At 69.1% G+C, this 114,976-nt stretch carries 98 protein-coding genes, 1 pseudogene and 1 riboswitch (1 of these 100 cut by a window edge); of the genes and pseudogenes, 48 read left to right on the top strand and 51 right to left on the bottom strand.

The annotated features are described in order from the left end of the window. Positions 1–505: 505 nt before the first annotated feature. The 7 genes from NZ773_07345 to NZ773_07375 form a co-directional block, all read right to left on the bottom strand. Positions 506–2,299, bottom strand: a complete 1,794-nt coding sequence (locus tag NZ773_07345; protein MCS6801740.1) for a transglycosylase SLT domain-containing protein — start codon at positions 2,297–2,299, stop codon at positions 506–508. Beyond that, positions 2,296–2,946, bottom strand: coding sequence for a hypothetical protein (locus NZ773_07350; GenBank protein ID MCS6801741.1), 651 nt, complete (start codon positions 2,944–2,946; stop codon positions 2,296–2,298). The genes NZ773_07345 and NZ773_07350 overlap by 4 nt, the downstream gene beginning before the upstream one ends. A 5-nt stretch (positions 2,947–2,951) precedes the next feature. Then, positions 2,952–4,925, bottom strand: a complete 1,974-nt coding sequence (locus NZ773_07355) for a hypothetical protein (protein MCS6801742.1) — start codon at positions 4,923–4,925, stop codon at positions 2,952–2,954. Positions 4,926–5,001: 76 nt separating this feature from the next. Next, the gene (locus NZ773_07360; protein ID MCS6801743.1) at positions 5,002–5,622 is read right to left on the bottom strand and encodes a hypothetical protein; all 621 of its coding nucleotides are present in this window, start codon (positions 5,620–5,622) and stop codon (positions 5,002–5,004) included. Positions 5,623–5,721: 99 nt separating this feature from the next. Further along, a complete protein-coding gene (locus NZ773_07365; protein MCS6801744.1) occupies positions 5,722–6,651 on the bottom strand; it encodes a phage major capsid protein in 930 nt (309 codons plus the stop codon). A gap of 33 nt (positions 6,652–6,684) precedes the next feature. After that, the gene (locus NZ773_07370; GenBank protein ID MCS6801745.1) at positions 6,685–7,014 is read right to left on the bottom strand and encodes a hypothetical protein; all 330 of its coding nucleotides are present in this window, start codon (positions 7,012–7,014) and stop codon (positions 6,685–6,687) included. Further along, positions 7,001–8,323 (bottom strand): phage portal protein, encoded by a 1,323-nt coding sequence (locus NZ773_07375; GenBank protein MCS6801746.1) that lies wholly within the window; start codon positions 8,321–8,323, stop codon positions 7,001–7,003. Before NZ773_07375 ends, NZ773_07370 begins: the two co-directional genes overlap by 14 nt. A 118-nt stretch (positions 8,324–8,441) precedes the next feature. On the opposite strand from NZ773_07375, the gene NZ773_07380 reads away from it, so the two are divergent. The 3 genes from NZ773_07380 (at position 8,442) to NZ773_07390 (ending at position 11,142) form a co-directional block, all read left to right on the top strand. Then, the gene (locus NZ773_07380) at positions 8,442–9,107 is read left to right on the top strand and encodes a hypothetical protein (GenBank protein ID MCS6801747.1); all 666 of its coding nucleotides are present in this window, start codon (positions 8,442–8,444) and stop codon (positions 9,105–9,107) included. Positions 9,108–9,580: 473 nt separating this feature from the next. Then, complete coding sequence (locus NZ773_07385) at positions 9,581–10,036, top strand: Ohr family peroxiredoxin (protein ID MCS6801748.1); 456 nt, start codon at positions 9,581–9,583, stop codon at positions 10,034–10,036. Between the two features lie 161 nt (positions 10,037–10,197). After that, on the top strand, positions 10,198–11,142 hold the full coding sequence (locus NZ773_07390) for an FAD-binding oxidoreductase (protein ID MCS6801749.1): 945 nt from the start codon (positions 10,198–10,200) through the stop codon (positions 11,140–11,142). 57 nt (positions 11,143–11,199) lie between these two features. Here NZ773_07390 and NZ773_07395 read toward each other — a convergent pair whose 3' ends face one another. Together NZ773_07395 and NZ773_07400 are read right to left on the bottom strand one after the other, a co-directional pair. Next, positions 11,200–12,003: a creatininase family protein gene (locus tag NZ773_07395; GenBank protein MCS6801750.1), complete on the bottom strand. Its 804-nt coding sequence runs from the start codon at positions 12,001–12,003 to the stop codon at positions 11,200–11,202. A gap of 42 nt (positions 12,004–12,045) precedes the next feature. Beyond that, positions 12,046–13,455, bottom strand: a complete 1,410-nt coding sequence (locus NZ773_07400; protein ID MCS6801751.1) for an FAD-dependent oxidoreductase — start codon at positions 13,453–13,455, stop codon at positions 12,046–12,048. 286 nt (positions 13,456–13,741) lie between these two features. On the opposite strand from NZ773_07400, the gene NZ773_07405 reads away from it, so the two are divergent. Then, on the top strand, positions 13,742–15,694 hold the full coding sequence (locus NZ773_07405; GenBank protein MCS6801752.1) for a putative cobaltochelatase: 1,953 nt from the start codon (positions 13,742–13,744) through the stop codon (positions 15,692–15,694). A gap of 81 nt (positions 15,695–15,775) precedes the next feature. Here NZ773_07405 and NZ773_07410 read toward each other — a convergent pair whose 3' ends face one another. Continuing rightward, positions 15,776–17,359, bottom strand: coding sequence for an ABC transporter substrate-binding protein (locus NZ773_07410; GenBank protein MCS6801753.1), 1,584 nt, complete (start codon positions 17,357–17,359; stop codon positions 15,776–15,778). Between the two features lie 216 nt (positions 17,360–17,575). Between NZ773_07410 and NZ773_07415 the strand changes: the two genes are divergently transcribed. The 6 genes from NZ773_07415 (at position 17,576) to NZ773_07440 (ending at position 24,949) form a co-directional block, all read left to right on the top strand. Continuing rightward, positions 17,576–18,982 carry a hypothetical protein gene (locus NZ773_07415; protein ID MCS6801754.1) on the top strand — a complete coding sequence of 469 codons (1,407 nt, stop codon included), beginning with the start codon at positions 17,576–17,578 and terminating at the stop codon, positions 18,980–18,982. 145 nt (positions 18,983–19,127) lie between these two features. Then, positions 19,128–19,925: an SDR family oxidoreductase gene (locus NZ773_07420; GenBank protein ID MCS6801755.1), complete on the top strand. Its 798-nt coding sequence runs from the start codon at positions 19,128–19,130 to the stop codon at positions 19,923–19,925. Between the two features lie 303 nt (positions 19,926–20,228). Continuing rightward, a complete protein-coding gene (locus tag NZ773_07425) occupies positions 20,229–20,927 on the top strand; it encodes a phosphoribosyltransferase family protein (protein ID MCS6801756.1) in 699 nt (232 codons plus the stop codon). A 363-nt stretch (positions 20,928–21,290) separates the two neighbouring features. Further along, positions 21,291–21,701 carry an archease gene (locus NZ773_07430; GenBank protein ID MCS6801757.1) on the top strand — a complete coding sequence of 137 codons (411 nt, stop codon included), beginning with the start codon at positions 21,291–21,293 and terminating at the stop codon, positions 21,699–21,701. An 11-nt stretch (positions 21,702–21,712) separates the two neighbouring features. After that, positions 21,713–23,146 (top strand): RtcB family protein, encoded by a 1,434-nt coding sequence (locus NZ773_07435; GenBank protein ID MCS6801758.1) that lies wholly within the window; start codon positions 21,713–21,715, stop codon positions 23,144–23,146. Positions 23,147–23,152: 6 nt separating this feature from the next. Further along, the gene (locus NZ773_07440; GenBank protein ID MCS6801759.1) at positions 23,153–24,949 is read left to right on the top strand and encodes an adenosylcobalamin-dependent ribonucleoside-diphosphate reductase; all 1,797 of its coding nucleotides are present in this window, start codon (positions 23,153–23,155) and stop codon (positions 24,947–24,949) included. On the opposite strand, the gene NZ773_07445 is transcribed toward NZ773_07440, so the two are convergent. Next, on the bottom strand, positions 24,946–25,359 hold the full coding sequence (locus NZ773_07445) for an HPF/RaiA family ribosome-associated protein (protein MCS6801760.1): 414 nt from the start codon (positions 25,357–25,359) through the stop codon (positions 24,946–24,948). The two genes, NZ773_07440 and NZ773_07445, sit on opposite strands and share 4 nt — an antisense overlap. 688 nt (positions 25,360–26,047) lie before the next feature. Beyond that, positions 26,048–26,252, top strand: a riboswitch (cobalamin riboswitch). 22 nt (positions 26,253–26,274) lie between these two features. Here NZ773_07445 and NZ773_07450 point away from each other — a divergent pair. Genes NZ773_07450 through cobN form a run of 3 tightly spaced genes read left to right on the top strand, consistent with a single transcriptional unit; the run spans position 26,275 to position 32,338 of the window. Then, the gene (locus NZ773_07450) at positions 26,275–27,264 is read left to right on the top strand and encodes an ABC transporter substrate-binding protein (GenBank protein ID MCS6801761.1); all 990 of its coding nucleotides are present in this window, start codon (positions 26,275–26,277) and stop codon (positions 27,262–27,264) included. A 6-nt stretch (positions 27,265–27,270) separates the two neighbouring features. Beyond that, positions 27,271–28,080 (top strand): methyltransferase domain-containing protein, encoded by an 810-nt coding sequence (locus NZ773_07455; GenBank protein MCS6801762.1) that lies wholly within the window; start codon positions 27,271–27,273, stop codon positions 28,078–28,080. After that, positions 28,073–32,338: a cobaltochelatase subunit CobN gene (gene cobN, locus NZ773_07460; protein MCS6801763.1), complete on the top strand. Its 4,266-nt coding sequence runs from the start codon at positions 28,073–28,075 to the stop codon at positions 32,336–32,338. The genes NZ773_07455 and cobN overlap by 8 nt, the downstream gene beginning before the upstream one ends. A 339-nt stretch (positions 32,339–32,677) precedes the next feature. Here cobN and NZ773_07465 read toward each other — a convergent pair whose 3' ends face one another. The 4 genes from NZ773_07465 to NZ773_07480 form a co-directional block, all read right to left on the bottom strand. After that, positions 32,678–33,577 carry a class I SAM-dependent methyltransferase gene (locus tag NZ773_07465; GenBank protein MCS6801764.1) on the bottom strand — a complete coding sequence of 300 codons (900 nt, stop codon included), beginning with the start codon at positions 33,575–33,577 and terminating at the stop codon, positions 32,678–32,680. Then, on the bottom strand, positions 33,574–35,202 hold the full coding sequence (locus NZ773_07470; protein ID MCS6801765.1) for a glycosyltransferase 87 family protein: 1,629 nt from the start codon (positions 35,200–35,202) through the stop codon (positions 33,574–33,576). Before NZ773_07470 ends, NZ773_07465 begins: the two co-directional genes overlap by 4 nt. A gap of 245 nt (positions 35,203–35,447) precedes the next feature. After that, positions 35,448–35,753: a type II toxin-antitoxin system Phd/YefM family antitoxin gene (locus tag NZ773_07475; GenBank protein ID MCS6801766.1), complete on the bottom strand. Its 306-nt coding sequence runs from the start codon at positions 35,751–35,753 to the stop codon at positions 35,448–35,450. A 435-nt stretch (positions 35,754–36,188) separates the two neighbouring features. Beyond that, the gene (locus NZ773_07480; GenBank protein MCS6801767.1) at positions 36,189–37,760 is read right to left on the bottom strand and encodes an ABC transporter substrate-binding protein; all 1,572 of its coding nucleotides are present in this window, start codon (positions 37,758–37,760) and stop codon (positions 36,189–36,191) included. 174 nt (positions 37,761–37,934) lie between these two features. Between NZ773_07480 and NZ773_07485 the strand changes: the two genes are divergently transcribed. The 4 genes from NZ773_07485 (at position 37,935) to NZ773_07500 (ending at position 43,380) form a co-directional block, all read left to right on the top strand. Continuing rightward, on the top strand, positions 37,935–39,188 hold the full coding sequence (locus NZ773_07485; protein MCS6801768.1) for a hypothetical protein: 1,254 nt from the start codon (positions 37,935–37,937) through the stop codon (positions 39,186–39,188). A 405-nt stretch (positions 39,189–39,593) separates the two neighbouring features. Next, the gene (locus NZ773_07490; GenBank protein ID MCS6801769.1) at positions 39,594–41,159 is read left to right on the top strand and encodes an ABC transporter substrate-binding protein; all 1,566 of its coding nucleotides are present in this window, start codon (positions 39,594–39,596) and stop codon (positions 41,157–41,159) included. Further along, on the top strand, positions 41,156–41,914 hold the full coding sequence (locus tag NZ773_07495; protein MCS6801770.1) for a VOC family protein: 759 nt from the start codon (positions 41,156–41,158) through the stop codon (positions 41,912–41,914). The genes NZ773_07490 and NZ773_07495 overlap by 4 nt, the downstream gene beginning before the upstream one ends. After that, positions 41,911–43,380 (top strand): gluconokinase, encoded by a 1,470-nt coding sequence (locus tag NZ773_07500; protein MCS6801771.1) that lies wholly within the window; start codon positions 41,911–41,913, stop codon positions 43,378–43,380. The genes NZ773_07495 and NZ773_07500 overlap by 4 nt, the downstream gene beginning before the upstream one ends. Positions 43,381–43,410: 30 nt before the next feature. Here the strand turns inward: NZ773_07500 and NZ773_07505 are convergent, their stop codons facing one another. After that, the gene (locus tag NZ773_07505) at positions 43,411–44,646 is read right to left on the bottom strand and encodes an MFS transporter (GenBank protein MCS6801772.1); all 1,236 of its coding nucleotides are present in this window, start codon (positions 44,644–44,646) and stop codon (positions 43,411–43,413) included. 169 nt (positions 44,647–44,815) lie between these two features. Here NZ773_07505 and NZ773_07510 point away from each other — a divergent pair, with 169 nt between their 5' ends. The 5 genes from NZ773_07510 to NZ773_07530 all read left to right on the top strand — a co-directional run bounded on the left by NZ773_07510 (position 44,816) and on the right by NZ773_07530 (position 49,944). Continuing rightward, positions 44,816–45,751 (top strand): class I SAM-dependent methyltransferase, encoded by a 936-nt coding sequence (locus NZ773_07510; GenBank protein MCS6801773.1) that lies wholly within the window; start codon positions 44,816–44,818, stop codon positions 45,749–45,751. A gap of 204 nt (positions 45,752–45,955) precedes the next feature. Further along, a complete protein-coding gene (locus NZ773_07515) occupies positions 45,956–46,711 on the top strand; it encodes a MinD/ParA family protein (protein MCS6801774.1) in 756 nt (251 codons plus the stop codon). Positions 46,712–46,751: 40 nt separating this feature from the next. After that, positions 46,752–48,083, top strand: coding sequence for a DNA methyltransferase (locus tag NZ773_07520; protein ID MCS6801775.1), 1,332 nt, complete (start codon positions 46,752–46,754; stop codon positions 48,081–48,083). Positions 48,084–48,532: 449 nt separating this feature from the next. Continuing rightward, positions 48,533–49,432, top strand: a complete 900-nt coding sequence (uvsE, locus tag NZ773_07525) for a UV DNA damage repair endonuclease UvsE (protein MCS6801776.1) — start codon at positions 48,533–48,535, stop codon at positions 49,430–49,432. A 353-nt stretch (positions 49,433–49,785) separates the two neighbouring features. Continuing rightward, a complete protein-coding gene (locus NZ773_07530) occupies positions 49,786–49,944 on the top strand; it encodes a hypothetical protein (GenBank protein MCS6801777.1) in 159 nt (52 codons plus the stop codon). A 1-nt stretch (position 49,945) separates the two neighbouring features. On the opposite strand, the gene NZ773_07535 is transcribed toward NZ773_07530, so the two are convergent. Next, complete coding sequence (locus NZ773_07535) at positions 49,946–51,115, bottom strand: acyl-CoA dehydrogenase family protein (protein MCS6801778.1); 1,170 nt, start codon at positions 51,113–51,115, stop codon at positions 49,946–49,948. A gap of 224 nt (positions 51,116–51,339) precedes the next feature. On the opposite strand from NZ773_07535, the gene NZ773_07540 reads away from it, so the two are divergent. The 5 genes from NZ773_07540 to NZ773_07560 all read left to right on the top strand — a co-directional run bounded on the left by NZ773_07540 (position 51,340) and on the right by NZ773_07560 (position 56,189). Then, the gene (locus tag NZ773_07540) at positions 51,340–51,648 is read left to right on the top strand and encodes a Uma2 family endonuclease (GenBank protein MCS6801779.1); all 309 of its coding nucleotides are present in this window, start codon (positions 51,340–51,342) and stop codon (positions 51,646–51,648) included. Between the two features lie 28 nt (positions 51,649–51,676). Continuing rightward, complete coding sequence (locus NZ773_07545) at positions 51,677–51,868, top strand: hypothetical protein (protein MCS6801780.1); 192 nt, start codon at positions 51,677–51,679, stop codon at positions 51,866–51,868. Between the two features lie 1,164 nt (positions 51,869–53,032). Beyond that, positions 53,033–53,782 carry a replication protein gene (locus NZ773_07550; protein MCS6801781.1) on the top strand — a complete coding sequence of 250 codons (750 nt, stop codon included), beginning with the start codon at positions 53,033–53,035 and terminating at the stop codon, positions 53,780–53,782. A gap of 550 nt (positions 53,783–54,332) precedes the next feature. Then, positions 54,333–54,533, top strand: a complete 201-nt coding sequence (locus NZ773_07555; protein ID MCS6801782.1) for a hypothetical protein — start codon at positions 54,333–54,335, stop codon at positions 54,531–54,533. Between the two features lie 36 nt (positions 54,534–54,569). Beyond that, positions 54,570–56,189, top strand: coding sequence for a DHA2 family efflux MFS transporter permease subunit (locus NZ773_07560; protein MCS6801783.1), 1,620 nt, complete (start codon positions 54,570–54,572; stop codon positions 56,187–56,189). Between the two features lie 378 nt (positions 56,190–56,567). Here the strand turns inward: NZ773_07560 and NZ773_07565 are convergent, their stop codons facing one another. Further along, on the bottom strand, positions 56,568–57,635 hold the full coding sequence (locus NZ773_07565; GenBank protein MCS6801784.1) for a glycosyl hydrolase: 1,068 nt from the start codon (positions 57,633–57,635) through the stop codon (positions 56,568–56,570). A gap of 488 nt (positions 57,636–58,123) precedes the next feature. On the opposite strand from NZ773_07565, the gene NZ773_07570 reads away from it, so the two are divergent. Next, positions 58,124–58,936, top strand: coding sequence for a DUF4437 domain-containing protein (locus NZ773_07570; protein ID MCS6801785.1), 813 nt, complete (start codon positions 58,124–58,126; stop codon positions 58,934–58,936). Positions 58,937–59,282: 346 nt separating this feature from the next. Here NZ773_07570 and NZ773_07575 read toward each other — a convergent pair whose 3' ends face one another. From NZ773_07575 to NZ773_07595, 5 genes and pseudogenes are all read right to left on the bottom strand, one after another. Then, on the bottom strand, positions 59,283–59,540 hold the full coding sequence (locus tag NZ773_07575; protein MCS6801786.1) for a GGDEF domain-containing protein: 258 nt from the start codon (positions 59,538–59,540) through the stop codon (positions 59,283–59,285). Beyond that, the gene (locus tag NZ773_07580) at positions 59,531–59,692 is read right to left on the bottom strand and encodes a hypothetical protein (protein MCS6801787.1); all 162 of its coding nucleotides are present in this window, start codon (positions 59,690–59,692) and stop codon (positions 59,531–59,533) included. Before NZ773_07580 ends, NZ773_07575 begins: the two co-directional genes overlap by 10 nt. Positions 59,693–59,721: 29 nt before the next feature. Further along, positions 59,722–59,838 (bottom strand): annotated as a pseudogene (locus NZ773_07585) (PAS domain-containing protein). A 51-nt stretch (positions 59,839–59,889) separates the two neighbouring features. After that, the gene (locus NZ773_07590) at positions 59,890–60,255 is read right to left on the bottom strand and encodes a hypothetical protein (GenBank protein MCS6801788.1); all 366 of its coding nucleotides are present in this window, start codon (positions 60,253–60,255) and stop codon (positions 59,890–59,892) included. Further along, positions 60,225–60,389 (bottom strand): hypothetical protein, encoded by a 165-nt coding sequence (locus NZ773_07595; GenBank protein ID MCS6801789.1) that lies wholly within the window; start codon positions 60,387–60,389, stop codon positions 60,225–60,227. The genes NZ773_07590 and NZ773_07595 overlap by 31 nt, the downstream gene beginning before the upstream one ends. A 296-nt stretch (positions 60,390–60,685) precedes the next feature. On the opposite strand from NZ773_07595, the gene NZ773_07600 reads away from it, so the two are divergent. The 4 genes from NZ773_07600 to NZ773_07615 all read left to right on the top strand — a co-directional run bounded on the left by NZ773_07600 (position 60,686) and on the right by NZ773_07615 (position 66,312). Beyond that, the gene (locus NZ773_07600; GenBank protein MCS6801790.1) at positions 60,686–61,597 is read left to right on the top strand and encodes a hypothetical protein; all 912 of its coding nucleotides are present in this window, start codon (positions 60,686–60,688) and stop codon (positions 61,595–61,597) included. Positions 61,598–61,747: 150 nt separating this feature from the next. Next, positions 61,748–63,418 carry a DEAD/DEAH box helicase gene (locus NZ773_07605; protein ID MCS6801791.1) on the top strand — a complete coding sequence of 557 codons (1,671 nt, stop codon included), beginning with the start codon at positions 61,748–61,750 and terminating at the stop codon, positions 63,416–63,418. 114 nt (positions 63,419–63,532) lie between these two features. Beyond that, a complete protein-coding gene (locus tag NZ773_07610; GenBank protein ID MCS6801792.1) occupies positions 63,533–64,207 on the top strand; it encodes an endonuclease/exonuclease/phosphatase family protein in 675 nt (224 codons plus the stop codon). Beyond that, positions 64,192–66,312: a phage holin family protein gene (locus NZ773_07615; protein ID MCS6801793.1), complete on the top strand. Its 2,121-nt coding sequence runs from the start codon at positions 64,192–64,194 to the stop codon at positions 66,310–66,312. The genes NZ773_07610 and NZ773_07615 overlap by 16 nt, the downstream gene beginning before the upstream one ends. Before the next feature lie 67 nt (positions 66,313–66,379). Here NZ773_07615 and ileS read toward each other — a convergent pair whose 3' ends face one another. Further along, positions 66,380–69,595 carry an isoleucine--tRNA ligase gene (gene ileS / locus NZ773_07620; GenBank protein MCS6801794.1) on the bottom strand — a complete coding sequence of 1,072 codons (3,216 nt, stop codon included), beginning with the start codon at positions 69,593–69,595 and terminating at the stop codon, positions 66,380–66,382. Continuing rightward, positions 69,585–70,013: a DUF559 domain-containing protein gene (locus NZ773_07625; protein ID MCS6801795.1), complete on the bottom strand. Its 429-nt coding sequence runs from the start codon at positions 70,011–70,013 to the stop codon at positions 69,585–69,587. The genes ileS and NZ773_07625 overlap by 11 nt, the downstream gene beginning before the upstream one ends. Before the next feature lie 644 nt (positions 70,014–70,657). Between NZ773_07625 and NZ773_07630 the strand changes: the two genes are divergently transcribed. The 4 genes from NZ773_07630 to NZ773_07645 all read left to right on the top strand — a co-directional run bounded on the left by NZ773_07630 (position 70,658) and on the right by NZ773_07645 (position 75,315). Continuing rightward, positions 70,658–72,655, top strand: a complete 1,998-nt coding sequence (locus NZ773_07630; GenBank protein MCS6801796.1) for an alpha-1,4-glucan--maltose-1-phosphate maltosyltransferase — start codon at positions 70,658–70,660, stop codon at positions 72,653–72,655. Continuing rightward, complete coding sequence (locus tag NZ773_07635; GenBank protein MCS6801797.1) at positions 72,652–74,193, top strand: putative maltokinase; 1,542 nt, start codon at positions 72,652–72,654, stop codon at positions 74,191–74,193. The genes NZ773_07630 and NZ773_07635 overlap by 4 nt, the downstream gene beginning before the upstream one ends. Before the next feature lie 193 nt (positions 74,194–74,386). Next, complete coding sequence (locus NZ773_07640) at positions 74,387–74,851, top strand: hypothetical protein (GenBank protein MCS6801798.1); 465 nt, start codon at positions 74,387–74,389, stop codon at positions 74,849–74,851. Then, on the top strand, positions 74,827–75,315 hold the full coding sequence (locus NZ773_07645; protein ID MCS6801799.1) for a thiamine pyrophosphate-dependent enzyme: 489 nt from the start codon (positions 74,827–74,829) through the stop codon (positions 75,313–75,315). The genes NZ773_07640 and NZ773_07645 overlap by 25 nt, the downstream gene beginning before the upstream one ends. Before the next feature lie 174 nt (positions 75,316–75,489). On the opposite strand, the gene NZ773_07650 is transcribed toward NZ773_07645, so the two are convergent. The 3 genes from NZ773_07650 to NZ773_07660 form a co-directional block, all read right to left on the bottom strand. After that, complete coding sequence (locus tag NZ773_07650) at positions 75,490–76,065, bottom strand: GNAT family N-acetyltransferase (protein MCS6801800.1); 576 nt, start codon at positions 76,063–76,065, stop codon at positions 75,490–75,492. A 25-nt stretch (positions 76,066–76,090) separates the two neighbouring features. After that, positions 76,091–78,757 carry a glycosyltransferase family 39 protein gene (locus NZ773_07655; GenBank protein MCS6801801.1) on the bottom strand — a complete coding sequence of 889 codons (2,667 nt, stop codon included), beginning with the start codon at positions 78,755–78,757 and terminating at the stop codon, positions 76,091–76,093. A 136-nt stretch (positions 78,758–78,893) separates the two neighbouring features. Further along, the gene (locus tag NZ773_07660) at positions 78,894–81,302 is read right to left on the bottom strand and encodes a DUF2079 domain-containing protein (protein MCS6801802.1); all 2,409 of its coding nucleotides are present in this window, start codon (positions 81,300–81,302) and stop codon (positions 78,894–78,896) included. Between the two features lie 126 nt (positions 81,303–81,428). On the opposite strand from NZ773_07660, the gene NZ773_07665 reads away from it, so the two are divergent. Together NZ773_07665 and NZ773_07670 are read left to right on the top strand one after the other, a co-directional pair. Further along, positions 81,429–81,971, top strand: coding sequence for a hypothetical protein (locus tag NZ773_07665; GenBank protein MCS6801803.1), 543 nt, complete (start codon positions 81,429–81,431; stop codon positions 81,969–81,971). A 5-nt stretch (positions 81,972–81,976) separates the two neighbouring features. Next, positions 81,977–83,038 carry a hypothetical protein gene (locus tag NZ773_07670; protein MCS6801804.1) on the top strand — a complete coding sequence of 354 codons (1,062 nt, stop codon included), beginning with the start codon at positions 81,977–81,979 and terminating at the stop codon, positions 83,036–83,038. 15 nt (positions 83,039–83,053) lie between these two features. Here NZ773_07670 and NZ773_07675 read toward each other — a convergent pair whose 3' ends face one another. From NZ773_07675 to NZ773_07685, 3 genes are all read right to left on the bottom strand, one after another. Then, positions 83,054–83,611 carry a hypothetical protein gene (locus NZ773_07675; GenBank protein ID MCS6801805.1) on the bottom strand — a complete coding sequence of 186 codons (558 nt, stop codon included), beginning with the start codon at positions 83,609–83,611 and terminating at the stop codon, positions 83,054–83,056. A gap of 39 nt (positions 83,612–83,650) precedes the next feature. Continuing rightward, the gene (locus tag NZ773_07680; GenBank protein ID MCS6801806.1) at positions 83,651–83,818 is read right to left on the bottom strand and encodes a hypothetical protein; all 168 of its coding nucleotides are present in this window, start codon (positions 83,816–83,818) and stop codon (positions 83,651–83,653) included. 94 nt (positions 83,819–83,912) lie between these two features. Next, positions 83,913–85,046, bottom strand: a complete 1,134-nt coding sequence (locus NZ773_07685; protein MCS6801807.1) for a cation diffusion facilitator family transporter — start codon at positions 85,044–85,046, stop codon at positions 83,913–83,915. Between the two features lie 150 nt (positions 85,047–85,196). Between NZ773_07685 and NZ773_07690 the strand changes: the two genes are divergently transcribed. Further along, positions 85,197–86,117, top strand: a complete 921-nt coding sequence (locus NZ773_07690; GenBank protein ID MCS6801808.1) for a CoA transferase subunit A — start codon at positions 85,197–85,199, stop codon at positions 86,115–86,117. Next, positions 86,114–86,884: a CoA-transferase subunit beta gene (locus tag NZ773_07695; protein MCS6801809.1), complete on the top strand. Its 771-nt coding sequence runs from the start codon at positions 86,114–86,116 to the stop codon at positions 86,882–86,884. The genes NZ773_07690 and NZ773_07695 overlap by 4 nt, the downstream gene beginning before the upstream one ends. 22 nt (positions 86,885–86,906) lie before the next feature. Here NZ773_07695 and NZ773_07700 read toward each other — a convergent pair whose 3' ends face one another. Then, the gene (locus tag NZ773_07700; GenBank protein ID MCS6801810.1) at positions 86,907–89,180 is read right to left on the bottom strand and encodes a hypothetical protein; all 2,274 of its coding nucleotides are present in this window, start codon (positions 89,178–89,180) and stop codon (positions 86,907–86,909) included. Between the two features lie 50 nt (positions 89,181–89,230). Between NZ773_07700 and NZ773_07705 the strand changes: the two genes are divergently transcribed. Together NZ773_07705 and rpe are read left to right on the top strand one after the other, a co-directional pair. After that, positions 89,231–89,482 (top strand): hypothetical protein, encoded by a 252-nt coding sequence (locus NZ773_07705; GenBank protein ID MCS6801811.1) that lies wholly within the window; start codon positions 89,231–89,233, stop codon positions 89,480–89,482. Positions 89,483–89,508: 26 nt separating this feature from the next. Next, the gene (gene rpe, locus NZ773_07710) at positions 89,509–90,213 is read left to right on the top strand and encodes a ribulose-phosphate 3-epimerase (GenBank protein ID MCS6801812.1); all 705 of its coding nucleotides are present in this window, start codon (positions 89,509–89,511) and stop codon (positions 90,211–90,213) included. A 5-nt stretch (positions 90,214–90,218) separates the two neighbouring features. On the opposite strand, the gene rpmB is transcribed toward rpe, so the two are convergent. Next, positions 90,219–90,410, bottom strand: a complete 192-nt coding sequence (gene rpmB / locus NZ773_07715) for a 50S ribosomal protein L28 (protein ID MCS6801813.1) — start codon at positions 90,408–90,410, stop codon at positions 90,219–90,221. Between the two features lie 100 nt (positions 90,411–90,510). On the opposite strand from rpmB, the gene NZ773_07720 reads away from it, so the two are divergent. From NZ773_07720 to NZ773_07730, 3 genes are all read left to right on the top strand, one after another. Then, entirely contained in the window at positions 90,511–90,906 is a 396-nt protein-coding gene (locus tag NZ773_07720) for an Asp23/Gls24 family envelope stress response protein (GenBank protein MCS6801814.1), read from the top strand. A 392-nt stretch (positions 90,907–91,298) separates the two neighbouring features. Further along, positions 91,299–91,634, top strand: a complete 336-nt coding sequence (locus NZ773_07725; protein MCS6801815.1) for a rhodanese-like domain-containing protein — start codon at positions 91,299–91,301, stop codon at positions 91,632–91,634. 161 nt (positions 91,635–91,795) lie between these two features. Next, positions 91,796–92,488 carry a Uma2 family endonuclease gene (locus NZ773_07730; protein ID MCS6801816.1) on the top strand — a complete coding sequence of 231 codons (693 nt, stop codon included), beginning with the start codon at positions 91,796–91,798 and terminating at the stop codon, positions 92,486–92,488. Here the strand turns inward: NZ773_07730 and NZ773_07735 are convergent. Next, positions 92,485–93,339 carry a phytoene/squalene synthase family protein gene (locus tag NZ773_07735; protein ID MCS6801817.1) on the bottom strand — a complete coding sequence of 285 codons (855 nt, stop codon included), beginning with the start codon at positions 93,337–93,339 and terminating at the stop codon, positions 92,485–92,487. The genes NZ773_07730 and NZ773_07735 overlap by 4 nt on opposite strands. A gap of 90 nt (positions 93,340–93,429) precedes the next feature. Continuing rightward, entirely contained in the window at positions 93,430–94,956 is a 1,527-nt protein-coding gene (gene crtI, locus NZ773_07740; protein MCS6801818.1) for a phytoene desaturase family protein, read from the bottom strand. Positions 94,957–95,021: 65 nt separating this feature from the next. Here crtI and NZ773_07745 point away from each other — a divergent pair, with 65 nt between their 5' ends. Both NZ773_07745 and NZ773_07750 read left to right on the top strand, forming a co-directional pair. Continuing rightward, entirely contained in the window at positions 95,022–95,318 is a 297-nt protein-coding gene (locus NZ773_07745; protein MCS6801819.1) for a lycopene cyclase domain-containing protein, read from the top strand. Beyond that, positions 95,315–95,695, top strand: a complete 381-nt coding sequence (locus tag NZ773_07750; GenBank protein ID MCS6801820.1) for a lycopene cyclase domain-containing protein — start codon at positions 95,315–95,317, stop codon at positions 95,693–95,695. Before NZ773_07745 ends, NZ773_07750 begins: the two co-directional genes overlap by 4 nt. 899 nt (positions 95,696–96,594) lie before the next feature. On the opposite strand, the gene NZ773_07755 is transcribed toward NZ773_07750, so the two are convergent. The 8 genes from NZ773_07755 to NZ773_07790 form a co-directional block, all read right to left on the bottom strand. Then, positions 96,595–97,416: an SDR family oxidoreductase gene (locus tag NZ773_07755; GenBank protein MCS6801821.1), complete on the bottom strand. Its 822-nt coding sequence runs from the start codon at positions 97,414–97,416 to the stop codon at positions 96,595–96,597. A gap of 27 nt (positions 97,417–97,443) precedes the next feature. Further along, positions 97,444–98,235 (bottom strand): SDR family oxidoreductase, encoded by a 792-nt coding sequence (locus NZ773_07760; protein MCS6801822.1) that lies wholly within the window; start codon positions 98,233–98,235, stop codon positions 97,444–97,446. A 458-nt stretch (positions 98,236–98,693) separates the two neighbouring features. Then, positions 98,694–99,326 (bottom strand): hypothetical protein, encoded by a 633-nt coding sequence (locus NZ773_07765; GenBank protein MCS6801823.1) that lies wholly within the window; start codon positions 99,324–99,326, stop codon positions 98,694–98,696. Further along, entirely contained in the window at positions 99,323–99,949 is a 627-nt protein-coding gene (locus NZ773_07770) for a phosphate starvation-inducible protein PhoH (protein ID MCS6801824.1), read from the bottom strand. Before NZ773_07770 ends, NZ773_07765 begins: the two co-directional genes overlap by 4 nt. Then, positions 99,942–100,793, bottom strand: a complete 852-nt coding sequence (locus tag NZ773_07775) for an ABC transporter permease (protein ID MCS6801825.1) — start codon at positions 100,791–100,793, stop codon at positions 99,942–99,944. Before NZ773_07775 ends, NZ773_07770 begins: the two co-directional genes overlap by 8 nt. After that, complete coding sequence (locus tag NZ773_07780; GenBank protein ID MCS6801826.1) at positions 100,780–101,739, bottom strand: ABC transporter permease; 960 nt, start codon at positions 101,737–101,739, stop codon at positions 100,780–100,782. The genes NZ773_07775 and NZ773_07780 overlap by 14 nt, the downstream gene beginning before the upstream one ends. Further along, positions 101,736–103,307 carry an ABC transporter substrate-binding protein gene (locus tag NZ773_07785; protein MCS6801827.1) on the bottom strand — a complete coding sequence of 524 codons (1,572 nt, stop codon included), beginning with the start codon at positions 103,305–103,307 and terminating at the stop codon, positions 101,736–101,738. Before NZ773_07785 ends, NZ773_07780 begins: the two co-directional genes overlap by 4 nt. Positions 103,308–103,317: 10 nt before the next feature. Then, positions 103,318–103,716 carry a hypothetical protein gene (locus NZ773_07790; protein ID MCS6801828.1) on the bottom strand — a complete coding sequence of 133 codons (399 nt, stop codon included), beginning with the start codon at positions 103,714–103,716 and terminating at the stop codon, positions 103,318–103,320. Between the two features lie 971 nt (positions 103,717–104,687). Here NZ773_07790 and NZ773_07795 point away from each other — a divergent pair. After that, positions 104,688–105,605 (top strand): glycosyltransferase family 9 protein, encoded by a 918-nt coding sequence (locus NZ773_07795; GenBank protein MCS6801829.1) that lies wholly within the window; start codon positions 104,688–104,690, stop codon positions 105,603–105,605. A 309-nt stretch (positions 105,606–105,914) separates the two neighbouring features. Here the strand turns inward: NZ773_07795 and NZ773_07800 are convergent, their stop codons facing one another. From NZ773_07800 to NZ773_07835, 8 genes are all read right to left on the bottom strand, one after another. Continuing rightward, positions 105,915–106,310 carry a response regulator gene (locus tag NZ773_07800; GenBank protein ID MCS6801830.1) on the bottom strand — a complete coding sequence of 132 codons (396 nt, stop codon included), beginning with the start codon at positions 106,308–106,310 and terminating at the stop codon, positions 105,915–105,917. A gap of 38 nt (positions 106,311–106,348) precedes the next feature. Continuing rightward, positions 106,349–110,113 (bottom strand): PAS domain S-box protein, encoded by a 3,765-nt coding sequence (locus tag NZ773_07805; GenBank protein ID MCS6801831.1) that lies wholly within the window; start codon positions 110,111–110,113, stop codon positions 106,349–106,351. Positions 110,114–110,158: 45 nt separating this feature from the next. After that, a complete protein-coding gene (locus NZ773_07810; GenBank protein MCS6801832.1) occupies positions 110,159–110,641 on the bottom strand; it encodes a hypothetical protein in 483 nt (160 codons plus the stop codon). Between the two features lie 95 nt (positions 110,642–110,736). Continuing rightward, complete coding sequence (purU, locus tag NZ773_07815) at positions 110,737–111,585, bottom strand: formyltetrahydrofolate deformylase (GenBank protein MCS6801833.1); 849 nt, start codon at positions 111,583–111,585, stop codon at positions 110,737–110,739. A 409-nt stretch (positions 111,586–111,994) separates the two neighbouring features. Further along, positions 111,995–113,179 (bottom strand): beta-ketothiolase BktB, encoded by a 1,185-nt coding sequence (gene bktB / locus NZ773_07820; protein ID MCS6801834.1) that lies wholly within the window; start codon positions 113,177–113,179, stop codon positions 111,995–111,997. 40 nt (positions 113,180–113,219) lie between these two features. Further along, a complete protein-coding gene (locus tag NZ773_07825) occupies positions 113,220–113,483 on the bottom strand; it encodes a YggT family protein (GenBank protein ID MCS6801835.1) in 264 nt (87 codons plus the stop codon). An 18-nt stretch (positions 113,484–113,501) separates the two neighbouring features. Further along, entirely contained in the window at positions 113,502–114,290 is a 789-nt protein-coding gene (gene proC / locus NZ773_07830) for a pyrroline-5-carboxylate reductase (protein MCS6801836.1), read from the bottom strand. Between the two features lie 20 nt (positions 114,291–114,310). Next, positions 114,311–114,976, bottom strand: the 3' portion of a protein-coding gene (locus NZ773_07835; GenBank protein ID MCS6801837.1) for a YggS family pyridoxal phosphate-dependent enzyme. The gene runs 21 nt beyond the window's last position; 666 of the gene's 687 nt are visible here — the last part of the coding sequence; its start codon lies off the right edge, out of view — the gene reads right to left on this strand; its stop codon occupies positions 114,311–114,313.

The raw sequence follows: 114,976 nt of genomic DNA on the forward strand, positions 1-114,976 counted from the left end.
TGGTTGGCACGTTGAGCCGACAGCCGCCAAGGTCGCGGGGCCAGCCACGATCGGGATTGCCGCGCCCGTCGCTGCGCTCCGGGCTCGCAATGACGCCGTCTGTCGACGAGATGACGATTGGCAGCGCTCTTGCAGCGCCTGTCGCTGCGCTCCAGGCTCGCAATGTCGCCTCAATCCAGCGGCCACGACCATCGCTACCCCCTTCGTCATACGCGCAATGACGGCGTGACGCGCAGCCCTCGGCGAGGCACACTCCTCACTGCCTACAACGGCGACCGTTCGCACTGCTCCGGCTGCACCCTCTCCAGAACGGCTCCATCCCTCGATGCGCTCACACCGGCAGAAATGCGCCACGACTCATCGGGATCGCCGCGCCCGTCGCTGCGCTCCGGGCTCGCAATGACGGGAGTGAAGGAGCATCGCGCGCGCTGGCGGGATGAAGGACCACCACCCGCACTATTGCTCTTCGCCTACGCAAGACCGCCGCGCTGTCCAGCAACGGCCCTCACGTCAGGCCCAGCTCGTCCTTCAGCGCGATCACCGCTGCTCGCAGCTGCCAGGCCTGCGCGTTCCGGCCCTCGCCGAGCAGTGCCTCCGACACGCCCCAAATTGCATCCAGTTGGACCCGCACAGGGCTGGGCGGAAAGAGATTCGCCGCCCGATACTCCGCCGCCTTTGCGAGCACCGGCCGGACATAGCGCTCCGCCACCCGGCCGCCGAAGAGCGCCTGCCAATCCCCTTTGACGCGGCGAAGCGCCGGACCGCCGGCGTTGTGCGCCGCAATCGCCGCTTCCACCGAGCCGAATTCATCGCGGTAGGCGCGATGGGCGCGGATACCTACCTCCAGATTGCGCTCCGGGTTCTTCCGCTCCTCAACCGACATCCCGAAGCCAAGCCCCTCATCGTGCAGTTGGAGCAGCCCCACCGAATGCCCGTCGTCGCCCACCGCGTCCGGACGAAAGCCGCTCTCGATCCAGCACATCGCCGCGATGATGTACGGGTCGACGCCGTAGCGCTCGCACAGCCGCGCGATCTGGGCGCGGATCTCCTCCGGGATCACCGTCTCCTCCTTCCACTCCCCGCGTACCGCCTCGCGCAGCGGCGCAAGCCCCTCCGCCGGCAGCACAAACGGCTCCCAGCGCGGGTCGGCCGTCCCGAGAATGAACAGGCAGCACGCCTCGACCCGTCCCGTGGCGGCAAGGCGGCGGAGCAGCCGCGCCGTCCGAGCGACCCGCTCCTCCGCGCTGATCCCGTCGCTGCTGTCGCCCGCCTCGGCGACAAAGAACGGCTTGCCGTAGTCAAACGCCAAGAAGCGCAGCGCCACGCTGAGGTCGCCTTGGCCATAGGCGTGGACCCCAATCGCGTCGAAGCGGCTGATCACCGGCCGACCGGCAGCGTGCCATCCCTCTTCCCCTTGGGCAGCCGCGAACGGGGGCGAAACGAGCCGCGCCCGTTCGCCAAAGAGCACTGCCAGCGCCGACCGCGCCAGCTCTAGCCGCTCGAAGTAGCAGGACGGGACCGGCCGCCCGTGGAGGTTCGGCTCGCTATCGGGGATGAGGACAACCGGCGGCGGCGCGCCCGCCGCGAGCAGCCGCTTCGCCGCCGCGCTCAGGCGCTGGACCGTCGCCGCCCAGTCGCGTTCGAAGTCGCCATCCGCGTCCGGCCGGATCGCTACCCGCACGCCGCGCCGGACCAGCCCGTCAAGCGTCCGTTCTCCATCGGCCGGGTCGAGAACGTGATACGGCCGGATTTTGGCGATCGTCGCCCCGAGGGCGTCGAAGCGTCGCCACTCCTCGGGATGCACCGCCGGCCGGTTCGGCAGCTCCCAGCCGAGCAGCAGCACTCCCGCTGCCGGCGCTCCAGACGACGAGGGCGCATCAGCGCGCCGCCATGTGACCTCGAGCGTCTGGTAGCGATTGTCCGCCTCCGCCGGCGGGCCGTCTGCTAGGCCGAGCGCCAGCCCCAAGCCGTGCACAGCCTGTCCTCCGCCGACCGGCTCGACCGACCACGGTCCCGGCCCGTGCGCCGGGTCATAGGCGCTTCCGCTGTTCACCGGCAGCTCCGCTTGCCCGCCGTCGACCGGCGATTCGATCGCCAGCCCGCCGACCGACCGCCAGAGGACACCGCTCGGCGCCTCGCCGACAAACCGCGCCCGCAGCAGCGGCCGGCCGTGGACCTCGCGCAGCGCCACGACGCGCCATGGGCCGGGCCGGTCGTCGATCCGCACCCGATAGCGCGAGAGCAGCCATGCGGCGGGAACCCGCTCGCCGCGCCAGGTCCAGCCCTCGACCCCGCTCATGCCTCGATCCAATGCGCCCACAGCTCCGGCGACCACGCCGAGAAGCTGAACACCGGCACGCTTCCTCCGCTGTCCTGCACCACCCGTCCCTCGAGATACTCTCCCGCCGAGAACAGATAGTCCCCGCTCACTACGGGGATCTGGGTCTGGGTTCCCCCCGGCCGCGGCGCCACGACCACCGTCGCGATCACGAGCGCCCCATTCACCCACAGGCTCGCCCCGCGCACCGACCCTGCTCCGGTCGGCTCATCGAAGCTCGCCGCAAACCCCACGTGATACCGCCCCGCCGTCTGGATCGTCAGCCGCGTCGGCGCTTCCGCGCTCCACATTCCATCGGTGTCGTAGCGCGCAACATCAAATGCCAGCGCCGTCTGCGTCCCGCTTGGGATCGGCTGGCTCGTCGTCCGCCGCACCCGGCACATCGGCCGCCGCCGTGCCGCCAGCGATGCAATCACGCACCGCTCGCTCGCCACCAAGGCGTCCCACACCCCCACCACCACCTCATCCCCCGGCTTCAGCTGCCACGCCGCCAGATGCCGCGCCACCGCCACGCCGCTCTGCACCCCGCTCAAGCTCCGCTCAAGCCGCACCGTCGCCGTGTAGGTCGCCGCGTCAAAGCTGACCACCACCGCCCGCTCCAGCTCCATCGCCCTCACACCGCCCCAAGCTCCAGTTCCTGCCAATACCGCTGCCGCCCTTTCCACCGCTCCAGCCCAAACGTCACCGCCCGCACCCGCCGCCGCGTCCCGCTCCGCCCCACCCGCCCATGCGTCACCGTCACCACATCCCCCACCTGCGTCCCGACGTTCGGTGCGCTCACCAGCACCTCGCGCCCTGCCCGCAGCACCGCCCCCCGCACGATCGCGGCCGCCCGGGCCCCCGCTTCGCTCGCGCTCGCTACCGACCGGTCCGCTACCACCCAGCCGCCATCCCCCCACACCGCCACCGCCTCATCCTCCTGCGCCTGGCCGACGTGCGCCCCCGTCACCACCCGCACAAACGCCGGCTCCACCGCCCCCGCTTCCCGCACATACTCCGCCACCGGCTGCTCGCCCGGTCCTACCGTCTCGTCCCCCGCTCGATAGCTCCACGTCGACCCATCGCTCTCCTGCGGAAACCGAGAGGCCACGCCAAAGCCATCCGGCAGCAGCCAATCGCGCCCCAGCCCAATCAGCCGCCGCGCCGCCGTCAGCCCATCCGTTCCCGGCAGCACGGTGAATGCCGGCGTCAGCCCCGCAAACTCCGGGCTCAGCGACCACGCTCCATACGCGAGCCCCGCCAGCCGGCACAACTCGCCCACGATCGCCGGCGCCGGCGACCCGCTCCACACCAGTTGCCGCCGCGGCCGCCACCGCCTCAGCAGGCCGAGGGCGTCCGTTCCCTCTATCTCCACCACGCTCCGCCCATCTCGCCGGTCCACCACCCGCACCGCCTCCGCCCAATAGACTGCCGGCGGCCCGCTCAGCGGAAACTCCGTCCCTGCCGTTGTCCGGTATCCGGCGTCCAGCGCAATCTCCCCGCCCACGGGCAGCGCCTCCACCAAGGCGCCGTCGCTGTTGTCCAGCGTCAGCCGGCACTCCCCCGGCAGCGACCACCGCGCTGCCACCACGCGGCTCGAATAGTCCGTCCCCGCTGCGTCCGGCACGACGGCCCGCCGCACCAGCCCCGGGTGGCAGAGATACGCCCACGTCCCGTCCCACGCCAGCGCCGCTCCTGCCAGCCGCCCCATTGTCACCGGAACGGGATCGCGCCAAGCGTTGTCTGACCACAGCGCATTCCGGACCAAATAACTCATCAGGGTCAGCGCATATGCCCCGCTTCCGCTCCACCGCTCGACCAGCGTCACCCGCACCCGATCCAGCAGCCCAATCGCCGGCGAGCGAAACGCCACATTCCCATCCCCCGCCGTCAACACCCGCGCTGCCTCCCAGCTCCCCAGCGCCAGCGCCCCGCCGTCGCCCCAGCGCAGTGTCCAGACCGCTGGCCTTCCCGCCGCTGTCGTCCCCGTTACTGCTACGCACCAGTCCGCCTCGTCGTGACACGCCCCCACCCCGCTGATGCTCCCGAACGCCGTCGGGCAGGCGCTCACCGCCCCCCAAACCCCGCCCGTCTGCCGCGCCGCCTTCAGCGTCGCCCCGTCCGCAAAAAAGACTGCCCGGTCCCCATTGCTCCGCTGCGCTGCCCCAACCGCTCCCAGCGCCCCTGCAGCAGTCGCCGCTGTCGCCCACCCCGACCAGCTCGCCCCGCTGTCTGCCGTCGTCCGCGCCCGCACGCTGCCGCCTTCTCCGTCAACCGCGATCATCCCAAAGACGCCGCTCGTCCCCACCGCACAGCCAATCCCGCTCACCGCGCCCGTCGCCACGCCGGTCCAGTTCGACCACGGCGCGCCCGCCGATGGCGCCGCGATCACCTGCAGGTTCACCGTCCCCGCCGATGCCCGATAGGCGCGCAGCAGCGCCCCGTTCCCAAAGCAGCCCGCCCCGTGCGCCGCATCCGGCTCGCCGCCGGCATAGAGCGTCTCGGTGAAGCGCAGCCGCCGCACCCCCCCAAAGGCATCTCGCCAGAGCAACGAGAGCGCCGGTTCGCCATCCAGCGCCCGGCACGCCGCCGCCAATGTTGCGCTCATCGTCCGCATCCGCGCCCTCCCGCGCCCGCCCAGCAGCACTGTCCCCGGAGCAGCCCCCCGCCGCGCTGCGTCTCCCTCACGGTCCGGCATCCCGCGACTGGCTCGGCAGCAGTCCTGCCGGCAGATACAGCCGGCGCGACCGCAGCGCCCGCCGCCGCCGGTCAAGCCCCTGCCGAAACTCCTCGAGCGCCATCGCTCCCCAGCGGCGGTAGCGCTCCGCCGTCTCCTCGCCGCCCGCCGTCACCCGACCGATCGCGTAGTTCGCCCATTCCAGCGCCGCGTAGCCTGCCGCGCCTCGGCAGACCAGCTCTTCATCGCGTGTCGGCAGCGTCGAGCCATCCACCGCATGCACCGCCAGCCAGTAGATAGCGGCCGGCGAGCCATCCGCCGTCGCCGCGGTCAGCAGCGTGAGCGTCGTCTGCCAGAGCGAAAAGCGGACATAGCGCGGCGGCCACTGCCCGGCCGGCCATTCCACCGCTTCCACCCGCACCAGGTCGGCAAGCGTCCCGACCGCGATCTCGCGGCTGCCCGCCGTTGTGGGAAGCATCGTCTTCATCTCGCGCGGCGCCGCGAGCGAGTACTCGCGGATCGCCCGCTCGAGGTGGCGCTGCAGGTGGGCATCCGACCAGCGGTACGGCGCCACCTCATCGTTCAGGTCCTGACGCATCCGTGCCAGCAGAACTGCGAGCGTTGCCATCTCAGCGGCTCCTCGACCTCCACTCAGAACGCGGCGGGGGCGGCGGCGCGAGGGATGAGCTCGCGGCTTGGGGATACGCCGCCGCCCCCAGACAGACGGCTAGGCGACCACCGCTGCGCCTGAGATGCCGTCGATCTTGGCGAGACAGAGCGTGCTGAACGCCGCCACCGCGCAGTACCACTTCACCCGGAAGCGGCGGGCGTCCTTGCTCTCCAAATGCCCGATATCCTCGACAACAATCCCGTCGCTCCCCTCCAGCCCGGCAAGCGCGTCCTCGCCGAACTTCAGGGCAAAGACCGAACTCGACGCGCCGCCCGTCTTTGCGCTGTAGCTGCCGCCCGTAATCGCTTCGGTGTCGGTCAGAAAATCGGAGACGAAGATCGGCACGCCGTTGTACGAGGCGATGCTCTCGCCGAACGCCGAGTAGCTGACGACAAACGGCGAATTGGCTGCGCGGGCATACTGGCTGATCAGCCGCCGCGTCCGCCGGCTCATCAGGATGAGATCCGGCTTGCCCGGCCGGATCAGGTCGAGAAGCGCGTCCATGTTCGCCAGCGAGAGCGCCGCCGGCGTTGTTCCCGTGCCTTGATGGATCTGCTGCGCGGCCGGCGTCAGCTTGTGCAGCCCGTCGAACTGCTTGCTGTTCACCGTGCTGTCGCCGTAGAGGAAGGTGTCTTCAAACGCATGAGCGACCGCTTTCGCCTTCTGCTCGATCACCGTCACGAGCAGGTCCTGGAGGTTGCTCCGCGTCTTGGCGAGAAAGTTGTCGACATCGGCGTCGCCGCCGAGGATCTTCAGCGTCGCCGTCAGCTGGGTGAAGGTCGGCGTCCCCTCGCTCCACGTGTCGCCCACGTCATAGAAGTCCGCCGACGGCAGGGCGTTCTCGCGGTTGTAGGTCAGCCCGTTGCCGAGCACCGTGATGAACGGCAGCCGCGCCAGCACCGGGCTCTCTTTCACCACCGTCTCGATCACCCCGGCGCGCAGCGTATCGTTCGAAAGCTTTGCCGCTTCGGCAAGCGTCAGCGCCATCTTGCTCCTTTCTGAGAACCCGTGCCCCGCGCTCTATCGTCCGAGCCCGTAGGCGATCTTTTCGCGCGGGGAGAGCGCCGCCGGGTCGACCGGGGTCCGAGCGAGCGCCGCCGGCACAACCTCGCGCGCCGCCTCGCTCCGCACCCGCTCGCGCACCTGGGCGACGATCGCCCGCGCCCGCTCGACGCTGGCGTCGATCTCGGCCACCGTCTCGCCGACCACCAGCTCCGGCGGCAGCAGCGGGTCGGCCGCCAGCCGCGCCTGCCGATAGGCCGCGACCGCCGCCGCCAGTTCGCGCCGCAGCGCCTCCTCGGGCGCCGGCTCGACCGGCATGGCCATCCCGCTCACCTCATGCTCCTCCATCCTCTGCTCCTTTCCGCGCCGGAACGGCGCCGCGTTCTCGTTCTTCTTCCAGCCAGCGCGCGAACTCCCGCTCCGGGTCCGCCGTCCCCAGCCGCGCCATCGCCCCGCGGCGCGAGCGCAGTCCGCTCGCTACCGCCGCCTGCTCGTCGGCCAGCTGCCGGCTGGCGTCGCGCGGGGTCACCGCGCCCCAGACCACCCGCGAGCGGTAGGGGGCGAAGCGCCCGCCGCCAAAGCGCTCGAGCAGCCGCAGCGCCATCGCGTTCCGCCGCCGGTAGACGGCGCTGCGCAGCAGCCGTTTGCGCGCCACCTTCTGCAGAAGCGGCTGGAGCTCGATTTCGAGGGCGACGCCCGCCAAGGCGCGGCTGTTGTCGCCGAATGCGGTGCGCGGCGTCTCGGCCAGGTCGTGCAGCGCCCGGTAAAGGGCGTTCAGATAGTCGATGTGGAGGCCGACGCCGCCGCTGCCCAGCAGGTCGAGGATGTAGGCGCGCGCCCGCTCCGGCAGCTCCCACACCGCCCCCGGCCCGATCGCGATGTCTTCCGCCCGGTCGACGTTCTCCAGCACCGCGATCGGATTGCCCGACAGCTCCAGCAGCCGCGACAGCTGCGTCAGCGCTCGGTTCAGCTCCCGCGCCGGCTCGAGGATCGGCGCAAGGTCCGAGACGCCCCAGCGCTGCTTCGGCGCCCGCAGGTTCGGAAAAACGACGTAGGGGATGAAGCCGTACGGGTTCGGCCCGCGCCGCGCCAGCCGGCCATCGACAACCAGCGCGAAGGTGTCGTCGGTCCAGACCTCGACCGCGCTCTCGCCGCTCGGCAGCAGCGTGCGGTTCGCCAGCGTCGCCGGCCGCCAGGGATCGTCCGGCCGCGGCCAGATCCAGATCCCCTGCACGTCCGGCGCGCTGATCCGCACCTCGCCCGCCTCGACATCCCACGTCACCTTATACGCGCCGTCGCCGAGCACAGCGGTGTCGATCTCGGTGTCGAAATCGAGCGCGTCGAGGTCGTTCGCCTCCGCGATCCGCGCCAGCGCCGCCTCCGCCTGCCGCGCCGCCGCCACCGACCCCGGCCGGTCGTCCTCCGGGTCGACCACCATCAGACGGTCGGCCATCAGGTAGGAGGTGACCTTCTCAACCAGCACCTTGGCGTAGTTGAGCGTCAGCTGGCGCTCACCGCGCCGCGCCGGTTCGCGCCACTGCGCGCCCCGGTAGAACTCGAGCAGCTCGCGATAGCCGCGCAGCCGCTCGCGGTCCCGGGTCGCCAGCTGCGCTACCAGCGCCACCTCATCCATTGCCGCCTCGCTGGAAAAGAACATCCGTTCTATATCCGTTCGGCCGCTCGCGCAAAACGGTATGACGCCGCAATTTCCGGTATCGTTGTCAGGGCAGGGATGCGCCGGCGGAATGCCGGAAGAAGAGAAGAAAGGACAGCCGATGCAAAACGGACCGCGCGACCCCGAGCAAGACCGCCGCGCCGCTGAGGCGACCGCCGACCTTGCCGCCGAAGCCGCCATCGAAGGGATCAGCGACGTCGAAAGCGCCCTCGATGAACTCGCTGTTGCCGAAGAACTCGCTACCCTCAGCGAACTGACCGCCCAAGCCGGCGCCGCCGATGTCGAGCAGGGCGCCGCGATGCTCGATGTTTCCGAGGAGATCGCCGACGCCAGCGCCATCCTCCGCCAGATGAGCGCCGAGGACCTCACCCGCGGCTTGGACCTTGCCGCCATGGCCGGCCAACTCCGCGTTATCAGCGACCTCGTCCACGCCGGCGGGATGCCCGCTCTCGCCGACGCCATCCACCAGATCGGTGCCCGGCTTCACCGTGTCGCAACCGGCGACCTCCTGCAATCGCGCAGCACCACCGACCTCGCCAATGCCCTCGACACCACCAGCCGCCACGCCGCTGATCTCGGCGCCAACGAAGCGAAAGAGGGGCTCGCCCGCCTCGCCCTCGCCCGCGAAATGGCGACTGTCAGCGACGCCATGGCCGCCGCCGGGGCGGACCGCCTCGCCGAAGGGCTAGCGAGTGTCCGCGCCGCCGACGAGCTCGCCGCCGAAGCGGACGCCCTCCGCCGCTCGCCGCCGCAATCAGCCCCGTAGCCACAAGGAGTGCCCGCTTCCCCGCGCCCGAGGCGCCGCCTCACGACCAAGCAGAACCGCCGCGCCGAGAGGCGGGGCAGACGGAGCGCCAGGACCGCGCGCCCTTCGGCAGGCGGAATGGCCCCCTTGCCCCGGCGCGCTCGTTTCCGCGCGCCGCCGAGAACAGCGGCGCGAACGTGCCGGTCTCTGCCGCCGGCGCACCCTGCTTCTTGCCCTCGGCCAAGCGACACGACGAGGCCGCCGACACGGAGGCAGGGCATTCTGAAGCCAGAGAGGGCGACGGGGTCACCTCCCGGCCGCCCCGCCGCCAGCCCCACCGTTCGCCAAGCGCCGTCCTGTGCTCGATCTTGTCGGGGGTGTGCCGATTTGACAGCGCCCGCATCCTCGCGAAGAATGGCCGGGCGCGAGGGACGGCTCGGTCCCTCGCGCCCGCTGCCGACCGGCGAGCGCATTCCAGTCTAAGGAGAGCCAGGGTGACCCAAGAGAAGAAAATCCTCTACACCGCCAGGGTCAAGGTAACCGGCGGCCGCGGCGGCGTCGGCCGGACCGAAGACGGCAAATTCGAAGTGCAGCTCAAGCCGCCAGTCGAGTTCGGCGGCCAAGGCGACGGCGCAAACCCCGAGCAACTGTTCGGCATCGGCTACGCCGCCTGTTTCGAGAGCACGCTCCGCGCGCTCGCCCGCCGCGCCCAGCTCGACCCGAAAGGCACCGCGATCGACACGCGGGTCCACATCGTCCCGCGCGAGGACGGACCGGGCAACACCCTCGCTGTCGAGATGGACGTCGCGATGCCGAACGTGGCCGACCCGGCCGCAGGGGCCGACCTGATCCGCCAGGCCCATCAGACCTGCCCCTATTCCAACGCCACCCGCGGCAACATCGATATTCGCTTCACCATCAACGGCCACCCCGTCGACCTGACAGCCTGAGCCCCCACTGACCGAGCCGCGCCGGCAGGCCGAGCGCGCTGGCGCGGCAAGCAGCAACGGTCGCTCTTGCCTCGTGAGCGCCGCCGCCCAGCGGCGTGCGTGTCTCTGGTACGCTACATATCCCGCCGCACTCTCCTATTCTCCTTTTCGCTCGGAGCAGTATGGACAGCGTGTTTGACATCGCCATCTGCGGCTCAGGACCGATCGGCGCGGCGACGGCCTACGCCCTCCGCGAACGGACTGACCTCGCGATCGCCGTCGTCACTCGCGACCCCGCCGACGACCCTAACCACGAGGCTGCCTATCGCTGGGCCGGCGGCGCCGTCCGTCTCGCTTGGGATGACCCGTGGAAGCAGTCCGCCGTTCAGGAAACCGCTGCCCTCGCCCGTCAATTCGCCGCTGAGGGTGTCGCGCTCGACTTTGTCGAGAACGGCTACCTCTTTCTCAATCGTGGCGAAGCTGTCCCTGGCGTCAATCTCGCCGGAGCAAAGCTGGTGCGGGAGATCCTGCGCCGCGCCGGCGAGGCCGGTATTCACCTCCACAGCGAACGCGACATCGCGGCGATCGCGCCCGAGGGCGACAGCTATCGGATCGTCACCTCCGCCGGCGACCTCGTCGCCCGCCGCGTCCTCCTTGCCCTCGGCGCGGCCAACTCCCGCTTCCTGCCCGATTACCCGGTCGCCTTCGAGAAGCGCCAAGTCTTTCTTCTCGACCTCCCGGTCGAGGGAGGTCGCGCCAAAATGCCGCACCTCGTCGTTCCTCTCGCGGGCGGGGTCGTCTACTGCTTCGTCAAGAACGTCGCCGGCACCCTCCGCCTCGTCGTCGGGCAGGAGGATATCTTCGCCCATGAAGAGACACCCGGCCCGGAGAACTACTTCCCTGCCCTCCTCGCGCGCGGGCTCGCCGACCGCCTCCCCTTTCTCGCTGACGCCCATGTCCTCGACATCCTCTGGGGCTTCGACGCCAAAGCGAAATCCCTCTCGCTCGTGAGCCACGACAACCGGCTCTTTGCGGCGAACTGCGGCTCCGCTGTCCGCGCCGCAGCGCGCATCGGCGTCGAGGTCGCCGAGCGGCTGGTGGCGAGCCTCGTCCCCGAGAACGCGTGAGGGAACGACGGCAGCGCGCAGGGCAGGCCCGCCGACTGCCTGCCGCTCCAACCGCGTTCAGGACGCTGAGCCGCCCGCGAAGAACACCTGCTCAATGATGTCCGCCGCCCAAGCAGCATTGCGCTCGTACGCCTTTTCGCCCGTTGCCGCCTCCCCAAGCCGCGGGTCGCCCACCACCCCGCCCGGAGCAAAATCCTCCCAGCGGCCGGCGAACACCCGGACGCCCGCTCCAAAAGTGAACGGTCGGGGGGTGCTCAGCGGCGCAACGAACGCCGCCCGCTCAAGATGGACGAGATGCGGATGCGTGACCAGCACCTTCGACGTCTCGCCTTCCGCGCCGTGATGGTCGAGCGCCGGATTTTTCAGGATCTCCGCGCGGTAGGAGCGCTGATAGGGCAGCGGATCGAGGAAGATCACCGGGCAGCCCCGCTCGCGGTGGATCTCCTCGCCCGCAATCAGCATCGCGCTCCCATTGCCGCCGTTGGCCGAGAGCAGGACGAAGCGCCGGAACCCCTGATGGTACAGACAGCCGATGATCTCCTTCATCACGGCGATGAACGTCGCGTTGCTCAGCGTCAGCGTGCCGGGGAAATTCAAAAAGCCGTCCGACCGGCCAAGCGGAAAGGCATAGCCGACCGCCTGATAACCGCGCTCCGCTAGCACCCGCAGGAGACGCCGCGTCGTCTCCTCCCCGATGTACCAGTCGGTTCCGAGCGGCAGATGGGCGCCGTGCTGCTCGATCGCGCCGGTCGTCAGAATAGCGACATCGGTCCGCTGGAGCGCGTCAGCAACTTCCGCTGTCGTCATCTCTTCAAGGAGCTTCGGTCCGCGCGCAGTTGTGGGGATCGGGAGCGCACCCATACCCCTTCTCCTCTCGTTTCCTCTCGTTTCAGTCGCTCCTCCCTACCCGGCGCCGAGGAAGCCGAGCGAAGCGGCTGCATGCCGGCCCGCGAGGTAGCCGTAGCCGAGTGCCGTCAGCAGCCCATTGCCCGAGAGATATCCGCCTGCACCATGCCCAGAGATGCCTGCCGCCACGCCGCCGCCAGCATACAGGTTCGGGATCGGCGTGCCGTCCGCTCGGAGCACCCGCGCCTCGCGGTCAACGACCAGCCCCCCTTGGGTATGCAGCAGCGCCCCCGTCACCCGGATGCCGAAGAACGGGGGCTGCAGGTCGGCAAAGGTCCGCCGGCCAAACCGGTCCCGGCCCGCCTCTCGTCCCCGCCGATAGTCCTCAAGTGTCCGCGCTAGGGCCGCGCCGTCGAGGCGAAACGCCGCGCCGAGCGCCTCGATCGTCGGCGCCTGCTTCACCAAGCCCGCCTCGACGCATGCCCGATAGTCCGGAAACGCTCGGCCGAGCCGATGGAGACGCGCGTCGTACACCACGACCACCGTCCTGCCCGGCTGCGCCAGCACGTCGAGGGCGTGCTCGGAGTAGCCGCGCGTCTCGTCGGCAAAGCGCTCACCCCGAACATTGACATGGAAGCCGCCCTCCATCGTGATCGAGTAAGAGACGAGAACCTCTCCCGGCTGGGCGACGGTTGCGTGCAGCTGATAGGAGTCCATGAACGCCACCTGCGCCCCGAGCGCCATTCCCCACTGGATCCCCTCGCCGGTCGAGCCGGGCCCCCCGAAGTAAAGGGCGTCCGCCGCCTCCGGACAGAACTCCCGCACCATCGCCGCGTTCGCGCCAAAACCGTTGCAGGCGAGGATCACCTTCCGCGCCCGCACCAGTTCGCGCCGGCCGCTGTCGGCCACCACCCCGACGACCGCGCCCGATTCAGCCGCGACAAGGTTTTCGACCCGCACATCAGGCACATACTGAATAGTCGGCACTTCCCGCGCCGCCCGCTTCAGGTCCGCCAGCAACGCCGCCCCCGTGCGCTCGGGCGGGCAGTGCATCCGATACTGGGTGTGGCCGGGATAGAGAAAATCGGTCGCCAGTTCGAGCCGCACGTGGTGGCGTTCGGTCAGCCAGTCCACCACGCGCGCCGCTGTCCGTGCCAGATGGAGCGTCTGCTCCGGGTCCGACTGGCCATGGTTCTTGGCAAGGATGTCGGCGGCGAACTGCTCGGGCGTCTCTTCGATCCCTGCCGCTCGCTGCAGCCGCGTCCCCGCAGCTGGGATCATCCCGCCGCTGCGCGCCGTGTTCGCCACCGGCCGATGGTCGCGGTCAAGCAGCAGCACCGACGCCCCGCGCTCTCCCGCCGCCAGCGCCGCCGTCACCCCGCAGCCGCCCGCGCCGACCACCACCACATCGGCCTCGACATCCCAGCGCGACACCCCCTCAGCAGGAACGACCGCCATCACCTCCATACGCTCCTCCCTCTCGCGGGGAGTCTATCCCCAACTGACCTGCCGCCGTGTCCCGCTCGACCACCGATGCGTCTGCCGCCTCCGGCGCGAGCGCGCGCCTCTGCTCGTGCGGCAGGGGATATCGTCTCCTGACGGTCACGCTCAAGGCGAGGACGCGCTCCCCGCGACACCGCCGGACGCCCCCGGCACGCCTCACCGCGCGAGTGCCGGCCGCGCTCGCCCGTCGGCCGCAGCGCAGCCCGTCAGCTGTGGACTCCCGCCGCCGCATCCGTCACACTCCCAAGCGATGCACGCCTACCCCTTCACTGCCATCGTCGGACAAGAGCCGATGCGGCTGGCGCTGCTCCTCAACGCCGTTGACCCCGCCATCGGCGGCGTCCTCATCCGCGGCGAAAAAGGCACCGCCAAGTCGACGATGGCGCGCTCCCTCGCCGCGCTGCTTCCTGACCAAGCGGTCGTCGAAGGCTGTCCCTTCCGCTGCGCCCCCCCCGATCTCTGCGCCGAGCACGCTGCGCGCGCTGCTCGCGGCGAGGAGCTGCCGCTCGTCACCCGTCCCGTTCCGGTGGTCGAGCTGCCGAACAACACCACCGAGGACCGCCTCGCCGGCACGCTCGACATCGAAGCGGCGCTGAAGCGGGGCGAAAAACGGTTCCAGCCCGGCCTGCTCGCCGCCGCCAATCGGGGCATCCTCTACGTCGACGAGGTCAATCTCCTGCCCGACCATCTCGTCGACCTGCTGCTCGATGCCGCCGCCATGGGCGTCCACACCGTCGAGCGCGAGGGGATCTCCTTCCAGCATCCTGCCCGCTTCATTCTCTTCGGCACCATGAACCCTGAGGAAGGCGAGCTCCGTCCGCAGCTCCTCGACCGCTTCGGCCTCTGCGTCGAGGTCACCGGCCTGCGCGAGATCGACGCCCGCGTCGAGGTGATGACGCGGCGCGCCGCCTACGACGCCGACCCCGAGGCGTTCTGCGCCCAGTGGCGCGACGCCGAGCGCCGCGAGCGGGAACGGATCGTCGCCGCCCGCGCCCTCCTGCCGGAGGTCGTCGCCAGCCCCGACATCCTGCGGCGCATCGCCGCAATCGCGCTCGCGGTCGGCGTCGACGGCCATCGCGCCGACCTCGTCATGCTGCGGACCGCCCGCGCCCTCGCCGCCTACGAAGGCCGCCGCGAGGTTACCGCCGACGATGTCCGCCGCGCTGCCGAACTCGCGCTCCCGCATCGCCTCCGCCGCCTCCCCTTCGACGAGCAGCGGAGCGAGCAGCGGCTGCGCGACGCTCTCTCCCAGGTCGACCAACCGCCTCCGCCCAGCGAGCCGTCACCCCCTGACCACCCCGATAGCGGCAGCCCGCCATCCGACGCGCCATCCGCTCCTCCAGCAGCCAGCGATGAGCCCGCCGCTGCCGAGCGCCGCGCCGAGCCTGGCGCGCCGATCCCGCTCCCGGCCCTCACGCTCGAGCGTGACCGGCTCGCTCGCTCTGCGTCCGGCCGCCGCCACCCCTCCCTCTCGGACGACCGGCGGGGGCGCGTCGTCCGCGCCGCTCTCCCCGACAGCCCAACAAGCGATATTGCGGTGATCCCCACCATTCGCGCCGCCGCCAGTCACCCCCCCGCGGCAGATTCGCCTCTCGCCGTCACGGTCACGCCGAGCGATCTGCGCCGCAATGTCCGCCGTACCACAGTCGGCGTCGCCATCCTCTTCGTCGTCGACGCCAGCGGCTCGATGGGGGCACGGCGGCGGATGGAAGCCGCCAAAGGTGCCGCCCTGACCCTGCTGACCGACGCCTACCAGCGCCGCGACCGCGTCGGCCTGATTGCCTTTCGCGCCAAAGGCGCCGAGGTGCTGCTTCCGTTCACCGACAGCGTCGAGACTGCCCACGCCCGCCTGCGCGAGCTGCCGACCGGCGGCCGCACCCCGCTCGCCGCCGGTCTTCACGCCGCGCTCGACCTGATCCGCCAGCAGCGCTTGCGCGACCCCGCTCTGCCGATCGTGGTCGTTCTCATTACCGACGGCAAGGCGAATGTCCCCTTGGAGACCGACTCGCCCCTCGACGAGGCGCTCGCCCTTGCCGCCCGCTTCGCTCAGCCCGGCCTCACCACTCTTGTCCTCGACACAGAGAACGACCCCATCTCCTTCGGCCTCGCGCGCCGCCTCGCTGACGCCGCCGGCGCGCAATACCTCCGTCTTGCCGACATCTCCGCCGACAGCGTCGTCCGCTCGCTCGACGCGGTCCGCTGACAGCGCTCTGTGAGGTGGCGCAGACATGACAACGCCCCCGCTTCGGGCGAAGCGAGGGCGAGCGGCACGCGAACAGCCGCGCTACTGAATCTTGTAGACCGTGTCGAAGCCGTAGAAGATCGGCACCGGAAATTCGACGCCGCGGATCTTGGGCGTGTGCGCGATCTGCACCGGCGTCGCCACCACGTAGATCGCCGGCACGTCCTCGCGCTGAATGCGGTTCGCCTCGTGGAGCAGCTGCTGCCGCCTCACGGGGTCGGGTGTTGCCAGCGCTTCATCCATCAGCCTGTCCCACGCGGGGTTGCACCAGAAGAGGGCATAGGCCGGCTCCGCCACCGGCTTGCCGCAGCCGTAGATCGAGCGGATCGTCGAGCCGAAGCCGTTGGCATCGCTCGAGGCGTGCGCCCAGAGGTCGCCGCGCATCTTGCCGCCGGTTGCGCGCGTCCGGTCATCATACTCGCCCGACTCGAGGAAGTTGATGTCGAACTCGACGCCGATCTCCTTCAACTGGCCCTGGATCGCCAGCAGCAGATCGCGATAGCCGTGCGCCATCGATGTATCAAGCCCCGCCGGCAGTTTGAAGCCGTTCGGATAGCCCGCCTCGGCGAGCAGCCGACGCGCCTGCGCCGGGTCATAGGGGATCGGCCGCACCGATTCGTCGAAGTAGGGGCTGCCGGGCAACGCAACCTGGCTGATCGGCACCGCTGTTCCCTTGTACAGGTTCTTGGCGATCGACTCGCGATCAATCGCGTAGTTCAGCGCTAGGCGCACCCGCTTATCCTTCAGCGGCGTGTTGCGCGCTTCGGCGACCCCCTGCGACATCGACAGCAGCACCACCGCTCCCGGCTGGCTGAGCACCGTGATGCCAGCGCGCATCAGCGACTCGGCAATATCGGGCGGGAAGCTCGTTCCCGCAGCGAGATCGAGCTCGCCCGTCCGCAGCCCGTTGGCGCGCTGCGCCGCCTCCGGGATAGTGCGGAAGACGATCTCGTCGTTCTGCGGCTTGCGGAAGGCGTGGGGCTCCGACCGCTTGCGGTAGCGAATGAAGTCCCCCGGCCGGTATTCGGCCACCTCATACGGCCCGGAACCGATCGCTCGGTCGCTAAAAGCGTCTGCCCCGATCTCCTCGTAATACGCCTTCGGGATGATCCAGAGATAGGCGCCGCCGTTTGGAATTGCCATGTCCGGCTGACGCGTCGTTACGGTCACTGTCCAGGGGTCAACTGCTGTCGCCTCCGTGACCGATGTAAAGAACCCGATCGCCGGCCAGCGGCTCCGAATCACCTGCATCAGCGAGAACGCGACATCCTCGGCCGTGAGCGGCTGACCGTTCCAGAATTTCACATCGCGGCGGAGATTGAAGGTCCATGTCCGGCCGTCCGGCGAGACCGACCAGCGCTCGGCGACCGACGGCTTCACTTCGTATTTCGGGCCAAACTGCGTCAGGTTGTCATACATCGGCCAGTAGAGGAACGGCGCCGGCGGCAGCGCTCCCCGCGGGCTGAGCGTCGACATCGAAAACGCTGTGCCAATCTGGATCACCTGCTGCGCTGCCCGCGTCTCCACCGCCGGCTGAGCAGGCGCACCGGTCTGCGCTGGCGCCGTGGCAGGTGCGCACGCCGAGGCGCTGATCGCCAGAACGAGCGCGGCGCGAGGCCACCTCATCGCTTCCCTCCCGGAATTCTTTTTTTCAGGCGGCGCCCCTCCTCCCCTAGGGTCAACCACCTGACAACAGTCCAGCAATGCATCATACGAGCTTCGTGTACGAAATTCGAGATTTCTCTCCGCAGTCGGCCGCCGGTTTGCGCTCTGCCGCTTTGCGCATCCGCACCGTTCTCGTCGCGCAGCACTTCTGACTGCGTTCGCGCCAAGGAGCTGTCTATGTCGATGCCCTCCCTTCACCCCTACCAGCGCGAGCCGCTGCGCGCCATCCTGCGCAGCGTTCTCCGCCGCGAAGGCCACACGTTCAGCATCATGATGAGCCGCCAAGCGGGTAAGAACGAGCTTTCGGCGCAGCTCGAAGTCGGCCTGCTGGTCCGCTTCGCGGCCCGCGGCGGCGACGGGGTCAAGGCGAGCCCCACCTTCCGGCCCCAGACGCTCACCTCGCTCGCCCGGCTGATCGCCCGTCTGCGCGACGCCGGCCTCGGGCAGCTCTGGGTTCCCGAATATGGCCAGACGGTCCGCCTTGGCCGCGCCCGGATGCGCTTCTTCTCGGCCGCTCCCTCCGCCAATGTCGTCGGTGCGACCGCGAGCCTGATCCTCGAAATCGACGAAGCGCAGGCGGTCGATGCCGAGAAATACCAGAAAGACTTTCGGCCGATGGCTGCCGCCGCCAACGCCACAACCGTCCTCTACGGCACCGCGTGGGACGGCGCGACCCTGCTCGAACGTGCCAAAGAAGAGCATCTCGCCCTCGAACGGCGCGACGGCATCCGCCGCCACTTCGAGTACGACTGGGAGACCGTCGCGGCCGTCAACCCCGACTATCGCCGGTTTGTCGAAGCGGAGCGCGCCCGGCTCGGCGAAGACCATCCCCTCTTCCGCACCCAATACGCCCTCCGCCCGCTCGCCGGCGACGGGCGCGCCTTTCCCCCCGCCGCGCTCGACGCGCTGCGCGGCGATCACCCGCTCCAGACCGCGCCAACGCCCGGCCGCCGTTACGTCGCCGGCATCGACCTCGCCGGCGAAGCCGAGACCGAGGAGGCACGCCCCTCCCGCCGCGATTCGACCGTCGTCGTCATCGGCGAGGTTGTCGCCGCCGACACGCCGCCGGGGCTCGACGGGCTGCGCGCTGCCGCCTTTCCGCCCCGCCTGCGCGTCGTCCACCTCCGCATCTGGACCGGCGAGCGCCACGCTGCGCTCTTTGCCCAGCTTGTCCGCCTTTTGCGCGAATGGGAGGTCGCTCGCGTCGTCGTCGACGCCACCGGTGTCGGCGCGGGCGTCGCCTCGTTCTTGCGCGACACCCTCGGCGCGCGCGTCGAGCCGTTTCACTTCACAGCCGCGAGCAAGAGCGACCTCGCCTTCCGGCTGCTCGCTGCCGTTCCCGCTGGCCGGCTCGCCCTGCCCGCCGGCGACGCCCCGGAGCTGCGCCGGGCGTGGCGCGAGATCGCGCTCGCCCGCACCGCTAGCCGCCCCAACGGTCTGCTTGCGCTCTTTGTCGATCCTGCCGAGGGCCACGACGATGTTCTGATGGCACTCGCCCTCGCTCTCTACGCCGCTGAGGAGGCGCGTCCCCGCGCCGCGCGCGGCCGCACCGGCATCTCCGCCCTGCCGTCAGCGCAGCCGTAATGCGCCGCGGCCGCGTTGCCCGGAGCGGGGAGTGAGCCCCGCCAGGCGAAGTGGCTGAGTCACCCGATCAAGAGAGGACATTCGGCACGTGCCCCCGCCCTTCCGCCGCCGTATCGTGCAAGCGAACTCCCGAGGAGGTTGGGTCATGCTCTCGCTTGCCGAGTTGTTCTCGCTGGCTGGCAAAAGTGCCATCGTGACCGGCGGCGCAAAGGGGATCGGCCAAGCAATCGCCGCGCGCCTCGCCGAAGCCGGTGCTGCCGTTCTGCTGACCGATATCGACGAGCCCGCCGCGCATCAAACCGCCGCCGAGATCCGGGCGAGCGGCCGAACCTGCGAAGCGATGGTCGCCGACGCGGCCAACCCGGACCACGCCTACGAGGCCGTCCGCCGGGCGACCGAGCGCTTCGGCCGGCTCGACATCCTCGTCAACAACGCCGCGATCTTCCCCTTCACCCCCGCCCTGCAGATCACGCCGGAGCAGTGGGATCGCGTTCTCAACACTAACTTGCGCGGGCCCTTCTTCTTCGCCCAAGCTGCCGCCAAAGCGATGATCGCAGGCGGCCATCCCGGCCGGATCATCAACATCGCCTCGATTGACGCGCTGCACCCGACCGGCGCTCTTGCGCACTACGATGCATCAAAAGGCGGGCTGGTGATGCTGACGAAGTCGCTCGCGCTCGAGTTGGCACCCTACGGCATCCTCGTCAACGCGATCGCGCCGGGCGGGATCGCGACGCCGGGCGCGGCGGCTGCCGCTCAGAGCGTCGCCCAACTGAGCGGCAGCGCGGAACAAGCCGCGAGCCGATTTCTCGAGCGGCTGCCGCTCAAGCGCATGGGGGAGCCCGATGAAATCGCGCGCATCGCCCTCTTTCTCGCCGGCCCCGCGGCCGACTACATCACCGGCGAATTGATCGTGGCGGACGGCGGCTATCTCTTGAGCTAGCCGCGCAGGTCGGTCTGGCGCAGCGAGAACGCCATCTCATCCGTGCCCCCGCACCCCTCAGAGCCGGCCGCCGCGCCCGAGCGTCCGCCGGCTCCAGAAGGCGGCATGCACACGATGAGCAGCGTGAGCAAGAGCGGTCACGCTGCTCGCGCAGCGCGAGGCCATCAACACGCGCGCCTCCGCTGAACAGCAAGGCAGTCTGTCACGTCGATGTCGCGCGAGGAGGCCCGTTGCCACTACCATTTGGATTGAACGGAGTCGGCACGGCGCAGGGATCAGCGGCGTCGGCTGGAGAGGTGATCGATGGATTCTCCCCACGTTGAGCCAAGCGGTCCTCGTTTCTCGCCCCTTCGCGACCGGCAGAGCGCCGGTGCGCAGTTGGCGACCGCGCTCGCAAGCTATGCGAAAGATCACCCTGTCGTGCTGGCAATCCCGCCGGGAGGCGTCCCTGTCGCCGCCGAGATCGCCCACCGGCTCGGCGGGGAACTGAACATCATTGTGGCGCAGCCGATCACCGCGCCGGGCAACGAGGCGGTGATCCTCGGTGCGGTCACGGCGAGCGGCGAAAGCGCGCTGAACGACGAAGCGATCGCCGGACTTGGCGTGTCGGAGGCGTTCGTCCAGCGCGCAATCGCCCAAAGCCGCGCCGACGCCCAGCGGCGGGAAGAGCAGATCCGCGGTGCCCTGCGCCCCCCCGTCGTGCGCGACCGTACGGTTATCATTGTGGATGACGGCGTGGCGACCGCCGCCCCACTCTTGGCTGCCGTCCGCGCGGTGCGCCAGTTCCATCCCGCTCGCGTCGTCGTCGCCGTCCCCGTCGGCGAGCCGAAAGCGTGCCGCCATCTCGAAGGGGTCGCCGACGACGTCCTCACGCTGGTCCAGCCCGCGCCCTTCCACCGCGTGGCCGACCACTACCAGCGGTTCGACCGCCTGACCGATGCCGACGCCGCCGCCCTCGTGCGGGAGCATGCCCACCCGCGAAGCGGCAACCCAACTGCATAGGCCGCCAGCCCCCGCGGAGCAACGAGGCACTGGCAGGCGAACACGCTGCGGTCTGCCGGCCGCTCGTCGCGATGCCTGCATGGCGATCGGCGGGCATGCTGCTCCGGGATAACGGGCGACCGCCGAAGCCAGAAGCGCGCCGGTAACGAGCGCGGGAGACTAGGCCGTCCCGGGGCAGCGGAGGCACGTCGTCGCGTTCCGCTGACGGCACGCTCACCTCGGCGCCATCCCCGGGGAGCGCTTCAGCCGGCGGCAGCGGCCGGACGAGGGCGACCAGCGAGCGGAGGGGAGGAGTAAGGCAGCGCCGCTGCCCGAACGCCTGCGGACGCCGAGAGGGCAGCAGGCCGAACCCGCTGGTGCATGATGCCGAACTACGCTTACTTTGACCACGACGCCGATGTCGGGATCATCGGACGGGGCGACCGCCTCGAAGACGCCTTCGTGGCTGCCGCCGAAGGCATGTTCGCCCTGATGGTGAACCTCGACGACATCCGGCCGGCAACAACGGTCCGCTTCGCCTTCGACGAGCCGGACCCTGAACTGGCGCTCGCGGTCTGGCTCAACCGGCTGCTCGCGGAGGCCCGCGCCGCCGGTCTCATCTTCGGGCGCTTCCGCCTCACCCGCGAGAATGGCCGCTGGGTCGGCGAAGCCAGCGGCGAGCCGTGGCGAGCCGACCTCGAACGCGGCGTGGAAGTGAAGGGCGCGACCCTGACCGCGCTCGCCGTCGAGCAGCGCAATGGACTGTGGGAAGCACGCTGCGTGCTCGATGTCTAGGAGGAGCAGCCATGAACTTGGCCAACTTGGAACGTCTCACCCCGTATTGCTGGACGGTGCCGCTCGCGCCGGGAGAACGGCGCGCGCCGGTTCTCCTCTATGGCAGCGAGCCGCTGCTCGTCAGCATGGACGACAAAGTCCTCGAACAGCTGCTGAACGTCGCCCGGCTGCCCGGCCTCGTCGGCGCCGCCATGACCATGCCGGACGCCCACTGGGGCTACGGCTTCCCCATCGGCGGCGTCGCCGCCTTCGACCCTGCTGCCGGCGGGGTCGTCTCCGCCGGCGGGGTCGGTTTCGATATTTCGTGCGGCGTCCGCTGCCTGCGCACCACGCTCTCTGAGACCGACCTCAACCGCAAAATGACTGCCGTCGCCGACGCCCTCTTCGAGACGATCCCCGCCGGACTGGGAGTCGAAGGAGCCGTTCGGCTGACCATGAAAGAGATCGATGACGTACTGCTCGGCGGCGCCGCTTGGGCCGTGGAACGCGGCTACGGAACCGCCGCCGACCTCGATTACATCGAGGAGAGGGGCACAATGGCAGGCGCGCTGCCGTCAGCGATCTCCGACCTCGCCAAGCGCCGCCAGCTCGGAGAGATGGGCACGCTCGGCTCCGGCAACCACTACCTCGAAGTCCAAGTCGTCGAGCAGGTCTTCGACCACGAGGCCGCCCGCGCCTTTGGGATCGAGGTCGGGCAGGTCGTGATCGCGATTCACTGCGGGTCGCGTGGCCTCGGTCACCAGATCGGGAGCGACTATCTCGTTTCGCTTGCACGGGCAGCGGGCCGGCTCGGCATCACGCTGCCGGACCGCGAACTCGCCTGCGCGCCGATCGAGTCGCCCGAGGGGCAAGCGTATCTCGGCGCGATGCGCGCCGCGATCAACTGCGCTCTCGCCAACCGCCAGATCCTGACCCACCTCACCCGCCAAGCGCTCACGCCGCTCTTCCCCAACGCAACGATCGAAACCCTCTTCGATGTCTCGCACAACACCTGCAAAGCGGAATATCACGAGGTCGATGGATCGCGCCGGCTGCTCTACGTCCATCGCAAGGGCGCCACTCGCGCCTTTGGCCCAGGCCATGAGTCGCTGCCAGCGCGCTACCGTGCCGTCGGCCAGCCGGTGGTGATCGGCGGCAGCATGGGAACAGGCTCCTACATCCTCGCGGGGATGGCGACGAGCGAAACGCGGGCGTTCGCCTCAGCATCGCATGGCGCCGGACGCGCGATGAGCCGGCGTCAAGCGCTCCAGCGCTGGCGCGGTCGGGAGCTCGTCGACGACCTCGCCGCCCAAGGCATCCTGATCCGAACGCGCTCGATGCGCGGTGTCGCGGAAGAGGCGCCGGGCGCCTACAAAGATGTCGACCTCGTCGCCGAGGCAACCGAAGCCGCTGGCCTCGCCCGACGGGTGGCGCGGCTCCGTCCTCGCATCTGCGTCAAAGGATAGGCCGCGATGTCGGCGGACCGTCGAGAAGCGCAGCCTCCGCTCACGTTCAGCCCCAACGCTCGGCTGATCCTCGAAGCGCGCTATCTCCAAAAGGACACCGAGGGCCATGTCGTCGAGACCCCCGAAGCGATGTTTCGGCGCGTCGCGCGCACGATCGCCGAGGCCGACCGCGCCTACGAGGGCGCCGCCGCGGCGCAGTTCGAAGAGCAGGTGTTTGAGGCGATGGCGAACGCGCTCTTTCTGCCGAATTCGCCCGCTCTGATGAACGCCGGCACTCCCCTCGGCCAGCTCGCGGCCTGCTTCGTGCTCCCCGTCGACGACAGCATCCCGTCCATTTTCGGCGCCCTGCGCGAGATGGCGATCATCCAGCAAACGGGCGGAGGCACGGGGTTCTCCTTTTCGCGCCTCCGCCCGAAGGGCGACCCGGTGCGGGAGACCGGCGGCATCGCCTCAGGGCCGGTCTCGTTCCTGCGTGTCTTCGACGTCGCGACCGAGGTGATCAAGCTCGGCGGGCGCCGGCGCGGCGCCAACATGGCGGTTCTGCGCGCCGACCACCCCGACATTCTTGACTTCGTCACCGCCAAGGAGCTCCCCGGCGCGCTGACGAACTTCAATCTCTCGGTCGCGCTGCCCGATTCGTTCGCGGACGCGCTGACACGCGCTGAACAGTGGCCGCTCGTGAACCCGCGAACCGGCCAGCCGACCGGGAAGATCCCAGCGCGCGAACTGTGGGACGCGCTCTGCGCCGCAGCGTGGCGGACCGGCGACCCCGGTTTGCTCTTCATCGATGAGATCAACCGCCACAATCCGACGCCGGCGCTCGGCCCGCTCGAGGCGACCAATCCCTGCGGAGAAGCGCCGCTCCTGCCCTATGAAGCCTGCATCCTCGGGTCGATCAACCTCGCTCGGCTCGTCGTCAACGGCACCATCGACTGGGAGCGGCTTGACCAGTTGACCCGGCTCGGCGTGCGCGCGCTCGATGACCTGATCGACGCCTCGCGCTTTCCGCTTCCCGAGATCGAGGCGCGCGCGCACGCCACGCGCAAGATCGGGCTCGGCGTGATGGGATTCGCCGACCTCCTCTGCGCCCTTGGAGTGCCCTACGCCTCACCCGAGGCAGTCGCCCTTGCTGGCACGCTGATGGCGCGGATCCAAGCGGTAGCGCGCGACGAGTCCATCGCCCTCGGACGCCGGCGAGGCCCCTTTCCTGCCTGCGCCGAGAGCATCTGGCCGGCGCGCGGCATTCCTGTTATCCGCAATGCCACCCTGACGACGATCGCGCCGACCGGTACCCTGAGCATCTTGGCGGGGACCTCCAGCGGCATCGAGCCGATCTTCGCGCTCGTCTACGCGCGAACTGCTCTCGACGGCGCAGAATTGGAGGAGGTGCATCCCCTCTTCGTCCAAGCGCTCGAAGCCGCCCGCCTGCCAGTGGCGTCCCTAATCGCCCGCGCCGCAGAGACCGGCTCGATCCAGCAGTTCGAGGAGATCCCCGAGCCGATTCGGCGCCGGTTCGCGACAGCGCTCGATATCCCGCCGGAATGGCATGTCCGCGTGCAGGCCGCCTTTCAGCGCTTCACCGACAACGGCGTTTCGAAGACCGTCAATCTGCCCGCCGAAGCGACCATCGACGACGTCGCAGCAGTCTTTCGCCTCGCTTGGCAGCTGCGCTGCAAGGGCGTCACCGTTTTCCGGAGCGGCTCGCGTCCCGCCCAAGTCCTCCATATCGTCGCGCCAGCGCTCGGCATTCCCCGCCGCGTCGAGGCCGAGTTCAGCGGGGAATGCCGTCACTGCCCGAACTAGCCCTTCTCCTCCTCTTCGAGCTCTTCGGCCTCGTCGCGGCGGCCCGGCGGGTGCGGCCGCAGCGACCGCGGTTCGCGGCGGCTCGGCTGACCAAATGTCGGCTCGCCGCGCTGCTTCGCGAGGCGTCGCTCGAGTTGGCGCTCGACATCGCTCACCGCGAGACGGGTCGCCTTGTCGAGGGTCTCCGCCGACTGATGGCTGACCAGATGCCCGCCGAGCGGCCCGAGACTCACCCGGAGATTCAACTCGACGCGGCGCTGCGCCGGATGCTCAGTCACGCTCGCCTCCACGATCGGCTCAGGAAAATGGCGCAGCCGGGCCTCAAGCCCATCAAAGTGGCGGATAAATCGCTCCTTCTCGGCCTCGCTCATCTTCAGGCCGTTCTGATGCAGAACATAGCGAAGTGTCATGCTGCTGCTCCTCTCTTCGCTGCAGGTTGACAGCCCTCCTCTTCCGCGCTCGACAGCCGTGCGGCCGCCTCCGGCTCATCTGGCTGCTCAGCAGCCTCGGCGCACGTACCGGCCAGAGACCACCGCAGGTCCTAGCGGTCGGCTGCGCGCGGAGATGCCTCCTGACCGATGGCCGCCGCGCAGACAAACTCGCCCCGCCCGAAGGCGACAAACGCCTCGCCTGGGCGGGCCGCGCCGCCCGTACGACACCATTGCGCTCTTCGTCAGAAGCGCCGTTCGGGCTCGCCATACGAGAACGCGCTCAGCCTCCCGCGCCGTCGCCCAACCGTTCCGCGCTCGGAGACCGGCCGCCGCGAGCAGGGCGCGCGCTGCGGATGGATGCCGCCCGCAACAGTTATACGCCAGTTTCGCTGCGCTGCCCTCCGCGATGAAAGTGCCGTTCGGCCCGCGTGCGGCAGTTCCTTCCGCATCCCAAGGGTCGGAGCGCGGTTCTTGCCGACAGCGCGCTTTTGGAGGGCGACGCGCTCGGCCGGCAGCAAGGGCCGGGCAGGATCCCGCGGCCAAGCCGTTTGGCGCGAGCACTCTCGACCGCGCCGCAGGGACAGCGCGCGGTCCGCTTCCGCCTCGCGCCCTCTGCCGCCGCTCAGCGCGATGGACGGCGTGCGCCGCCGCTGATATGATTCGCGCGCAATTGAATAGGCTCACGGGTTGCCCGCGCGCGCGGGCCGAAGAGGGAAGCCGGTGCAAATCCGGCGCTGTCCCGCAACTGTAACCGGTGAGTCGGCTGGAGCTTCACCTCGGTGACGCCACTGTCCCCAGCGGGATGGGAAGGCGATCCAGCGCGGCGCTTGGAGCCGGAAGCCAGGAGACCTGCCCGGGAGCGGAACTCGCCAGCCTTCGCGGAAAGGAGATGGCATGCCCCGACCCCTTGCTTTTCTCGTTCTTCCCCTGCTCCTTCTCGCTTCCTGCGCCTCGCCCCCGCCGGCTGCTCAGCCCGGCGCGCCGGCCGTTCAGACCGCCGCGCCCGACGCAGGCTGGCCCCGCCAGATCGACACGCTCACCGGTCCTGCCGTCATTGAGCGGCGCCCTGAGCGCATTCATGCCCTCTCCCTCGGCTACGAGGAGATCCTGCTCGCTCTCGCCGGCCCTGAGCGCTTCGCCGCCGTCTCGACCTTCGCCGTCGACCCGTCGCTGTCCAACTCCGTCGCTGTCGCCTCGCGCGTTCCGCGCCGCGTCAGCCGCGACCCGGAGGCGATCATCGCCACCGAAGCCGACCTGATCATCGCCAGCACCACCACCCGCCAAGATCTGCTCGACCGCCTGCGCGCTGCCGGCGTCACCGTCCTCATCCCGCCCTTCCGGGAGACAGTCGACAACCTTCCTGAGCAGATCCGCTGGCTCGGCCGCGTTGTCGGCGAAGACGCCGCCGCCGAGCGCATGGTGACCACCCTCCAGGAGCGGCTGGCCCGGGTCGATGCGGTGGTCAGAACGAAGCCGGAGACGGCACGGCCGCGTGTCCTCTTCATCACCAGCGCCGCCTACTTCGTCGCCGGTGACGGCGCGCTCCGCAGCGTCCTCCTCCAGCGCGCCGGCGGCCGCAATGCCGCCGCCGAGGCCGGCATCCAAGGCGACAAACAAGTCGGGCTGGAGTCGATCGTCGCCATCGCCCCGGACGTGATCATCACGGCTGATACCGCCACGGGCGACGTCGCGCGTCAGGTGCGCGAGCAGCCCGCTCTCGCCGAGGTGCCCGCCGTCAAGAACGGCCGCGTTTTTTCAGTCCTGACGAACCGGGTGTCGGTCCTCTCGCACTACCAAGTGCGCGGCATCGAAGATATCGCCCGCGCGCTCTACCCCGCTGATTTCGCCGCGGTCACCTTCGCCGATTTCCCTGAGCGCTTCTAAGACGCCGTGCTCGACCCTTTCGCGACGTGGCGGGCGCTCCAAGCGGCCTCCACCGACCGGACCAGCCGCCTCGATGCGGCAGTCGACCTCGCCTTCTGGGAGACGGTCGCCGAACGGTATGACTGCGAGTCGCTCGCCTGCCGCGTTCCTGCCGTCGTCGAGCGCGTCCTTGCCCGGATCGGCCGCGGCAAGCGCGTCCTCGACCTCGGCTGCGGCACGGGCAGCTTCGCTCTGCCGATTGCGGCCGCCGGCAACTGGGTGACTGCGCTCGATTACTCCCCCGCGATGCTTGCCGTCTTTCGGCGCAAGCTGCCGGCAACGGAGGATCGCATCCGCCTCATCGAGGGGCGGATCGAGGACGCCGACCTCCCCGTCCACGACATCGTCCTCGCTGCCAACTCGCTCTATCGCATCGCTGACATTGAACCGGTGATCGCCCGGCTGAACGCGCTCGCGGGCGAGCGCGTGATCGTCGTCTGGAGCGTCGGCCGCGCCCCCGCTTGGAAGCAGCATGCCCGCAACCGCATCCGCCCCGGCCGCTACCAGCCCGGCGTCGACTACATCCATCTCGCCGCCGCGCTCTGGGCCGCCGGCTACGACCCCGCTATCGAGATCGTGACGGTCCCCGTGCGCGAGTGCTACCCCGACCTTGACAGCGCCGCTCAGGCGCTCATCGACTGGGCGGCGCCCGACCGCGACGAGCTCGCCGCCGCCCGCGCCGTCGCGCGCGAGATCTTCCATCCCGCCGCTGACGGCCTGATGCGCCCGAGCATCGGATCGATCGCCATTCTCACTTGGACGCCCAGCCATGACTGAACAGCCGCTGACGCCGATCGCCCGCAACCTCGTCATCCGCGCCGATGGCAAGCAGCTGAACATTGCGCCGAAGACCGGCCAGGTCTTCGTCTGCATGTGGGGCTGCTGCTGCGGCCGTGTCCAAGACGGCTACGCCGCCGTCCCGCTCGCCGTCTACCAGCGGGAATGGGAACGCCGGCGGATGCGCTTTCGCGTCCACCTCACCGAGTCCGGCTGCCTCGGTCCCTGTCCGCTCGCCAACGTGGTGCTCGTCATCTTCGACGGCCGCGCCACCTGGTTCCACTCGATCTCGAGCGAGAAGCAGGTCGTCGCCATCTTCGACTACCTCGACGCGATGCTCGCCGCCAACGCCTGGCTGCCGCCGCCGCCCGCGCTCGTCGACTACGCCTTCCAAGCCTACGACTGGGAGCTGGCGCGCGCCCGCGCCCACGGCGACCTGCCGGAGGTGCGCCGCGTTCCGACCGTTCAGCCGGGCATCCTCGTCCTCACTCACGCCGACACCGATATCCTCCTGATCGAGAAGGCCCGCCCGCGCCTCCCCCGCGACTTCCCGCCGCTGCGCGCGGTCAATCTTCGCGTTCTCCGCACAGCGGCCGACGTCGACGCCTTCGCTGCCGCCGAGCTTCCGGGCGCCGGGGTCGTCGTCCTCCGTCTCCACGGCGGACGGCCGAGCTTCCTCCACGGCTTCGACCGCCTGCGCCGCCTCTGCGAGCGCCAAGGCATCCATTTCATCGCCGTCCCCGGCCCCGATGAGCCCGACGCCGAGCTGACGGCCGCCTCGACCGTCCCGCCGGACGTCGTCCACCACGTGTTCTCCTATCTCCGGTACGGCGGTCCTCGCAACATCGAGCACCTGCTGCGCTTTCTCGCCGACCATCTCCTCTTCACCGGTTTCGGCTACCAGGCTCCCACCGAAGAGCCGCGCTCGGGCATCTACCATCGCTCCTCGCCCGAGCCCGGCCAGCCGACCATCGGCATCCTCTTCTACCGGGCGCATCTCCTCGCCGGCAATCTCGACCCGATCGATGCGCTGATTGCCGCCCTCGAGCGCCGAGGTGCCGGCGTGATCGCCGTCTACGCCTACTCGCTCAAGGAGCTCGACGAGCAGGGGCAGCCACTCGCCTTCGGCCACCTTGTTGCCGACGGCGCGCCGCTCGTCGACGCCCTCATCGTGACGATGAGCTTCGCGATGGGCAGCGTCAACCCGAGCGGGCCGACGCTCTCGACCTGGGCGGTCGAGCCCCTCGAGCGGCTCGATGTGCCGATCGTCCAAGCCATCACTGCCGGCATGACGCGCGACGCCTGGGAGGCCTCCACCCGCGGCCTGACGCCGCTCGACGTGGCGATGAATGTCGCCCTCCCCGAGTTCGACGGCCGCATCATCGGCGCGCCCATCTCGTTCAAGGAGGCGCTAGACGGGAGCGAGGTCTTCCGCTATGTCGCTGTCCCCGACCGCGTCGAGCGCGTCGCCGGCCTCGCGCTCCGTCTTGCCGCGCTCCGCCGGAAACCGAACGCCGAGAAGCGCATCGCCTTCGTCCTCACCAACTCGACTCAGAAGGCGGTCAAGGTCGGCAACGCCGTCGGCCTCGATGCCGGCGCCTCCCTCCTTGCAATCCTGCAGGCAATGCGCGCCGCCGGTTATTGCGTTGAGGGCGTTCCCGACGACCCGGACCAGCTGATGCACGAGCTGATCGACCGCTGCGCCTACGACAGCGAACTGTTCTCGCCCGATCAGCTCGCCCGCGTCGCCGAGCAGGTTCCCGCCGACCAGTATCGCGCCTGGCTCGCCGACCTGCCGGAGCGGAGCCGGCGCCAGATGACCGAGCGCTGGGGACCGCCGCCGGGCGAGGCCTATCTCGCCGGCGACGGCATCGGCGTGCCCGGCCTCCAGTTCGGCAACGTCTTCATCGCCCTCCAGCCCTCGCGCGGCTACGGCATCGACCCCAGCGCGATCTACCACATCCCTGATCTGCCGCCGCCGCATTACTACCACGCTTTCTACCGCTGGCTGCGCGACAGCTTTGGCGCCGACGCCATCGTCCATGTCGGCAAGCACGGCACCCTCGAATGGCTTCCAGGCAAAGGCATCGGCCTGAGCGACGCCTGCTTCCCGGATGCCTTCCTCGACGACCTCCCGCTCGTCTATCCGTTCATCATCAACGACCCGGGCGAAGGAACCCAAGCGAAGCGTCGCGCCCACGCCGTCATTATCGACCACCTGCCGCCGCCGCTCACCGACGCCGGCGCCTACGGCGAGCTGGCTGAGCTCGCCCAGCTCGTCGACGAGTACTACCAAGTCGAAACCACCGACCCCGCCAAGCTGCCGCTCCTCCAACACCAGATCTGGCAGCTGATCCAGAAAGCGAAGCTCGATTCGGATGTGCAGACGATCCTGAACTACGACAGCGCCGGCCACGTTCATGAATGGGAACCGACGGTCACTGAAGAGGGCACCCCTGTCAGCCTAACCGAGATGCGCGCCAAGGACTTCGCCCACCTGATCGAGAACATCGACGGCTATCTCTGCGAGCTGACCGGCGCCCAGATCCGCGGCGGGCTGCACATTCTCGGCCGCGTTCCTGAGGGCGAGCAGCTGATCGACCTCGTCGCCCATCTCGTCCGCCTGCCGAACCTCGAGGTGCCGAGCCTGCGCGCCGCGGTCGCGAGTGCTCTCGGCTACCGCCTTGAGGAGCTCCTCGAAGCGCCCGGCAAACGGCTGGCGCGCGCCCGCGCCGGCGCGCCAGCGGCCGCCTCCGACGCCATCGCGGCGATCGACGCCCGCGTCCTCGACCTCCTGCGCGCCCTCGCCGCCGCCGACTGGCAGGCGGCGGCCATCCCCGCGGTCATCGCCGAGACCCTCGGCAACGGCGCCCCGCCCGAGGTGACGGCGGTGCTTCGCTTTGTCTGCGACGAGCTGATCCCCAAGCTGCGCCGCACCGAGGATGAGGTCGCTAACGTCCTGCGCGCGCTCGACGGCCGCTATATCCCCCCGGGGCCAAGCGGCGCCCCCTCGCGCGGAATGGCCCACGTTCTGCCGACCGGCCGCAACTTCTACGCCGTCGACCCGCGCACGCTGCCGAGCGTCGCCGCTTGGCAGGTCGGCGAACGGCTCGCCAACGAACTGATCGATCGCTACCGCGCCGAGACCGGCAGCTATCCGGAGCAGGTCGGCATCTCGGTCTGGGGCACGACCGCCATGCGCACCCACGGCGACGACATCGCCCAAGTCTTCGCGCTCCTCGGCGTCCGGCCGCGCTGGCAGGCCGAGAACCGCCGCCTGATCGGGGTCGACCCGATCCCGCTCGAAGAGCTCGGCCGGCCGCGCATCGATGTCGTGCTGCGCATCTCCGGCTTCTTCCGCGACGCTTTCCCCCACCTCATCAGCCTGATCGACGACGCGATCGCCCTCGTCGCCAGCCTCGATGAGCCCCTCGATCAGAATTATGTCCGCAAGCACATTCTCGCCGAGGAAGCGCGCCGCCAAGCTGCCGGCGAGCCGCTCGAGCCGGCGCGTTTCCGCATCTTCGGCCCCAAGCCCGCGGCCTACGGCGCGGGGCTGCTCCCGCTTATCGAGTCGCGCAACTGGGCGACCGACGACGACCTCGCCGCGGTCTACATCGAATGGGGCGGCTACGCCTACACCGCCAACTCCTATGGGCTCGACGCGCGCGACGAGCTGCGGCGCGCCCTCGCCGGCGTCCAAGTTGCCGTCATCAATCAGGACAACCGCGAGACCGACATCTTCGACGCCGACGACTACTTCCAGTGGCACGGCGGGATGGTGGCGGCTATCCGGGCGCTGAGCGGCACCCAGCCGAAAGCGTATTTCGGCGACAGCCACGACCCGACGCGAGCGCGCGTCCGCGATCTCAAAGAAGAGGCAAAGCGGGTCTTCCGCAGCCGAGTGGTCAACCCGAAATGGATCCGCGCCATGGAGCAGCACGGCTTCAAGGGCGCGCTCGAACTCGCCGCCACCGTCGACTATCTCTTCGGCTACGACGCCACCGCCAATGTCATTGACGACTGGATGTACGAGCGGCTGACGGCCGCCTACCTGCTCGACCGCGAGACCCGCGCCTTCCTCGAGCGGGCCAACCCCTGGGCGCTCCACGGCATCGCCGAGCGGCTGCTCGAAGCGGTCCAGCGCGGCCTTTGGGAGCAGCCGAACCCCGACACCCTTGCCGCCCTGCGCGATATCTACCTCGCCGCCGACGCCGCCCTTGAAGGCCGGACGGAACGCGCCCCCAGCGAGCGATAAGCGGGCAACGCCGTCCTCTCGGCGGAGGAGGATGGCCGACCGATGCCTCGCTCCCCCAGCACGGATGACGAAGCAGAGGGCAGGCGCAGGTCGAGGCGCGGCGTCTCGCCGCGCTCAGACGTTGCGCATATCCGCTTCAAGGTGCTGGTAGACGTAGTCATACCATCCCTGGCGGGTCGGCGCTTCCTCGCCGAACAGTTCGACATGGCGGAGGTGAATTCCGTCGACGTACTCCTCAACGTTCTCGTACTTGAGGCGGCCAGTCGCGATATCCGATCTCGGCCGTTGGGTCGAAGGTGTCCTTGATGCGATCGAGCCACTCGCGGATGCCCATCGTCGTCACTCCTCATGCAGGGCGGCGCGAGTGTACCTCGCTTGGGCATAGACGGCGATCTCGTCCGGCAGCCGCAGTAGGCGCGACAGCCACTCCACGGCGATCATCAGCGCCCGCCCGGCACGGGAAGAGGCCACGCTGCGCCCCGGCTCCAGCTTCGCCCGCAGCGCTAGCCGCCGCACGTCAACGATCGGCTGCGGCACGATTGCCAGCACCTCGAACCCGGCAGCGCGCAGCAGCCGCCGCAGGTCGCGCGGAGCGTAGTGAAACAGGTGCGGCGCCGGGTTGTTCACTTGGAAGAGGGTGAAGAGCGGACCGACGACCCGACCGCCGGAGAGGTCGTAGGCAGCGTAGGCGAGCCGGTTGTAGAGGCCGTCGCGGTTGGGGACGGAGAGCGCGAGGAGGCCGCCCAGCCCAAGACGGCGATGGATCAGCCGCAGGACGCGCCGCGGCGCGGGGAGATGCTCAAAAACATTCCAGAGGGTGATCAGGTCGTAGCGCTCGGGGTCCGCCTCGAGCGCGTCGATCCCGCCGACGCGGATATCCAGCCCCTGCGCCCGGCCTCGCGCCGCGACCTCTGCTGCCGGCTCCAGCCCCCGCACGCGCCAGCCCGGAGGCGCAGCGCGGAGAAACCAGCCGAACGATGCCCCAATGTCGAGCGCCGTCCCCGTCGGCCGCCGCGCCGCGATCCAGCGCCAGTTCTCGCGAAAGACGCGCAGCCGAAACGGCTCGTAATAGGCGAGGTAGTCGTCGAGGTCGAGCGCAGCGTAGTAGTCGCCGCCTTCCGCTGCCGGCGGCAGCGCGTTGAGGTGGAGCCCGCAGCGGCGACAGCGCACCACAGTCAAGCGCGGCGTCCGCACCCGCACCGCAAAGCGGTCGCCGCCGCAGACAGGACAGCGCGTCACGGAGCAGCGCCGGCGGCCGTCGGTTCCTGCCCAGCGGCGCCCTGGGAGAGGGATGGCGCATCCTCCTCGGCCGCGAAATAGCCGATCGCCAGCATCGCGAGCGCGAAGCCGAGGTAGTTCGGATTCATCGTCCGCGAGAAGTAGAGGAAGACAATCGAGAAGACCCCGAAGTGGGCGAAGGCGGCGGCGAGCGTATTGCGCTTCCATTGGCGAATGAGCAGGGCGACCAACAAGGGGCCGGCGACGAGAAGCGCGAGCAGGCCGAAGGGAAACGGCGCAAACAGGTCGTCCACCCCGCCGAGCGCGACGACATAGGCCGCCGCACCCCATCCTTTGATCGGCAGGCCATCCGGCAGCGGCGCGCCCGCGTTGTAGAGCACGGTGTCTTCGAACAGCGCTCGCGCGTCCCAGAGAGCGAAGGGGAGAACAAACAGGAGCGCGCTGAGCGCGATCGGCAGCAGCGGCCGCGCCAAGCGCAGACGGAGCGTCAGCCGCTGCCCGCGCCAGAGGTAGAGCGCGAGGAAGGGAAGCAGCGGCCAGATCGTCCCCTTCGTCGCCGTCGCCAGCCCGATCGCCACGCCGCCGAGGGTGACGCGGCCGGTTCGGTAGGCAGCGAGCGCCAGCGCAACGAGCGCCAGCAGGAGGATGTCGTTATAGCCGTAGATTAGGTCGTTAGCGAGGATCGGGTTGAGCGCAAAGATCGCCGCCAAAGCCAGCCGGCCGCTTCGCGTCGGCGCGATCCAGGGGGTCGCCGCGAGCATCGCCAGATAGGCGATCACGTAGAGCAGGCGGTGGTCATACCAGCCCCAGAGCGTCGTCGTCAGAAGATAGAGCGGGACGGCAGGCACAAAGGCGAAGGGCAGATAGGGGTAGTGGCTCAGCCCCGGACCGCTCGGATACGCCTCGACGACCCAGGTCGTGCGCCAGTCCTGCTGATAGACGTTCGTCCCCTCCAGCAGCCAGCGGACGGCAAGATCGCTCATCAGCACCCCGCCGTCGTGGGCAAACTGCGCCGGCGTCGAAAGCTGGCGCAGCGCCATCACCATGCCGGTATTGGCAACCACCGAGACCAAGCAGATCGCAACCAGCAGCGTGACCTTCGCCGGATAGGTCCAGCGGACGCGCGCGCCCGGCCACGTCTCAAGGACATCGACGACGAGATACAGCCCAAGGAGGCCAAACGTGGTCGCCAGCACAAGCTGCGAGAGCGGGTCGGCGAGCCAATCGACGAGGAGCGCGAACGCCCGGTCCGGCAGCAGCGCCCCAACGACGGGGATCTGGCGCACCAGCTCTGCCGGGCGCGGAACGATCGCGTTGGCAAACGTATCGACGCGCGCCCGCGTGAGCACGAGCGCCGTCAGGACGAGGGCATCGAGCGAGATCGGCAGCCGAGCATTCACCGCAGCATCGGAGTCTAGTCGATGGGAGCGCCTGCTCCTGCTCGCTCGGCGAGGTGCGCCGGCGTGCTGGCGGCGCGCCAGCGCGTCCGTCACCTCGATCTGCGCCAGAAACTCCACGACGGTCACGATCGACAGGCCGCCAAGCCGCGGGTCGCCAGTCACGAGATAGTCCGCGTTGCCGTCCAGCGCAGCCGCGAGCATCATTTCGTCGTTCGGATCACGCACCGGCAGTGGGAGACCCTGCGCAGGAACGACGGAGACCCCATCGACCCGAAGGCGGCGAAGGAAAGCCCTCTCTCCTCAGGACTCAGCCTGTACCGCGCAACGAGGCGCGGACGAGAGAGGACTTCGACATACTCAGCAATCAGATCGGGGTTGTGAGAAGGCGAAAGACCGGCGTTCGCCACGCTCTCAGCAGGCGACCCGCGGCACTGCTTGGGTTAAGGAAGCCAGAGACGAGAAGGTTCGCATCAACAACGGCGCTGAGCAGCCTGCGCTCGCTCATACCATTCTCGACGAACTGCTTCGACGACCTCCGTTACGTCTCGATACACCTCGTCCGGGTCGATCGCGGCGTTGCGTTGCCAGCCTCCCTCAAAAACTGCCCAATCGCGGCCAGCTTCGCGCTGGAACTCCTCAACCAGCTCCGGGGCGATCACCTCTGCGTACGGCTTGCCGTGGCGCTCGACGATCACCGGCTCCTTGGTGTGAACGACCGTTCTCAACAGTTCGCCGAACCGGTTCTGCGCCTCCCGGGATGACACGCGCCGCGCCATTGCCCCTCCTCACCAGAGCGGCAGAAGGCGAGCGGGCCCGCTGTCAAGGCAGCGCGGGCACCGTCGTTGCGCGGCGCAGCTCGCTCTTCTCGCAATGCCGCCATCCCCGCACAGGAGGCACGCCGTCCAGCGATGGCAGAAGCGCGAGCCCGCCGGACGCGCGCCCCCTGTGCAGCCGGAGACAGGGACGGCGAGGAGCAGACACCTGCATGCGCCCAATCTCGCCTCACCGTCAGGGGTCGCCCACGAGGCGCCTGCGACGGCGGCCGTCCGCACAGTTGAGCAGGGGATCGCCGCGATCCGCCGCTGGCTCTGCGCCTCCTGCCGCCTGCAGGCTGTGCTCCGCCGCGGGGCCGGCACCTTTCCTCGCCCCGCTCCGATGGCGGGCGGCCGGTGTGCTTACCCCGCGCCGCCGCGCCGAAGGGCTGAGCCGCCTCAGTTGATCTTGTACGCTGCGTCGAAGTGGAAATAGAGGGGATGGTCCGGCTTGAAGCCGCGGGTCTTCGGGCCGGCGACGCCGAAGAGCGGCTCGACATAGAGCGCCTGAATATATGCATCCTCCACTTGGATCCGCGCGGCCCGCTTCAGGATGTCGGCGCGCCTGCGCTCATCCGGTTCGGCGTAGGCTTGGTCCATCAGCCGATCCCACTCCGGGTTGCACCAGTAAAGCGCCGACGGGTCGCCCACCGGCTTGCCGCAGCCGAAGAACGTGCGGTTCCCGCCGAAGCCGAGGGGGTCGCCTTGGCGGCCCATCCAGATATCTTCTTTCTGGAGGTTGTTCCGACCGTACGCCTTGTCGACCGCTACCGCCCGCTCATTCGGCGTGACCGTGAATTCGATCCCGACATCGCGGAGGTTGGACTGAATGGCGACGACCACGTCCTGCGGATTGAACGCCGTGGTGTAGCCGAGGCCGACCGGCAGCCGGAAGCCGTTCGGATAGCCTGCTTCCGCAAGGAGCTGGCGCGCCCGCGCCGGGTCGTATGGCGGGAGCGGGATCGTTGGGTCGTGGTAGGCTGTCCCCGGCACCGCGACTGAGATCGCCGGCTGGGCATAGCCTTGGAACAAGGTCGTGGCGATCGCTTCGCGATTGATCGCGTACCAGAGCGCCTGACGCACCCGCTTGTCGGTAAACGGCGTCCTGCGCAGTTCGTTGACCCCCTGCGGCAGCGCGATGTATTGGAGCGTGCTCAGGCCGACATGAACATCCATGTTCGCCTGCTTGAGCGCGTTCGCCTGCTCCGCCGTGAAGTTGACATCGAGCGCGAGGTCGATCTCGCCGGTGCGCAAGCCGTTGATGATCTGCGCATTCTCCGCGATCACCGTAAACGTGATCTCTTCGGCCACCGCTTTCCGGAACGCGTGAGGCTGCGGCCGCTTGCGGTAGTGCACGCCTTCCGTATTGCGGAAGCTGACGAGCTCATACGGTCCGCTTCCCATCGGCTTCTGGACGAAGCCGTCGAAGCCGACACTCTCGTAGTACTTCTTCGGAATGATCCAGAGGAAGTTCGCCGCCGCCGGAACGCTCATGTCCGGCTGACGGAGCAGAAAATCGACGGTGTACTCATCGACGACGTGGGCGCCGGTGACGTTTTCGAAATACGGCAGCTGCGGCCAGCGGCTCTTGATGACCGTCTCAAGCGTAAAAGCGACATCCTCTGCCGTCAGCTTCGAGCCGTCGGGCCAGCTCATATCTCGCCGGAGGGAGAAGCGCCACGCCGCCGCGTCGCCTTGGAGCGCCCAGCGCTCAGCGACCCACGGCGTCACCTGATAGCCTTCGCTCAGCTTTGTCAGCGTGTCGTAGAGCGGGTAATAGACAAAATGGAGCGTAGCCGACGCTTGCGGCGTGGGGTTGCCGAAGATGCCCTTGACGGCGACGCGCAGGTGCTGCCGTTCGGCGCGGGTTTCTTGGGGCGCCGGCGCACCCGGCTGCGGCGACGCGGCAGGAGCGCAGGCGGCCGCCGTCAGCGCGAGGACGAGAGCAAGACGACCAATGCGCATAACCATCACCTCTCTCCTGATGGTTCCCTCCGCATTGCGGCGCGTGTAGGATCACCACGTATCGTGGTTTGTATACTCTAGCGCCGGGCGCGCCGAACGTGTCAAGACTTTTCGCCGGGCACGCTTCTGCTGCCTGCTCCCCTTGCTACGATCTCGCGAGAGCATTTCGGAGGGTGCAGCATGCCGCGGACGCTTCTGCTGCTCGCTGTCCTGCTGCTGACACTCGCCCCGCAGGCGCAGGCGGCCCCGCCCGCCCAAAGCGCCGCCCAGCTCAAGCGCGCCGCGCTCGCCCGCCTTCGCGAGAGCAGCAGCGCGCCCGCTCCTGTTCGAACGGATATCGTCCGCGTGCTCGGCAACTGGGCGCTGGTCCGGTTCCAGCCGAAACCCGGGCAGGCCGACCCGTCGCTCGTCATCCTGCAGCGCAAGAACGGCGTCTGGAACGTCGTTGCCGGCCCAGGCACAGCCTTCCCGCCCGACCTCAGCCTTCCCGAGCAGTGGCCGGAGGAGCTCTTCTCATTCAGCGGCCTCTACGGCAGCCCGGCTATCCCGCCCGAGGACATTTCTCCCGGCACAGTCCCCCACTGGATCGCCGAGGGGACGAATATCGCCTTCCGCTTCCCCATCGACGCGAGCGCGGCTCTTCGGGACGGCAGCATCGTCATCACCGGTCCGCCGGCCGCCCCGTACGAGATCCTCCTCACTCCGCTGGCCGCAACCGTCGGCTCCGCGCTCGACGAGTGGGCTTTCGACCAGATGCAAACACGCCCGAACCCGGCGACGCTCGCTGCCGAATACTTCCCGTCGCCGACGGCCAACATTTTCCTCATTGAAGCCGTCAGCGGCCCGACCGTCGCCCGCGACTACTTCGTCGCCGCAAAGGCGGGCGGCCAAGTGTGGATGGTTCATGTCACCCTGCCGCGCTCTGAGCGCAGCCGGACGGCGCTGACGCCGGCAGAGCGCGCCGTCTCGCTCATTCTCCAGACCCTCCTGATCGGCCCGGGAGCGGTCATTCGGCCCCAGTCGACCTATCTCGACCCGATCACGGGCTACCGCTTCCAGTATCCGGAAGACTGGACGATCGTCTTCAGCGACGGCGCCGGCGCGACGGTGGCCGCCCCCGGCCGGGTCGGACCGACCAGCCGGAGCGTCGCGATCGCCCCGACCGGCGCGGTGACCATGGCCGAGGCTGAGCGCCGAACGATCGACAGCGTCGGGCAGGATGTGCGTCCCGTGGGAACGACCACGTTCGGGGGGCTCCAAGTGCGCCGCTACCAAGGGATGAGCGCACAGACAGGCAGCCCGACTTGGGGCTACCTCATTCAGATCTCGCCGGAGCAGGTGCTCTCCGCGCTCGTCCGCAACGACCGCGCCGGGCCCGACGGCAACCCGGAAGCCGGCTTTCCGATCGTCGCCAGCATCACGCCGCTGCGCTAAGGCGTTCGCGCGGCGCGATCGCCCCGCGGCAGAGAGACGCCCTGCCCCACGCCAGCAGAACGCGCCGCCCGCTGATCGCCTTGCTCCCCATCCGCAACGGCAACCGGTCAGGGACCCCATCGAGGCAATCGTGCCGACACGACCAAGCCCCGCGCGCCGCACGACCCGCCGTCGTTCCAGCCGAGGCCGCGCCCGTCGCCGTGCCCCGGTGCGCTCGGCAGGCAGCGTGCGCAGCCGCTCGCAACACGCCGTCCGCCCGTCCTCGCGTTCCTCGCTTCCCCAGCAATCCCCCGGCGCGCCGCAAAATTGCGCCAGAAATGAGACGCATGTGCAACAATATCGCTAACCCGCGCCCCTCACTCCAGTTCTGTTGCCTGCCGCCAGGATGGGCAGAAGGAGCAGCGCATGTCTCGCCTGCCGCGGTTACTGATCCTCACGGCCCTCGTCGCCGCTGCCTGCGCCCCGACCCCGCCGGGCCAAACCGGCGCGACCGGCCCTGCCGCCGGCGCAACCCCTGCGCCCTCGGAGATCGCCGACACGATCACTATCGGCTACCCGGTCTCTCTCCCCAGTCTCGACCCGCACCCGGTCGTCGCCCAGACCGGCGCCTTCGCCTTCGACCCCATCTACGACCAGCTCGTCCGCTACGACCGCAACGGCCAGATCCAGCCTTGGCTGGCCCGCGCCTGGCGTTCTGTCGACCGGCTCACTTGGGAGTTCACCCTCCGCGAGGGCGTCACGTTCTCAAACGGCGAACCGTTCGACGCCACTGTCGCCAAGTGGAATTTCGACCGCTTCATGAGCCCCGAAACCCGCGCCATCGAGCGGCCCACCTTCGCCACTGTCGACCGCGTCGAAGCGCCGAACCCGACCACCTTCCGCGTCATCACCCGCCAAGAGGACCCGCTCCTCGTCCGCCGCTTCAACCTGCTGCGCATGATCCCGCCGAAGCATTTCGAGGCGGTCGGTGCCGCCGAGTTCCAAGGCTCGAAGGCTGTCGGCACCGGCCCCTATAAGGTCGTGGAGTACGTCCAAGGCGACCGGGTCGTCTACGAAGGGTGGGACGGCTCCTGGCGCGGCAAGGGGAAGACAAAGCGCCTCGTCCTCCGCTTCACCCCCGACCGCACCACCCTCCAAGCGGGGATGCGCACCGGCGATCTCGACGCCGCCTTTGACCTGATGGCCGACCAGATCATCACCCTCAAAGGCATGGGCTTCACTGTCACCGAGGGCGTCTTCCCTGGCGCGTGGTATATGGAGTTCAACACCATCGGCGGCCATCCTGCGCTGCGCGACAAGCGCGTCCGCCTCGCCCTCAACTACGCCATCGACCGCGAGACGATCGCCAAGACCCTCTTCCGCGGCCTCGTCACCCCCGCTTGGCAGATGGCCAGCCCCGCCGCCAACGGCTACCAGCGCGACCTCCCCAACTATCCCTACGACCTCCAGCGCGCGAAGCAGCTGATGGCAGAAGCCGGCTATGCCAACACTCCAATCAAGCTGAAGGCCATCCTGACCGCCGGCGGCCGCACCTTCTCTGAGGCCGTCGTCGGCATGTGGAAAGAGCTCGGCGTCGAACTCGAGCTCCAGCTCGTCGACTTCGCCGTCTTCGTCGAGCGCTCGAACATCGGGCCGATCGAAGACATCCACGTCAGCCGCTCCACCGACGGGGATGTCCGCGACGCCGATGCCGCCTACCAGTTCATCGAGAACGTCGCCAACCGCGTCGAGGCGCGCGTCACTTGGCGCAACGAGCGCTTCGCCCAGCTCTACAACGCCCAGCGCACCGAGGTCGACCCCAACCGGCGCGCCCAGCTGCTCAAGGAGATGGTCACCCTCGTCTACGAGGAGGCGCCCGTCGCTCCTGTCTACTACCCCGCTCTCGCCTGGACGGTCAACCCCAAGGTGCGCGACGTCTTCGCCGCGCCGGACACTTCGCTCGACCTTGCGGCGATCTACAAGCTGAAGTGAGCTCCCGCACCACCCTGCTCGGCGTCCACCTCGCAGCGCGCGATCCGGAGCGGTCGCGCGCTTTCTACACTGCCCTCGGCTACCAGCCCCTGCCCGGCGCGCCGAACACCCTCGCCCTCGCGTGGCGCCCTGAGTGCCGCCTCGTCATCACCCCGGCAACCAGCGGCGACCCCGCGCCGGATTTTCTCTCGCGCGGGGTGCTGGCGATCGACTTCTACACCCGCGATCTCGACGAAGCGATCGCGACCCTCACCGCCCGCGGCGCCACGGTCTGGTCTGGACCGGTCGATTACCGCTTCGGGGCCAAACCGGTGCGCCACGCGATGCTCCTCGGTCCGGACGGCGAGCGGATCGGGCTGATGCAGGTCGACCGCCCCGCCTTCGCCACTTGGCGGGGCGACACCCTCTTCTCCGAGCCCGGGCTCTGCCCGATCGGCGCCCCGCCCGAGGCGCTCACCTTCTACACCGACCTGCTCGGCTGGCAGGTCGCGAGCGACACCTCGCTCGACTCTGTCCCCATGCGCCAGCTGACCAAGCTGCCCGACAGCGTCTCGATCCGGCTCGTGCTGCTCGACACCGGCGGCCCCTCCCAGCCGCGTCTCGAGCTGCTCATCCCCGACCTCCCCCTCCCGCCGACTAAGCCAGGGCGCGGCTTCCTCGGGTTTGACGACGGCTCCGGCCATGCCGGGCTGTACGACCCCCACACCGGCATCACGTACAGCATCCCGCAGCCGCGAACTGCTCCAGCGCGGTGACCGCCCCCGCCCTCCTCGGCATCGATATCGGCACCTCCTCCTGCCGCGCTGCGCTCTGGAGCCCGGACGGACAGCGCCTCGGCGGCATCGCGCGCGTCCGCTACCATCCTGACCTCACCCCGGACGGCGGCGCGACCCTCGACCCCGACGCGCTGGTTGCCGCCGTCCTCCGCATGCTCGACCGCCTGCCGCTCACCCGGCCCGTGGCAGCGGTCGGCCTCGCCACCTTCTGGCACAGCCTCCTCGGCATCGGGCGCGACGGCCGCCCCGTCACCCCGCTCCTCCTCTGGCTCGACCGGCGCAGCGACCCCGATGCCGAACAGCTGCGCGCCCAGTTCGACAGCGCCGCCATCCACGCGCGCACCGGCTGCCCCATTCACTCGTCCTACTGGCCGGCGAAGCTCCACTGGCTCCGCCGCACCCACCCGGCAGCGTTCGCCGCGGCAGCGCGTTGGTGCTCCTTCGGCGACTACCTCGCCGAGCAGCTGACCGGGCAATGCGGGGGCACCAGCCGCGCTCTCGCCTCCGCTACCGGCTTGTTCGACCAGACCGCAGGGCGCTGGGACCCCGACCTGTGCGCAGCGGTCGGCGTCGCTCCCGACCAGCTGCCCCCGGTCGTCTCGCCCGCCGCGCTCGCCCCGCTCCTTCCTCCCTTCGCCGCCCGCTGGCCGGCAGTTGCGCGCATCCCCTGGCTGCCGGCCAGCGGCGACGGCGCGGCGAGCAATGTCGGCGCCGGCTGCTTGACCCCCGACCGGCTCACGATCATGGTCGGCACCTCAGCGGCCGCGCGCGTTGCTTGGCGGGGGAGCGCTGCCGTCGCCGCCGGGCTCTGGCGCTACCAGCTCGATGACGAGCGCGTCATTCTCGGCGGCGCGCTGAACGACGGCGGCAGTCTGCTCGACTGGCTGCGGCGGACGCTTCGGCTGCCGCGCCGTGCCGCGCTCGAGGAGGCAGTCGCGGCCTTCCCGCCGACTGCCCACCAGCTGACCGTCCTTCCCGCATGGGGAGGCGAGCGCAGCCCGCGGTGGCGACTGGCCGTCCGCGGCGCGCTGCTCGGCGCGCGGCTGGAGACGACACCGATCGCGATCTACCGCGCCGCGCTCGAGGCCATCGCCCTCCAGCTCGGCCGCATCGTCGCCCTGCTCGACGCTGCGCTCTCCGCCCCGGTCCGCACGGTCGTGGCAACCGGCAGCGCCCTGCTCGGCTCGCCGGCGCTGCAGCAGATCCTCGCCGATGTGATCGGACGTCCGCTGCAGCGCTCCGCTGTGCCCGAAGCCTCGAGCCGGGGTGCGGCGCTTCTCGCTGCCGAGCGCGTCGGCCTGCTGAGAACGCCGCTCGACGCCCTGCCGCCGCCGGTCGACGGTGTCATCGAGCCGATCGCCGCCCGGGCCGCATCCTATCGCGAGGCACTTGCGCGCCTGATCGCCGCCGAGCGCGCGCTTGAAGAGGCAGCGCTTATCGGCTGACAGCGGTGCGGGGTCCTGCCGCGCGCTCGATCAGTCGCCCAGCGCGAGCGCAGGGCCCGGCTGGGGCCGCACCGCCGGCAGCAGCGCCAGCGCGATGAGCGTCATCGCCGTCATGACGAGAAAGATCGCCCGCGGACCGAGCAGATCGGCGAGCGTCCCCGCGATCACGCTCGAGAGCGGCGCCGAGATCGAGGTGCAGGCCGCCAAGATCCCGCTCGCGGCCCCCATGTGATGACGCGGCACCAGATCGGCGAGCAGCGGGATAGTGAGCACCATGCTGGCGGCATTGCCGATGCCGGCGAAGATGAAGACCAGCGCTCCTTGCTCGCGGGTGGTGATGACGAGCGCAAAGAGCGCGGCAAGCGCAAGGATGCAATAGCCGGCCGCCAGAATGCGCCGCTTGCCGAAGCGCGTCCCCAGCAGCCCAACTGGAACTGCAAAGACGGTTGTGCTCAGCAAGAGCAGCGCCGGCAAGAGCTGCGCTTCGCCCGGGGTCGCGCCGAGAATATCCCGGGTGTAGATCGACACCAGCGGCAGCACCGCGTTCACCCCTGCCCAATAGCAGAAGACCGCAGCGCAGAAAATCGCGGCGCTGCGGTAGTCGGCGGCGAGGCGCCGCAGCGGCAGCCGGGGCCCATGGACAAGCGCAGCGCGGTCCCACTGCTCCGGCGAGGGCTCGCGCACCCCAAGAACCGTTACCAGCACCCCGCCCGCAATCAGCCCGGCGGCTACGAGGAAAAACCCTTCCTCGATCCCCTCTCGGCTCAGCAGGAAGCCGAGCGCGAGGATGAACACCTGCCCCCCCATATCGGTGACGACCGAAAACGACGACAGCCGCTCGCGCGCCGGCCCTTCTGTCAGGTCGGCGAGCAGCGCTTTCTGGACGTCATCCTGCATGTTGAAGGCGATCGTGAACAGCCCGATAGCGACCACGATCGGCAGCAGCCGCGCCATCTCAGGGGGCAGTCCGCCGATCGCCACGTCGAGGCGGGCAATGGCAGGGGTTAGGCCGAGCAGCAGCGCGCCGAGGACGCCCCCAATAAGGATGAACGGCCGGCGGCGGCCGAGCCAGCCAAGATAGACCCGATCAGACCATGCCCCCGCAATCGGCGAGACCACCGCGCCAAGAAAGGTGCGCGAGTTCGCGATCAGGCTGATCAGCACGTAGGAGGTCGTGAACGCCGTGAGCCAGAGCGAGATGGTGTAAACGTTGAACGCGTTGAACACGCCAACAGCGAAGCTTCCCCCTAAGAACGCCAACTGCACGCCGCGCTCCCCTTCTGACAAGCGTAGCGGATCCGGCGCGCGGACGCGGCGGCACGACCGGCGCGGCGTGCCGCGGCAGTCCATAGACCCGCTCTATGGACGCTCGACACAACGCGAAACGGGTGGTATAGACTTCGTCTTACTGGGGATTCCGCTCAAAGGAGGTCCAATGAACGTGCAGCCCGCCCGCGCGCCGCAAGATCCGCGCGCCCGCGCCGCGATGGAGCAGGTCCCGCTCGACGTCGTCCCGCCGAAGCCGGTCATTACGCTCGACAACATCTTCGACCCGGAGACCGACTACGAGAAGTGGATGATGCGGCTTGTCTGGACCGACCGCGAGCGGGGCCAGAAAGTGCGCGACGAATGGGTCGCCACCCTGCCGTACTTCGACGGCCCAGCGGACAACTCTGATATCCTGCCGCCCGGCGCGCCACCGCCGAATGTTCCGCTGCACTGGCTGAAAACCCCGATCCACTTCACGCCTCTGCCCGACCCGCGCTACACCCGCTCCGTCTACATCGCCAAGAACTACTTCACCTTCACCCGCATCGAGCCCGCCCAAGAGCTGTTCGCCCGCATCTACGCCGGCTGGAAGCCGAAGCGCATCCTCGATGTCGGCACCGGCCTCGGCACCTCGGCGATGGCGCTCGCGCGCCTCTTTCCCAACGCCGAGGTGATCGGGATCGACCTCGCGCCCCACTTCATCCGGTTCGCCCGCAAGTGGGCCGAGCGCGAGAAGATCCCGAACGTCACTTTCTACCTCCAGCATGCCGGCGAGACCTGCTTCCCGGACGGCAGCTTCGATATCGTCAACGAAAGCTACGTGCTCCACGAGATGCCGCAGCCCGAGAGCGCCAAAATCATCCACGAGATGAAGCGCGTACTCCGCAGCGGCGGCCGCGCCAGCTGGGTCGATGTCATCTACGACGACACCGAGGAGGAGCGCCAAGCGCGGGTTCAGCGCGCCAAAGCAGCCGAGCCGTTCCTCGGCGAGTATATGAAGCTGAACCTTGAGCAAGCGGTGCGCGCCGCCGGCTTCATCAACATCGCCAAGCTGCGCGACCCAAGCTGGGACTGCATGGCGATCACGGGAATCAAGCTGTAGCGCGCCGCTGCCGTCCCGCTCGGCGGCACGCCCTCGTTCGGGCGTGCCGCCCCTGTTTCGCCGCAAGAGCGGCACCCCCGCCGGAGGAGACCTTTTTCTCGAGAACCGTTACACTCCTACGTGCCTATCCGTGGTGGCGGCATTCCCCAGAGAGCCATTCTCCGCTGGCTCGTCTGACCCAGTAGGCACCTCGCAGGAGTACCCGTGACCACGATCATCGCGATCCACTCTTTTCGCGGCGGGACCGGCAAGTCCAACCTGACTTCGAACCTGGCGGCAACGATTGCGCTCGCTGGAAAGCGCGTTGGGGTCATCGACACCGATATCCAATCTCCGGGCATCCACGTCCTCTTCGGGATGGACGAGAGCCAGATAGTCCGCTCGCTGAACGATTATCTCTGGGGGCGCTGCCGGATCGAGGAAACCGCCTACGACGTCACCCACCGCGTCGGCCAAGCGACCCAAGGAGCGCTTTTTCTCATCCCCTCGAGCATTAAGGCCGGCGAGATCGCGCGCATTCTGCGCGAAGGCTACGACGTCTCGCTCCTCAACGACGGCTTCCGAGAGCTCGGCAAGCGGCTGCGTCTTGACTACCTTTTTATCGACACCCATCCCGGGCTGAATGAGGAGACACTCCTCTCGATCGCCATCTCGGAGATCCTCATCCTGATCATGCGCCCCGATCGCCAAGACTTCCAGGGCACGGCCGTGACGGTGGATGTGGCGCGCAAGCTCGATGTGCCCAAGATGCTGCTGGTGATCAACAAGGCGCTGCCCTCCTTCGACCTCGCACAGTTGAAACGCCAGGTCGAAGAGACCTATCGCGCGCCTGTCGCCGGCATCCTGCCCCTCTCGGAAGAAGTCGTCCGCCTCGCCTCGAGCGACCTGTTCAGCATCCGCTTCCCGGACGACCCGTGGAGCGTCGAGATTCGCAAGATCGCTCAGCAGATCATGGACTAGCTACTTCACCGAGCGAACCGCGCTCCGCTACCCTGCCCGCATGCGTGCCGCTGCCTCTCCTTCGCTCCGTCGCCGCGATCCCAGTTGGGACTACGCCGGCAAGGCGAGCAAACGGCTGACCCACGGCCTTCATCCCTATCCGGCGATGATGATCCCCCACGTCGCCGCGCGTCTTATCGAACTGCTCTCTCAGCCGGGCGACCTCGTTCTCGACCCGTTCTGCGGGTCAGGCAGCGTTCTTGTCGAGGCGATCGCTGCCGGCCGCCGCGCGATCGGCGTCGACCTCAACCCCCTCGCGGTCCTGATCGCCCGCGCCAAGACCACCCCCGTGCCCGCTGCCGCGCTCACAGCAGCGATCGCCTCCGTTGAGGCTGCGCTCCCCCGCTTCCTTGCCGACCCGCCGCCGCCGCCGCCGGTGCCGCGCCTCGACTTCTGGTTCAAGCCCGACGTCATCCGGGCACTCGCCGCGCTCCGCGCCGCCATCTTCGCCGCGCACGAGCCCGCCCGCGCCGTCCTGCAGGCGACCTTCTCCGAGGTCGTCCGCCTCGCTTCAAACGCCCGCTCCTCCGAGTTCAAGCTCCACCGCTATCCGCCGGAGCGCCTTGTCCGTCACCAGCCCGATCCTGTCGCCCTCTTTCGCGCTCGGGCCGCGCGCAATGCTGCTCTTCTCGCCACCTTCGCCCCGACCGCGCCGGCGGAGGTCTGGCTCGCCGATTCCCGCCAGCCGCTCCCCGGTCTCGCCGACAGCACGGTCGACGCCGTCATCACTTCGCCGCCCTATGGCGACAGCCGGACAACGGTCGCGTACGGGCAGTTCTCACGCCTTTCCGCCCAGTGGCTCGGGATCGTCGGCGACCGCGACCTCGACCCCTCCCTGCTCGGCGGCGCCCGAACCCGCGCGCCGATCCCGTCTTCCCCCCACCTTGAGGCGACGCTCGCCGCCATCGCCTGCCGCGACCGGCGGCGCGCCAGCGATGTCGCCGCATTTTATGTCGATATGGCAGCGTGTCTCGCTGAGATCGCCCGCGTCCTTCGGCCGGGCGGGCTCGCGGCGCTGGTCGTCGGCAATCGGCGCGTCAAGGGCGTCCAGATCCCGACGGACCTTATCCTCGCTGACCTCGCCGTCCCGCTCGGGCTCCTGCCTCGCGAGGTGATCATCCGCCGCATTCCGACGAAGCGCCTGCCGAGCCGCAACAGCCCGAGCAACATCCCGGGCACGGTCGGCGAGACGATGAGCCACGAGCATATCCTCATTCTCGAACGCGGCGCGCCAGCCGCCCCCCGACACGCCGCGACTGAGCGGGATCACCACGAGAACCGCGCCCCCTCGCAACGCCCTGCTCACGCCGCTGCAGCGACCCGGCAGGCCTAGGAAACCGACAAGCCCCTCGAGCGTGCTCACGGCGAGAGGAGCCCGCGCCGATCGTCCTGCCGGTGCGAATGGCGGCCGCAGCACTGCGTCACGACCCAGCGTCGAGGCGTCGCTTCGGGAACGCCGGTCGCTTGCCGAGCGCCCTGCGCTGGCGGAGCGGCGGGCGTCAGCGCCGGCGATGCTGTCCGCGAGCAGCAGCGCGACCGAGGATCGCCGGCGACGCCTGCGTCGGCTCTTGCTGCGCGCTGCGCCCGGTCCTCCCGCCGTCGCCGCCCGGGCCGCGCGTGAGCCCCGGCGCCGCTCGCGCAGACTGCCGATGCGGCAGGCGCGCGTCCCCGCGCTTGCCGCGGTGTCCTCTCCTTCCCGTTGCACGGCAGACGAGCGGCCCTGCGCCCCTCCTCGCCGAGGCGATCCCGTGGCGTACGATCGATCGCGGGGAGAGACGAAGGATGGTGCTGCGACGCCTCGGCTATATCACCACCGCGCTCGGCAGCGGCGCGATAACGGACAAGAGCTGCCACCTCCGCAGCGCTACCCCAGAACGGCTGCGCGCCCTCATTCGAGCGAACCTCGCAGGGCTGGCCGCGACGCTCGACTACAACCGGGCCATCGGCGTCCGCTTCTATCGCCTCTCGAGCCAGCTTATTCCCTTCGCCTCCCACCCCGTGAACACGCTCGAATGGTGGCGTGAAGAAGAAGAGACCCTCGCTGCAATCGGCAGGACCATCCAGCGCGACGGCGTGCGCTGCGGCATGCATCCCGGCCAGTACACCCTGCTCACCTCGCCGGACGAGCGGGTGACCGCCAACGCCCTCGCAGACCTAGCGTGGCATGTCCGGCTGCTGCGTGCGCTGGGCCTCGGCCGCGAGGCGAAGATCGTCATCCACGGCGGCGGCGCCTACGGCGATAAGGCCGCCGCAATGCGCCGCTTCGTCGCGCGCTACCGCGCCTTGCCCGAGGAATGGCGCGAGCATCTCGTTCTCGAGAACGACGAGCGAGTCTATTCCGTCGCCGACGTGCTCGCGATCCACGAGGCGACCGGCATCCCGATCGTCTTCGACGCCTTTCATCACGCTATCCTCCCCACTCCCGGCGACCTCCTGCCGCGCGTCTTCGCTACGTGGCAGCCGGAAGATGGACCGCCGGAGGTGCACTTCAGCAGCCAAGCGCCGGGCAAGCCGCCGGGCACGCACGCCGACGACGTCGACCCCGTCGACTGCGCTGCGTTCCTTGCCGCTGCGCCGGCGCCGCCGTTCGACTGCATGCTGGAATGCAAGCGCAAGGACCTCGCGCTCCTTGCGCTGCGGCCGGCCCTCGCCGCGCTCGGCATCGTCGAGCGCGAGGCATGATCGCCCGCGCTAACCGCGCCGGAAGATCGCTAACAAGGAGGTGACAGGAGGCGACGCGATATCGTCTTTCGTCACGAGAGGGTCATACTCTTGGTCAGCAGGAGAGAAGGCAGCGGCGCGCTGCAATCCCCAGCGCGACCAACGGGAGGCCGCATTCCCGACCGGCGAGAAAGAGGTCTGGAAAGGATCGCAGTGGCTTGCTGGCACAGTATCGTACCCGTGGTGGCGAGATGTGCCGAACAGTTGGCTTGTCCGTCTTTGGTGGGTCTTCGTTCTCTTGGACGGTGGGGTAGCACTCTGTTCAGAGCACTCTGTTCAGTCGAGCCTCCCTGAGAGCAGATACAACCGCAGAGTTGATACTGGCGACTCTAAGCAGCATCCTCTGGACACTGTTCTCTCTTCTAGCGGGGATGTTCGCGATCCTGCTTATCCGCCGCATCACCGCGCTGCAGACGCGCGCCATCGAGCGCCTGCAGCGCCCGCCCGATCATCCCCTCGTCCTCTCCTCCTAAGTCAGCCGCGGTACGCTTCCAGTCCCGTGATGTCCGCGCCCAGAATGAGCGTGTGGATCTCGTGGGTGCCCTCGTAGGTGAACACGGTCTCGAGGTTGACAAGATGCCGGAAGACAGGATAGTCGAGCAGGATGCCGTTGGCAGCAAGGATGCTGCGCATCGAGCGCGCCACCTCGAGCGCCATTCGGCAGTTGGCCCGCTTGGCGAGCGACACCTGCTGCGGCGTCAGCCGCCCAGCCTCCTTCAGCCGCGCCAGTTGAAAGGCAAGCAGCTGACCTTGGGTGATCCCTTCGAGCGCATCGACCAGCTTCGCCTGCGTCAGTTGAAATCCGGCGATTGGCCGCCCCCATTGGACGCGCGTCCTCGCGTAGCTGAGCGCCGCTTCGTAGCACGCCATCGCCGCTCCGACAACGCCGAAAGCGACGCCGAAGCGCGCCTCAGTCAAGCAGGAGAGCGGCCCGCGCATCCCGCGGACACCGGGCAGGACCGCCTCGGCCGGCAGGCGGCAGTCCTCAAGGACGACCTCGCCCGTCGCCGAGGCCCGCAGGCTCAGCTTGCGGCGCACCTCGGTGACGCGGACGCCGGGCGTCCCTGCCTCGACGAGAAAGCCGCGCACGACGTCGCGCCCCTCCTCGGCAACCTTCGCCCAGATGAGCAGCACGTCGGCAAAGGGCGCGTTCGTAACCCACATCTTGACACCGTTCAGCACCCACTCGTCGCCAACGCGCTCGGCGCGCGTCTCCATCCCCGCCGGATCGCTGCCGTGCTCGTGTTCGGTCAGGCCGAAGCCGCCGACAAGTGTCCCGCGCGCTAAGCCGGGCAGGTAGCGTGCGCGCTGCTCGTCGGAGCCGTAGCGCCAGAGCGGGAACATCACGAGGCTCCCCTGAACCGAGGCAAAGGAACGGAGCGCCGAGTCGCCGCGCTCCAGCTCCAGACAGATCAGCCCGGCCGTCGTTGCGTCCGCCGCCGGCCCCGCGACTGGGATGGTCGGCCCCAGCAGGCCGAGCGCGCCCAGCCGCGGGATCAGTTCCCTTGGAAAGCGCCCAGCCTCGAAACAGGCGGGGATCAGCGGCAGCGCCTCGTCCTCAACGAACTGGCGCACCATCCGCTGGACGCGTCCCTGCTCCGGGGTCAGCTCCCAATCGAGATAATTCAGCAGCGGGCTCGGCATGATCCTCCCTCGGCCTCACGTGTAGCACATTGGCGACGCGCCAGCGCGTACGGGCGATCGCCTCCCCGGGCCCCCACTGGCCGCAGCGGCGCCCAAGCTGCAGGCGCGGGGTCCACACGGTCAGCCCCCTCCCTCGAGCAGCCGCGGCGTCCTCCTGTGCCGAGCAGGACGCCTCACCGCCCCGCCCGAGGTTCTGCGGATGCGCCGGCTGAGTCGTTCGCGAACTGCCGGCCGGCGCGCGTCATCGCGGCGAACAAGCGAGCCTGACGATCGATTTAGGGGCCTTCGTCCGGCAGCGCCGTGTCGGCCGCGTCCTGACCGAGCTCAGCTTCTACACCAGCCGCAACCCCGACACCGTCCGCGTGCCGGATATCGCCTTCCTCTCCTACGACCGCTGGCCCGGCCCCTTGCCCGCCGGCATTCTCGACGTCGCTCCCGAACTCGCCGCCGAGAGCGTCTCGCCGTCCAACACCTGGAGCAAGATGCAGCGCACGATCGAACAGGACGTCGCCGCCGGCGTCGAACGTGTCTAGATCATCGCTCCTCAGACCCGCGTCGTCTATGTCTACCGCACGCCGACCGCAGCCGGTCGGGTTTGCGCGGCGGTGTCGTGAGCTGGGACCCCGCGTCGTCTATGTCTACCGCGCGCCGACCGCAGCGACACGGCTCAGGGACGGCGACCGCTTGCGCTGGGAAGATAAGCTCGACGGCTTTACCCTGCCGGTGCGCGGCCTGTTCGAGCGGGACGCCTAGCCCGCAAGGCCGGCCTCCGGCAGGCGCGCTCGCGAGACGGCGGCAGCCCTACCCGTTCGCCCGGCGAGGACGTCAGCTCCCAGCCGCTCGGCAGTCGGCCAGCCAGATGCCCCACCTACCCGCTCGCGAGCAGCCGCGTGAGCACGCCACCGCCGGCAGGGGCGGCGCTACCGGCACCGCGCCCGCCCATGCAGCGCCGGATTGCCGAGGCAGCCAGACACGCATTCTTGCATTCTTGGCACAGCGCGCGTGCTGGCCAATCCGCAGGCGAGGCACCGCCACGCAGGGGGAACCGCGACGCGCCTCGCGCGGCCCGCCCTGGCAACTGCTGACCCAGCGCTGTTCGGCCCGCGCCTCCTCCACCCTTCGCGATCCGCCCTTCCCGCCTGATGCGGCGCCGGCGTGTCAGAGAGCACACCCCGACACAGCGCCTCCATCTGCTTTGCCTTGCGCGCTCCGCTCCCGCAGCCAGCGGCGCGACCACGACAACCGCGAGTGCGCTCTCGCTGCCACTGAGCGGGGTGAACTCGACCGCCCCGACCGCCCCCGCCACGCCGCGTGAAGCGGCCCGCTGATGCGGCGTCCCAAGCGCCCGCAGGTCACGCATCCTCCTTGCGGCTCGACCGCGGCCGTCCTCTCCCCCTTGCCCTTCGCTCACGACAGGCTGCTGACGCCTGAGCCGCCCTTTTCGCGCCGGCGCGAGCCTCTGCTGACACGACTGCTGGGCGCTTGGCGAAACGAGCAGCATGCCCCTTCGCCCCAACGCGCCGCAAAGACAGCGCTCGCGATGACGCCGAGAGCGCGCCATGAGCGAACACGAGGCGCGGTTATCCCCGCGTTCCAAGAGGCGCTCCGTCCCCGCTGTTTCTCGGTTCGGCCGGTCCCGCTGCTTTCTCAGCGGCAAGGGAATTGTCGCCACAATTGGCGACAAGGAGATTACGGCGCCAAGCTGTCCGCACGTCTGCCAAGCAGCGCTCGGCGGCCAGTCCAGTCCCGACACTGATGCCCGATCGGACTGGACACAATCTATATGCTGGACTTGGATAAAAAGGCACAACATATTGCGGTTTCGTCAACTTGACTGCTTGACACGCCGCTTGATCCGCCGCTATGCTGGCCGCCAAGCAGCGCGCCGGATCAACGGGCGCGCCCTCCTGAGACGCCATGACCGAGACGTTCGTTTTTGAGGGATTTTCCGCGCCGGGCTACACCCAAGTACCCGATGAGTTCTTCGACGTCTGCCTGCCTCACCTCTCCGGCAGCGAAACGAAGGTGATGTGCTACCTGTTTCGCCGCACCTTCGGCTGGAAAAAGGAGAGCGATGCCGTCTCGCTCTCACAGCTGACTGACGGGATCGTGCGGCGCGACGGAACACGCCTCGATGGCGGCGCCGGGGTGACGCGCGAAACCGCCGCCAATGCCCTCCGCTCCCTCGAGCGCAAAGGCTTGATCGTCCGCGAGCCGCAGGTGCGCGCGGACGGCGGCACCGGAACAACCGTGTACCGCATCCGCTTCCGCACCCAGTCGGCCAATCCGACCCCCCCGGGCAGAAATTCCGACCCGCCCCCTTCGGCGGCGCCGACTCCCCGGGTCGAGACCGCCGACTCTGTCCCGGTCGGCACAGTCGACCGACAAGACTCACGATCCACAACAAAGAGATCGCACCAACCAGCAAACACCCAAGTCGATTGGCCCGCTCTTCGCAGTGCGCTCCGCGGGCGCTTCAGCCGCGCCAATTGGGAAACCTACATCGCGCCGCTTGCGCTCGAGCGCCTCGAGGGAGGACGCGCCATCCTGCGCGCGCCGACCCCTTTCGTCGCCGACTGGGTGCGGAGCCGGTTCGCCTCGGCCATTGCCACCGCGCTCGCCGAGGCCGCCGGACAGCCGATCTCAGTCGAGATCGTGGCCGCCTAACCCCGCTTCGCGAGACGGGCCGGTCCGCGTTCGGGCAGTGGGCCGTGGCAGGCTCCGAGCGGTCTGCCGGCGCGGTGCGCGCTCGGAGAGGGGGCCGCTGCGGCGAGAGGCGCTTCTCCCTTTGGGCGAGCGCGCCGGCCGCGGTGCCGGCACATCGAAGCGAGGAGAACTGCGGCCGGCGCGTTGCCGAGAGCGGCTTCGCGATCGGCGGCGTCACCTGCACCTCGGGGGCAGTAACCAGTGCCGAAACGTCGTGGCAGACCAGCGCGCCGCGCCAGCCGGTCGCGCCCGGTGCCGGCCAAGTCGAACGGGCATCCGCAACCGGTTCGGTCAGGCGGCAACGCCACCCGGCTGACGGTCCGCGTCATCCCGCCGAACAGCGTCAGCTACGACGCCGGCGTAACGACGGTCGCCGATCAAGGGGCGACCGTGCTCTACCCGACCGGTTTCCGCGACTTCGCTCGCCATCCCCCGCGACAACCTCTTTCGCCGCGTCTCGGACGACTCCCAGCAGGCGGCTGCCCTGACCGCCTCCGTCGTCGACAGCGGCGTGACGGCCATCATCCCGTTCATCCGGGACGATATCTTCGGCAATGACGTCGTCGAGCCGTTCGGGCGCGCCTTCGGGGCGGCTGGCGGCACCGTCGCGCCGGCGCTGCGCTCGGTCCGCTGGTTCGGTGCCGACGGCACGGCCGAGGCGCTGGCGCTCGTCGACAACCCGCGCGCGGCCCAATTTGCGGCGACCGATTGAAGGCAGCGGGGGCATCGCCTACACTGAGCGCGCGGGGTGGATGGCCAAGGCGCGCGCAGCGTGACGGGCAGCAGAGGGCGGACGCCGATCATCCTGACGGGCGTCATCGCCGGGATGATGCTTGCCGCCCTCGACTACACCGTCGTCGGGGCGGCGCTGCCGCGCATTGTCGGCGAGCTCCACGGCCTCTCCTACTACGCTTGGGTCTTCACCGCCTATCTGCTCGCCTCGACGGTCACGGTGCCAATCTACGGCAAACTGTCGGACCTTTACGGCCGGCGGCGGCTGTTCCTGCTCGCGATGGCGATCTTCCTCGCCGGCTCGGCGCTCTCGGGGCTGGCCCAGAATATGCCTCAGCTCGTCGTCTTCCGCTTTATCCAAGGCATCGGCGGGGGCGGGCTGCTGCCGATCGCCCAAGCGGTAATCGGCGACCTCTTCTCGCCGGCCGAGCGCGGCAAGTGGCAGGGGGTGATCGTCTCTTTCTTCGGCCTCTCGACGATCGGCGGGCCGCTCGTCGGTGGCTGGCTGACCGACACCTTCGGCTGGCGAGCGATTTTCTACCTGACGCTGCCGGTCGGGCTGGTCGCCTTCGCTGTCGTCGCCGCCGCGCTGCCGCCGCACCGGGCGGTCCGCCGTCACCAGGTCGACTACCTCGGCGCGGCTCTGCTTGTCGGGGCGGCCAGCCCGCTCCTCATCGCCTGCTCGATCGTCGGCGGCGCGGGCGGCTGGCTCTCGCCGCCGGTCGTGGGTCTCCTCGCGCTGGCGGCGGCGTTGACCGCCGCGTTCGCCCGCGTCGAGGCGCGCGCCCCCGAGCCGATGATCAGCCTCGCCCTCTTCCGAAGCCGGACGTTTCTCATCGCTATCGCCGCCACCTCGGCCGTGACGGTCGGGATGTACGCCACGATGGTCTATCTGCCGCTCTTCGTCCAAGCGGTCGTCGGCGCGACGGCGACGGGGTCCGGGCTGGTGCTGGCGCCGATGATGGCGGGCTTCGTAGCCAGCAGCACCATTGGCGGCCAGATCATGGCGCGCACCGGGCGCTACAAGGCGATGGCGCTCGGCGGCTTTTTCGTCGCGGCGGTCGGGATGGCGCTCCTCTCGACGCTGAACGCCGCCTCTGACGAGCTCCTGATCGCCCGCAACATGGTCATCGTCGGGCTCGGGATGGGCGGCCTGAACGCAATTTTCATCATCGCCGTCCAAAGCGCCTTTCCGCCCTCCATGCTTGGACAGGCGACGGCCGGGCTCCAGTTTTTCCGCTCGCTCGGCGGCACGATCGGCGTCGCTACCCTCGGCTCGCTGCTGACCGCCCGCCTGAACGACCGGCTGGCGGCCGCCATCCCGGTCGAGGTCGCTGCGGCACTCCCGCCGGGCCAGCTGACCCAAGCGGCCACTCCCCAAGCGCTGCTGTCGCCGGCGACGGTCGAGCGGCTGCGCGAGCAGTTTGCCGCGCTCGGCCCGGCCGGCGACGCGCTTCTCGCCCAGCTCCTCCTCGTCATTCGCGACAGCCTCGCGACGACGATCGCCGACCTCTTTGCCGCCGTGGCGGGCATTCTCGTCGCCGGGCTGCTCATCACCCTCCTCCTGAAAGAAGCGCCGCTGCGGCGCCGTCCTGAGCCCGCGCCGCAGGCCGCCCCCGCCAGCCAGCAGGCCTGAGCGCGCCGCCGTGCCGGGGTGCTCTGCGGCGGCGCGCGGGCCGGCGTTGCCGGCGCTGACCTGCCGCCGACCGACGATCACGGCGGCACTCCCCTGCCGGCGTGAAGGCAGCGCGGCGCTCAGGTCCGCTGCGCGCGCTCTTCATCGGCCGAGGCGCAGCGGGGCAAAAGCCGCCAAGCGCGTTCCGACAGCTGCGCGCAGGCGGCTTGCCGGTCCGGCGGCACGCTCGCCGATTGCGCCGCGCTGGCGCAGCATCGCTCGCTCCGCTCATTCTGCGCGCTGCTTGTCAGCGTCGCGCTCGCTGGGGATTTCCCGATCGCCTCGCTCCGGTTGCCCGGGGGGCTCCTCTCTGCTCGGAGCGCGGCGAGGATGGCTGCATCACTGCTCTCGAGGCGCAGCGCGCTCCGCGTGGGATGCGCGCTCGACCTTCTCCCAGCGCGTCAGGTCGCGCCCGTCGCAGAGCGCCAGCCCAATGCCGGGGACGATGCTGCTGGCGAAGCCGACGTAGTACAGCTTCAGGCTGCCGTCCGGCTCGGCGACGAGGTAGGGCGTGCCGATCGCGACCTCGTCCCAGCTGCCGGGCGCGCCGAGGTCGAGGATCGCGCCGCCGGCGCGCGGCCCCGGCAGCCGCTCCCAGCGCACCCCGTCCGGCGAGGCGGCGAGCCCAATCCGGTAGGAGTAGCCCGACCCCGCGGCCGCGAGCCCCTCGTAGGCCATCAGCCAGCCGCCCTGCCAGGGAATGACCTTTCCGCCGCCCGCGCCGAGCGAGTCGAACGCCGTGGGGTCCGGGTTCGCGCCGAACACCTGGCCGCGCCGTTCCCAGTGAATGCCGTCCGCCGACTCGGCCAGCTGAGTTCCCCCGGTTCCGTCCTCGCGGCTGACGCCGAAGTACATCCGAAACGTGCCGTCGGGAAGGCGAATGATGCGCGGAAAGTGCACCGCCCACTCCTCCGGTGCCCGCGGCGCGACGACGGCCCCTGCGCCGGCCGTCCCGTCGACCTTCCGGAAGTGCAATCCATCGCTTGAGACAGCGAGCCCGATCGCCCCGGGGCTGCCTTTGCGGATGCGCCCGCGCAGCTGGCGGATCCCGTCTTTCGTCCCCATGAAGTAGAGCCAATACTCGTCGCCCACCCGGATTACATCCGTCACGCCGACCTGAAACTGGTCGAAGCGCGCCGGATCCCCGCTTGGGTCGAGCACCGCGCCGCGGACCCCGGGGCCGGCCACTTTCTCCCAGACGACGCCGTCCGCCGAGCGCGCCGCGCCGCTGCGCCCCATCGGGATGCTGCTCATCTCCTCGGCGAGCATCCCCGGAAAGCCCCGTTCAAAGCCGTAGTACCACATGCGATAGCCGTCCGCCTCGCGGTGGACGACAGGGCACGAGCATTTCGCGTCGTCCCACCATCCGGCAGGGCCAGGACCGAACAAGAAACCAGGACCGGTCATCGCGCTCCTCCGCGGCCATTCTACTCCCTGCCCCGCTCTGGCGAGCGCGCCGCGCTTCCTGAGCCGTCTCCTCGTGCGCTTCTGGGCCGAGAGAAAGGCGCTCGGCGTGCCTCCTGCATCGAGACGGGCGCCGGCGAGGGGCGGCGAGGGAACGCGTGCGCTCGCCCGCAGTCGGCGAGCGCCGTCCCCCAAGGCGCGGCTGCCCCGCCGCGCTTTCGGCCGCTGAGCGGCCCGGTCGAAGCCGGTCTCACGCGCAAGTGCCGGTCGAGGGGCTGCAGCGCGAACCGCGCCTTGCGGCGGCCGTTCCCTTTCGCGGCTGCTTCGAGCAGGAGGCGAGGGGTGCGCGGCGGGGTCGAACTGGTCGAGATGGGCGCCGGACCCCCTCGAGCCAGATGCTGGCGCGGACGCGCCGCGGCATGCTCACTGCGCGATGGGGTGGTATGCTGGGAGCAGGGCTCCGGTCTCGTTTGGCCGTGGGAGGTGCAGCGATGAGTTGGGCTAGGGTCGAACCGATCAACGCCGCCGACCTGCCCGAGCAGGTCAGCCCGAGCGGCAGCCGGCGGGTCGTGCTGAATGAAGGAGGCAACGGGTATCGCCTCTCGCTGCTGACGCTGCCGCCGGGCTGGGTCTCGCCGTACGCCGGCAACGGGCTCGAGTTCCACTCGTGCCACGAAGAGGTGATCAACCTCGAGGGCGTTCTCCACTTCGGCCGCTGGCGCGACTTCGCCGCGCCCGGCTATCTGAACCACCCGCCCTACTGGGTTCATCCGTCTGATGAGTCGACGGAGACAGGGCTGCGGCTGCTGGTGAAGTATGCTGGCCCCTTCGACATCGACTTTCTTCCGATCCCGGAAGGCTGGGACGGCGTTGAGTTCATCGCCCCGGCAGGGGCAGACCGGGCCGATCCGAGGCTGCGCGGCGTGACCGGCGTCGATCTCGACGCGCTGCCGTGGGAGCCGGTCTTCGGCCATGACATGCGGTCGCTCCCCAACTGCGAAGCGAAGACGCTCTATCGCAACGAGGCGACCGGCTGGACGACTTGGCTGATGCGGCTTCCGGGGGGCTGGCGCGGCGTCGGCCCGCGGCGCAGTTGGCCGGCGGGCGACGAACTGTTCGTGATTGCGGGCGACCTGACGATCGATCATGGCGCGGGTCCCGTCCGCCTGACCGCCGGCAGCTACTACTGCCGCCCGGACCGCTACGTCGAGGGCGGCGCGAACGACTTCTCCGATGCTGGCTGCCTCGCTGTCCGCTGGACGCGCAACGCCCACCACCTCGTCCTCCCGCCGATCCGCTTCTAGGAGCGGTTTGCGGCTGAGGACCGCTCGCGCCGCCTAAACCCTGTGCTAGGTATTCGAAGGCACTGACTGCTGAGGGCGGTAGCAAGTGAGAATAGGCTGCGCCCTCCTCTGCCTTGGAGCCGCTTCCCCGTCTCGCTGGGGCGTGGAGGGTGCTGCCGCACCGTAGGACGTGGTGCATCTCCGGCCGGTAGTCTTGGCGGCGTACGGCGCGAGGTCGGCGCGGCGCAGCCGAGCGTCCGGCCGCGCCCCGGCGAAGCCGAGCGCGTAGCCGATGCTGCATCCTACCTGCACCCCGTTTCCCTCGATCTCGATCAAGAAGAGGTCGCCAAACGCGAGGAGAATGCGCTCAGCAACACGCTTGCGCCTCCTCCCGCTCGACCGGGCGGAACAGGATCGCGAACCCGTCGCTGCCAAAGCGCGCCCCCACATCCTCAGCGCGCATGCAGCGGGTCAGCCGCTGCGCGACCGCCTGCAGCAGCGCATCACCAGCGTGGTGGCCGAGGCGGTCGTTCATCGCCTTGAACCCGTCGAGGTCGACGAGCAGCACTGTCAGCCGCGCAGCCTCCGCGCTCGCCGCCCTCGGCTCTAGACGCGCTAAGAACATCGGTTGACGAGGCCAGTCAGCGCATCATGGAACGCTAGGTCGCGAAGCTGCCGCTCCAACCTCGTGCGGTCGGTGACATCGCGCAGCATAAGCAGCCAGCCCACATGGCGCTCGACGGGGGTGCGCAGCTCCGGCGCAATGGCGTCGAGCACGGCCGTTCTGAGCGTACGCGACACGGCAACGCCAAGAGCGCATTGCGCAGCTGCCAGCTGAGGATCCGTTTCGCCGCCGGGTTGAGGTCGACAATTCGCCGCGCTCGGTCGAGCACAACGATACCGTCGCTCATGCGTGCGAAGATCGCTGCCCGCGCGATCGGGGTCAGGTCGAGCAGAGAATTGTGGAGCGGCGCTCAGAGGAAGGCTACGCTCGCAACCGTGATCCCCGGCGTTGTTGGGGCGAGCGTCGGCGAGCGCAGGAGGCCGCTCACCTGCAGAGCGTGGAGAAACCACGGGAACACAATCCCGATTAGGAGCGGCGCGGTCTGCCATCGATACGGCGCGGGGGCGCGCGTCACCGCTTTCGGCACCAGTCCGCCCGACAGCGAGTACAGGATGCCGGCGAGCTCTGCCGGCCCCCGCTCATAGACGAGCTCGCTCACGCCCTCAAGCGCCCTCACCTCGATGCGGCCGAGCACCACTTCCTCCGGATTGAACACCAGCAGCAGCGCCAGCGCGACAAGGAGGGTCATCGAGCGCCGAGAGATCCCATTTCCCATGACCGGCGCTCCGCGACGAACGCGAAACAGGCGACTGTCAGCCCGCCGCCAGCCGCGGCTTTCACCCCGAGCGCGCTCAGCTCGACGGGGATCGTTGTGCCGCCGACATGAACGACCTGGCTGATCTCCCGCACCAAGCCGCTCAGGACAAAGCCGAGAAACCCTCGTCAGCCCGGCCGATTCCGCAAGCGCCAGCCGTAGCCGATCAGCGCGACGTTGACAAGCGCAAACAGTGCGGCCGGAAGAACCCGATAGCTCAGTTGCTTCAGCCCGGACCTCGGCGAGGACGGTCATCCGCTGGAGGCAACGCGGCCGCTCCTATTCGTTTCGTTCGGCTCTTCTCTGGCGTCTGCGTAGGGCAGCGACGGGCGCACCGCCGCCGCGTGCGCCGCGGTCGACAGCGGGCCCGCTTCACGAGTACATTCTTCCCATGAACCTGTCGCGACGCGAGGCGCTGGTTGCCGCCGGGCTGGCGGGGGCGGGGCTGACCCTCTCCGGCTGCCGGCTGCTGACCGCGCCGCCTCCTGCCTCTCCCGCGCCGACGGCTTCCTCCAGCACGCTCTCGCCGCTCGCCAAGGCGTTTGAAGAGCGCTACAACGTCCGTCTGATCACGCGCGCCCTCAACCACGACCGCCGCCTGATCAACCCCGGTCCCGATGGCCGCGATCTCGTCATCGACTGGGACGACGAACGCATCCAAGTGCTCGACGAGACGTTTCGCCTTCTGCCCGAGACGTTCTACCGCGGGCGCATCGACCGCCGCAGCGGCGAGCCGCTTTATGTCCACCTTGGACTGGTGCGCCAGGTCGACCAAGCGCGCGGCTTCCCGATTGCCGCCGAGATGCGCCCCTATTTCAGCACCGACCCGGTGGTTCTGTTCTTGATCGGCTCCTTCCCGGTGAATGCTCGCGGCCGGGCCTACTCGCGGTCGGTAATCGTCCACGAGCTGACCCATAAAGTGAGCAACCTCGAGCGGCGCGACTCCTACGAAGCGCTGTTCCGTCCCACCGGGATGCGGACCCAAGCCGACCTTGAGCGGGTATATGCTTCCATCATCACGCGGGATCGCTCCGGGCGGCTGACGTTCGAGAGCGCGAGCGCCTATGGCGCCTACAACATGGAAGAGCACGGCGCCGTCGCCAGCGAGCATTACTTCCTCGGGCGGGAGGTCTTCTTTTACGGCCTAGCGCCGAACGCCGTGCCCGAACTCGGGATGCTGGGCAACCTCGGCTATTACGGGTATGCTCGCTTCCTTGGCGAAGAGCAAACCGCGCTTTTCTACGAGGCGCTGAAGACGAACTTGTACGAGGGACGCGAGTATCGCTACCAGCGTCTCCTCTGATCGCAGTCGGCGCCCGTCCTCCCGCGGTCATCCCCGCGCCGCCGCGCAGAAAGGCTGCGCGAGGGACCGTGCTCTTCCCCCCTGAGCGGGCCCGTCTCGCCGCCCCTATCATTCGATACCCGCGGAACAGCCGCGAGAGGAGCACCAGTCATGCCAACCCCATTCGCCGAGCTCGGCCTCAGCCCCCCCATCCTGCGCGCCATCGCCGAACTCGGCTTCGAAGCGCCGACACCGATCCAAGCGCAGACGATCCCGCTGCTCCTTGCCGGCCGCGATGTCCTCGGCCAGGCGCAGACCGGCACAGGCAAAACCGCCGCCTTCGCCATCCCGATCCTCGAGCGGATCGACCCCGCCGTCCGCGCTGTCCAAGCGCTTATCCTCGTCCCGACGCGCGAGCTTGCCGTTCAGGTCGCCGAGCACATCCATCGGCTCGGACGCTATCGCGGCATCGACGTGCTGCCTATCTACGGCGGACGAAGCTATGCGCGCCAAATCAGCGGCCTTCGCCACGGCGCTCACGTCGTCGTCGGCACCCCTGGGCGTGTCCTCGACCACTTGCGTCGGGAGACGCTCGATCTCTCCGCCGCTACCGTTGTCGTGCTCGACGAAGCCGACGAGATGCTCAGCCTAGGGTTCATCGAGGACGTCGAATCCATCCTCGACCAGGTTCCCCCGCCGCGCCAGATCGCGCTCTTCTCGGCCACCTTGCCCCCGCGCATCGTCGCGCTGGCCGAGCGCTCCTTGCGTGAGCCGGCGCACATCCGCATCGCGCCGGAGAAACTGACCCTGCCGCAAACGGACCAGTGGTATGTCGAGGTCGCTGCCGCGGCGAAGCTGGATGCGCTCACCCGCATTTTGGACGTTCAGACCCCAAGTTCCGCGATGATCTTCTGCCGCACCAAGCGCGAGGTCGACGATCTCGGCGAAAGCCTCGCCGGCCGCGGCTATGCGGCCGATGTGCTCCACGGCGACCTGAGCCAGCAGATGCGCGAACGGGTGCTTCGCCGCTTTCGCGAAGGCATGACAGAGCTCCTCGTCGCAACCGATGTTGCCGCGCGCGGGCTCGATATCGCCGGCGTCAGCCACGTCATCAACTACGATATCCCCGAAGACCCGGAAGCCTATGTCCACCGCATCGGCCGCACCGGCCGCGCAGGGCATTATGGGGTTGCCATCACCTTCGTCACCCCGCGCGAGATCCGCCTGCTGCGGTTCATCGAGCGGGCGATCGGTCGGAAGATCGCGCCGATGCGTCTGCCGACGGCCGCGGACGTCATCGCCCGGCGGGTCGACGCCTTCGAAGAGACGCTGCGCCGCACCCTCAAAGAGGCGAATTACGAGCCCTATCTGCTCCTTGTCGAGCGCTTGAGCGAGGAGTTTTCGATCGCCGAGATCGCAGCTGCGGCGGCGAAACTGGCCGTTGAAGCAGAGCGTCCGCTGCCCGTGGACCTGCCGCCGCTCGAGGCAGCGGTCGAGAGCGAGCCGGGGATGGTCCGGCTGTTCCTCGACGTCGGCCGGCGCGCCGGCGTCCGGCCGGGGGATATCGTCGGCGCGATCGCCAACGAGGCGGATATCCCCGGCCGCGAGATCGGGGCAATCGATATCTCCGACACCGTCACGGTCGTCGAGGTGCCGGAAGACCGCGTCGAGCGCATTCTGGAGGCGCTCCGTGCGACGACGATCAAGGGCCGTCCCCTCCGGCCGACAGTTGCGCGGCCGGAGCGCGTTCGCGAGCGCAGGGCTGCCTCTCCGCCGCCTGTCCGGTCTTCGGGGCATCGCGCGCCGCGTCATCGTCCGCCTCGTCCAAAAGCGAGGCGCTAGGCCGCTCGTCTGCGGGGGCGCTTCTTCTCCCCTCTGCCGCTTCCCCTCTCTACAATACAGATAAAGACGAGAAAACGGGAGCGCGCTCTGCCGCCTTCGCCTACTGTCCGCGTGATGACCTACAACGTTGGGAACGGATTGGCGCTCCCCCGTCGGCTCGCTGAAGTCGTACGCGCCAGTGAGGCCGACATCGTCGGCCTGCAGGAGCTGACTGCCGACCAGGAGGCGGGGCTGCGCGACGAGTTAGCGGAGGACTACCCCTATCAGCTCCTGCACGGCGCAGGGATCCCCGGCAAAGGGCTGCTCAGCCGCTACCCCATTCTTGAAGGAGGGCAGATCCACAGTCATCCCGGGCGGCCGGATCTGCGCGCCACCCTCGATGTTCGGGGCTACCCGCTGCACGTTGCGGTCGTTCATCCCGCGCCGCCGCGGCTGGTGGCGCGCGGGCTCCAGCCGAGCGCGCACACGCGTGTTCAGCTCGAGCGGCTGATCAGCCTGCTCGCTCACGACCTCCCGCTCGTGCTTCTCGGCGACTTCAACATGACCCGCTTCCAGGCCCAATATCGGCGCGTCGCCGCTGCCGGGCTGGTCGATGCGTTTCTCGCCGCCGGCCGCGGCTTCGGGCGGACCTTTCCGCTCCGCCTCGGGCGCATTCCCCTCCTCCCGCTGCTCCGGCTCGATTACATCTGGCTGTCGTCCCACCTTGAAGCGGTCTCCGCCCACGTCGGGCCGGATGCCGGCTCGGATCATCTGCCGGTCCTCGCGGATGTCCGATGGCTGGCGTGCTAAACCTCGGCGCCGGGCCGCTGCGCACGGCGCTGCTCTACCTCGTCGACCTGCTCGTCACCGTCGCCGTCATCTGGCTGCTCTCCCTCGTGCTTCCCGGCCTGCGCGTCGCCGATTTCCAGTCGGGCGCGGCTGCGGTCATTCTCATCGGTCTCCTCAACGCGCTCGTCCGTCCGCTGATTATCCGCCTCACCCTCGTGCTCAACCTGCTGACGCTTGGCGTGCCCGGACTGCTGCTCAACGGCCTGCTGGTCCTCCTTGTCGGAGCGGTCGTTCCCGGCTTTCAGATTGCCGACTTCTGGACAGCGCTTCTCCTTTCGTTCGTGCTCGCCATTTGCACCGCGACGGCGACGGCGATTGTGCTTCACGGCCCGAGCCGCGAAGCGCATGAGTATGCCGCCATCCGGCGCTTCGCCCGTCGGCCAAGCCACGCCGACCCGAACGCGCCGCCCGGCCTTATCCTGATCGAGATCGACGGGCTCGCCGAACCGATCTTGCGCCGCGCCATCGCCGGCGGCTGGATGCCGACCCTCAAGCGGTGGCTCGACGAGGGAACGTATCGCCTTGTCGCCTGGGAGACGAGCCTGCCCGCCCAAACCTCATCGATGCAGGCGGGCATCCTTCACGGCGCCCATTTCGCCATCCCCGCCTTTCGCTTTTATGACAAAAAACTCCGGCGCCTTCTCGTCTCGAACCGCGCCCGCGATGCCAGCCTCATCCTCCAGCCCAATGTCACCGGCGACGGGCTGCTCAAGGAGCGCGGGTTCAGCATGAATAACTGGGCGCACGGCGATGCCGACCAAGTGGTGCTCAACTTCACCACGGTCGGCGACAAGCGGCGCGGCGTACTTCCGCAGGCGGGCAACCTGTACGGCTATTTCGCTCAGGCCAACACGATCCAGCTGGCGCTCCTCAGTATGCTGCTTGAGATCGGCGTCGAACTGTGGGAAGGCTGGCGCCAGCGCCTGAGGAATGTCCAGCCGCGGGTGCACCGCGGCTTCCCCTATCCGATCATCCGCGCTGCCACAACGGTGCTCCTGCCCCGGCTGAGCGAATACCTGCTCATCCAGAAGATGTTCGAAGGGGTCTCCGCGGCGTATACCACTCTCGTCAGCTACGACGAAGTGGCGCACCACGCCGGGATCGAACGGCCCGATTCGCTGCGCATCCTCCGCCAGATCGACCGCCAGATCCGCCATATCGCGGACGCTGCGGCCTTCACCGACCGGCGCTACGCGATCGTCGTTCTCTCTGACCATGGCCAGAGCCAAGGCGCAACCTTCCGCCAGCGGTACGGCTATCGCCTAGCCGACCTGGTCGATACGCTGATCGCCGATGACCAGCACACCACGCAGACGACCGACACCGCCGACGAGGGCCTCGCCAACCTGAACCTCGCTCTCACCGAGCTGATGATGGAAGACAGCTGGCGCTCGCGGTTGCTCCAGCGTCTCCTTGGGGGGCAGATCGAAAGCGGTGAGGTGCGGATCGGCGAGCGCGAAACCCGAGCGAGCGAGCTCGGGAATGTCATCGTCTGTCCGTCCGGCAATCTCGCCCACATCTACTTCATCGACGTCGCCGAACGGCTGACCGTCGAGGCGCTGCTCCGGCTTCATCCCCGTCTTCTCGAGGGGCTACGGGCACACCCGGGCATCGCATTTGTCCTCGCCCTCTCCGAGCAGCACGGCCCGATTGTCCTCGGCAAGAACGGCGTCCACTATCTCCGCAGCGGCGAGGTGGACGGCGACGACCCGCTGTCTCTCTTCGGTCCGAACGCGGCGCGCTACCTCGCGGAGCTCGCGAGCTATCCAAATTGCGGCGACCTCGTCGTCAACAGCCTCTACGACCCCCAGACGGACGAGGTCGCCGCCTTCGAAGAGCTGGTCGGCTCGCACGGGGGGCTCGGCGGGACGCAGAATCAGCCGTTTCTTCTCTATCCCGCTTGGCTCGATGGCGATGAGCCGCCGCCGGAACTTCACGGCGCGCCGGCGGTCTACCAGCTCGTCAAGCGCTGGCAGGCGCGTTTGCAGACGGCACCGCCCCCTCGAGGTGCACCGGGCGGGGAGCCGGCCTCGGCGGTGCGCGCTGCCCCCACCGCCCGGGAGTAGGCGGCCGGCGTCCCCGCTGGGTGGCCGCGCCGTGGGGCGGAACGTCGCGCGCCGCCGCAGCTGCCGTTCACACCCGCCGCAGCGCGATCGTGATCGGCTCGCCGTCGATCTCGTGCGTCTCGCGATAGGCGCCGTCCGCTCCCTCGCCAGGCCCAAGCCGCACCGAGAGGGTCTCGCCGGCGATGTAGTCGGCGAAGCGGTCGATCACAGCGGTGAGCGTCGGCGACGCGCTGACGGCGGTCTCGATTCGGTCAGCAATCTCGAAGCCGGCGTTGCGCCGCATCGTCTGGATCAAGTGAACGAGTTCGCGCGCTTGCCCTTCGGCGATCAGGTCGGGGGTGAGGTCGGTCGCGATGCCGACGACGTAGCCATCCTCTTCCGCGGCGACGACGCCCGGCCGCTGGACGGCGGTGATGACAACATCGTCCGCTCCCAGCGTGTGGCCGGCGACCATGACGGTCCCCCCGCCTTGCCAGACCCGGACGGCATGGGCGACGTCGAGCTCCTCCAGCCCCTTGGCGACTTCCTGCACCGCTTTGCCAAGCCGCGGACCAAGCACCGGGAAGTTCGGCCGAACCCGGTAGTCGAACAGCTCGCCGGCATCGTGGACAATCGCCAGCTGCTTGACGTTCAGCTCCTCGGTGATCTGGGCGCTGAGCCGCGTCAGCACCGCTTCTTCGTCCATCGTTTTCGGCCGGACGTAGAGGACGCGGAGCGGCTGGCGCACCTTCAGGTTCGCCTTCGCCCGCGCCGCTCGCCCAAGGCTGACGATGCGCATGACGAGGGCGACGTCGTTGAGCAGCTGACGATCGATCTGCTGCTCATCGGCAACCGGATAGTCGCAGAGGTGCACGCTTTCCGGAGCGCTCGCGTCGTGCGACCGGACGAGGTTCTGATACAGCTCCTCGGCCACAAACGGCGTAAACGGAGCAAGCAGTTTCGCCGTGGTCACGAGGCACTCGTAGAGGGTGGCGTAGGCGGCCGCCTTGTCGGCGTCGTTCTCCGACTTCCAGAACCGCCGCCGGCTGCGCCGGACATACCAGTTCGACAGGCGGTCGACAAACGCTTCGATTGCGCGGCCGGCGTCGGTCGGGTCGAACTGGTCGAGCCGCTCGGTGACCGTTTGCACGGTCCGGTGCAGTTCTGCAAGCACCCAGCGGTCGAGGTCCGAGCGCTGCCCAGGGTCGCCGCCCGGCGTCCAGCGGTCCAAGTTGGCGTAGGTGACGAAGAAGACGTAGGTGTTCCACAGCGTCAGCAGAAACTTGCGCAGCGACTCATCGACCAATTCGGCGGAGAAGCGGCGCGCATTGCCGGGCGGGGCGGCGGTGTAGAGATACCATCGCAGCGCGTCCGCTCCTTGGACGTTGAGGATGGTCCAGGGGTCGACCACGTTGCCGCGCGATTTGCTCATCTTCTCGCCCTTTGCGTCGAGGATAAGGCCGAGACAGATGACGTTGCGGTAGCACGGCTCATCGAACAGCAAGGTAGAGACAGCGAGCAGGGTGTAGAACCAGCCGCGCGTCTGGTCGATCCCCTCGCAGATGAAGTCGGCCGGAAACTTCTTGCGGAACGTCTCTTCGTTCTCGAAGGGATAATGCCACTGGGCGACGGGCATCGCGCCCGAGTCGAACCAGGCGTCGCACACCTCAGGGATGCGCCGCGCCGTGCCGCCGCAGCTCGCGCACGCGATCGTCACCTCGTCGACATACGGCCGATGCAGGTCGAGGCCCGAAAGGTCGCGCCCTGACCGTTCTTCCAGTTCGCGCACCGAGCCGATGCAGTCGTAGGCGCCGCACGACTCACAGCTGTAGATCGGGATCGGCGTGCCCCAGTAGCGCTCGCGGGAGAACGCCCAGTCGACATTGTTCGCCAGCCAGTTGCCGAAGCGTCCCTCCTTGATGTGCTCCGGGTACCAATTGATCCGGCTGTTGTTCCGCAGCAGTTCCGCTTTGCGGGCGGTGGTGCGGATGTACCACGAGGTTTTGGCGTAGTAGATGAGCGGCGTGCTGCAGCGCCAGCAGAAGGGGTAGCGGTGGAGGTAGCGCTCAGCGCGATAGAGCAGGCCGCGTTCGCGCAGCCGCTCGGTGATGAGCGGGTCGGCGTCCTTGATGAAGCGGCCGTCGAATGCCGGGTCGACGCCCGTCACCTCGCCCTTCAGGTCGACGGTGTGGAGGAGCGGCAGGTTCTCGGCGCGGCCGACCTCGAGGTCGATCGCGCCGTAGGCCGGCGCAAGGTGGACGATGCCGGTGCCGTCTTCAAGCGAGACGAACGGCTTCGCCGGCTCGTCGTCGAGCGCCGGGCCGCTCACCATGTCGCCGGCGACGACGCGCCACGCCGGCTGCTCCGGCGGGCTTGCCGGCGGGAAGAGCGGCTGGTAGCGCAGCCCGATCAGGGCCGAGCCGGGAAAGGTTGCCGCCGCGCGCCCGCCGGTCACCGCCTCAACGCGCGCCGCTGCCAGCACGAGATATTCCGGCTGGCCGTCGGCCCCGACGCTCTCGACGAGCGCGTAGTCGGCGCTCCGGTTGACTGCGGCGGCGACATTCGCCGGCAGCGTCCACGGTGTCGTTGTCCAGACCAGGAGCGACACCGGCCGGTCGCCCGCAAGCGCCTCGGTCAGCGCTGCGGCTGGCGAGCTCTGCCCGGGCAGGAGGCGGAAGCGGACGTAGACCGAGGGGTCATCGGCCTCGTCGTAGCCGAGCGCGACCTCGTGCGAGGAGAGCGAGGTGCCGCAGCGGGGGCAGTGCGGCGTCACCTTGTAGTCACGGTAGATCAGGCCGTTCTCCCAGAACTGCTTCAGGATCCACCAGCAGCTCTCGATGTAGCCGTTGTGGAAGGTGACGTAGGGATCGGTCATGTCGATCCAGAACCCGATCCGGTCGGTCATCTTCTCCCAGTCTTGGACGTAGCGGAAGACGCTCTCCTTACAGCGCGCATTGAACTCGGCGACGCCGTAGGCGTCAATGTCGCGCTTCGAGGTCAGCCCGAGCTCTTTCTCGACCTCCAGTTCGACCGGCAGGCCGTGGGTGTCCCAGCCGCCTTTGCGCTCCGAGCGGTAGCCCTTCATCGTCTTGTAGCGCGGAAAGAGGTCCTTGAACACCCGTGCCAGAACATGATGAACGCCAGGCCGGCCGTTCGCCGTCGGCGGCCCCTCGTAGAAGACAAACTCGGGAGCATCGCGTCGCTGCTCGATGCTCTTGGCGAAGATCTCCCGCTCCTTCCAAAACGCGAGGATGCGCGTCTCGATCTCGGGGAAGTTCACTCGGCTCGACACGTCACGAAACATTGATCCTCCACGCTTCCCGCTCCTGTTTGGGAGAGAGAGTTCGGGTGAGGGTGGCGCCCGCGTGCGGGAGCGGAGCACGGTGAGGGCGCGCAGGAGGCCCTTCGCGTTCGGTCGCGAGGCCGGCCGCCAAAATCGCCCGCCCGACGGCGCCCATCGCCTGCATCTCCTCGGCGTTCGTGAACCGGCGAACGCGATAGCCTCGCCCTTCGAGGAAGCGCGCGCGGGCGGCCGCGCAGACGAAGTCGGCGCTGGACGGCCCGATTGGATGCTGCCGCCGGCACTTCAGCCCGTCCACCGGCCGGTTGCGGACCGCCGCCCAGAAGCGCGCATCGACGGGCGATTGGCTGCGCCGCAGTTCGCGGGCGCGCACGGCGGCGCGAGGGGGGTCGAACCGTCGAATTCTGTTGGTTGGCGGCATTGGGCCCTCACCCCTGGCCTCTCCCGCTCGGGGGAGAGGGAGCTGTCGGTTTGGTGGTGCGCTGCTTCCCTGCGGCGCGAGGGAGCTCAACGACAGCAAAGCGTGAACCAGCCTGGTCCAGTGGACCCGCTCGGCCGCGCGCTCGGGGCGTGCCCGGCGGTCGCGACCGAGCTAGCGAATGGGGATGCGGGATCGCGTGGCGATCCGGCCGGCGGGGAAGCCGGCGCGAGGGAACGCTGGCTGCCAGTCCAGGTGCATGAGCGATCGCTCCAAGACGCACGAACGCACAGGGCGCGCCTGTGCGTACCCTACTGATAGCACGCTCTTTCCGAGGCGTCAAGCGGGGCTGCGCGGGGCGAAGTCGTGCCCCGGGTGCTGGCGCTCACCCCCTCGCTCCAGCTGAAGCGGCGCGGCTCCACCGCCCGGCCAGCAGGGGCTGCGCAGCAGCGAAGCCGGTGCCCCGCTGGCTGCGTGCGCCCGCCGCGTTCTCAGGACCGCGACACTCCTCGCGCGCATCGAGGGCGAACGGCGCGCTCGGGCAGCGGCTGGCGCCAAGAGAAGCGCGGTCGGCTATCCTGGAAGTGCGGCCGCAGCGCGGCAGGAAGGAGCGCGCGGCGCTGCCGACCGCGCCAGAGGAGCCATCCATGCTGGACATCGCCGCCCAAGCGCTGCCGGAGCGCGCAGAAACCGTTCTGCCGCCGGAGGCGCAGTCTGTCGTCATCGAGGGGGTCTGGCCCGAGATCGACGCCGGCCGCTTCGCGATCAAGCGCACGGTGGGGGAGCAGGTCGTCGTTGAAGCCGATATCTTCACCTACGGGCATGAGCAGATCGCTGCCGACCTTATCGTGTGGCATGGCGATGGCCGCCGCCGCCACGTGCCGATGACCCCGATCGGCAACGACCGCTGGCGCGCCGCCTTTCCCGTCGAGCATCTCGGCGAGTATCGCTACACCATCATCGCGTGGCGCGACTGCTTTGCCACCTGGGCGAGCGACCTCGCCAAGCGCGTCGCCGCCGGGCAGGATGTTCGCGTCGACCTCGAGATCGGGGCGCGTCTCGTCGACGCGGCTGCCGCCCGGGCGACGGGCCGCGACGCCAAGCTTCTTGCCGCTGCCGCTCGGACACTCCGCGCCGGCCGCGCGCCCGCGCTCGACAAAGCGCTCTCGCCTCAGCTTGCCGCGCTGATGCGCCGCTGGGCCGACCGCACCGGAGCGAGCCGCTACCCCCGCGACCTTTCGGTCTGGGTCGACCGCGAGCGCGCGCGGTTCAGCGCCTGGTACGAACTGTTTCCGCGCTCCTACGCCGCCACGCCCGGGGAGCATGGGACCTTCGCCGACCTCGAGCGCCACCTCGACTATGTCGCCGAGATGGGCTTCGATGTGCTCTATCTCCCGCCGATCCATCCGATCGGAACGACCAAGCGCAAGGGCAGGAACAATGCCCCTGTTGCCGCGCCCGGCGACCCCGGCAGCCCCTGGGCGATCGGGAGCGCCGAGGGCGGCCACAAGGCGATCCATCCCCAGCTGGGGACGCTGAAGGACTTTCGGCGGCTGCTCGCCGCGGCCAAGGCGCGCGGCCTCGAGATTGCGCTCGACCTCGCCTTCCAGTGCTCGCCCGACCATCCGTACGTCAAAGAGCATCCCGAATGGTTCCGCTGGCGGCCTGACGGCACGGTGCAGTACGCCGAGAACCCGCCGAAAAAGTACGAAGATATCTACCCCTTCGAGTTTGAGCTGCCCGAGCCGGACCGCTGGGCGCTCTGGCGCGAGCTGCTCAGCATCGTCGAATTCTGGTGCGAGCAGGGGGTCCGCATCTTCCGCGTCGACAATCCGCACACCAAGCCGTTTCGCTTCTGGGAATGGCTAATCGCCGAGATCCGCCGACGCTATCCCGAGACGATCTTCCTCTCCGAGGCGTTTACCCGCCCGAAGGTGATGTATCACCTCGCGAAGCTCGGCTTTACCCAGTCCTACACCTACTTCGCCTGGCGGACGACCCGCTGGGAGCTGACCGAGTACCTGACCGAACTGACCCAGGGGCCGGTACGCGAGTTCTTCCGGCCGAATTTCTGGCCGAACACGCCGGACATCCTGACCGAGCAGCTGCAGCACGGCGGCCGGCCGGCATTTATGGCCCGGCTGATCCTTGCTGCCACCCTCTCCTCGAATTACGGCATCTACGGCCCGGCCTTCGAGTTGGGCGAGCACGTCGCCGTCGCGCCGGGCAAGGAAGAGTACCTCCACTCCGAGAAGTACGAGATCAAGCACTGGGACCTCGACCGTCCCGACAGCCTGAAGCCGCTGATCGCCCGCGTCAATGCCATCCGCCGCGCTGAGCCGGCCCTCCAATACAACGACATCCGCTTCCACGACAGCGACAACGACCAGTTCCTGATCTACAGCAAGCGCGATCCGTCCGGGCAGAATGTCATCCTTGTCGTCGTCAATCTCGATCCCGTCCACACCCAAGCCGGCTGGACGCGCCTTGCCATGCCGGAGCTCGGCCTCGCTTGGGATCAGGCGTTTGTGGTGCGCGACCTCTTGACGGAGGCGCGCTACCATTGGCGCGGTCCCCACAATTACGTCGAACTGAACCCCCACGTTCTCCCCGCGCACATCTTCCTTATCGAGCCCGCGGAATGAGCATTCTGCCGGCGCTCAGCGGCAGCCTCGACGCGCTGCTTCCCGGCGACCGGCTCGGCCCGGCGCTTGCGGCGCGGCTGCCGGCGCTGCGGTGGTACGCCGGCAAGGCGCGCGCGCTCGCTGCGCTGACCGTCACTCCGCTGGCAGCGCTGCCGGTCGGCGAGCGGACGGCGCGCCTGACAGTGGTGGGCGTGCGCTACCTCGACGGGAGCCGCGAGGACTATCTGCTGCCGCTCCTCACCGTCCCGGCCGGCCAGCCGGACGCGATCCCCGAGACGGCGCTGCTCGCTCTCCTCCACACGCCGGAGGGCGACGCCATGCTCATCGACGCGGTGGGCGACCCTGCCTTTGCTGCTGCCCTGCTGGATCTGATTGCCGACGAGCGACGGGTCAGCGGGCCGGGCGGGATGCTCATCGCCGGGCGGGACGCACCGCTGCCGGCCGGCGACCTGACGCCCCGGCTGCTCGGCGCCGAGCAGAGCAACAGTTCGATCCGCTACGGCGACCAGCTGATCCTGAAGCTGTACCGCCGCCTCATGCCCGGGATCAATCCGGACGTCGAGGTCGGCCGCTTTCTCACCGCGCGCCGCTTTCCGGCGACGCCGGCCGTGCGCGGGTGGATCGAGTTCCGTCCCGCTGTCGGCGAGCCGGTCAGCCTCGCCGTGCTCCACGACCTCATTCCCGATGCAGAGGACGGCTGGACAGCGGCCCTCGCCCTGATCGGCCGCCTCGTGCGCTGCCGCGCAGGCGAGCCCGCGCCTGCCGCGCCGGCAGGACCGCTTGTGCCGCCCCCGCCGCTGCCGAGCGCAATCGAGCGCGCGCTCGGCAGTTCGCTCGTCTTCATCCGCCGGCTTGGCGTCGTCACCGCCGAACTGCACCTGACGCTCGCGAGCGCTCCCGACGACCCGGCGTTTGCGCCCGAGCCTCCCGCGCCGGCCCAGCAGCAGGCCGCTGCAGCCGCGCTGCTCGACCGCTGGGCGCGCCTCCCGACACTCCTTGCCGGACGCTCCCTGCCGCCTGCTGCTCGCGCCGCTGCCGACGCCGTCCTCGCCGCAGGCGATCGGGTCGCCGCCATCCTCGCGGCCGCGCCGGCCCCGCCGCTCCTGACCCGCTGTCACGGCGACTTCCATCTCGGCCAGACGCTCCTCCGTGCCGGCGAGCCGGTGATCATCGACTTCGAGGGCGAGCCGGCGCGTCCGCTTGCCGAGCGGCGGGCAAAACGCTCGCCCTTGCGCGATGTTGCCGGGATGCTCCGCTCCTTCGATTACGCGGCCGCCGCTGCGGGCGCGGGCAGCCCGTGGGCGGAGGCGTGGCGCGCGTGGGCGAGCGCAGCCTACCTCGCGGCCTACCTCGACCGCGCCCACGGCGCGCCCTTCCTCCCCCGCGCTGCCGCCGAGACTGCCGCCCTGCTCGACCTTTTCCTCCTCGAGAAGGCGCTCTACGAGGTCGAGTATGAACTGCACAGCCGCCCGGACTGGGTCGCCATCCCCCTCGCCGGGCTGCGCCGTCTCCTCGCCGGCGGACGCCCGGCGCAATGACCCCACCGTCAGGAGAGGCTGCTCGCGGCCAACTGTCCCCGGGCAAGGCGGCGGCCGGCGCGGCGGCCACGGGCCATCAGGGAGCGGCGTGCGGCGGCGGTCCATCACCAGCGCGCCTTTCGAGAAGACTGCGCCGAGCCCAGACGCGCCAAACGGCGGAAGGCGTGCGCTCCCGGCGCCTCTCGCGCTATTCTTGATCGTCTTTAGTAATAAAGTAAACTACCAGAAAATGTATGGCTGCCTCGCGTTCGCGATAGGACGATGGATCTTTGCGGGGACGCGCTTCCAAGGCTGGCGCGGCCTCGTCCGGCTGGGGGTCATCGGCTTCTACGCTTTCAGTTGCTTTGTGACGTGGATCCTCCTTTTCTCGGTGTTTGAGCCCTCCGGGCAACCTGCTTCCCCGTTTCGTTCGGATCCCGCCCTCAATCTTCTCTTTGTCCTCGTCTGTGTTCCGATGCTCCGCGTCCTGATGGCGCCGCCTCAGCTTCTTTGGCTGCTGGTCACCATCCCCGGCTCGCTGGTCTACCTTGGATTGCTCGTCGTCGCCGGGTACCTGACGCGCGACCCGCTCATTCTCCCGCTGTTCGGCGTCTCCAGCATGTTCGGCGCGCTTCTCTTTGAGTCATTGCTCGCTTGGGCGAATCAGCCCACGACGTAGCTGCCCGTCACGCGCGATATCGGCGCAGCTTCCTGCGGCGTCGAGGCTGGCCGTGCTGCGTGGGCGTTCCGACGGTCGCGGGGATCGGCGCGGCAGTCGCCCGGCCGGAGCAGCCGACCCTCATCGTCGAAGGCGACGGTGGCATCCTGATGCGCCTTCCGGAACTCGAGACGGCCGCCCGCGAGCGCATTCCGATCATCGTTGTCGTGCTCGACGACCGAGCCTACGGCGCGGAGCTCCACCTCCTCGCCGCCGAAGGGCTGCCGACCCGCCTCGCGCTGTTCGACACGCCCGACCTCGTTCGCGTCGCAGCGTCGCTCGGCTGCCAAGCCGTTCGTGCCGAGAGCGCGGAGGCGCTGCGCGCCGCCCTGGCCGCCGCCGATGGCAGACGTCCGCTTGTCGTCCACGTGCCGGTAACCCGGCAGGTCGTGCACCACGCGATCGTCCGGGCGCTTCGTCCTTAGCGGCGCTTCCAACTCGATGCTGACGGCGCGCGGACCGCGGCTCTCTCGACGCCGCCTCCGTTCCGCGGCCATCGACAGCCAAGCACGCTCTCCCTTCCCGCTGAGCTGCATCGGCGCACCCGATACGGAGCCAACGGTCTGTGGGGAGCGCGTCCTCAGGGCGCGGCGCGGGCGCTACGGAGCCTCGATGAGCGCGGCGAGGTCGCGCCAGCCGTAGGCGATTTCCTCGAGGGGCGCGCCGCCAATCGCAATCAGTTTGGTGGCGAGCGCTTCGCCTCCGAACGCCTCGTAGAAGCGGCGCGCGGGGTGATTCGCTGCCAGCACCCAGAGCAGCATCGACCGGCGGCCGGCGGCAAGGTGGGCGCGGGCGGCGGTCTCCAGCAGCCACGCGCCAAGGCCAAGACGCTGGTACGCCTTCATGACGTACAGCGCATACAGTTCGCCGTCGAAGCCGAGGGCGTCCCGCGCTGGACCGAGGTCGGCGAAGCCGACGACCCAGCCAATCGGGTCGGTCGCCACAAGGGTGCAGTGGCCGGCCGGCGGCAGGTCCAGCATCGTCCGCCGTGCCTCATAGCTCCGCCGATAGGAGAGCCGGTCCAGATACGCGTCCGGCACAATGCCGCGATAGGTCGTCTTCCAGCCGTCGACGTGGACGCGCGCAATGCCGGCCGCGTCGCCGGGCACAGCGAGGCGCACCGCGTAGTGCGCAAGACGCGGGTCGTCGCGCTCGGGGATGCGGAGCTGGTCCATCACGCCACAGTATCGGCCAGCGCAGCTACGGCGCGCCAAGCGTGACAGCCGCCACCGAATGCTGGTCCTGCCCATCCGGCGCGACGAGGCGCTGTCCCCCGTCGGCGTCGTACAGCCCGACGACAACGGTATAACGGCCGGGCGGCAGCGCGAAGCGCCCCTGCGGGTCGTCGAGCCATTCGCCCGCTATCCAGCCGCCCGTCGGGGCGGCGCCGCCGCGCGGAACCTGATCGCGCTGGGCGACAATCGCGCCTGTCTCATCCACCAGATGGACGAAACTTGTCCAATGGCCGGCGGGCCGCTGCTCAGCGCGCCAGACGAGCGCGATCTCGAGCGGGCTGGCCGCGCTGCAAGCGCCGGCGGTCAGCCGGAGGCCGGCGAGCCGAATACCGTCGCCGAGGGCAAGGTCGAGCGGCCGGTCGACCGGCGGCGGCGGGCTCGGCTGGCGCGGCGCGACTGTCGCCGTCCCCGCGACGAGGCTCGGCCCGCCGGCCGGGCCGACGAGGGCGCGCCAGGTGCCTGGCGCTGCCGGCTGGCGCGTCCAGAGCAGCGTCCGGCGCAGCGTGCCCGCCGGCGCGGCCGGGAGCGCGATCGACTCGCGTTCTTCGGCGCCGTCCCAGACCAGCGCCACTTCAACCGGATGGCCAGTGGCGACCCAGTCGAGCGTCAGCAGCCGCCGCGCTCCCGGCTGGTCGCCGGCGGGAGCGAGCGCCGCGCCGAGCAGCGCTCCGCCGTCTGCCAGCGCCACCGGCGCGCCTCCTCCCTCCCACTCGGCCGCCGTCGCCGCTGGGAGGTCGAGCGCGAACTCGCCGAGCAGGATGCGGTCGCCGCCGGTCGAGGCCGGCAGCCGCGCGCCCCTCTGGCCGTACAGCCCGACGACCACGCGGTAGCGTCCGGACGGCATCCCCGCCGGCAGTAGCAGCCCGAGCCGGTCGCGCACTGTCTCGCCTCCCTGCCACCGTTCACTCGGCCGGAAGCCCCCGCCGGCGGGCAGGTCACGCTGCGCCCATGGCCGGCCCGCTGCGTCCAGCACTGCGAGGTAGGTCGTCAGCCCGGGCGGGACATTCCCGACCGCGCGCCACTCAAGATCGACGAGCAGTGCCGCCTGCCGGCCGAGCGTCGCTTGGCGAACCGCCCACCCGCCTAGTTCGACGCTCCCGCCGAGGCGCGCGCCGCTCTCGCCCGCGGCGACGAGCGTCCCCTCGCGAGCATAGAGGGAGAAGCGCATGTTCGCCGGGTACCAGTCGGCCGTCCGATAGGCGTGCTCGGCGAGCCAGCGCTCGATGCGGCCGTCTGGGTCGAAATCGACCGGCTCGTTCTTGACCAGCCAGACTGCCGGCGCGCTGGCGAGCTGATCAGCGAGGGCGGGGTCGGCGGGCGCGAGGTACCGCAGCCCGCCGCGGTAGTAGTACCAGAAGTCGGCGAAGGCGGTCGGACCGTTGGCGACGAGCGCTGTTCCGGGCGGAGAGAGCCGCGCTAAGCGTCGCATCTCCGGCCGGAAGTCGGAGCGAAAGTAGCGCGGGTCGCTCAGGTTGTTGGCGAGCGCCGGCGCCGCCGAGAGGACAAGCGCTGTGACCAGCCCTGCGGCGGCGAGTGGGGCGGCGCGGTTCGGCAGCGCCGCCCAGACCGCGCGCACGCCGAGCGCCAGCAGCGCCAGCAAGGCCGGGCTGGAGGCGATGAAGTATTTCGGCCAGTGCGGCCGGTTCGTCGGCAGCGAGGTGAGCAGGCTCGCGCCGATCGGCAGCGCGACGCAGAGCAGCAGCGCCAGCCCCGCCCCGCGCGCCGGCCAGCCGCGCCCGAACGGCAGCGCTCCCAGCAGCGCCAGCACCCAGACCGCGACCGCCGCCGGCAGCCACGGCTCCACCGGGATCGTCTCGCCAAGCGGAAGCGCCACCAGCGTTGTCCGCAGCGCAGCATCGAGCGGCAGCCGGCCGACCTCCAGCGCGCCGGCGCGCCAGATCATCGCCAGATGCGCGATCGGCGAGTTGCCGATCCCGGCCGTTGGGCTGCCGACATCCGGCTGGAGCGCCGCTCCGACGGCGAGCAGCGCCCACGGCGCGAAAAGCACTGCTACTCCCCCGACCCCAAGCAGGGCAATTCGCCGTCGCGGGGCGTCGCGCCACGTGAGGAGCATCCAGACCGCCCACAGCACCGCCACGGGACCGACGGCGAGATACTGCGTATAGACCGCGCCCGCCGTGACGACCCAGTAGGCAATGAGGTCGCGCCGCGTCGGGGCGGCGGTCAGGCGAAGCCAGAGCGCCAGCGAGAGCGCCATCAGCCCAGCGAGCAGCGCGTAGCCCCGCACTTCCTGCGCGAAGTAGACCTGATAGGGCGAGACAGCGGCAAAGAGCGCCCCGACCGCTCCCCACCCCGGGCCGGCGATGGCCCGGACGGCAAGGTAGACCCCAGGCACGACGAGCAGCCCCGCTGCTGCCGAGAGGAAGCGCGTCGCGAATTCGCTCTCACCCGCCACGGCCATCAGCAGATGGAGCAGCATGAAATGGAGCGGCGGAAAAGTGTCTGTCAGCGAATAGGGAATAAGCGCAAGGAGACTGTTCCGCGCTCCCAGCACCGTGCTCGCTTCATCCACCCAGAGCGCCTGCTGCCCGAGCCCAGCGACGCGCAGTCCGAAGCCAAGGAGCACGATCCCCGCAAGCGCCGCTTGGCGGACACTCTGCTGCCGGCTCATCCCTCCTGCTTGCGCGCCGCCTCGCTGGCCGGACGTCTCTCCCAGCGCGCCGCCACACGCGCCCCTGAGACCGCTCTCCTGCCGGGCGGGAGTGGGCAGCGGAGGACAGCCTGCTGCCGAGGAGGCGCGCCGCATCTCACGGCCCGACGCGCACTCGCCCAAGGTCGACGCTGTCGCCCGCAGGGCCGGTGAGCCGCTGGCCAGTGCGCGGGTCGTACAAGCCGGTCAGCAGGCGGTACTCGCCGGGCGGCACCCGCGCTTCGATGCGGTGACGGTCGGCGACGAGCTCTCCCGCCAGCCAGCTGCTGACCGGCCGGCGGCCTTCGTCCGGAATACCGTCGCTCTGCGCCGCGGGCCGTCCGTCTGGGCCAGCGAGATGAAGAAAGACGCTCGGGCTCGTCTCCTGCCGCCGATCGGTGCGCCAATAGAGAGTGACGTCGAGGAAGCAGGGCGACCCGCACCGCGTCGCGCTCAACTGAACGCCTTCCAACCGGATGCCCTCAGCAAGGGCCGCGCCGACCGGCTGCGCGCCGGCGGGCAGCGCTGTCAGGCGCGAGGGAGAGGCGTCCCAGATTGTGCGGCCATCGCTGTGAAATGTCGCGAGGTGCAGCACGCCGTCGCGCGCGGTGACAAGCGTCGGACCGCCCTCGACGGTGATCGGCAGCCGGTCGGCCGGGTTGGTTGGGCTGCCGCCCCCCGTGGCGATCAGGCCGACGCGCACCGCTCCCGGGTCGTTGCGCCGGCCCCAGCGCATCGTCTCGACGAGATAGATCTCGTTGGGGGTCCAGCGGCTGGTAGGGAACCAGATCGGTGCGACCAACTCCGCCTCCGAGCCGGGCAGCGGCCGTCCCACCTCGTCGAGCAGGACAGTGAACAGGCGAATATCCTCGCCTCCCGGCCGCTCAACCCGAAGCCCCAAGGTGAGCGAGGCGGTCGCGCGCGCCTCATAGCCGGGCGTATAGCCGACGAGCGAGACAGGGCCGAGCCGCGCCGCAACAGGCGTGCGCGGCGTCCAGCCCGCCGGCGCCGGACGGCGAAACGCCGCTTCGACCGACGCGCGGTCCGGTTCGCCCTTGCCGAGCATGAGAAAGCCGTCTTCAGCTGCTACTACCCCAAAGCCGGCTCGCCGGAGCGCCTCGATGTGCTCGTAGCGGTCGCGGTTGATCACCGGCGCGATCGACGGCGCGAAGTCGACAAACACCCACGTCGCATCGTCGATCCGCGGGTAGACATACAGTGTCCGCCGCGCCGCAAGATGCGCATTGAGCGCGCCGGTCGCCGAGAGGGCCGCATCCGCCGGCACCAGCGTCAACAGCCGGTCGGCGAGGGCGTGCCGCGCTGTCCGCTCTTTCAGCGCAAAATCTTCTGCGAGCGGCGTCGAACCGCGGTCACGGTGGTAGACGAGGGTGAAGACCAGCACGACGATCGAGAACACGGCCGTCCAGCGGGAAAACGGCCAGCTCGTGCGCGCGGCGAGTTGGCGGGCGAGGAAGGCGACGCCGTAGACCGCGCTCACCACGACGACGGGCACCAGCGGCGCCGGGTAGTGCTCCAGTTCGAGCGTGTTTTGCAGCTTGCTGCTCGAGAGCAGAATGAGCAGGAGGGTCGGCGAGAGCACCGCGAGCACGAGCGGCGCAAAGAGCGAGAGAAAGGCGACCGGCGTCAGCAGGTCGCGCATGTACTCCAGCTTCGACGGTTGCGTGACATACGCGATCCAGTACGGCGGATTGAACACAAGCGTCGCCGCGATCTCAGCGATGTTGGTTCCGAGGTGCCCGTAGCGCGTGTCGAGATAGGGCGACTGCTTCTCCGGGTTGAAGTGCGGGATAACCACTTGGACGGTAACGAAGAACCAGACAACCGCCAGTGCCGAGGTTGCCAGCCCAACGCGCCGCCAGCCGAGGCCCACCGCCACCCACAGGCCGAGGACGAAGACCGGCAGCGGCACATCCTCCTTGCAGGAGAGCGCCAGCACGACCGCGGCCCAGTAGCCGAGCGCGTTGCGGCGGTGGGCGAACCAGAAGGCGAAGGCGAGCAGCGCCGCTGTCAGCGTCACGGCGTGGAAGTCGTACAGGTTCGCTGCTTGAAGCGCCGGGAAGAGGAGGTAGGCAAGGGGAAAGATCAGCGCCGCGAGCCGGGAGCGCAGCAGTTCGCGCGCCAGCCAGCTGATCGGCAGCGCGCCGAGCGCGATCACCACGCTCTGCAGGATCAAGATCGTCTCGGGTCGCGGGGCGAGTGCATAGATCGGCGCGATGAAAAGCAGCATCGGCTCGACATGCGCCCCGAGCCGGTTGGTCAATCCCTCGAAGTTGGTGAAGTCGAGCGGCCGGCCTTGGGTCGTATTCCAGAGCGCCTGCTCCATGTTGGCGAGGTCGAAGGCGTCGGTCTCGTAGACGCTGTGGCGGTGGAGCGACAGAAAGGAGAAGAAGACTGCGTAGGCGAGCGCGAACAGCGCGACGCTGACGGTGACGAGACGGTCGGCGAGAGCGGGGCTGAGACTGGTGATCGCCGCTCCCGCGCTGGCGGGACGGGCGCGCGCGTGCAACAGTGGTGCCCTCCAGAGGCGGCCGCAATGCCGCCGCCGGATTATAGCGAGCGGCTGCCGCTTCCGGTCGGTTCTGGCGGTGTATGCTGAAGGCAGGCCGCGCCACGAGGCCATGGAGGAGCAGGAATGATCGGATGGGCCGTCAACCTCTTCCTGCGCGTGTCAATCGCCTATTACCTCCTCGAAGTGCTGCGCAATCCGAATGATCCCCGCTTCGCGGGCAAGGCGCTTCCCGTCCGCAACCTGATCGTCGTCGGGTCGCTCAGTCTCCTCTTTCCGCTCCTGCACCTCTGGCGCAACCTGTGGGCGCGCTATCCCGTCTGGTATGACAATCTGTACCTCTCGATCTTCTGGTTCGATATGGTGGGCAATTCGCTCGACCTGTACGAGCGGCTGAAGCGGTTTGACCTCGTCGCCCACTTCCACGGCGCCGGCGCGATCACGGCTGTTCTTGCCGGAGCCTTTCGGCTGCCCTGGCTCACGGCGTTCGGGCTGGCAACCATCATCCACGTGCTCCTCGAAGCGCAGGAGAACTACACCGAGATCCTGTTTCACACCCGCAACATCAAGGGCCTCTACGACACGATCAACGACCTTACTGCGGGGCTCGTCGGCTCGGTCGTCTATCTTCTCCTGTTCGCGGGGGGGCGGCGCGTCGTCCGGCGGTAGCGGCAGTGCCTGCGACCCTTCTGTGGCGCTGGCTTGCGGGAGCAGCACTCCTCGCCTGCCTCATTCTCGCCGTTGCCGCCTCGCGTCCGTCGCCGGCGATCGCTGCCATGCTCTTTTTCGCCGAGGTGTTCCCGCTTGCGCCAGTGAAGCCGCTTTCGGCGATCGCGCCCTCGCCCGACTATTGGCAGGTCACCTTCACCAGCGTCAACGGCCCTGTTGTCGGCGACCTCTTCCTCCCGGGCCGCCGTCTCATCGGTCCGCTGCGCCGACCAGCGGTGATCATCGGCACGGGCGTTCGTCTTGACCGCGAGCAGGATCGCGCCGCCATTCGCCAGCTTGCCGCCAGCCTCGCGCGCCTCGGCTATGTCGCGCTCTGGCCGCGCCTTGAGACGATCGACGCCAACGCTTGGCAGTTCGAGCGTCCAGAGACCTTCGTTCGCGCCTTCCAGTACCTCGCCGCTCGCGACGATGTTGATCCCGAGCGGGTTTCGCTCGTCGGCATCTCGCTCGGGGCATCGATCACGCTCCTCGCCGCCGCCGACCCCGCGATCGCCGACCGGGTGCATGCCGTCGTCTTTCTCGGCGGCTACTTCGACCTGATCGACTATATCCTCGCCCTTGTCAACGAGCAGGCCGTCCACAACAGCCGCGTCATCCCGTGGCGGCCGGGAGACGATACCCGGCGCCAAGCGCGTGAGTTAGTGAAGGCCGAGGGCGTTCCCCAGTTGCTTCCCTACCTCGAGCCAGACGTGACGCTCGCGGGTCGCGACGCGCTGCTCGCCCTTCTCGCGCCGGACGACCTCGCGCGGCTCAACCGGTTCAACCCGGCAGCGCATATTGAGCGGGTCCGGGCGCCGGTCTTCATTCTCCACGATCGCCGCGATGAGTACGTGCCCTTCACCGAGTCGGAGAAACTTGCGGCGGCGTTGCCGCCCGGGACGCCTCGGTCGGTGCTGATCTCCGACGCCTTCGATCATGTCAATCTCGGGCAGGACCTCGCGCTCGAGACGGTCCTCGAATATCTCGCCCTCTCGCGCTTTCTCGTCGATGTCTTCGCGGCGTTATAGCGCGCAGCCGACTGCTCAGGGCAAGGCGCGCGCAATCCGCTCCCCAACGTGTCGCCAGAGGGCGGGCAGGCGTTCCGGAAAGAGGCCGAAAGTGGCGCGCGGCGACCCCGCCGCACAGGCGCGGCGGTAGGCAAGGCCGACAGTAGCGAGCACCCACGCTTCATAGTCGGCGATCCAGTCGGCTGCCGCTTGGAACCACCTTCCCGTCCCGGGCACGGGAGCGTCGCCAAGCGGCGGCAACCCTTCTGGCGACCAGCAGGGAGCGGCGAGCGGCGCCAGCGCCGGGCGAGGGGCAAATCCGTGGCGGGGAAGAAACACGCCGCCCGCGGGGCCGACGAGGAGCAGCCCCCATCCCCACAGGACGACCTCGCGCCCAGCGCCCGCGAGCCGGTAGCAGCTGCTGCCGAGGACGCCGGCCGGCGGCCGCGTCCGCTCGAAGCCGAACGCGAGCAGGAGGTTCCCCTCGGGGCGCCGGATATCCTGTCCCCAGCACCAGAACTGCTGATCCACCAGCGCGTCGAGGAGACGCCGCTCGGGGCGCGTCAGCGAGCGAGCAGAAACGGCAATAATCATGCAGAGATGATACTTTGTATCACCTCTGCGCGCAATCGCCTACTTCTTGGTCAGCCGGGCCACGTCCTCCTTGCCCAGGATCCGGAACAGCTTGATGCCCTCGACGGTCGCCTCCGCCGCCATGCGGCCGTTCTTCAGTTCGACGACCTTCACTTGGGAGTCCGGCACCTCGACTGACTGCTTCGTCTTGACGTTGTAGAACTTCATCGACGCTCTCCTCTCGCCGCGGCGTGGCCGCGCTTCGTCACACTGTAGCAGATTGTGCGCTCGAGTCAATCGATCCTGAGACCTCATCTCATGATCAGTGATGGGAATGCGCGGGCAAGCCGTCGTGCTCGTGCTCTTCGATCCGGTGGTGGTGGGCGCCGGACGCCGAGGGCGGGTCGACATGAATGACGGCGTCCCCGAGGTGGGGGAGGTGATGGAAGAGGGCATGGCGGGCCTCGACGGCGATGGCGTGCGCCTCCTCGATCGGCGTGGCGGCGGCGACGGTAACGTGGGCTTCGGCGAACAGCCGGTGGCCGATCCAGCGGGCGCGGATGGCGCCCACTTCTTCCACCCCCGGCGTGTGCTCAAGCGCGTGGCGGATCAACTCCACTTCGAGCGGGTCGACGCCGTCGAGCGCCCGCTGAAAGACCGCCTTGGCCGAGTCCCACAGGATCTTGACGATCAGCCCGCTGATCAGCAGGCCGACCAGCGGATCGGCGATCGGGAAGCCGAGCGCCACGCCGGTCGCGCCGACCAGCACCGCGAGGCTCGTCAACCCGTCGGCGCGGGCGTGATAGCCGTCGGCGATCAGCGCGGCGCTGTTGATCTGCTTGCCCACCCGAATGCGGAAGACTGCCACCGCCTCATTGCCGGCGAAGCCGATGATCGAGGCGAGCACCACCGCCCCGAGGTGCTCGACCGGCTGCGGGTCGAACAGCCGGACGACCGCCTCGTAGCCGGCGACCACGGCGCTCAGCCCGATCACTGCCACGACGATCATCCCGGCCAGGTCCTCGACCCGGCCGAAGCCGTACGTGAAGCGCCGGCTCGCCGCCCGCCGCGCCAGCGCGAAGGCGATCCAGAGGGGAATCGCCGTCGCCGCGTCGCCGACGTTGTGGATCGTGTCGGCCAGCAGCGCCACCGAACCGGAGATCAGCGCGATGACGAACTGGATCGCGGCGGTGACGAACAGCGCAGCGAAGGAGATCTGCACCGCCCAGATGCCGCGCTGGCTGGTCACGATGGTCGGGTCGACGCCCCCGTGGTGATGGCCGCGGGAATGCTCGTGACCGTGCCGCTGGCCGCGGCTGCGCTCGGGAGGATGGTCCTGCGCATGCTCCTCGCCGCTCCCGTCCGGATGGGACAGGCGAGGCGGCCCGGCGTGGGGCGGCCCGCTGGGCTGATCGCGGTCGCGCGCCGCGTCCGGCCGCAGGTCGAGGTCGGCCATCGGTCCTCCTAGCCCTGTCGGCTTTGTTCCTGCATCGCAGTTGCAAAAGTAAACCAGGCCGCTCCGTCCCCTGCAAGCGCGCCGCGGCCGGTTCCGCGCTCCCATTCTGCCAATCCGCGCCGCTCGTGCTACGATGGGGCGGGAGGGCCAATGGCCGACGACAAACTGATGACGATGCGCGAGGCGATCGCGCGCTTTGTCAACGATGGCGACACCATCTATCTGGCGGGGCTGTCGCACTTGGTGCCGTTTGCGGCGGCGCACGAGATCATTCGCCAGCGCAAGCGCGACCTCGTCTTCTGCCGGCCGACGCCGGACATCGTGCTCGAGCAGATGCTCTCGGTCGGCATCATTCGCAAGGTCGAGTTCTGCTGGGCCGGCAATCCCGGCATCGGCAATCTGCGTGTCTTCCGCCGCGTCGTCGAGAAGGGCGAGCCGTTCCCCGTCGAGATCGAGGAATACACGATGTTCGGCTTCACCGCTCGTCTCCTCGCTGGCGCGATGAACCTGCCGTTTCTGCCTGTGCGGACGAATATCGGCTCCGACCTGCCGGCGAAGAACCCGAAGATCAAGACGATCCAAGACCCGTACAGCGGCGAGACCCTCTCGGTCGTTCCGGCGCTCCGGCCCGATGTCGCGATCCTCCATGTCCAGCGCGCCGACCGCGCCGGCAACGCCCAGATCTGGGGGATCACCTCCGACCATCGCGACGCGGCCTTCGCTGCCAAGCGGGTCATCGTCTGCGCGGAGGAGATCGTCGACGAGGCGGTTATTCGCGCCGATCCCAACCGGACGATTGTGCCGGATTTTCTCGTCTCGGCGGTCGTTCACGAGCCGATGGGGTGTCATCCGTCCTACGCGCAGGGCTACTACGATCGCGACAACGCCTGGTACCAGGAGTGGGATCGTCTTTCTGCCGACCAAGCCGCCGTCGACGCCTATATCGCCGAATGGATCGACGGCGTGCCCGACCGAGCGGCCTATCTTGCCAAGCTCGATGAGGCGACCAAGGCCAAGCTTCGGGTCGCGCCGGCCTGGAGCGGGCAGGTCAGCTACGGAGTGTACCGATGACCGACTACACCCGCGCCGAGATGATGGTCGTTGCCGCAGCGCGCGAACTGCGCGACCGCGAGATCGTCTTCGTCGGGGTCGGCATCCCCACCCTCGCCGCAATTCTCGCCAAGCGCACTCACGCGCCTAATCTCCGGCTGATCACCGAATCGGGCATCGTCGGCGCGATGCCGACCCGCCTTCCGCTCTCGATTGCCGACCCGTGCTTGGTGACCGGCACGCAAGCCATTGTTTCGACGGTTGAACTGTTCTCGCTCTATCTCCAGCGCGGCTGGGTCGATGTCGGCTTCCTCGGCGGCGCCCAAGTCGACAAATACGGCAACATCAACTCGACCGTGATCGGCCCCTACGAGAAGCCGTCGGTGCGCTTTCCGGGCAGCGGCGGCGCCTGCGAGATCGCCTCGCTCTCGAAGCGGACAGTGATCATCATGCCCCAGGGCAAGCGCCGCTTCGTCGAGAAACTCGACTTCCTCACCACCCCCGGCTATCTGACCGGCGGCGACGCCCGCCAGCGCGCAGGGCTGCTCGGCGGCGGGCCGTCGGTCGTCGTCACCGACCTCGGCCTCTTCCGCTTCGACCCGGTCACCAAAGAGATGTATCTTGCCAGCGTCCACCGCGGCGTCACGGTCGACCAGGTGCGCAGCAACACCGGCTGGGACCTGCGCGTCGCCGAAGACCTCCACGTCACCCCCGACCCGACCGACGAGGAGCTGCGCGTCGTCCGCGAACTCGACCCCACCGCCCACTTCTTGAGCCGCGAGGCCTAACCGCGGCCCCGCCGGTCGCTGCCTAGGGAATGCGCACGGTCGCGATGGTCGGGTCGCCGCGCGCTGGCAGGCCCTCGACCCTCAGCCGGAGGCGGTAATCGCCCGGCGGCAGCGGCGGCAGCGCCAGCTCCCAGTCATCCTCGATCCGCTCGCCGGTGCGCCAGAGGCTCGTCCGGAAGAGGCCGTCCCCCGGCTCGCCCGCGACGCGGGCGACCGACTGTCCGGCGCTATCCATCAGCTCGAGGACGAGCGTCCGGTCTGGCCCGCGGGCGAGCGCTGTCCAATAGAGCAGAATGCGCAGCGCTGCCGGCGAATCTTCTGTCAGCCCCACCTTGGCGACGCAGCTCCCCTCGAGGTGCAGCTGCTCGCCGAAGGAGAGGTCGTGCCGGGTGGCGCCGGTCGGCGGCCACGGGAATGGCCAGCGGAGGCGGAGCGGCTCGACGCTGACCCATTCGCCCGGCGATCCGCCGGCAGGGTCGCGCGCCGGCAGCAGCTGGCTAGGAGCGCGCGCCTCGGCCAGCGCGAGCTCGGCGGCCAAATAGTCCGGCGGGCGGGCGCGCCACGGGTCGGCGGGCAGGCGGAAGCGCAGCCGCGCCTCGGCCAGGTCGGCGAGCGGCGGAATAGCGACCTGCTCGTCGAAGGCGATCCCGCCGCTCCGTTCCCGCAGCCGGAGCCGTATGGTCGCGCCCTCCGGCGCGCGCAGCCAGAGGCGGAGCGACACCTCCTCGCCGGGGTCGGCGGTGTCCGGTGCGAAGCGCGCGCCGACCACCTCGATCCGCTCACCGAAACGGACGCGCAAAGTCGGCTCGACTGCGTCCGCCGGACCGACGGTGGCGGTGAGCGGCGGAAAGCGCGCCTCGAGCGCTTCCCAGAGCGGCGCGTTGTGGCGCTCGAAATGGCCGAACGCGCCCTGCATCCCGAACAGGAGTCCGACCACGGCAGTCGCGGCCGCCAGCAGGAGGGCGAGGCCGATAATCGCTCCGCGCCAGCGCGGAAACGCGTCAATTGCGCCGACGAGCGCGGCAAACGCCGCCACCATCAGCAGGGGAGCGAAGTCCGCCGCATAGCGGAGCGTCACCCACCGTTGCGCCAGCACCGGCAGCGCCGCCAGCGCCGCCGCAGCGAGCAGCCCAGCCCAAACGATCGCTGCGCGTCGCGCTGTCCGCCGCCGGGGCAGAACAACGCCCGCGAGCGCAAGGATGCTGAACGGCGCGGCCGGGAGCAGTCCGACGATCGGGCCGAAGATCAAGCCGTCGGGCGCGCCGGCGCAGAAGGTGGCGTTCCAGCTTTCGTACGGCGTCCAGCTGATGAAGGGCAGTTCCGGCGTCAGCCGCAGCGGCCGCAGGAAGAAGTGAACGAGATTGGGCGCAAGATGGCCAAGCGTGGCAAAGCCGGCGTAGTCGCGCAGCAGGTGATAGGAGGTCAGCTGATAGCGGTGGCCGACTTCGAGGGGCGACCCGAACCGCGCCGCGTTGTAGCCGCCGAGGAGGAGTGCTCCCGCCGCGAGCGGGGCGCCCAGCAGGAGCACCGGCATCCAGCGCCGCCGCGCGCGCTGGTGCCACGCGAGGAGGACGAACAGCAGGGCCAGCCCGGCGACAGCAGGGGCGAGCGCCCAGCGCGACCCGACGGCGAGCGCCCAGCTCCCGCCGGCGAGCAGCCAGAGCAGCCCTTGGCCGCGGCCCGCCGGCTGCTGCCAGGCCCAGACGGCGGCGCTCAGCCCGGCGAGCAGAAATCCTTGGCCGGCGGCGGTCGCCGCCTCGTGGATCGCCGGGCTGGCGAGGAGAAAGAGCAGCGGCGCGTTCAGCCCAAGCGCGACAACCGCCGCGCAGGCTGCGAGAGTGCCCCCGCGGGAGAGCAGCGCTCTTGCCAGCCCGCGGATCGCCAGGGCTCCGGCGACCGTCGCCGTCATTGCGCCGGCGAGGGTGATGACGCTGTCGGCGATGGGCCGGCCGGCGATGAGCTGCGGAACGAGGATCGCCAGCGCCGGGACAGGGCCGAAGTAGAGCCAGTACTTGCCGTTGAAATACGACAGGTCGCTCTCCGCGCCGAACGGCGCGCGCGCGGCCGGGTCGTACGGGTCAGGCAGCCGTGCCAGCTCTGCCGGCGGGGCGATCCGGAGGTGGGCTTGGCCGGCGGCGAACGCTTCCGCTTGACGCGCGTAGACCTCGGTCGTGTAGAGAAACGGCAGGTCATCGATCGCCAACGACCATGTCCCCGCCGTCGCGATCCAGCCCTGCCCGGCCAGGACGGCGGCGACGACCAAGACGATGCCGAGCGCCTCGAAACGGCGGCACATCGGCGGGAGTTGTAGCAGAGCGGCTACGATCCTCGGCAGAGGAGGCGCAGATGCGTGATCTCGCGGCGGTGAGCGCGCTGCTTCCAGCCGGGCTCGACCCGAGCGACCCGCTCGTTCAGCAGGCAAAAGTGTTCGACCCGGGCGACCCCTTGCCGCCGGGAGCGCGGGGGCTCGATCTCGCCCATCCAGAGCGGGGCGTCTTCGTCATCGATACCGTCGCGCCGCGCGTGCCGCCCGGGTCGGTGATTCTGACCGACGTCTCATGCTGCCGCGCCGTCTGGGCGCGGGCGACCGGAGCATGAGGGCGAGCGGCGGCTATACTAGCGATGTGACCGGCTTCAAGATCGCGCCGTCCATCCTGTCCGCCGACTTCGCTCACCTCGCGCACGCCGTTGCGGAGGCCGAGGCGGGCGGCGCGGACTGGATCCATGTCGACGTGATGGACGGCCAGTTCGTTCCGAACATCACCATCGGCCCGCCCGTCGTCGCGGCGATCCGGCGGGTGACGCGCCTCCCGCTCGACGTCCACCTCATGATCGTTCAGCCGGAGCGCTATCTCGACGACTTCGCCGCCGCCGGCGCGGACCGACTAACGGTCCACGTTGAGGCGACCCCGCACGTTCATCGCGCCGTTCAGCAGATCCACGCTCTGGGCAAGCGCGCCGGCGTGGCGATCAACCCCGCGACCCCGGTAAGTGCGGTCGACGACCTTCTCGACGACGTCGACCTCGTGCTGGTGATGTCGGTCAACCCCGGGTTCGGGGGGCAGGCGTTCATTCCGCGGGCGCTCGACAAGCTGGCGCGCTGCCGGGCGATGATTGCGGCACGCGGCCGCGCGGTCGACCTAGAGGTGGACGGCGGGATCGGGCCGGATAATGCTGACCTCGTAGTGGCGGCCGGCGCGACGGTGCTCGTTGCTGGTTCAGCGGTCTATGGCACAGCAGACAGCGTTGCCGCTGCGATCGCAGCGATCCGGGCAGCGGGCGAGCGCGGCCGCCAGCGCGCTGCCCTCACCGTGGGGACGACCGGATGACGCGCTTAGCGGGTCGCCTGCTTGATCTGGGTGCGCAGGCATTGCGTGCAGACGCGCACCCGCTTCTTGACGCCGTCGACCACCATTCGCTTGCGCTGAATGTTGGCATGCCAGCGCCGGTTGGTGAGGCGGTGGGAATGGCTGACGTTGTGGCCGAACCCCGGCCCCTTGCCACACAAATCGCAGCGTCCTGCCATGGACGGACTCCTTTCGGACAACACCCCTCAGCGGAGCGCGCTCGAGCGCGATCCAGGAAAAACGAGCGCGGCCAAGCGCTCGTTAGCGAGGAATCGTAGCATGGCGGTCCCACCATCCTCAAGCGCTCCCGACGACCGCTCTCCCGCTGCGCCGCGTGGCTCTGTCGGCCTCTCGGCCAATGCTATCGCTGTCATTGCTGGCCGCGCCGCCATTGAGTGCTACGGCGTCGTCGGCATGGCGTCGCGCCGGCCGATCGATGGCATCGTACGCCTGCTCAATCGGTCGAATCTCAGCCGAGGCGTTGACGTGCGGATCGTCGACGATGTCATCGATATCGATCTCTATGTCATCGTCGAATATGGCACCAAGATCTCCGAGGTCGCGCATAACCTCCAGAGTGCGGTCAAGTTCGCCGTCGAGCGCGCGGTCGGGATGCCGGTCCGCTCGGTCAATGTCAACATCCAAGACCTCCACATCCCGCCGTCGCGCGAATAGCGCTCCTCCTCTGCCGTGCCGAACGCATCGTCCCGCGCTGTGCGCGCCGCGGGGCCTAGCTCGGCAGCAACCGCCCCGGCTTCGCCGCCATGGTCTAGCGAGGAGCGCGCTCCTGCCTGCCCCGTGCCGTCTCACGACAAGCGTCGCTACTGAGACGCCGGTCAACGAGGGGAGCGCCATTTGATAGTCGGGTGAAGAGCCGTTCAGCGCGCCTGCCCGCGCGCTCCAAGCTGCGGCAGCAGCGAACGTTGTCCCTAGGCGGGCCGCGCTCGCGAGCGCTGGGCGGCGGCAGAGGTTGACGCACTCCCTCCTTCGCTTCTAGACTGCCGAAAAGCGCGCTGTGCGCTCAAGGCTGAGGGCGCACGACTTCTGTGAGCGAGCGCGAGGACCCCATGGCGATCATTCAGCGTCCCGACGAACCGTTCTATCGTATCGACCCAGAAGACGCCAAGCAGCTTATCGACGAAGGCAAGCTGACGATCGTCGATGTGCGCGAGCCGAGCGAATACGCAGTCGACCATCTCGCGAACGCCGAGCTGATCCCGCTGAATACCTTTCTGCGCAACCCGGCGCGGGTGCAGGGCTCGGGAGTGCTGTTTGTCTGCGAGGTAGGGCAGCGAAGTGCGGTCGCAGCCGAAATGGCTGCCGCTGCCGGCGTTACCGAGGTGTACAACCTCGAAGGCGGGATGAGCGCCTGGCGCAGCAAGGGCTATCCTGTCGAAAAGTAGCGCTCCTCTCCGCGGAAACGCTCCCCGCCGGCCTGCCTGTTAATCCCGTGTCGGCCCGTCGGACACCCCGCGACGCGAGGCGCCGCAGGCGCGCACTCCTTCCGCTCCGCTAGCGGCCGCTGCAGGATGGCGCTACACTGGCGAGCGAAAGGACGGCGCTCATGACAACCAAGCTCACCACGATGCGAGGCGTCGACCCCCGCTATCCGATGAGCGACGGGGAGCCGATGGCCGACAACACGACCCAGCAGCGCTGGATCATGATGCTGATCGCCGAATTGCGCGACCTCTTCGCCGGGCAAGAGGTCTTCGTTGCCGGCGACCTGCTCTGGTATCCCATCGAAGGCGACCCCACTACCCGGATCGCGCCGGACGCGCTCGTCGCCTTCGGTCGGCCGCCGGGCGAGATGGGCGCCTACCTCCAGTGGGAAGAGGAAGGGGTCGCTCCCCAAGTCGTTTTCGAGGTGCTCTCGCCGAAAAACACGCGCGCCGAGATGGATCGCAAGCGCGCTGCCTACGAGCGCTACGGCGTCGAGGAGTATTACGAGATCGACCCCGACCGCCACACTGCGCGGGGCTGGGTCCGGCGTGCGGGCCGGTTGGAGGAGCTCCCGACGATTGATGGCTGGCGCAGTCCGCGCCTTGGCATCCGCTTCGAGGCGACAGCTGGGGGGCTGCGGCTGATCCGACCGGACGGGCGCGCCTTCCAGTTCGTTGAGGAGGCGCTCCGGGAGCGGGATGCGCTTGCTCGAGAGCGGGATGCCCTTGCCCAGGAGCGGGATGCCCTTGCCCAGGAGCGCGACCGGCTGGCGGCGAAGCTGCGCGAGCTCGGCATCGACCCGAGCGCCGTCTAACCGCCGGCGATTGCTACCCGCAGCGCCACAAGCGCTTTCTCCGCTGTCGATGTCGCAGCGCGGCGCTCGAAAACGTCGAACCGCTGCTGCTCGATCTTGGCGAGGATGCGCTCGTACAGCCGCCCAGCGATGAGGATAGGAAGGCGCGCTCGCCGGGGCAAGTGCCGAACGCCTGCGAGGCCGAGGGCGTACTCCTCGCGCGCGCGGCGTGCCTGCGCTTCCAGTACGGCGCGCAGCCCGGGCGAGAGCCGGCAGGCGAGAACATCTTCGCGGGTCACCTGCTGTTCGATGAGCGCGGTGTCCGGCAGGTAGACACGGCCTCGCAGCGCATCTTCCCGCACGTCGCGGACGATGTTTGTCCGCTGCATCGCTGTGCCGAGCGTGCCGGCGGCTTGGCGCGCCTCCTCAGTCGCTGCCCCTAGGAGCGCTGCCATCGCGACGCCGACGGTGCCTGCAACTTGGTAGCAGTACCGGCGCAGCGTCTCTTCGTCTGGAATGTGGGTCCGCTCGAGGTCGGACTCGCAGCCGTCGATCAGCTCGAAGAGCGGCGCGCGCGGCACGGGGCGGCGGCGGAAGACGTCGGCGAGCGCTTGGCGGACGGGGTCGTCATCGGGTTTCGGGTCGGCAAGCCAGCAGCGCCAATTCTCGAGGTGATGACGGACGACAGCGGGCGGCACGTCGAGCGGACGCTCGTCAACGAGGTCGTCGATCGTGCGGCAGAAGGCATAGAGGGCCGCTACGTCGTCGCGCACGTCGGCCGGGAAGAGGCGGGCGGCGAAGGCGAACGTCTTGGCTTTGCGCCGCATGAGTGCCCAGCAGAAGGCGAAGCTGTCGGCAGGCCGAGCATCCATGTTCGCTACCTCAAGTTGATAGGCCAACCAACCGTGCCGGGCTGCCTCACCAAGCGCGGTCGCTCTCGCGACAGGGAGGCGCAGCGCCGGCTAGGCGGCGGTGACGCGGGTAAGCTGCGGGGGCGCGGGAGGCGCGGGGTCCGCTGCCCAGTCACGGACGATCCGCTCCGCCGTCAACCGGGCGCTGAGCATCACCATCGGGATGCCGGTTCCGGGGCGGGTGCTGGCGCCGACGAAGTAGAGGTTGTCTACTCGCTCGGCTTTGTTGTCCGGCCGGAACCAGCCAACCTGCCAAAAGTCATGTCCCAGCCCAAAGGCCGCTCCGCGCGCCAGCCCGAAGCGGCGCGCCAAATCGAGCGGGGTCATTTCGTGCTGCACGATGATCCGCTGGCGGAGGTCTGGCATCCCGAACGCTTCAAGGCGGTCAAGGATCTGCTCGCGCAGCCGCGGCGTCTCGATGCGCCAGTCGGGCCCCTCGCCGGGCACGGGGACGAGGACGTAGAGCGCCTCGCAGCCCGGCGGCGCGATCGTCGGGTCGGTCCGCGCTGGCGCGTGAAGATAGAACGAGGGGTCGGCCGGAACGGTGTTCCGCACGAAGATGTCGTCGAAGTTGCGTTTCGGGTCGCCAGAGAGCACGACGTTATGGTGCAGCAGATGATCGTAGGTCCGGCTGACCCCGAGGTAGAGCAGGTACGCCGACGAGGTGTAGCGGAAGCGGTCGAGCTTGCGCTCGGAGAAGGAGCCGCGCGCTGCCGGCGGCAGCAGGTCGCGATAGGTGGTCGGCAGATCGACGTTCGAGACAACGATATCCGCTTGGAGCGGGATGCCGTGCACCGTCTCGGCGCCGGTTGCGAGGCCGTCCGCGACGTGGATGGCGCGGACCTTGCAGCCGGTGACAATCTTGACGCCCAGCTCCCGCGCTAGGCGTTCGAGCGCCTCGACGACGCGGTACATCCCCCCCCGCGCATACCAAATTCCTTCTGCCAGCTCCGTGTACGGCAGCAGGGCGTAGATCGCTGGGGCGTCGTGAGGAGAGATGCCGAGATACATGGTCTGGAAGGTGAAGGCGAGCTTCAGTCGCTCGTCGTCGAAGTAGCGGCCGACATGGTCGTAGAGGGAGCCAAGCGAATTGGTTTTCAGCACCTCGACCAGATTTGGCACGGTGGCGAACTCGGCGAAGGAGAAGAAGTTGCGCTCGACGAAGCGCTCGCGGGCGACGCGGTATTTATACGCGGCGTCGGCGAGATAGCCGAGCAGGCGCTCGCCGGGACGGTCGGTGAAACGCGCCAGCTCCTCGATCTGCGCAGCGAGATTGGCGGTCAGGTCGAGGTGCGTGCCGTCGGCGAAGTGAATGCGGTAGTTAGGCTCGAGCCGGACGAGCTCAACATAGTCGTCCAGCGTGCGGCCGGCAAAGGCGAAGAGCTCGCGGAGCACGTCCACCATCAGCAGCAGCGTCGGGCCGGTGTCGAAGGTGAAGCCGCGGTCGCGGATCACATTCGTCCGTCCGCCGACCCGCTCATCCTGCTCGACAATCGTGACGCGATAGCCGTGGCACTGCAGCCGAATGGCAAGCGCCAGTCCGCCAATGCCGCCGCCGATAATCAATACCTTGGTCATGCTGCTCCTACCCGTTGCTCGAGTCCATCGTACAATCGAGCGAAACTCGTTGCCTGGACGTGTCGGTGACCTACTTTCGCTTCCTTGCAGTCTTTTTGCTGCCCCCGATTGCCTTGTTCGGCTTGCTTGCGCGTCGTCGGCTTGATTGGCGGTTGCTCTGGACCCTCGGCGCGCTCTCGTCGGTTGCGGTCGCCTACACGACGCCATGGGACAACTTGATCGTGCTGAATGGCGTCTGGGACTGGGACCGCGCGAAGGTCGTCGGCCGGACGATCGGGGTAGTGCCGCTCGAGGAGTATTGCTTCTTCATCCTCCAGACGCTGGCGACGGGGCTGCTCGCCGGCTGGCTGGCTCGCCGGTGACGCGCCTCGGCGCCCGGCTCGGCCGCTGGACCTATCTCGCCTTCATCACTGTCTGGGCCATGCCGGTCATTCTCTTTCAATGGTGGTTCGCCGGGCGAGATCTTTGGGCGAAGCGCGGGCCCCTCGCGCTCGCCGTTGCGGCGGCGACGCTCTATCTCTCGGCGGCCGACGCAATCGCGATCGCCCGCGGCATTTGGCGAATCAACCCCGCGCGGACGGTCGGGCTGCGGCTCGGCCCGCTTCCCCTCGAAGAAGCGCTCTTCTTTTTGGTAACGAACGTCATGGTGGCGCAGACCATGGTGATGGTTGATGGACCGATCGCGAACCGCCGTCTCGCCCGCCTCGTTACTCTCCTACGACGATCTATACCCTCTTGAGTCAACCCTCCGCTCATCGCTGACCGGCCCAGCGAACCGCTGGGCTCGCCGCCTCCTGCGCTGGCATTCTCGCGAGCCCCTGGGGCCTCTCGGGAAGAAGCCGCATTCTGTTGCGGCGCCGCGCGGCGTGACCGCTGCGGCTATTGGTCGGTGGTCGGCTGCCGGAGCCCCGACCCCGCGGCTGTGCCCGCTCGGCCTTCTCGGCGGGCGTTGGTCGCGCTGCTGCCGGCGCGGGCAGAGCGCTCCGTTCGCACATTCCTGCTGAAAAATGCGCTCGTTCCTGCGCCGCGCGCTCCGCTTCGCGGCTCCCGAACCGAGAGGCGCACGCGCTCTCTCCGCGGCCGGCCCTATCGTTTGGCGGCGCGGTGCGCGTCATCCGTGAGCTAGCTGGCGGCGCGTCAGCGATGGGTGTCCTCATCCGATGGAGGGCGCTGCCGTCGGGGCGTCGGCGGCGTCATGCTTCCCTGCGCTCACCCTTGCCCGGGGCGGCATCGCGGCGTGCTGAGGCACAGGCTGCGCCGGCGAAAGCGCGCTGTGCCCCGCCGCGTTCCGGCAGGGAAGAGCCGCTCGCTCCAGCGGCGCGGCGCTGTCGCGAGGCCGGGCGCTCCCGGCGCGCCGGACGCAACGGCCGAGGGAGAGCGCGTCGGTTGGACCGCTCTCGCCAGCGCGCCGCCCTCATCTATCCTCGTTGCCTCTTCACCCCCGCAAGCTGCTGGCTGACCGCTCAGGGCAGATGACGCAGCGCCCCTGTCGGCGCCGCAGGCGGGCGGCTGCGGAAGAGGCAGCGGCTTCCCGCGCCAGCGCGCTCTTCTCCTCGGCCGGGGCGAATACCCGGTCCGTTTGCTGCATGTCCGCGCCGCTGTCTCTCCGCACAGCGGGAACGGCTGCCTGCGTGCGCGCTAGGCAGAGGCTGGGCGCGCTGCCCATGCCCGTCGGAACTCGGCGGCCGGGTCGGGAAACTCGCCGGAGCCGACCGGATCGGCAGGGTTCCAGTTCTTCGCCTCGAAGAACCCGCCGGTGACGTTCCGGGAGTCGTCGGACGCGAGGAAGATCGCCGGCGCGACCATCACCTCAGGCGGCAGGTGGCCGAGCCGCTTCAAGTGCTCCGGCATCTTGTTCGGTCCGAACAGATGAGTATCGACCATTCCGCCAGGCGACAAGCAGTTGACGCGGATGCCGCGCCGCTTCCCTTCTGCGGCTGCGATGTGGGTCAGAACGTCGACGCCGGCCTTGCTGGCCGCGTAGACGGCGTTGCCGGCGCTCGCTCGCCGGCCGGTTCCTGAGCCGATCATGATGATCGAGCCGCCCTCGCCCATTGCCGGCATCGCTGCTTTCAGCGTCAGAAACGCGCCGGTGAAGTTTGTCTCCATGATCGTCTGCCAAGTGGCGAGGTCGTAGCTCGTCAGGTCAGTGAAGTGCCGGCCCGAGACTGCCGGCCCGACCGCGGCGTTGACGACGAGGACATCCAGCTTGCCGAAGCGGCGCAGCGTCTCATCGACCATCGCCTGCAGCTGCTGGTCGTCGCGCACGTCCACTCGCGCGGTTGCTACCTCGCGCGCGCCGGCGGCGCGGCAGGCGTCTGCCACCCGCGCCAAGTCCTCCTCGCTGCGCGCGGTCAGCATCAGCGTCGCGCCTTCTGCAGCGAACCCGCGCGCCATCACTTCGCCGAGGCCGCGGCTTGCCCCGGTGATGACGATAACCTTCCCCTCAAGCTTGCCCATCACGCACTCCCGGAAGGAATTTGCCGGTCAGATCCCATGACGCGGCGGGCTGCCGGTGTCGGCGAGATAGTCGTTGAACCACTTGCCGTAGTAGCACTGGCCGGTGACATCGCGCGAGTCGTCCGAGGCGAGGAAGAGCGCTGCGGGGATGATGACACTCTCGTCGGCCATTGCCGGCATGAACTGGCGGTCGCGGACGGTGGCGAAAAAGTCGGTCTCGACGACAGCGCCGGGGCAGAGAGCGTTGACGCGGACCCCGCGCTCGCGCTGCTCCTCGGCAACGATGCGCGTCAGCGCGTCAAGCACCCATTTGCTCGCCACGTAGGCGCCGCCGCCGCCCATGCTGGCGAAGCGGGCGCTGATCGAGGTGATGTTGATCACCGAGCCGCCCGCGCCCATCTTCGGAAGCGCCGCCTTCATCACCAGAAACGGCCCTGTCAGGTTGGTGGCGATGATCGAGTCCCACTCGACGCGCTTGGTCTCGGCGAGCGTGGCGAGCGGCTGATGCGGGTTGTCGCGAAAGCCCGGCACGAATGGCCCGATGCCGGCGTTGTTCACTACGATGTCGAGATGCCCGAACTCGGCGAGCGTCCGCTCCACCATCGCGTTCACCTGCTCCTCGTCGGTGACATCGCAGGGGATCGCGATTGCGCGCGCGCCTGCCTCGCGGCAGAGGTGCGCCGTCTCCTCCAGCTTCTCGACGCGCCGCGCTGCCACCGCCACGTCCGCGCCTTCATGAGCAAACGCGATCGCCATCGCCTTGCCTAGTCCGCTGCTCGCGCCGGTCACCAGCGCAACTTTGCCATCTAAGCGACCCATCGGCTCCCTCCCACTACCAAGCCATTCTACCGCGATCGATAGACAAGCGGTATTGATGCTCGGGCGAGCGCGGCGTCGGCGTGATAGGCTGCCGCAAGGTCCGGCTCGCCGCGAAGCGGCAGCGCGAGGAGCGGTGTTCTCGTCCGGGTGGCCGGCGCCAAGCCCGAGGACGAGTCGTCCGTCCGCAAGCGAGTCGATCGCCGTCGCGCCATCGCCAGGCGGTCGGGGTGACGAAAGAAGAGGTTGGCGACCGCCGCGCCGACCCGCGCTGTCCGCGTGTCGACCGCAGGCGCTGCCAGCAGGCTGACGATGTCCAGCTGATATTCAGATCAGGACGACGTCGGTCGCGCCGCGCCCGTCGAGCTGCCGCGCAAGGTCAAGCAGCGCCCGGGGACGTGAGAAGCAGACCCCAAAGAACGCGAACCCCAGCCGGTGCAGCGGGAGCCTCCCGGTTTTGCTCAGGGTACAGCGCGGCGCGGCGGGCCGTCGTCGAGCAGGGCGGCGAGCCACGGGAAGAAGCCGTCGAGAAAGCGCTCAGTCGCCGGCATGAAATAGCCGCCGAAATGGAACATCGGATCGAGCGTCGTCACGATCAGCCGCCCGTTGGTCGAGACCGTGTCGTCATAGAAGATCGCCCCGCCGTCCTCGCTCGCGATCACCACCTCGGCGCCGGCCGGCGGGCGCAGCACGCCGTGAAAATGCCAAGTCACGTCGCGCTCGGTCAGGTAGCGAAAGAGGGAGTAGTCTGGCCGCGTGACGACGAGACCGCTCCGGCCACCCGGCTCGCGCCACCACCAGAAATTCGTCGGACGGTGCTCCCAGCGCACGCCGGGCAGGTAGGGCCGCGGCTGTTCGCCGAAGGCGACGACCGTGCCGCCGCGCTCGAGAAGGGCGAGCACGCGTGGCGCGGCGCGATGCAGAAAGCCGAGATGGAGGCGCTCCGGGATGAGCAGCGCCGCGACCCCGTCGAGGGGATCGTCCGGCAGCTCCGGCAGATAGATCAGCCGGTCGAGCCAGCGGCGGTATTTCGGCTCCGTGAGACTGCGATGGTGCTGCGCGCTTCCGCCATAAACGGCGGCGATCCCCATCATGTGATCCCCTCCCGCTGCTGCCGCTCGTATTCGGCGTCGATCCAGGCGAGGACGCGGGCGCCGAAAGTGGTCTCGCCCGCCGGCACGTCGAAGTAGCCGAACAGGTCGTTGCCGGAATGGACGAGCAGCGTCCCGCCGCTGCTGACGCGGTCGAGATAGAGCACCGGCGTGCCATCGTCGAACGCCAGCAGCGGCTCCGCGCCCGGCGGCGGCGGGTTGGAGCCGCGGGCGAAGAAGCCGGCCACACCGCGCCGGTAGACCAAATCGGCGAGGTTGACGCCATCGAAGAGCGGATGCGGCCGCAGCAGGCGCACCTCGTAGTCGGCGTGCGAGCGGATCTGGCGCGGGACAAAAGCGCTTCCGCCAGGCAGCCACGGCCGAAACAGGTGGCCGCTGAACAGCAGCACCCGGCCGCCGTCGAGAAATTGGCGGATGACGGCGCGCTGGGCATACAGCCACTCCTGGTCGCTGAAGGCGGGAATGATAAGGGCGCGGTAGGGCGTCAGGTCGGCGCGGTCGAGCGCATAGATGTCGATCGTCGCCAAGCGGCCAGCGAACCGCTCCGCCTGGCGGGAGCCCTCCGACGGGCCGTTGTCGAGGTCAAGCAGCAGCAGATCAGCCACGGGGTCGCTCCATCGTCAGCACGCTGGTCGCCCAGACGACGGCGACGATGGCGAGCGCCGGCGGGAGCACCCACCAGAGCCACGCGCCGCGGGCAAACAGCAGGGGATAGTTGAACGCCGTGCCGAGCATCGCGCCCCAGCTTTTTGCGCCCGGGTCGCCCAGCCCGAGAAACGCGAGGCTCGCCTCGGCGAAGATCGCAAAGCGCACGGTCAGCACGACTTTCGCCGCCAGCAGTCCGAACGTCGCCGGGATGACATGGCGGACGGCGACCCGGATTGGCGAGGCGCCCAGCGCCTCAGCGGCTTCGACATACGGCGCAGAGCGCACCTCGCGCACTGTCGCTTGGACGATGCGCCCGAACGCCGGCCAGGAAAGGAGCCCGAGCGTCAGGATGATCGTTGTCTGGCTCGGCCCGACGAGCGCCAGAATGAGAAGGTAGAGGGGGATGGCGGGCAGGGCAAGCAGGAGGTCGCCGAGGCTGGTCAGGGGCAGCGCGGCCCGGTCCCACAAGCCCGCCGTCACGCCGGCCAGCCAGGCGAGCGCCGTCGAGATCGCGGTCACTCCGATCGCGGCGACGAGGGTCGCCCGCGCCCCGATCAGCCACTCGCTCAGCACATCCTGCCCGACGTCATTCGTGCCGAGCAGCGCCCGCCCGCTGGGCGGCTGGAGCGGCCGTGCGATCGCAACCCGCGGGTCATGGGGAGCGAGCCAGGGACCGGCGAGGCCGAGGGCGACGAACCCTGCCAGCAGCGTCCACGCAGCGAGTGGCAGCCCCCACGCTTGCCAGCGGCGCGGCCTGCCGGCCGGCCGCGTCGGCCGCAGCGGCAGGCTAGCGAGCGCCATGGGGCCGGGTCAGTGCCAAGATCGCGTCCACCAGCGCCGTTGCGAGCACGATCGCCGCGCCCGAGAGGAGGAAGACCGCTTGGAGCACCGGGTAGTCACGCTCCCGGATCGCCTCGAAAGCGAGCAGCCCGATGCCCGGCACGCCATACACCCGCTCGATCACGATCGCGCCGCCGAGGACCGCCCCGAGCCGGAGCGCCAGCAGCGTCGCGATCGGCGGCAGCGCGTTGGGCAGAACATGGCGGACGACGATGGCGCGGTCGGGAAGCCCCTTAGCGCGGGCGACGGCGACGAAGGGCGCGCGCGCCGTCTCTGCCGTGCTGTGGCGCGTCAGCAGTAGGAAGACCGCGAACGAGCCGAGGGTGAGGGCGAGGTAGGGCAAGGTTAGGTGCCAGAGCGTATCGAGCAGGGCCGGGCCGCCCTCGTCGAAGGGTGACCGGCCGCCCGACAGGGGAAACCAGCGCAGGCCGACCGCAAAGACGAAAAGCAGCCCCATCCCCAGCAGAAAGTCGGGGATGGCTTCCGTCGAACTGGCGAAGAAGACGAGCGCGCGGTCGGCGGTTCCGCCTCGCCATGCCGCTGCAAGCCCGAGCGCAATCCCGAGCAGTGCCGCGCTGAGCGCCGCCGCGCCGACCAGCCCCAACGTCCACGGCAGGCGGGCCGCGATCAGGTCGCGCACCGGCTGGCGTTTGGCATACGACCAGCCGAGGTCACCGCGCCCGAGCATCGCCAGATAGACCGTGAACTGGCCCCAGAGGTCGCGGTCCAGCCCGTAGTAGCGGCGCAGGTTCTCGCGCGCCCCGGCCGAGAGCGGCGCCAGCCCTGATTCCTGCTCGCCCGCCGCCAGCGCGTCGAGCGGGTCGCCCGGCAGCAGCCGCGGGATGAGAAAGTTCAGCAGGATGACCGCCGCCAGCAGCGCCGCCGTCCGCGCCGCGAGCCGGATCATCCGCGCCGGAGGAAGGCGAGCTTGTTGTGGGGGAACGGGATCCCGTTCATCAGCCCGCCCCAGGTCGTCATCGGCGCGAAGACGGTCCGGTCATAGGCCCAGTAGAAGCGGCGGTGATAGAGCACGATCGTCGGCAGTTCCTCGGCCAGCAGCTCCTGCATCCGGTTGACGATCGCGCGCCGCTGCCGCTCGTCGACCGTCGCCGCCGAGTCCCGCGCCAAGCGATCGAACTCGGCGTTGTTGAAGATGGATCCTTGGGCGAAGTCGTTCGCTTCCTCGCCGGCGTACCAGCGCCGCAGAAAGTCTGGGTCGCCGCCGACCCCGATATGCGCCACCTGAGCGAGCTGGAAGTTGCCTTCGCGCAAGAGCGCGGTCCGCGTCGCGCTGTCGACCCGCTTGATGACGAGGGTGATGCCGACCGCTTGGAGCATCGGCGCAATCAGGTCCGGCTCGCGGTTGGCCGGGTCGGTCAGCAGTTCGATCGTCAGTTGCTCGCCGCGCAGGAGGGCGCGCGCCGCCGCCGGGTCATAGGGATACTGGCGGACGTTCGGGTTGTACCACGGCGAGCTTGGCGGCACGACGCCCGCGTTGCCGACGATCGGCGCCCCTTTGGTCGCCACCTCGGCGATCGTCGCGCGGTCGATGGCGTACATCAGCGCTTGGCGCACCTCGCGGCGGTTGAGCGGCGCGCGCTCGGTGTTCACCGCTAGCCGGACGATCGAGAGCGGGTCGGTCTCGTGGACCGCGATGCGGGGGTCGCCGCGGAAGATCTCGGCGATCCCGGCATCGGCGGAGTTGATCAGGTCGACACGGCCTTGCTGGAGAGCGAGGACCCGCGTATCGGTCGGGATGTTGAGCGATTGGAACTCGCCGACGACGACCTCGCCGCGGAAGTACCGCCGGTTAGCGATCAGCCGGTAGCTGCCCTCGGCGGGCCGGTAGTCGGCGAGGATAAAGGGGCCGCTGCCAACCGACGCGTTTTCGCTGTCATAGGTGCGCGGGTCGCTTACCGTCTCCCACACGTGCTTGGGAATGACCGGCACGACCCCGGCGATGTCTTCGAGGAAGGCGGCGTAGGGGCGCTTCAGGACAATCGCCACCTCGGACGGCGAGGTCGCCTCGGCGCGCGCGACCATCTCGGTCGCCATCCAGCGGTAGGGGAAGCGGCTGTAGAAGTCGAACGTGAAGGCGACATCTGCCGCGGTGAGCGGCCGCCCGTCGTGCCACTCGACATTCGGCGCGAGGGTGAACGTATAGGTGGTGGCGTCCGGGCCGATGGTCCAGCGCGTGGCGAGCCACGGGATGATGCCGGCCTCGTCTTTCCACGTGAGAGTGTCGTAGATGAGCGAGATCAGCGTCGCCCCGCCCGGGCCGGCGGTGCTGACGCGGAAGGGGGTGAGCACGCCGGCATCGGCCCACGCGAGGCGGACGCGCTCGGCGCGAACGGCGGTGGCGGCTGGCCGCGGCTGGGCGACGGCGGCCGCTGGCGCGGGGGCCGGTGCTGCAGGCGCTTGGCACGCCGTCAGCATGAGGACCGTGCCCAGCAGAGCGTGACGAAGGGATGACATCGAGCCTCCTTCAGTTCAGGGGATAGGGAGCGCCAAGTCCCCGCTGGCACGGGGCCGAGTTCAAGCCGGTCAATGCCGCCCGGCAGAGTTGGCAGAGCGCGCCGAAGCCATCGGGCGAGAACCGGAGCACCGTCCGATCGATCTGGACGGCCCAATTGCCGTGGCAGAGACAGCGACTGAGGCTGCGCGACGGCCGACCCGCGACCAGAGCGAACGGCGGCGTCGTGGTCGCCAGCATCGTGACGATGCCGGCCAGTTCGCGAAACTCCTCGACCGTGAAGAGAAGGGTGTGAGAGACGAGATCAAGTTGGATGGTGCCGTTCTGGAAATCGACCACCTGCCATGCTCGCTCACTATCGGCAGCAAGCAGCCGCCACCCGCCTGCGCCATTGCCCATTGTGACCTCCACGCCTTTGCACTTAGAATTAGTCTCAATTAATCCTGAAGGTTAATCAAGAAAAAGTCAAGGGCCGGCTGAGGGCTGGGCCAGCATCGGGGGGCGGCCGACGCTTGCCGTCGCCCGGGCCCCCTCAGCCACGCCAAGACAGGGCGGCGCTTGTGGCTGCGGGGCAGATGCTGCGGCGCGCGGGATTGCCGCGGCTGCGGTCCCCTCGGCCGCGCAATGCCGGTTTCTTGGCTCCTGCTTCTGTCAATGTCTTGGGCGTCCATCCGGTCCGTCATTGCGGGCCGGCCGCTGCCCGGTTTGGCAATTTCATCGGGAAGGTGACGGGTTTTCGCAGCTGCAACCGGCGTGGTCGAGGCTCGGCTCGACTGCGGCAGACGGCTGCATTCCCTGCAGCCATGGGGCAGCCGCCGGCTCGGCAGGTGAACGAGACCCTGAGCGCGCTGGAGCACCATCACGCGCTCGCGGGCCTCCTGCGGGCTGGCACGCGGTGCGCATCTGGGGGAGGACACGAGGAAGCGCCGTTCGTCCCTTGCGCGCACCGCACAGGGCAATCGCTGGGTCACGGCGGGGAGACCGTGCGGTAAGGCGGGAAAATCGGGATACCCGCCGGTTCCCGCTCTCACCTGCTTGAGGGAGAGAACGCGGGCGAGAAATGACGAGACAGACACCCCTGCGCCAGCCGCCTTTGCTTCCGGAGTGGGACGCCCCGGCGTCCACCGGGAGCGTGCCAAAATACTCACGGCAAGCAAGGGGCTTCGTGTCTGGAGAGGCTCGCGCCGGTGGCTATCCGGGGACAACGACGGGCGCGCCTTCCTCGGCGCCCAGAGGGAGAGAAGACGTCTCGCGGGCGGGAGAGACGGACCTCCTTTCGGCTCCTGAGAGAGGTGCGGAACGGGGAGAGCGGCACGGCGCCCATGGATAAGGCGTCCCCCTCTGACCGGCCGGACAGGGCTTCGGTGAGCGTTGCGTGCCCCGTGACCACGAATTTGTGCAGCACCGCCGGCTGTCTGGTCGTTCGTCTCGGCGCGATCGGCGACACCCTCCTGACCCTGCCGGCACTGCGCGCGCTCCGCCGGCGGTATCGGCGCGTCGTCATGGTCGGCAGTGCGGCCGCCAGCGCGTTGCTCGGCGCGGTCGTCGACCAAGTGGTGGAGGTCGAAGCGCCGGCCGCCGCCGCGCTCTTCCGCTCGGATGCTGGCGCCGACCACCTGTTCCGCGCGGTCGTTGGTCCCATCGAGGCCGCGGTCGTCTGGCTGAACCGGCCGCGCGAGGTCGCGGCGGCGCTCCAGCGCATAGGCATTCGTCATCTCGTGACCGCGCCGTCCGTGCCGGCGGACCGCCGCCATGTGGTCGACCACTTGCTGAGCAGTATCGGTGAGCCGACCGGCGCGATTGTCGAGCTGCCTGTCGCGCCGAGCGACCGCGCGCGGGCAGCGGCGCTGCTGCGCGAGCGGGGAGTACGGCCAGACAGCGTCGTGCTCGCCCTCGGCGCAGGAAGTCCGTCCAAGCGCTGGCCGGTCGACCGCTTCGCTGCTCTCGCTGCGCGGCTAGGGCGCCCAGCGGTGGCGCTGAGCGGGCCGGCCGAGGGCGATGCCGCCGCGCGGCTGCGCCAGCTGCGGCCAGACGTGCCGATCCTCGACAACATCGAGCTCGCGTTGCTTCCTGCCGTGCTGGCGCACGGTGCGGTCGTGGTCGCCAACGACTCGGGACCAGCCCATCTTGCTGCCGCGGTTGGCACGCCGGTCGTTGTCCTGTTCGGTCCCACCGACCCCGCCGTCTGGGCGCCGCGCGGCAAGCGCGTGGTCGTTCTTCAGGCAGGCGATGGACGGCTGGAATCGCTCGAGGTCGAAGCCGTTTCCTCGGCGGTCACGCGCCTGTTGGCAGCGCGATGACATGCCGCCACGACCGCGGCGACGAGGGGCTCAAGCGGCGCCAGTTCGCCGGCAGTGAGAGCGCCACGTTCGAGCACGCAGTCGAGCTCGCGCTCGAGGGCGGCGGCGGCGATGCTGACCTCGCGGCAGCCGAAAACGGCGCCCGACCCGGCCAGGTTGTGGACGAGGCTCCGGAGCTGTGCCGCCTCGGCGGCGTTGCCGTGTCGCGCTGCCAACCACGTCGCCTCGACCGTGGCAGCTTTAGCGGGCAGTTCGGCAAGATAGCCCGCGCGCAGCGCGTTCAGCTGCGCGGCCAGGGTTTCGCTTGGCTTACGGGGCGAGCCCATTGTACCGATCCCAGATGCGCTGGACGACCGCACTCAGTGTCATCGGGTCGAACGGCTTTGAGATGACATCGAGCGCGCCGAGACTGCGGTAGCGCTCGACTTCATGGCGCTGGACTTTGGCGGTCATAAAAACAACCGGCGGCAGGCGTCCGCCGGCGAGCGCGCGGAGCCGGTCGAACGTCTCGATGCCGTCCATCCCGGGCATCATGACATCGAGCAGGATAAGGTCTGGCTGAAAGCGTTGATAGACGGCGAGCGCCTCGGCGCCGGACTCCGCGAGCGCGACGGTGTAGCCGCCGACAACCTCAAGCGCGAGCTTGGCGATGGCGCGGATATCCGGTTCATCCTCGACCAACAAGATCTTGGCGAGCGTGGCCACGGCCGGCCCCCGCGGTGAATTGTTCTAGGGCCAGTATCTCACAACTTCGCGGTTGACGATCGGGCAATCAATCCTCGAATCGTGGCAAGCAGCTGCTCGTTCGATGACCGCGTCTTGACGAGCGCAGCAGCAATCCGGCGCGCTACATCCGGTCCGACATCTTCCGCGCTGAAGACAAGGACGGGCGGCGCCGCTGGGGTTTCGGCAATCTCTGGGAGGAGATCCAGACCGCTGCCGTCCGGCAGCGTCAGGTCGAGGATGACGAGGTCGAACGTCGTCTCGCGCAGCAGCCGGCGCGCCGCGGCGACACTCGCAGCCGCGATCGTCGTGGCTAGGCCGTCGACCAGTTGAGCGACGAGAGCGCGGATATCGGCGTCGTCTTCGACATGCAACACGCGCGGCCGCCGCTCGCGCGCCCGTGCCGCCGCCATCCGGACGGCGGCGACGAGGCGGTCTCGATCGAGCGGCTTGTCGACCCAATCGAAGATCTCAACTGCTTCGCCATTCAGTTCCGCGCGGCTCCGGTCCGTCGCGACCGAGACAACGACGAGAGGCAAGTCGGCCGTGGCAGGGTCGGCGCGGATCTCGCGAATCAGGCTCACGCCGTCGCTGTCGGGAAGGGTCAGATCGAGCGTCATCGCAAGATAGCGCCGCTGCTTGAGCAGCCGCCGCACTTGCTCCGCAGAATGCGCCGTGTCCACCTGAAAGCCTGCCGCTTGCAGCAGGAAGCGGAGGACCACTGCGGTGTCGGGGTCGTCTTCGCAGATCAGCACCGGATCGCTCGGCTCCTGCCGCGCCGCGCTCGCGGCGGGGAGCCCGCTCGCGTCGGGCAACTCGAACCAGAACGTTGTCCCCGCCTCGGAGGTCTCGAAGCCGATCGTGCCGCCATGCCGCTCGATAATCGCCTTGCTAATTGAGAGCCCGAGCCCCGTGCCCCCGCTCTGGCGTCGGTCGGAGGCGTCGGCCTGGGCGAACCGCTCAAAGACGCGGTGCCGAAACTGCGGCGGGATCCCCGGTCCGCGGTCGCGCACTGCAACCCGGAAGCCGCCGCGGCTCCGCGCGACATCGACCCGCACCTCGGCGCCGCGGGGGGAAAACTTTGCCGCATTGGAGAGCAGGTTGGCCATCACCTGCATCAAGCGGTCATAGTCGCCAAGGACAACCGCCGGCTCCACCCGCTCCCCAAGCGTCAGCCGAACGCCAAATTCGGCGGCGAGCCCTTCGTTGGCTTCGATCGCGCTTGCCACGAGATGGGTCAGCTCGATCGGCTGGCGCTCGAAGTGCAGTTTCCCCGACTCGATCTTCTCGATGTCGAGGATGTCGTTGATCAACCGCACCAGCCGCTCGCTGTTCTTAAACGCGATATCGACCAGATTGGCAGCCTCGGGGGGAAGCGGGCCGCCAACGCCGCCCTTCAGCAGCCCGAGCGAGCCCCGGATCGAGGTGAGCGGCGTCCGCAGCTCGTGGCTGACCGTCGAGACGAACTCGTTCTTCAGGCGCTCGACCTTCTTCCGCTCAGTGATGTCGCGGACGAGCACCAATGCTTCGCGATCGCCGCTGCGTACAAAGCGCGCTTCCCGCTCGAGGAGCCGCTTCCCGGCCTGAAAGCTGAATTCGAGGGTCTGCGGCTCGCCGGTGGCGATCGCTCGGCGGACACACTGGAGGAAGAGATTGGCACGCTCCTCGGAGAAGTTGTCCCAGAGCGTGCGGCCCACGACCCACTCGCGGGGGGCGGACTGGCCTTCCGCCGTGCCGGGATGGTAGTCGAGAAAGACCCCGTCGCTGCTGATCCGGAGCATCAGGTCGGGGATCGCGTCGAGCAGCGCCCGGATCTGCCGTTCACTCTGCCGCAGCGCGTCCGCCGCCTGCTTGCGCTCCTCGATCTCTTCCTGCGCTTTCGCATACAGCCGGACGTTGTCAAGGACGATCGACGCCAACTGAGCGAACAGGCTGAGGATCTCGACATCGGCATCGGTGAAAGGAGGCTTTCCCGGGCGCTGGGCGAGCCCCAGCACGCCAATCACCTCCTGCTCTGACAGCAACGGGATGCCGACGAGCGAATCGAACACCTCGACCCGGCGGCTGTGGTGCAGCGCGCCTTCCCAGTTCTCGTAGTCGTTGACGAGGAGCGGCTTGCCGGTCGCCCAGACCCGGCCGGCGACGCCCTCATTGCGCGCGATCGTCCGGCCTTGCAGCGGCTCAAAGACCCCGGTGCCGATCCGCATCACGAGATGGTCGCCGCTCGGGGCGACGAGATGGATGAAGCCGTCGCCGGTCGCAAAGAGCGCGCCTGCTCGGTCGACGATCGCGCGCAGCACGTCATCAACGTCGCGGCGGTTCATCAAATCGAGGGCAGACTCATGGAGCGCCGCGAGCGCCGCATTGCGTCGGCGCAGCTCGCGCTCGGCGGCGACGCGTTCGGTGATGTCGCGCGCGTTGATCACAATCCCGGCGACGGGCTCTTCCTGAAGGAGGTTGGTCGCCACCGCCTCGAGGGTCCGATACTGGCCGTCACGCGCGCGGACGCGGAAGGCCAGCCGTCCCGAGCTCTGCTGCTCGCGCGCGAGCGCCAGCAGCAGGGTCCGCACCGCTTCGACATCATCGGGATGGATGAGCTGCATCACGGGCGCGCCGATCACCTCGGCCGGCTGATAGCCGAGGAGCGTTTCTAGCGCTCGACTGGCATAGTCGACGACGCCGCCGGGGCCGATGATGAGCGTGAGATCCATCGCGTGGTCGGTGAGCAGCCGAAAGTAGCGCTCGCTCGCCCGCAGCGCCTCCTCGGCGGCGCGGCGCGCCGTGCTGTCGCGCAATGTGCCCACTATTCCCGTGAGCGTGCCATCCTCCTCCCGCAGGCCGCGTGCCTGAACGTCAACCCACCGAATGCCGCCGTCTTTCGTGCGCAGCCGGGCAGGAAAACTGCCTTCGCTGCGCCGACCGCTGAGGATCTCGCACAGCGGTCCCTCCTCTCCTGCTGCGGTCGTGGGGGCCACAAAGCGGTCCGCGGGCTCGCCGAGTGCCTCTTCGATGGAGTAGCCAGTGAGCGCGGTCCAAGCCGCGTTGAGGAACGTCCAGCGGCCCGCTCGATCGGTCTGGAAGATGACGTCTTGGACCGTTTCGATGAGACGGCGGTAGTGCTGCTCACGCTCCTGCAGCGCGCGGACGGCCTGACCGGTGCGCAGGGCCATCCCGACCAGCGCCGCAGCCGTGGCGACGAGATCGATCACGCTCGCGGGCCAGCTGCGCGGGCGCGACCGATCGACGAGCAGAAGAACCCCCCACTCCGTCTCACCGACGGCGATCGGCGCAGCCAGCACCGACTGGATGCCCATCGCGGCCAATAGGCGCTGCTCGGCTGCGGGCAACGCGCAGACAGGCGCCGCGACCGGCTGGCCGGCGCGGAAGCAGTCGAGCCACCGCCCGAGCCCGTTGGCGCGCATGGCGATGCCGTCCCAGCCGGGGTGTCCCGACTCTCCAGCCGAGAGACCCCACTCCGCGCGCAGCGCCAGTTCGAAATCGTGCTCGCGCGGCTGGAACTGGACGATCGCGGCGCCGCTTGCGGCGGTTGCCTTGCCAAGGCATTCCACAAACTGAGCGCCTGAGCGCTCCCATTCCTGCTCGCTCAGCAGCCGGCGCGCCGAAGCAGCGAGCGCCTCGCCAAGGCAAGAGCCAAGCTCACCCGCGGGCGCGGCCACTTCCGCGTCGAGCGCGCGAAGCAGGGCATGCCACTGCACAGGCGAGGGCGGCGTAGCCGGGTCGTCTATCCCGACCTGATGCAAGAGACGACCAAGCGCTGGATGCATCGTCTCCTCCGAGCCGGCGCCTTGCTCTAAGTGTACTCGGGCGACCTACGCAAAGTAAGAAGATGATGAAGGGGGCTCGCTGATGCGCTCCTTCGGCGCTTCCCCCGCTTCTATCGCTGCGCGCTGCTGGGCGATAACTCGGAGCGCAGCATCGAGGATCGCCGGGTCGGCGGCTGCAAGCGAGCGCCAGCGCGCGGCCTGCTGCTCGAGGACGTGGCGAAGCTGCGCTGACCGGAGGGCTGGGTCAAACAGCTGATGACGGATGAAGTTGACGACAGCGAGGACGCTATCGCGCACGAGCGCTTGGACCACCGGGTCGTCGCTACCCGCGTCGGCGCGCATCTTCCGTCGCTCACCGATCCGTCCCCAGGCGGTCTCGACGGCGCTCTGAGCGAACCGATCGATCCGGGCGAGGATGTTTGCACGGTCGAGGTCGCGATACTTCTGGCGCGTTGCAGGGTCAAGCTCCTCGAGCGCCTCCCGCTGCGTGCCGCGGTTCGTTCCTGTCGCCCACGGCCAGCGTCGCATTGTCTCTCCCTGCGGACACGTCTGATGACGGCGAGAATTCGTCACGCGCAGCGTAGCAGATCTGCGCTGCTGTCGGCGCGCGCTGGCAGCAGGTCTCAAGCGAAGACGACGGTGCGCCGCCCGTCAACGAAGACCCGGTCCTCGGCATGAGCACGTACCGCCCGCGCCAGCACAATGCGCTCGACATCGCGGCCTTTCCGCACTAGGTCGGCGACTGTGTCCCGATGGGTAACGGCGACGACATCTTGGTCGATGATCGGCCCGTCGTCCAGCTCTTCGGTTGCGTAATGCGCGGTCGCCCCGATCACCTTGACGCCCCGTTCGCGCGCTTGGCTGTACGGCCGGGCGCCTGGGAACGAGGGCAGCAGGCCATGGTGCACGTTGATGACGCGCAGCGGAAATCCCGCCAGAAAGACGGGCGACAACACCTGCATGTAGCGCGCCAGCACCACGAACTCCACCTCGCATTGCGCGAGCAGTTCCAGCTCGCGGCGTTCCTGCTCGGCCTTCGTCTCCGGCGTAATTGGCACATGCTCAAACCGGATCCCGAACCCTTCAACGACGCTGCGCAGGTCGGGATGGTTACTGATGACGATCGGCACCTCTGCCCGGATCTCGCCGGCGCGCTGTCGCCAGAGGAGGTCGAGCAGACAGTGGTCATACTTCGAGACGAAGATCGCCATCCGTTTCGGCTGGTCGGTGAAACCAAGCCGCCACTCCATCGAGAAGCGGGCGGCGATGGGCGCGAACTCGCGCCGCAGCGTCTCATCCGGCACCCCGCGCGGCTCGAACTGAACGCGAAAGAAGAAGCGTCCGCTGGAACGCTCGCTATGCTGCTGCGCTTCGACGATGTTGGCGCCGCGCTCGGCGAGAAAGCCGGCGATCGCAGCAACGATGCCGGGCCGGTCGGGGCAGGTGACGACGAGCACCCCGTGGCGCTCCATCGGTCCTCCTTTCCTGCAGGAGCTCGGCCCCCGTATTATCGCCGCGACGGCCGCCCGCTGCGGGGTGGTCGCGGAATGCGCAGCGCGGCCAACGCCCCGGGCGCCGAGCGCTGCTCTGCCGCGGGCGTGCTCCTCGCCGTGCCAGCTAGACGTCTTGGCGAGATGACGATCAGTAAGGCAGCTGAGCGAGGCAGCGCGCGCTTCCGGCCCGCGTCGCCGTGACGGCGGCCTGCGGGCTGGCGTCTTGCAGTTCGGCATGCGCCGGGCTGCCCGCGCTACTGGCGGCGGCACGACTGGCGGCCTTGGCATTCCGCGCCCCTTCGCGGCGCGCCGCAGTTCCCATCGCGGCCGGCGATCACGAGTGTCGCGCCGTGTCCCGTCCCGCAAGATGCAGGCGCGGGGGCCGCGCTCAGCGTTCGCGCCGGAACACCGCCGCGATCCCTTGCCCGCCGCCGATGCAGAGGGTGACCAGCCCCAGCTCCTGGTCGGCGCGCTGCAGTTCGTAGAGCAACTTCACGGTCAGGATCGTGCCGGTTGCGCCGATAGGATGGCCGAGCGCAATGGCGCCGCCGTTCGGGTTCACCTTGTCGAGGTCGAGCTGGAGTTCGTCGACGACGGCAAGGACTTGGGCGGCAAACGCCTCGTTGAACTCGATGAGGTCAATGTCCGAAAGGCGCAAGCCTGCGCGCATCAGCGCCTTCGGCACGGCGGTAACTGGGCCAATCCCCATATATTCCGGCCGGCAGCCGGTGACCGCCCAGGAGAGAAGCTGGGCGAGCGGCGGCACTCCGAGCTGCTCGGCGCGCTCGCGCGACATCAGCACTACGGCGGAGGCGCCATCGTTCAAGCCCGAGGCATTGCCGGCGGTGACGGTGCCGTCTGGCTTGAAGGCGGGCTTGAGCGCTGCCAGTTTCTCCAGGTTTGTCTCTGGGCGCGGGTGCTCGTCGACCTCGAAGAGCGTGGGGCCGCCTTTGCGGTCGGGCACGGCGACGGGCACGATTTGGCTCCGGAAGCGCCCTTCCCGGATCGCGCGGGCAGCGCGCTGCTGGCTGAGAAGCGCATACTCGTCCTGCCGCTGGCGGGAGACCGCGTATTTCTCGGCGACATTTTCTGCCGTTATGCCCATATGGACGTTGTCGAAGGGGTCGCTCAAGCCTGCCAACACCGAATCGAGGAGGGTTTCGTCTCCCATCCGGGCGCCCCAGCGGGTTTTCATAGACCAATACGGAGCGCGGCTCATCGACTCCACCCCGCCCGCCACGACCACGTCGGCATCGCCGGCGAGGATCAGCCGCGCGCCGCTCGTGATCGCTTCGAGCCCGGAGCCGCACAATCGGTTGACGGTGACTGCGGGGGTGCGCACGGGGATGCCGGCCTTCACGGCCGCGACGCGGGCGATGTAGGGGTCTTCTTTCGCGGTCGGGTTGACCATTCCAAAGACGACGTGATCGACGTCCTCGGGGCGCAGGTTGGCGCGGCAGAGCGCTTCGCGCACGACGAGGGTGGCGAGTTCGCTCGCCGGCACGTCGCGCAGGCTCCCGCCGTAGGAGCCGATGGCGGTGCGCACTCCGCTGACCACCACAATCTCGGTCACGGCTCTCCTTTCTTGCTCGGGCGTCTTGCTCCGGGGGCCGCTAGAGGGGGCTCGCGACGCGCGCGACGATATTCTGGAGCAGCTGCAGGAGCAGAATGGCCACGAGGGGAGTGATATCGATCATCCCGATGGTGGGGATGATCCGGCGCAGGGGCGCGAGAACGGGCTCAGTGATCTGGTCGAGGATGGTGATGAGCGGGTTGCTGCGGTCGATGGGGAACCACGACAGCAACGCCCGAATGATGATCGCAATCGTCAGGATCTGAAAAAGGAGCATGAGAAAGGTGGCAAGGAAGGTCACCACTGTCGATCACCGGTCCATTCATGCATTGCCGAGCTCCTGAGAGCGGCGATACGCCGCGACGACCGCTTCCTGAATCGCTGCCCGAACCGCATGCCGCTCGAGCTGATACAGCCCGGCAGCAGTGGTTCCAGCAGGAGAGGTGACGTCATTGCGCAGGATGGCAGGATGCGCTCCCGACGCTTGAAGATAGGCGGCGGCGCCTCGCACTGTCTGCGTCACAAGCTCGTGCGCCATCGGGCGGGGCAGGCCGAGCGCAACCGCCGCGTCGCTGAGCGCCTCAATGAAAAGATAGACAAATGCCGGGCCGCTGCCGTTGACGGCGGTCGCCATATCAAGGTACTTCTCATCGTCGACGTAGCGCTCCCGCCCGAGTTGGGCCAGCAGCGCCTGCGCCTGGCGTCGGGTCTCCGCCGGCACCTCGGGGGTCGCTGTCCAGACAGTATACCCTTCCCCAATTGCGGCGGGCGTGTTTGGCATCGCCCGGATAATCGCGGTCCGTCCGGTTCCCTCGCGGATCGCCGCCATGCGCACGCCGGCCATGATCGACAGCACGGCTTGCCCCGGGCGCGGCGGGCCGAGCGAAGCGTAGGCTGCGCTGGCGTCCTGGGGCTTGACAGCGAGCACAATCAGGTCGCCGAGATCAGCCGGGGGAGCGGCGAGGATAGGCACAGAATACCGCGCCGCCAGCTCTGCGCGCCGCGAGGGCGCGATCTCGATGACGCACAGTTCGCCCGGCCACGCGTTGGCAATGAGGCGAGCGAGGATCGCCTCGCCCATCGTGCCCCCGCCGACAATAGTGACTCGCACCTGCGCTCCTCATCTCTGCGTCAGTGTGGCGGCCGCTCTCCGAAGAGGGCGCGACCGATCCGAACCATTGTCGCGCCTTCCTCGATAGCAACCGGAAAGTCGTCGGTCATGCCCATCGACAGTTCGGCAAGGCCGTGGGCGGCGGCGAGTTCGGCAAGCCGGCGAAACACCGGCCGCACGCTCTCCGGATTGTCGGTGAGCGGCGCGACGGTCATCAGCCCTTCGACGACAAGACCGGGCAGCGCGCGGATCGCCGCCAGCGCGTCGGCAAACGGCTGTGCCGGGTCGTCCAGGCGGAAGCCGAACTTGCTCGGCTCACCGGCGACGTTGACCTCGAGGAGAATGCGCACCGGCGCGCCACGAGCGCGGCGGCTGAGCGTCTCGGCGAGGCGGAGCGAGTCGACCGACTGGAGTATATCAAAGCAGCGGAGCGCTGCTGCTGCCTTGTTGGTCTGGAGATGGCCGACGAAGTGCCAAGTCGGCCGGATGCCGTGAGCAGCCAAAGCAGCGATCTTCGGCTGCCCTTCTTGGACCCGGTTCTCGCCGAAATCGCGCACGCCGAGGGCATACGCTTCAGCAATCGTCTCGACCGGCACGGTCTTGGTCACGGCAACCAAGCGGACAGCCTCAGCCGGCCGGCCGCTCCGGGCGGCGGCCGCCGCGATGGCGTCGCGGACACGTGCCAG

It is taken from the genome of Dehalococcoidia bacterium, assembly GCA_025054935.1.
GTDB lineage: Bacteria > Chloroflexota > Dehalococcoidia > SpSt-223 > SpSt-223 > JANWZD01.

Bases quoted from the DNA above. Each gene is read 5' to 3' on its own strand.
- NZ773_07345 (MCS6801740.1), bottom strand. From the start codon at position 2,299: ATGAGCGGGGTCGAGGGCTGGACCTGGCGCGGCGAGCGGGTTCCCGCC.
- NZ773_07350 (MCS6801741.1), bottom strand. From the start codon at position 2,946: ATGGAGCTGGAGCGGGCGGTGGTGGTCAGCTTTGACGCGGCGACCTAC.
- NZ773_07355 (MCS6801742.1), bottom strand. From the start codon at position 4,925: ATGAGCGCAACATTGGCGGCGGCGTGCCGGGCGCTGGATGGCGAACCG.
- NZ773_07360 (MCS6801743.1), bottom strand. From the start codon at position 5,622: ATGGCAACGCTCGCAGTTCTGCTGGCACGGATGCGTCAGGACCTGAAC.
- NZ773_07365 (MCS6801744.1), bottom strand. From the start codon at position 6,651: ATGGCGCTGACGCTTGCCGAAGCGGCAAAGCTTTCGAACGATACGCTG.
- NZ773_07370 (MCS6801745.1), bottom strand. From the start codon at position 7,014: ATGGAGGAGCATGAGGTGAGCGGGATGGCCATGCCGGTCGAGCCGGCG.
- NZ773_07375 (MCS6801746.1), bottom strand. From the start codon at position 8,323: ATGTTCTTTTCCAGCGAGGCGGCAATGGATGAGGTGGCGCTGGTAGCG.
- NZ773_07380 (MCS6801747.1), top strand. From the start codon at position 8,442: ATGCAAAACGGACCGCGCGACCCCGAGCAAGACCGCCGCGCCGCTGAG.
- NZ773_07390 (MCS6801749.1), top strand. From the start codon at position 10,198: ATGGACAGCGTGTTTGACATCGCCATCTGCGGCTCAGGACCGATCGGC.
- NZ773_07395 (MCS6801750.1), bottom strand. From the start codon at position 12,003: ATGGGTGCGCTCCCGATCCCCACAACTGCGCGCGGACCGAAGCTCCTT.
- NZ773_07400 (MCS6801751.1), bottom strand. From the start codon at position 13,455: ATGGAGGTGATGGCGGTCGTTCCTGCTGAGGGGGTGTCGCGCTGGGAT.
- NZ773_07405 (MCS6801752.1), top strand. From the start codon at position 13,742: ATGCACGCCTACCCCTTCACTGCCATCGTCGGACAAGAGCCGATGCGG.
- NZ773_07410 (MCS6801753.1), bottom strand. From the start codon at position 17,359: ATGAGGTGGCCTCGCGCCGCGCTCGTTCTGGCGATCAGCGCCTCGGCG.
- NZ773_07415 (MCS6801754.1), top strand. From the start codon at position 17,576: ATGTCGATGCCCTCCCTTCACCCCTACCAGCGCGAGCCGCTGCGCGCC.
- NZ773_07420 (MCS6801755.1), top strand. From the start codon at position 19,128: ATGCTCTCGCTTGCCGAGTTGTTCTCGCTGGCTGGCAAAAGTGCCATC.
- NZ773_07425 (MCS6801756.1), top strand. From the start codon at position 20,229: ATGGATTCTCCCCACGTTGAGCCAAGCGGTCCTCGTTTCTCGCCCCTT.
- NZ773_07430 (MCS6801757.1), top strand. From the start codon at position 21,291: ATGCCGAACTACGCTTACTTTGACCACGACGCCGATGTCGGGATCATC.
- NZ773_07435 (MCS6801758.1), top strand. From the start codon at position 21,713: ATGAACTTGGCCAACTTGGAACGTCTCACCCCGTATTGCTGGACGGTG.
- NZ773_07440 (MCS6801759.1), top strand. From the start codon at position 23,153: ATGTCGGCGGACCGTCGAGAAGCGCAGCCTCCGCTCACGTTCAGCCCC.
- NZ773_07445 (MCS6801760.1), bottom strand. From the start codon at position 25,359: ATGACACTTCGCTATGTTCTGCATCAGAACGGCCTGAAGATGAGCGAG.
- NZ773_07450 (MCS6801761.1), top strand. From the start codon at position 26,275: ATGCCCCGACCCCTTGCTTTTCTCGTTCTTCCCCTGCTCCTTCTCGCT.
- cobN (MCS6801763.1), top strand. From the start codon at position 28,073: ATGACTGAACAGCCGCTGACGCCGATCGCCCGCAACCTCGTCATCCGC.
- NZ773_07475 (MCS6801766.1), bottom strand. From the start codon at position 35,753: ATGGCGCGGCGCGTGTCATCCCGGGAGGCGCAGAACCGGTTCGGCGAA.
- NZ773_07480 (MCS6801767.1), bottom strand. From the start codon at position 37,760: ATGGTTATGCGCATTGGTCGTCTTGCTCTCGTCCTCGCGCTGACGGCG.
- NZ773_07485 (MCS6801768.1), top strand. From the start codon at position 37,935: ATGCCGCGGACGCTTCTGCTGCTCGCTGTCCTGCTGCTGACACTCGCC.
- NZ773_07490 (MCS6801769.1), top strand. From the start codon at position 39,594: ATGTCTCGCCTGCCGCGGTTACTGATCCTCACGGCCCTCGTCGCCGCT.
- NZ773_07510 (MCS6801773.1), top strand. From the start codon at position 44,816: ATGAACGTGCAGCCCGCCCGCGCGCCGCAAGATCCGCGCGCCCGCGCC.
- NZ773_07520 (MCS6801775.1), top strand. From the start codon at position 46,752: ATGCGTGCCGCTGCCTCTCCTTCGCTCCGTCGCCGCGATCCCAGTTGG.
- uvsE (MCS6801776.1), top strand. From the start codon at position 48,533: ATGGTGCTGCGACGCCTCGGCTATATCACCACCGCGCTCGGCAGCGGC.
- NZ773_07535 (MCS6801778.1), bottom strand. From the start codon at position 51,115: ATGCCGAGCCCGCTGCTGAATTATCTCGATTGGGAGCTGACCCCGGAG.
- NZ773_07545 (MCS6801780.1), top strand. From the start codon at position 51,677: ATGTCTACCGCACGCCGACCGCAGCCGGTCGGGTTTGCGCGGCGGTGT.
- NZ773_07550 (MCS6801781.1), top strand. From the start codon at position 53,033: ATGACCGAGACGTTCGTTTTTGAGGGATTTTCCGCGCCGGGCTACACC.
- NZ773_07565 (MCS6801784.1), bottom strand. From the start codon at position 57,635: ATGACCGGTCCTGGTTTCTTGTTCGGTCCTGGCCCTGCCGGATGGTGG.
- NZ773_07570 (MCS6801785.1), top strand. From the start codon at position 58,124: ATGAGTTGGGCTAGGGTCGAACCGATCAACGCCGCCGACCTGCCCGAG.
- NZ773_07575 (MCS6801786.1), bottom strand. From the start codon at position 59,540: ATGTTCTTAGCGCGTCTAGAGCCGAGGGCGGCGAGCGCGGAGGCTGCG.
- NZ773_07590 (MCS6801788.1), bottom strand. From the start codon at position 60,255: ATGGGAAATGGGATCTCTCGGCGCTCGATGACCCTCCTTGTCGCGCTG.
- NZ773_07600 (MCS6801790.1), top strand. From the start codon at position 60,686: ATGAACCTGTCGCGACGCGAGGCGCTGGTTGCCGCCGGGCTGGCGGGG.
- NZ773_07605 (MCS6801791.1), top strand. From the start codon at position 61,748: ATGCCAACCCCATTCGCCGAGCTCGGCCTCAGCCCCCCCATCCTGCGC.
- NZ773_07610 (MCS6801792.1), top strand. From the start codon at position 63,533: ATGACCTACAACGTTGGGAACGGATTGGCGCTCCCCCGTCGGCTCGCT.
- NZ773_07615 (MCS6801793.1), top strand. From the start codon at position 64,192: ATGGCTGGCGTGCTAAACCTCGGCGCCGGGCCGCTGCGCACGGCGCTG.
- ileS (MCS6801794.1), bottom strand. From the start codon at position 69,595: ATGTTTCGTGACGTGTCGAGCCGAGTGAACTTCCCCGAGATCGAGACG.
- NZ773_07625 (MCS6801795.1), bottom strand. From the start codon at position 70,013: ATGCCGCCAACCAACAGAATTCGACGGTTCGACCCCCCTCGCGCCGCC.
- NZ773_07630 (MCS6801796.1), top strand. From the start codon at position 70,658: ATGCTGGACATCGCCGCCCAAGCGCTGCCGGAGCGCGCAGAAACCGTT.
- NZ773_07635 (MCS6801797.1), top strand. From the start codon at position 72,652: ATGAGCATTCTGCCGGCGCTCAGCGGCAGCCTCGACGCGCTGCTTCCC.
- NZ773_07650 (MCS6801800.1), bottom strand. From the start codon at position 76,065: ATGGACCAGCTCCGCATCCCCGAGCGCGACGACCCGCGTCTTGCGCAC.
- NZ773_07655 (MCS6801801.1), bottom strand. From the start codon at position 78,757: ATGAGCCGGCAGCAGAGTGTCCGCCAAGCGGCGCTTGCGGGGATCGTG.
- NZ773_07665 (MCS6801803.1), top strand. From the start codon at position 81,429: ATGATCGGATGGGCCGTCAACCTCTTCCTGCGCGTGTCAATCGCCTAT.
- NZ773_07675 (MCS6801805.1), bottom strand. From the start codon at position 83,611: ATGATTATTGCCGTTTCTGCTCGCTCGCTGACGCGCCCCGAGCGGCGT.
- NZ773_07680 (MCS6801806.1), bottom strand. From the start codon at position 83,818: ATGAAGTTCTACAACGTCAAGACGAAGCAGTCAGTCGAGGTGCCGGAC.
- NZ773_07685 (MCS6801807.1), bottom strand. From the start codon at position 85,046: ATGGCCGACCTCGACCTGCGGCCGGACGCGGCGCGCGACCGCGATCAG.
- NZ773_07690 (MCS6801808.1), top strand. From the start codon at position 85,197: ATGGCCGACGACAAACTGATGACGATGCGCGAGGCGATCGCGCGCTTT.
- NZ773_07695 (MCS6801809.1), top strand. From the start codon at position 86,114: ATGACCGACTACACCCGCGCCGAGATGATGGTCGTTGCCGCAGCGCGC.
- NZ773_07700 (MCS6801810.1), bottom strand. From the start codon at position 89,180: ATGTGCCGCCGTTTCGAGGCGCTCGGCATCGTCTTGGTCGTCGCCGCC.
- NZ773_07705 (MCS6801811.1), top strand. From the start codon at position 89,231: ATGCGTGATCTCGCGGCGGTGAGCGCGCTGCTTCCAGCCGGGCTCGAC.
- rpmB (MCS6801813.1), bottom strand. From the start codon at position 90,410: ATGGCAGGACGCTGCGATTTGTGTGGCAAGGGGCCGGGGTTCGGCCAC.
- NZ773_07720 (MCS6801814.1), top strand. From the start codon at position 90,511: ATGGCGGTCCCACCATCCTCAAGCGCTCCCGACGACCGCTCTCCCGCT.
- NZ773_07725 (MCS6801815.1), top strand. From the start codon at position 91,299: ATGGCGATCATTCAGCGTCCCGACGAACCGTTCTATCGTATCGACCCA.
- NZ773_07730 (MCS6801816.1), top strand. From the start codon at position 91,796: ATGACAACCAAGCTCACCACGATGCGAGGCGTCGACCCCCGCTATCCG.
- NZ773_07735 (MCS6801817.1), bottom strand. From the start codon at position 93,339: ATGGATGCTCGGCCTGCCGACAGCTTCGCCTTCTGCTGGGCACTCATG.
- crtI (MCS6801818.1), bottom strand. From the start codon at position 94,956: ATGACCAAGGTATTGATTATCGGCGGCGGCATTGGCGGACTGGCGCTT.
- NZ773_07755 (MCS6801821.1), bottom strand. From the start codon at position 97,416: ATGGGCAAGCTTGAGGGGAAGGTTATCGTCATCACCGGGGCAAGCCGC.
- NZ773_07760 (MCS6801822.1), bottom strand. From the start codon at position 98,235: ATGGGTCGCTTAGATGGCAAAGTTGCGCTGGTGACCGGCGCGAGCAGC.
- NZ773_07765 (MCS6801823.1), bottom strand. From the start codon at position 99,326: ATGATGGGGATCGCCGCCGTTTATGGCGGAAGCGCGCAGCACCATCGC.
- NZ773_07775 (MCS6801825.1), bottom strand. From the start codon at position 100,793: ATGGCGCTCGCTAGCCTGCCGCTGCGGCCGACGCGGCCGGCCGGCAGG.
- NZ773_07780 (MCS6801826.1), bottom strand. From the start codon at position 101,739: ATGATCCGGCTCGCGGCGCGGACGGCGGCGCTGCTGGCGGCGGTCATC.
- NZ773_07785 (MCS6801827.1), bottom strand. From the start codon at position 103,307: ATGTCATCCCTTCGTCACGCTCTGCTGGGCACGGTCCTCATGCTGACG.
- NZ773_07805 (MCS6801831.1), bottom strand. From the start codon at position 110,113: ATGCATCCAGCGCTTGGTCGTCTCTTGCATCAGGTCGGGATAGACGAC.
- NZ773_07810 (MCS6801832.1), bottom strand. From the start codon at position 110,641: ATGCGACGCTGGCCGTGGGCGACAGGAACGAACCGCGGCACGCAGCGG.
- purU (MCS6801833.1), bottom strand. From the start codon at position 111,585: ATGGAGCGCCACGGGGTGCTCGTCGTCACCTGCCCCGACCGGCCCGGC.